This window comes from Mesorhizobium sp. Cs1299R1N3 (assembly GCF_037179625.1).
GTDB classification, from domain to species: domain Bacteria; phylum Pseudomonadota; class Alphaproteobacteria; order Rhizobiales; family Rhizobiaceae; genus Mesorhizobium; species Mesorhizobium salmacidum.
In genome coordinates, this window is record NZ_JAPYKQ010000007.1 from 109,157 (window position 1) to 220,248 (window position 111,092).

Consider the following 111,092-nt stretch of genomic DNA (forward strand, 5'->3'; position numbering starts at 1 on the left):
GATCGCGATACTGGCAGTAGCCGTTGCGCAGGTTGCGAACCAGCAGGCCGGACCCGGCACCGACGGCCGCGCCGATCAGCGCGCCCTTGCCGCCGCCGACCAACCCGCCTACGCCCGCACCGATCAAGCCGCCGCCGACGACGTCCTGCTCGGTCGTGGTGCAGCCGCTGACGGCGACCACCGCAACCATGGCAATAAGTATTTTCCGCATAGAGTCACTCCTCGCTTGTGTCCACACTTTAGTAAGCTCCAACCGCCATTTAGCATGAAACGACGGCCTTTGCTGCTGCAATTTATTGTTGACTAAGGTGGTCTTTTTCTGGGCGGATCGTGTTCGACGCCATGACGAGGTTGGAAATGGTCAACGAAGCGTCAAGGCTACCGTCTGGCCGCATCTTCCAGACAATTTGATCGTGGTCGTCCTCCAACGCGGGATCGACCGCGAGGCATTTGGTGACGACATGCCGCGCCTGCCCCTGTACGTCGCCCATCGCGAAGGGGCGCTCAGCGTTGCATTCGTCAGCAGTCGCAAAAACACTGACAGGGACCTGCAATTCCCGGCATTCGGCCAACGCGGCTATGTGTTGCATGACAGATGTTCCTCTGGCCGCAATAACGACCAACATCGTCAGAAAGTTCCTGTCATTCCAACGGGGCTCCCACGGTCGAAGGTGAGCCCGCGTTGACCGATCGGCGATTTCAACAGCGCGCACGGTGAGGAGAGCAGGACCTAAGTCAGGTCAACTGCCAAAGAACGGCCAGCAACATTATCGCGGCCAGGGCAAGAACCAGCCCCTTCATCAAACCCTTGCCTGCTTCAGGGAGTGTCCTTGCGGAGGATTCGGATTCCTGAAATTCGCCCATCGAAATCCGGGCGGCTTGTTCCAGTCTGTTCATGTCGGCAACCGTCAAGACTTTCCTCCCGTACCGCGCTGCAAGCCTGCCAACAATGTCCGAAAACGGGGTGGGTTCCGGCGATGTCTGGGAAAAACAGTATTCGCTCTTATGGTGAACAGCCGGTTAAGAATCGCTGCTTGCCGGGCTCTCACTGCGTCTCGAAATTGCTGTGCGGAACGACCAGGCGGTATTCAAGGTGGCTGTCGCCGATATCGAGGTTCGCGGTTCCGTTCAGGGACGCTGGCACCACCCGCTCCAACGCGACGCTGCCGAATCGCTTTTGACCGCCCCCATCGTCGTCGGTCCCTATCGTTTCGGCCCATGTCAAAGACAAGGCCACGTCCCCCGTGGCGGCGGCGTCGAGGTCGGCGGTGACCTCGACGAAACCGTCCGGCCGGGACAGGGCGCCGTAGCTGACGGAGTTGACGGCGAGTTCATGCATCGCCAGGCCAATATGCAGCGCGGCGTTGGGATTGAGGTAGGGATTGGCGCCACGGAAGCGAAGGCTGTGCGATGGGTTCGCTCCGTAGCGGCCGACCTGGCTCGCCACCAGTTCATGAAGGGCTGCCCCTCGCCAGTTGGAGGATGTCACCAGATCCTGGGAGGAGGCCAGCGACTGCAGCCGGCCGCGGAAGCGCGTCAGGAAGTCGCCGACGCCGTCGGAATAACGACCGGTCTGGGTCGCGATGCTCTGGATGATCGCCAGCAGATTCTTCGAGCGGTGGCTGACTTCACGCAGCAACGTCGTCAAGGTCTGTTCGCGCCGCTTCTGCTCGGTCGTCTCGACCATGGTGGTGACGACGCCTTGTACATTGCCATCATCGCCTCGGTCGGCATCGACCCAGATCTGAAACCAGCGAACGCCGTTCTCGACCGGGACACTGATTTCAAGGCGCTGAGCATCGCCGGTCGAGACCACCTCGCGCTTGGCGGCGGCGATACGGTCGGTCTGCGCCATCGGCAGGATGCCATTCCCCTCGACCTTATCGGAGGCCCAGGGCGCGCGCATGTTGCGAGCCCATACGGTCTTCATCTCGCGATCCTGATAAAGGACGGAAATGCCGGCATTGTGCAGGGCGTGAAGAAGGGCACGGCCAAGCTGCATGCCGCTTTCAGCGGGGTGCATGGCGATGACTTCATCGCTCCGTGCGCCTTCCGTTTTATCTGAAGTCCTGGAGCGCATAGGTCAATCTGTTCACCCAACTCAAGCTGAACGGCTCACTATCGAATGGGTTCCCTAAAAGCGGTCCGCCGGACGGTATCCATTGAAGGACGCCGCCCGGCGGTGGCTGGAAACCGTTTGAGGGGTGCGGCTTCCAGTGTTCGCCTGATGACTCGCCAGACTCACGCCCGCCTGAACAGGCCGGCCAGAAGCGAAATGATCAGGAAAGCCAGGAAGATGAAGAACAATATCTGCGCGATACCGGCGGAGGTGCCGGCAATGCCGCCGAAACCAAGCGCGCCGGCGATAATCGCCACGACGAGAAATACGAGCGCCCAGTAAAGCATGGCTCATCTCCTTCCAATGATGCGACAAAAACGTGGGTGGATGCGGTTTGTTCCACCATTCGCCGAAAAAGACGGTACTTGCAAATCGTTCCGGGTGGCGCGGGCCGGAAAGTCGCCAGTGGCCGATCCGGCTTGTCAAAAAGGCCGCCGGAAACAATCGCATCCAACGGCCTTGATGTCTCTGTCCTGCGATCTATGCGGCAGCCTTGGCCTGCCGGTCGAAGAACAGCGCCTGGCTGATCAGCGCCTTGACCATGTCGGGATTGAACGGTTTGGTCACGAGGAAGGCGGGTTCGGGGCGCTCTCCGGTCAGGAGCCGTTCGGGAAAGGCGGTGATGAAGATCACCGGCACCGATGTCGACGAGAGGATTTCGTTCACGGCCTCGATGCCTGAACTGCCGTCGGCGAGCTGGATGTCGGCCAGCACCATCTTCGGGCGGGTCTTGCCGAACATCGTCACCGCTTCGGCATGGGTGCGCGCCGTTCCCACGACCCGATGACCGAGGCTTTCGACCATCTCCTCTATGTCCATGGCGATCAGCGGCTCATCCTCGATGATCAGCACGTCGGTCGCCACCTGACGGGAAATCTCGTTGCTTGCCTGGGCGAGCAGCTCGGAGAACTGCTGGTCGCCGACATCGAGGATTTCGGCCGCCTCGTCCTCGCTGAAACCTTCGACGGCAACCAGCAGGAAGGCCTGGCGGGGAAGCGGCGCGATCGCATTGAGGTTGGCGGCCGCGCGCTGCTCCCAGGCCGATTGTGACTGCTCCTGCGGAACGCGGATGGCAACGGATGTGAAGAGCTTGGCAAAAACCTTGTACAAGGCGATCCGGTCACTCGACGCCTCCGGGAAGATGTCGACATCGGCAATGATGGCCTCAAGCATCGCGGCGACCAGCGCGTCGCCGCTCTCCTGCGATCCCGAGACGGCACGCGAGAAGCGCCGCAGGAACGGCAGATGCGGAGCGATGGTGGCGGACAAGCTCATGATGGACGTCTCCCTCAGATGACGCGGGTTGGATGCATTGCGGGTCACGCTGATTGCAAGCCCCATGGAAATAACGCCGCTTTTCCGAAAAAGTTCCGCCGATATGGAACGAATCAGTGGCAATGGCGTTTGGACGTCGGGTTGGGCAAACCAGACGAGGGCAACGCTTGTCTTGTGTTGTGTATGAGCGGCTTGAGTTCTGGGAATAAAAGGGCGAAATGAAGGATATGACGAAAGATATTCTGGCTGGCGCCGCGGGCAGGCGCCGGAACGGCGTCGGCGACCCTCTTGGGCCGAACTCCGAAATCGGGCGCAAACTCAAACAATATTATGACGAGCTGGTCTCCGACAATGTGCCGGATCGCTTCGCCCGGTTGCTCAGCCAACTGGAACAGGCCGAACCCGCGCAGAAGAAGGACTGAGGCATGGCAGCGGTCTCCCAAGGCTTCAAGACCGATTTGCTTGGAGCAATCCCAAGCTTGCGGGCTTTTGCCGTGTCGCTGACGCAGAATGCCGACAAGGCCGACGATCTCGTTCAGGAAACGCTGGTCAAGGCCTGGGACAAGCATGAGAGCTTTCAGCCCGGCACCAACCTCAAGGCGTGGCTTTTCACGATCCTGCGCAATGAATTCTATTCGCAGATGCGCAAGCGCGGCCGCGAGGTGCAGGACAGCGACGGCATCATGACGGCCCGGCTTGCAGTGCACCCCGCCCAGCACGGCCAACTCGACCTCAAGGATTTTCGCGGCGCTCTCGAGCAATTGCCGGAGGACCAGCGCGAAGCCATCATCCTGATCGGCGCTTCGGGCTTCTCCTATGAGGAGGCCGCCGAAATCTGCGGTTGCGCGGTCGGAACGATCAAGAGCCGCGTCAGCAGGGCCCGCACGCGCCTGCAGGAAATCCTGAAAATCTCCGGCGAGGACGAGTATGGTCCCGATGCGATCTCGGCTCAGGTCACGGGGACGGCGGCGCATTGAATGCGGGCCGAATAACGGCGATGCGGACGTGTCGCGTCAGTCTCTGCCAGGGGAGCCGCGACCGTAGGCCAGCGCCACGGCTTCGACGAGGTCTTCGCCTGAATAGGGCTTGGTGACCAGCCTCACCCCAGGGAAGGACGCCTTGATCTCGTCCGCATCCGAATAGCCGGACGCGAAAACGAACGGGACGCCGGTTTCACGCAGGCCCGCGGCGAATTCAAGCGTCGAGGCACCGCCCAGCACTAGATCGACAATGGCCGCGTCGAAATCCGTCGCGACCTTCCGGCCATCGACCTCGGCCAGGTCGCGGGCAACCACCACCTCGCTTGCACCGTGGTCGCGGCAGAGTTGCTCGACATCCATGGCTATAAGGTATTCATCCTCCAGGACAAGAATGCGCAATCCGTCAAGTAATTGAGGCACAGGCAATTGCTCCTTGAAACGTCGGGAGTCATGATCGCAATTCGGTGTGTTGTCATTTAAAAAGGATATGCGCCGCCGATGAAAGGCCAATCTCAGGCAGGCGCGTGGAACGGACCTGCTGGCGGCAGGCATTTGCAAGGGGCGAAATGCCAAGCAAGACCGAGCGCGTTTTTTCAAGCCGGCAATATCCTTGCGAGCAATGGCCGTTACGGCCGCTGATCTGACGCAGCGCTTCTTGCCAGAGGTAGGAGATCGGGTGCGCATGACCTGGTTTTCGGCTAGTTTGCCCCGGCATCGGAACCTTGAGACGCACGTCGCGTTTGAAATCGAGCAATCACAAGGAGTTACGCAATGGCAACCGCCGCAGGGAAAACCGCCAACGAAGCCCGGACGAATTCGGATCTTGAAGCCGACATCAGGCAGTTGAAGGCCGATATCGACAAGCTCACCAAACAGTTGGCTCAGACCGGTGAACACGGCTACGGCACGGCCCGCCGGGCGGCGGCCGAAGGCGTCGAGCAGTTGCGCGTCCAAGGGGAGGCCGCCTTCGACAGCCTGCGCGGCAACGCCAGGGATATCGAGGCGCAGATGGTGGCAAGCGTACGCGAAAAGCCGGTAACGTCGCTGGCAATCGCCGCTGGCGTCGGCTTCCTGTTCGCGCTGCTCGCGCGTCGCTAGTTTCGCCGAGATGGGACTGCTGGCTTCCCTGCTCTCGGGTTTCGCCTCGGGTGAAACAATGGCTGCGGTGCGCCGCGCGCGCACGGCGGCCATCGTCTATGCGCTTGCAGCGCTGGCGGCATTCTGCGGCCTCGGCTTCCTGGTCGGGGCGGCTTACATCTGGACATCGGCACGCTATGGATCGCTGGCTGCCGCGGTTGGTTTCGGTGTCGGCTTCCTGGTGATCGCGGGCCTTGTTGTTCTGATCCATCGGCTGGTGTCGGGCGCCCAGGTCCGCCGCGAAGCAAGGCGGCGCAAGGCCGACATGAAGGCGATCGGCATTGCGGCCGCGCTCGCGGTGCTACCGACTTTGCTCAAGGGAAAAGGTGGGCTCAAGGGAAAAGGTGGGCTCAGGGGAAAAGGTGGACTCGGGATTATTCTTGGTCCGGCCGTGGCACTCGCGGCCTATGCCATCTACCGCGAGAACGCGAAGTCCGACGCCGACCGTCCGGATGCCGGCGAGGGATAGCAGCGCCGGCCGGCCGGCCCCGTGTCACTTCGACAGATCTTCCAGCGCCATCGATATCTCGGCGAAGACGCCGTCGCGCCGGACACTGTTTCCACCCTGCTATCCAACCAAGTCTCCAACGGCTTGCCTTGATGTCCTCGCCGACCCGAGACAACCCTGCAGCCGGAACCATCCTTGCGAGGGACCGTTACCCGAGCGTGAGTTGCCGATCGCGCCAGCCGACGCGGAACCAGACGAGGAACCGCCATGACCAAGAACATTCCCGAAAACAAAGCGCGTCAGGGGCGATGGGGTTGGCATGGGTTCCAAATCCTGATCGCCGGACTACTCTTGGCGCTCATCGCCTGGGGCGTCGCCGAGATCTACGGCGAGTTGATCAAAGCACCGAGCACAGGCGAACAACACGTCCCCGCTCCGCCGGATTCCGGCCCGGCGCCCTCCGGCTAAAATCGCGGCTCCCGTGGCTTCACACCGCATCAGGCGGCCTTCGCCTGGGCCACGCTGGCCGGCACCAGCACATTGAGCGCTCCGGGTTTGATTTCGATCGTCGTCTCACGATCGAGCCTGACCAGTTCGCCATCCATCACGGCGCGAAATTTTCTGCCGCCGGAATGGATTTTCAGCACTGCACGGTCGGCCTGATGGATTTCGACGTGCTCGTTGTCGCGCCATTTGCCGCGCGCCATGTTGAAGAAGAACTTGACCAGTTCAGCGCGCTGTTGCGCCACCGTGACGTAGATGCCAAGCACGCCGCCCGCAGGGTTGTCGGCATAAGGCAAATGGCCTTCGCCGAACAGATTGTTGGTGACGCCGATGCCCGATATGCGCGCCGTCACCTCGGCGTCGCCAATGCCGAGCGTAACGTTCATTGCCGGGGGGTTCTTGATCGTCGCCCAGGCGGCCTTGGCTGAAGCACCGATCTTACCCAGGCGCGACCCGAATTCCATCTTCTGGCGCAGTTGCACCATCTTGGCATGCATGCCGATCGAGAACTGATGAACGAATGGCTGGCCATTGGCCGTGGCCATGTCGACCGCAATGATTTCGCCGTCGGCGAAGGATTCCAGCGCGGCATCGAGCGACTGCGGAATGCCGAGGCCGCGCGCGAACAGGTTCATCGTGCCGGCCGGCAGTATGGCGAGCGCCTTTTTCTTGCCCATCAGCCTGGCAGCCGCGGCTGAGATGGTTCCGTCGCCGCCGCCGGCGAGCACGATGTCGACGGTGCGGCGCGAGACGGCGCTGTCGAGGGTTTCCGCGATATCCCGGCCGGCAACGATGTCGATGCTGAGAGAATGGCCCGCCGATTCCAGCGTCTGACGCATCCGGTCGGAAAAGGCCATGAGATCGGTGGTGCGCAAGGTGCCGCCGTCCCGGTTCAGCACCGCCGCAAAATTCATGCCCGGCTCCGCTGTTCAGTCAAAACTGGCCAGGCGTACCTAGCCGGAGGCTGGAACGCAGCGGACCAGGAAAGGTTCCGGTTGCGCTGGAATCCAGGCCAGTATCCAAGGCCGGAATCCAGGGGTTGCGTCGGCTGGCGGTTACGCATCCGCTTGGTGCCTTTGGTCTCGGATGTCGCGGTTTTTTGTCGGAACAACAGCATGGTCACGACGTTGTGAACCTGTAGAGATGCCGCGCCCGATCTCCCAGCGACGGTTCAACCGGACGCGGCGTGCACGAAATCAGGCACGAGGAGAGATTATCATGATCCGCACCCTTTTAGCGACCACCGCCCTTGCAACAATGGTTGCAACCGGGGCCTTCGCGCAAAACGCAACCCCAGCCCCCGCGAACCCACCGGCCGCTCAGGAGCCGGCAGCGCCAGTGATCCGGGCGGAAGGCAGCATCGTCACCAATATCATCGGCGAAACCGTCTATAACGGCACTGGTGACAATGCCGAGAATATCGGCAAGGTCACGGACGTCGTCTTTGACAAGGACGGCATGGCGAAATCCGTCGTCATCGGCGTGGGCGGCTTCCTCGGCGTCGGAACCAAGAACGTCGCCTTCGACTATGACAAGCTGCAATGGGCCGAGAAGAACGGCGACCGCTGGCTCGTGGCCCAGACAACCAAGGACGAGCTGACGGCGCATCCGGAGTTCGACAGCAAAGCTTATGCGCCGGCCCCGGCCGCATCGACGACTGCCCAGGCGCCGGCCACGTCGACCGACACGGCACAGAAGCCCGCAGAGGCGAACGCGCAACCGGTGAAACAGGCTGATGGCAACCTGGCCACAAACATCATCGGCGAAAATGTCTACAACGGCACAGGCGATGACGCGCAGAAGATCGGCGACGTGAACGACATCGTACTGACCAAGGAAGGCAAGGCGCAGTCGCTGATTATTGGCGTGGGCGGCTTCCTCGGCATGGGCGAAAAGAACGTCGCCTATGATTTCGCCAAGGCGCAGTGGGCACAGAAGAATGGCGACCGCTGGCTGGTGGCGCAGACCACCAAGGAAGAGCTGCAGGCGCAGCCGGACTTCAACCGCAAGGCCTATGATCCGGCGCCGGCCACGACGGCATCGAACGCGCCGGCGGCCACCGCTCCCGCCGCGACAGCTCCCGCTGCCGCTCCGGCGGACAAGACGGCGGCTGCGCCGGCTGACGCCACAGCTCCTGACCAGACGAAGACCGCGGCCATCGACAAGTCGAAGCTGACAGAGATGCCGGTCGGCGAGATCAGGGGTGACGATCTGAAGGGCACGACGGTCTATGGCGCCAACGACGCCAAGGTCGGCGAGATCGGCGATGTCGTGCTGGCGCCTGACAAGAAAACCGATGCCGTCATCGTCGATGTCGGCGGTTTCCTCGGCATCGGCTCGAAGGAGGTCGCGGTCGGCATGGATAATTTGAAGTTCATGACCGACAAGAACGGCAAGAAGTATCTGTATACGACCTTCACCAAGGAGCAGCTTGAGAAGCAAGCGGCTTACGACAAGGGCTCCTACGCCCAGAAACGCGACGAGCAGCGCCTCGTCGTCCGGTAGGCAAGGATGCGGGCGGTAGGGGAAGTCCCTTACCGCCCTGCTTGCGACCTGGCATATCCAGCCACCCCGTTTTCCGTCAGTTCCCAGAGTGCAAGCGACTGGTCGAGATGTTCGGCCCGCCAGGCAAGCAGCCTTTCGGCGAATTCCAGCCGGGTGGAACGGTGTGCCGGACTGCTGGCGAGGTTCTTCAGTTCGCCAGGGTCGTCCTCCATGTCGAAAAGCAGGGGCGGCAAGCCGCCGCCAAAATGCACATATTTGAATTTCTGTGTGCGGATGACAGCGAGGTTGCACTGGCGCGAGGTAATGCCGAAGTGCTGTTCGGCTTCACCGTCCGCGACCGAGCGGAAGTCGAACTCCCAGTGCGCGGCGTCGCGCCAAACGGCTGGAGTTCCACCGCTCAAGAAGGGTTTCAGCGAGCACCCGTCAAGATGCGGCTCGGGAGCCACGCCGAGCAGGTCGATGAGCGTAGGCAAAATGTCCACCGCTTCTGTGAAGCGATCGATCGTGCTGGCGGCGGCCTTACGGTGGCGTGGATCGCGGATGATCAGCGGGATATGGTAGCTGCCGTCGAAATAGCCGCCCTTGCCCAGCATGAAATGGTCGCCCATCATCTCGGCGTGGTCGGAGGTGAGCACGATGATGGTGTTATCCCACGCGCCTTCGGTCTTCAGCGCTTGCCATAGGCGGCCGAGTTGCGCGTCGACCTCCGAGATCATGCCGTAATAGATTGCCCGGATACGGCGGAAATCGTCCTCGCTCCAGTCGTGTACCTTGCCTGTGGCGCCGGGGCGGAACTTCGCGCGTTCTTGCCGGCCAAGATCATAGGCGATGTAGGGGTGGCCCTGAGATTCGGCACGCCAACTTTCCGCGCGGTGAAAAGCGGGGCCGTCCGCCGGATCGTATTGGATGTTGTACGGTTCCGGCACGATGAAGGGCGGATGCGGGCTGATAAAGGAAAGATGCGCAAACCATGGCGTGGCTTCCTCTTGCTCGCCCAGCCAGCGGATGAATTCGCCGGCGAGGAAGGCCGTTGGCGTCTGATCCTTCGAGTAGATGGGTGGCGCCTCAGTCACCGCGCCGTCCGCCTCGCCAACGGGACGATGGACATCAGGACTTCCAGCGCTGGCATCGATGCCCTGCTGCTTCAGCCAGGACAACCACTGCTTCTGATGTTCGGGCAGCAATTGGCGCACAGTGAAGCCGGGCAGCACGCCTTCGTAGCTGTGCAACCGCGGATCGGCCGGTGCAAGCTGGCGCGGATCGAGCGACACATCGGTATAGCCGAACAAGGTTGGATCGTAACCGACGCTGCGCGCGGCAAGCGCAATATTGCCGTGGCGGGCATCGAGCGGTGTGCCGTTGCGACAGACACGGTTGTTCATCTGGTAGAGGCCCGTGTAGAGGCAGGCACGCGCGGGCGAGCACGGAGCCGCACCGCCGTAATGGCGCTTGAACAGCACACCTTCGGCGGCCAGCGCATCGGCATTCGGTGTCTTCACCTGGGCATGGCCGGCAGCCGACAGGCAGTCGCCGCGCCACTGGTCGCAAGTGATGAGGAGGACATTCGGCCGCCTGCCTTTTCCAGTCACTTGCGCTACCCCTTCCCAGTATATTCGAATGCGCACATGGAACCGATTTCCATCAACCGCGCAAGACCAGGCTGTTGGCTGGATGTTGAACAAACGCCTTCTCATTGTTCACTTTTGAAGCACAGTCCATTCTGTGTTTGCCGCCTTTGCCACAATCGATCGCGTCCTCATATTGGCGTGGACAGCGGCGAGGCCGCACAAGCACCAAGGGAAGGAGCAAAGACCATGCTCGACCAGATCAAGGGCCTGCATCACGTCACCTCGATGGCCAGGGATGCACGGCAGAACAATGATTTCTTCACCCACAAGCTTGGCCTGCGCCGGGTGAAGAAGACGGTCAATTTCGATGCGCCCGACGTCTACCATCTCTACTATGCCGACGAGGTCGGAACGCCGGGTTCGGTGATGACCTATTTCCCGTTTCCCAATATCGGCAAAGGCCGCCATGGCGTCGGCGAAGTCGGCACCACGGTCTACTCCGTGCCGGAAGGCACGCTCGCCTATTGGGAAAAACGCTTCACCGACGAAGGCGTAACCAATGTCGCCCGCGAGGACAGCTTTGGCGAGAAGCGGCTCGGATTTGCCGGCCCGGACGGCGATGGCTTTGCCCTTGTCGAGGACAAGGCCGACAGCAGAGCGCCCTGGGTGAAAGGCGGCATTGCCGCGGACGAGGCGATCCGCGGCTTTCACTCGGTTTCGCTGAGGCTGAAGGATGGCGGCGCCACCGAGGAGCTGTTGAAATTCATGGGCTACGAGGAGGTCGACAAGTCAGGCAATGTCAGGCGGCTCGCCATCAGGAACGGCAACGGCGCCGATGTCGTCGACATCGAATCGCTGCCGACTGCCCCTTTCGCCGATCTCGGCGCGGGCTCCGTCCATCATGTCGCCTTCTCCGTCGAGAATCGCGCCAAGCAGCTCGAAGTGCGCAAAGCGCTGATGGATACAGGCTATGGCGTGACGCCGGTGATCAACCGCGACTATTTCTGGGCGATCTATTTCCGCACGCCAGGCGGCGTGCTGTTCGAAGTCGCCACCAACGAGCCGGGCTTTGACCACGACGAGGACACCGCCCATCTCGGCGAGGCGCTGAAGCTGCCCACCCAGCATCGGCACCTGCGGCCCTATCTCGAACAGCATCTGCAGAAGCTGGAGGGCTGAGACGATGAGCAAGGACGCTTTCATCCACAAGGTGCTGCCCGGTTCGCCGGGCGGTTCGCTGCTCTTCGTCTTCCATGGCACGGGCGGCGACGAGAGCCAGCTTGTTTCGCTGGGGCGTGATCTCGCGCCCCAGGCCACCATCATCTCGCCGCGCGGCGATGTTTCCGAACAAGGTGCGGCGCGTTTCTTCCGCCGCACCGGCGAGGGCGTCTACGACATGGACGACCTGGCGCGGGCGACGGGCAAGATGGCTGAATTCGTCAAGGCCCATGTCGAGGCTGCGACGCCGTCGGCCGTGCTGGGCCTCGGCTATTCCAACGGCGCCAACATCCTGGCCTCGCTGGTGTTCGAAGCCCCTGACCTGTTCGACGCTTCGGTGCTGATGCATCCGCTGATCCCGTTCGAACCGGAGGTGAAAGGCAGCCTTGCCGGCCGTCACATCCTGGTGACCGCCGGCAGGCGCGATCCGATCTGCCCGCCGAACCTGACGGCGCGGCTGGAAGCCTATTTGCGTGCCGATGGCGCCGATGTCACAGTGGAGTGGCACGACGGCGGGCACGAGGTGCGGCCAAACGAAATCGAGGCGGCGCGGCGGCTTTTTGCCGGTGTCGTCCAAGGAGTGTAGAGATGCCCGATCAACTGCCAGAGATCGAACTTGAAGATCGCGGATCCAAGGGTCGCTACTTCCTGCGCGGCCCCGGCGACGCCAAGGCCGAGATGACCTTCACCAAGATCGGCGAGCACCAGCTCATCATCGACCACACCGAAGTGCCGGACGCCTTTCGCGGCCAGGGCGCCGGGCTTCGGCTCGTCACCCGCGCCGTCGAGGACGCGCGGGCAGCGGGCAAGAAGATCATCCCGCTCTGCCCGTTCGCCAACGCCCAGTTCCGCCGCCATCCGGAATGGGCCGACGTGCTGAAGCAATAGGTCGGACAGGCTTTGTCATTTGCGCGGGTAGCACATCGTGCCTAAGTGGGTATGATATATCGCTCCCGCGCCGATGAACGAACCGAATGACCCCCTATGACAGACTCCGACCTCGTCCCCGTCTTCGACGGCCATAACGACACGCTGCTGAGGCTCTATCAGTCCAAGGACAGCGACGTCGAAAAGCTGTTCATCGACGGGAAATCGGGCGGCCATATCGACCTGCCGCGTGCGAGGGCCGGCGGATTCGCCGGCGGCATGTTCGCCATCTTCCCTCCGCCGGTCGAGAAAGCGCGGCGCAGCGCCGTGCCTTCGGCGCCGAGCGACAGCGAGCCGCTGCCGCCCGAGGTTCCGCGCGCCGATGCGCTCAACTCGACGATCGCCATGGCGTCCATCCTGTTCCGGCTTGAGCGCGCCGGCGCATTGGCGATCTGCCGCAGTGCCGGCGACGTGCGCAACGCCATGGCACAAGGCACGATTGCCGCAGTGTTCCACATCGAGGGCGTCGAGGCGATCGATCCCGAACTCACCATGCTCGACGTTCTGCATGCCGCGGGCCTGCGTTCGCTCGGCGTCGTCTGGAGCCGGCCGAATGCGTTCGGTAATGGCGTGCCGTTCCGCTTTCCGTCCTCGCCCGACACCGGACCTGGCCTGACCGATGCCGGCAAGGCGCTGGTCAAGGCCTGCAATGAACTGAAGATCATGATCGACCTCTCGCATCTCAACGAGAAGGGCTTTCGCGATGTTGCAGCACTTAGCGATGCGCCGCTGGTCGCCACCCACTCCAACGTGCACGCGATCTGCGGCCATTCGCGTAATCTGACGGACTGGCAGCTCGGAGCGATCCGCGAGTCCGGCGGCATGGTCGGCCTCAACTTCGCCACCGGCTTCCTGCGCGAGGACGGCCGCATGAATGCCGACACCAGCCTCGACATCATGGTGCGCCATATCGATTCCCTGCTGCAGGCTTTGGGCGAGGACGGCGTCGGTCTCGGCTCGGATTTCGACGGCGCCATGATCCCGGCCGTCATCGGCGACGTCGCTGGCCTGCCGAAACTCATCGATGCGCTGGCGGCGCGCGGTTTCGGCCGCGCACTGATCGAAAAGATCGCCTACCGCAACTGGCTCAGCATGCTGGAAAGAACGATAGGTTAGAGTGGCTTATTCGAAGCCCATGCGCTTCAGCCAATCCTTGCCGACGCCACGATCCCTGATGATCGGCAGCGGATTTTCCGCATCGAGCCGCGCGCAGATGCGGTAGACTTCGAGCGTCTCGGCGCTCATCTCGCCCTGCTTGTAGAAGAACATGGCGGCAGCATAGCGCGTGCGGCCCGACCATTTCTCGCCGAGCGGTGTGTTGACCAGCTCCCACTGCTCGGCGGCCTCGCCTTCCTGGTGCTTGTCGGCTTCCCCGGTCATGGTCAGAAATCCGCCGGCGGGTTGGCGGTGCGGCGGTCGAGCTTTATGAAGGGTCGCGCCACGACCTTGGCCCGTTTCATCAGCTTCTGGTACTGCAGCTCGCGCATGGCGTAGATCTCGACCCAGAGGTCCTCCACGACTGTATCACCATAGGGCCGCGCCAGCGAGGCGATGGCGATGTTGCGCTTGGCCATCGGCGACCACATGGCGGCGCTGACCAGGCCGACGTCCTGGCTCTTCTTATAGTAGACGATCGCGTGTTCGGCCGGGATGTTGCCCTCGATCTCCAGCCCGACCAGGACATGGCGCAGCTTGCGTTTCGCCCTCGCTTCGAGGATGGCACGACGGCCGTTGAAATGGCCCTTTTCCAGATCGATCATGAAGCCGAGCCCGATCTCGTCGGGCATGCGCCGGCGGTCGGCGCGAATGGCGTGTTCGGCGGTGGTGAAATCGGCATTGGCGACGATCAGCCCTGCTTCAAGCCTAGCCCGATTGAGCGCGGTGTAGCCGATGGCGCGGATGCCGCGAAGTTCGCCCGCGGCCATCAACCGGTCCCACAGGCTGAGTGCCTTGTCGAGCGGCACGAACAGCTCGTAGCCGAGATCGCCGGTAAAGCCGGTACGCGAGATGGTGACCGTGTCGCCGTCGTGCGGGAACTCGGCAAGGTCGAATATTTTCAGCTTCTCGACACCGGCGAAACCGGCATCGCGCAGCACGGCGAAGGCGGTTGGGCCCTGCAAGGCGAGGCCGGCGACGGCCTCCGTTTCTTCCTCGACAATGACGTCGAAGCCAAGGGCACTGTCCAGCAGCCACGGCAGATGCCGCTCCTGCGAACACAGCCGGAAGCGTGTCGGCGACAAGTGAAAAAGCGTGCCGTCGTCCAGGACAAAACCTTCGTCGTCACACCACGCGGTGTAATGAACGCGGCCCGGCCTGAGCCTGGTGACATCGCGCAAGGTGACGCGGTCGAGGAAGGCTTCGGCATCCGGTCCCTCGATCCGGTATTTGGTCATCGGCGAGATGTCGAAAAGTGCTGCCTGGCTGCGGATGGCGAAGTATTCGAGCTCCTCGTCCCAAAGCGAATGCGGCGCGCGGTAGCCGGCCCAATTGTACCAGTCCTGGGTCTTGGCTAGGGCGTCGATACGCGGTTGGAACGGCGTGCCAATGCGCAGCGTGCGGAAGTGGGATTGCGCCAGGGTGCGGGCCGCGTTGTCGAGCTGACTGGTCATGGCAGCGTTCCTTCGCAGTGGAAGGCGGCGTTGGCCGACTGAGACATCCCGTCACCCTTTCATCGCGATGATGTGCCGTGCCGCGATCAAGCCGGGCGCACCCGAAACACCACCACCGGGATGCGAACCCGCACCGGCCAGGAACAGCCCGTCGAGCGGCGTGTCGTAGCCCGACCGGCCGGATACGGGGCGCGAGATCAGCATCTGATCGGCCTGCAGTTCACCATGGTGCCAGTGGCCGCCCGGCATGCGGAAGCGCTTCTCGATGTCGGCAGGGGTGAGCAGTTCGGCCTGAACCACGGTCTTGCCTATGCCAGGTGCGTAGGCTTCCAACTGAGCCATGATAGCCTCGAGGAATTTCGGCTTGCCGGCATCCCAGCCTACCTTCAGTGCATAAGGCGCATATTGCACCACGGCCGACAAGACGCAGGCACCGCCTGGCGCCAGCGATGGGTCCGCAATGCTGGGCAAGGTGATTTCCATCACCGGCTCGGGCGAGAACTCGCCATATTTGGATGGATTGAAGGCACGCTCGACATGGTCTGGGGAGGGCGCAATGACCAGCCGCCCCTTGCTGCCGGCAGCATCGACCCCGGAAAATTGCGGCGGCCGGTCGAGCGCCAAATGGAGCTTGGCGGCATCGCCCTTCATGCGGATATTTCTGACCTTGCGCATGAAGCCGGTGTCGATCCCGCGCGGCCCGACAAGATCGAGGAAGGTGGTCGCCGGATTGATGGCGGAGACGATCGTCCTGGCGCGAAGCTCCTCGCTATTGTCGAGGACGACGCCGACGGCGCGGCCTTTCTCGACAATGATCCTTGCGACGGGCACCGACGTGCGGATCGTGACGCCAGCCTTTTCGGCAGCAGCGCGGAGGGCGGCGACCACCGCGCCCATGCCGCCCTTTGGCAGTATCTGCGCTCCGGCCGCACCGCCGATCTCTCCGGCCAGACGATAATAGAGGCCGAGCAGCGAGGTCGGCGAGCGCGGGCCAAGGTGGCTGCCGAGCGTGGCATCGAAGGAGAGCAGGCCTTTCAGCCTGTCGTCGGCGAGCTGCTCGTCAAGCAGGTCGGCAACGTTCATCAAAAGCACGCGCAGGAAGTCGCGCATGTCTTCCTTGCCGAGCTTCTTCAGCGCCAGCGCGGTCTGGCCAAGTGCCGCGCCTTCGAACAGCGACATGCCGCCGAGATCGGGCGGGCGTCGAGAGAGGAAGGGCTTCAGGATGCCTGCGTAGCGCAGCAGTTGCGCGCGCAATTCCTTCCAGGCGGACTGTTCCGACAGACTGGCGCCGGTCAGCACCTCGCCATAGGCGCCATGCAGGACAAGCGGCGGTCCATCCTTCGACAAAGCGACCGACGGGGCGAAGTCGGCGCGAGCGATTTGCAGCCCGTGTTTTTCCAGCTCCAGCGTCTTCACCACATCGGGATGCAGCCGGTTCAGCACATGCGCGACCGACGAGATGCGAAAGCCGGGCGCGAATTCCTCGGTGCGCGCGGCGCCGCCGAGATCGGCTCCGGCTTCCAGCACCAGCGCCTTGCGACCTGCCTTCGCCAGCGTGGCGGCGGCGACAAGCCCGTTGTGGCCGCCGCCAATGACAAGCACATCCCATTTTGGCGCATCAAATGACGTCATGGGCCGGGCTCATATGCGAGGTGGATTTTGCGAGATCGCGCAGGATTTCGGCCGCGGCGTTGCGCCCGGGCGCACCCATGACGCCGCCGCCGGGATGGGTGGAGGAACCGCACATATAGAGCCCACCGAGCGGTGAACGATACTGCGCGTAGCCCGGCACCGGGCGGTTGAACAGCAGCTGGTCGAAGGTGAGTTCGCCCTGAAAGATGTTGCCTTCGGTGAGGCCGACCTCGGCTTCGATCTCGCGCGGCGTGCGCACCTCCATATGGACGATGCGCTCACGGAAACCCGGCGAATACTCAGCGATCTGCGCGACCACGCTTTCGGCAAAACCGTCGCGATCGGCGTCCGTCCACTCGCGACCCGCGATCTTGGGCGGCGCGTACTGCACGAAGCAGCTCATGAAATGCTTGCCAGGCGGCGCCATGGTCGGGTCGAGCGTCGTCGGGATGACCATATCGAGGAAGGGATCGGCGGACCAGCGGCCGGCCTTCCAGTCGTCATAGGCGCGCCCCATGCGCTCCATCGAATCGGTGAAATGCATGTCGCCGCGGTAGACCGGCGAGTCCTTTGGCAGCGCGGGAAATTCCGGCAGCGAATCGAGTGCGATGTTGACCTTGCCTGAGGAGCCCCGGATCTTGAAATTCTTGACCCGGCGCAGGAAGATGTCGGGCAGTTCCTTCTCCTCGACCAGCTTCAGGAAGGTGCGCTTCACGTCGGCATTGGAGACGACCAGCTTGCCGTAAATCTCCTCGCCACCGGCCAGAACGACGCCTTTCGCCTTGCCTCTGTTCACCAGCACGTGGTCGACCTCGGCGCCGGTGCGGATGGTTCCACCCGAGGCCTTGAAGGAAGCGGCCAGTGCCTTGGTGACCGCGCCCATGCCGCCGCGCGCATAGCCCCAGGCACCGACCGAACCGTCGACCTCGCCCATATAATGGTGCAGCAGGACGTAAGCCGTGCCGGGCGACATCGGCCCGAGTGCCGTGCCGATGATGCCGGACAGCGCGAAGTTCGCCTTGATGACATCGGTCTCGAAATATTCGTCGAGGAAGTCCGAGATGGACATGGTCCAGAAGCGCAGGGTCAGCGCCATTTCCTCGGCGGAGAGACCGGCGAATTTCTTGCCGAGATAGAGCAGTTCGCCGAGATCGCGCGGACGCAGGCTGGTCGGGTCAGGCGCCGTGCGCATCAGCAGCGGCTGGATGAAGCGGCACTGTCGCGTCACGTCGCGGGAGTAGCGGTCATAGGCCTCGGCATCCCTTTTGGAGAAGCGGGCGAATTCGCGCCGGTGCGCGTCGTGGTCGCGGTAGTTGGCGAGATAATCGCCATCCCGGGTGAAGATCGCGCCGCCTTCATAGGAAATCACTTGCAGGCCGAAGCGCGGCAGCTCGAGATCACGCATGATCTCGGGCCGGAACAGCGAGCAGACATAAGAGCAGTTGGAATAGAGGAAGCCCGGCGTCAGTTCGCGGCTGGTGGCGGCACCGCCGACCCAGTCGTTTTTCTCCACCACCAGTACGTCAAGACCGGCGCGCTGCAGGTAACAGGCGTTGACCAGGCCGTTGTGTCCGCCGCCGATGATGATCGCGTCCCAAGCTTTCATTTTGGCCCAGTTCTCATCCGCGACCCGCTCTTCATTTTCGCGTGATCTGTTCCCGAATACGTGGAATTTGGCATGGTGTCAGCCATTCTGTCCAGCTATTCTGAATGAATGTTCAACAAATGATGTTGCGTTTTTCCAGACATGGATTACGCTTTGCCGGCGTTCGAAACAGGCGTTCGTCCATTGGGGACCGAGGGCTGATGATCGAAACGGCGGAGGCCGAGCCGGAGTATGACTACACCGCCATCCGCTCCTGGAGGCGCTATGGGGTTGAAGGGATCGCTATTCGGTCGTTGCTGCCGTGGTCGGTCGGCCTGTGTCGACAACATTCGAACCTGGGAAGCCATGCAGAAGGTGCTTGACAGTGGCGAGCACCGTCCCACTCATCTTCGCGGGTGGAAGCCGGATGCAAAGGGATAGCCGGCGATGCTGGAGACCATCATACGCATGAAGACGGCAGACGCCAGGGACGCGCTCCTTGAACCCGTACGGAAGGCTGAATCCGAAAAGCGCGGGCGCAAGGCCGCGAAGGAGGTCAGGCAGCTTCAGCTTATCGAGGCGACGATCGATTCGCTGGCCAAGCGCGGCTATTCGGAAACGACGATGGCCGATGTCGCCGATGGCGCCGGTCTGTCGCGCGGCATCGTCAATTTCCATTTCGAGAGCAAGGAAAAGCTGCTCATCGCGACCTTGCAGTACATGTATGACGAATACTCGGCGCATTGGCGCAATGCGCTGCACAAGGCAGGCGACGATCCTGCCGACCAGCTCCAGGCGCTGGTCGCGGCCGATTTCGACCGCTCGATCTGCAACAAGCGCAAGCTTGCCGCCTGGTGCGCCTTCTGGGGCGAGGCCAAATCGCGGCCGACCTACCAGGCGCTGAGCAGCGCGCGGGATGCCGTTTACCAGAATATTTTCATCGACCTCTGCACGGCGCTCAAGCAAAGCGGCGGCTACGCCTACGAGCCGCAGGTCATGGCGCTGGCTCTAAGCGCCATGCTGGAAGGCTTGTGGCTGCGGTTGATGATGGGCACCGAGGACACGACCCGCGAGACGGCCTTGCAGGCGGTGATTGAATTCCTGTCGGCGGCTTTCCCGAAACATTACCCGCGGAAGGCGGCCGCCCCAACGAAATCATAAGAAAACCACAGAGGATGGAGCAGCAATGAAGACACTGACAAGACGCCTGACACTGACGCTCGCACTGGCCGGTGCACTGGCGGCTTCCGCCGCCGCACTGGCGATCGCCGCCGACAAGGATCTGATCGTGTTCGACTGGTCCGGCTACGAGGCCCCCGGCTTCCACCCGAAATACGTCGAGAAGAACGGCGATTCGCCGACCTTCGCCTTCTTCGGCGATGAGGACGAGGCGTTCGAGAAGGTCCGTTCCGGCTTCAAGGCCGACCTTGGCCATCCCTGCTCGCAGAGCGTGGTGAAGTGGCGCGAGGCTGGCCTGCTGCAGCCGCTCGACACCTCTAGGATCACGGGCTGGAAGGACCTCAATCCCGGCATCATGGCGATGAAGAATCTCGCCACGACCGATGTCGGAAAAGCCTGGTTCATGCCCTGGGACTGGGGCAACACGCAGCTTACCTACAATTCCTCCAAGATCGACGAGAAGGACGTGCAGTCGCTGAAAGCGTTCGCCGATCCGAAGTTCAAGGGCCGGGTCTCGATCGGCGACAATGTCGACGATGCCTATGCGCTGGCGAGCCTCGCCATCGGCGTGAAGGACTGGACCAAGATGACCGACGACCAGTTCAAGCAGGCCTCCGATTTCCTGCGCCAGGTACACAAGAATGTGCGCTCCTACTGGACCGATACCACCGACGTCGTCCAGCTTCTGAGCGGCGGCGAGGTCGATCTCGCCTGGGCCTGGAACGATGCGACCGTGCAGTCGGTCGCCGCCGGCGTGCCGATCAAGTCGAAGAAGGACGCGGCGGAAGGCATCTCGACCTGGGTCTGCGGCTATGTGCTGTTCAAGGACTCACCCGGCAATACGGACAAGGCCTATGATTATCTCAACGCAGTCAACGATCCGGAGATCGCCAAGGTGCTGGTCAAGGATTGGGGCTACGGCCAGGCCAATGCCAAGGGCATGGCTGGCGTCGATCAGGCCGTGCTGAAGGAAAAGGGCTATGACGACGTGCTGAAATTCGTCGACAAGACGCTGTTCCAGCAGCCGCTGCCGTCGGATCTCAAGCTCAAGATGATCGCCGAGTTCGAGAAGATCAAAGCGGGCTATTAAGCCTTTGACTGGCGGACCCGTCCGTGCGCCGGCAGGAGCGGCGGATGGGCTCGCCAAAGCGCTTGAATTTGCCTAACCTCGCTCTCGGCATCTTTCGCGATGGGGGAGTTTTTCGCACCATGAATTCCGTGCTTCGCCGGCTTGTCATCGCCGCTGCCTGCACGTTCGGTGCCGGCGCGGTTTACGCGCTCGCCGAGTGCGGCGGCGACCTCGTCGTGTTCGACTGGTCGGGCTATGAGGACCCGCTGCTACACCCGGCGTACACCACCAAATACGGCGCCGAGCCGACCTTTGCTTTCTTCGGCGACGAGGACGAGGCGTTCGAGAAGATGCGGGCGGGTTTCAAGGCCGATATCGCGCATCCCTGCTCGCAAAGCGTGGTGAAGTGGCGCGAAGCCGGCATGCTGCAGCCGCTCGACACGTCCAGGATAGAAGGCTGGAAGGATCTCAATCCCGGTATCATGGCGATGAAGGATCTCGCCGTCACCGCCGACGGCAAGGCCTGGTTCATGCCATTCGACTGGGGCAACACCTCGCTGCTCTACCGCACCGACAAGGTGACGGCCGAACAGGCACAGTCGCTCAAGATCTTCGCCGATCCGCGGTTCAAGGGTCGCGTCACCATCGGCGACAATGTCGATGACGCCTATGCCTTGGCGAGTTTGGTCATCGGTCTCAAGGACTGGACCAAGATGACCGACGACCAGTTCAAGCAGGCGTCCGCTTTCCTACGCGACGTGCACAAGAACATCCGTTTCTACTGGACCGACGACACCGACCTCAACCAGGCCTTTATCGGCAACGAGGTCGATCTCGTCTGGGGCTGGAACGAGACCTTCGTGACGCTGAAGGGACAGGGCCTGCCGATCGCCATGAACCGAGAGACCAAGGAAGGGATTTCGACCTGGGTATGCGGCTACGTGCTGATGAAGGATGCGCCAGGCAAGCTCGACGAGGCCTATGATTTCCTCAGCGCCGTCAACGCGCCCGGCGTGTCGGACTATTTGGTCAAGACCTTCGGCTACGGCCACGGCAATGGCGCCGGGATGGCTGAAATCGACCACAAGGTGCTGGCCGACCGCGGCTTCGACAATCTCGACAAGTTCCTCGACAAGACCCTGTTCCAGCAGCCGGTACCGCCGGAGCTGAAGAAGCGCATGATCGACGAGTTCGAGAAGATCAAGGCTGGCTATTGAACGACAAGATCGAAAGAACCGACGTCGTCATCGTCGGCGCCGGCTTCACCGGCCTATCGGCCGCGATTGAATTGCAGCGCGCCGGCGTCGACTTCGTGCTTGTGGAGGCCCGCGATCGTGTCGGCGGCCGCGTCGAGACCGTGCGAAATGGACTTGGCGAGCGCATCGACAGCGGCGGCCAATTCCTGTGCGAGGACATGCCGCAGCTGATGGACCTGGCCCGGGCTCGCGGCAAGACATTCGTCGAGACTTACGTCGCGGGTGATTTCATCACCCACCCGTCAATGTCGGTCGACCAGGCCGAGCGGACCTATCACGCCTCCATGGCAATCCGCGAGCGCATGAACAGGATCGAGCCCAACGACCCTGCCATTGCGGGATTGACCGTTGCCGGGTGGCTGGAGACGCAGGATGACGCGGGCGAGGCCAAGGCGGCCTTCCGGTCGATGATCGAAGGCCTGTGGTGCCTGGCGTTGGAGAAGGTGCCACTGTGGTATCTCATCGACAATGACCGGCGCATCACCAACGAGGTGCCGGAGCTGCAATATTCCCTGCGCGAGACCATGCAGTCGGTGGCCGACGATCTGGCTAGGGACCTCGGCGGCCGTGTGAGGCTGGGTGAACCGGTGACCCACATCGAATACGATCAGTCAGGGGTTCGGGTTGTGTCGAGCAATGGCGTGATCGAAGCGCGCGAAGTTCTGGTCGCCGTGCCGCCGGCGACAGCCGCGAAGCTCGATTTTACGCCAGCCTTGCCAGCAGCCCTGGAAACGGCGCTCGGCGCCTGGGAAAGCGGCGCGGTGATCAAGATCCTGCTGCGCTATCCCAAGCCATTCTGGCGCGAACGGAATTTGAGCGGGATGGTGATGTGGCGGGATCTGCCAGGGCTGTTTGCCTGCGACGCCAGCAGGGATTCCGAGCATGCGGCGCTAGTCGTCTTCATTGGCGGGCCGCTGGCGCTGCGCTGGCACGAACTCGGCGAGGCGGACCTGCTGGCGCAGGTGACGACGAGGCTTGTGGAGGCTCTCGGTTCCGAGGCTGCCGATAGTCTCGATTTCAACCGCCGCGACTGGACGCATGACGGCTGGAGCGGCGGTGCCTATAGCGACCTGATCGTCGATGTGACGGCGAGGGATGCCGAGCGCACCATTCTTGCCGGTGCGCCGCCGGTGCATTTCGCTTCGTCGGAACTGTCGCCGTCATTCCCGGGCTATGTCGAAGGCGCGATCGTGGCCGGGCGCATCGCGGCGCGCAGGATCATCGCCGATGTTCAGTCGGCCATCGCGACCAGGGCTTCGGGATCGTAGGCGAGGCGGATGGAGGTGCCGACCGGGATATCATCGGCACCGAAATCGTTGGTCTCGGTCACCGATAGCGGCTTTTCCAGCCCGGGGATCTCGACGATCAGATGGGTGATCTCGCCGAAATAGTGGCGCTCGACCACCTTGCCGGCGACCTCGAACTTGGCTGTCGCATTGTCCCATAGCACGCGCAGGCGCTCCGGCCTGATGCCGAGCGTGGCGCCGCTGCCGTTGCGCACGAAAGCCTTGGGCTTGTCGGTCTTGATGCGGCCGAAACCCAGCGTGTCGACGATCAGCGAGGCGCCGTTCTCCTCGACGATCTCGGCCTTGACGAAGTTCATGCCGCCAAGGAAGTCGGCGACCTGGCGGTTGACCGGGCGCTGGTAGATTTCCTTCGGCGAGGCGACCTGGGCGATCTTGCCGCCGAACATCACGGCGATGCGGTCGGACATGGCGAGCGCCTCATACTGGTCGTGGGTGACCAATACGAAGGTGATGCCGACGGCCTGCTGCAGGCGGCGCAGTTCGACCTGCATCTGCTCGCGCAGCTTCTTGTCGAGCGCCGAGAGCGGCTCGTCGAGCAAAAGCACCTTGGGCCGCATCACCAGGGCGCGGGCAAGCGCGACGCGCTGGCGCTGGCCGCCGGAGAGCTCCGTGGCAAGCCGTTTGCCGAGGCCGGTGAGCGAGACCTGCGCCAGCGCTTCCTCGACGCGGCGCTTCTCCTCGCCGCCCCGCAGCTTCAGCCGCTTCAGTCCGTAGGCGACGTTCTGCTCGACATTGAGGTGCGGGAAGATCGCATAGCTCTGGAACACCATGTTGGTCGGCCGGCGGTTGGCCGGGATGCCTTCCATGGACTGGCCGCCAACCGCGATCGAACCGCTGGTCGGATTGTCGAACCCGGCGATCATGCGCAAAAGCGTGGTCTTGCCGCAGCCGGACGGACCAAGCAGCGAGAAGAACTCGCCTTCCCTGATGGTCAGGGAGGCGTCGTCCAGCGCCCTGAAGGCTCCGTAACTGCGGGTGACGTTGCGGATCTCGATCATCGGTCTTTCGGATTGGATCCTGTGCGCGTGAGTGCGCTCGATCCGCGGCTGCTCAGGCATAGAGGCCCCCCTCGTTCTGGGTGCGTCTGGCCGCGCGGCGACGCAGCATTTCGGCGATTGTCATCAGCAGGAAGGAGGCGACCAAGAGCAGCGTGCCCAGCGCCAGCACGCCGGGCAGTTTCGATGCGAAACGCAACTGGCCCCAGATGTAGATCGGCAGTGTCGCCTCGGTGCCGGTGAGGAAGAAGGCGATGATGAATTCATCCAGAGAGATGGTGAAGCAGACCAGCAGGCTGGAAATGATCGCCGGCGCCACCATCGGCAACGTCACGCGCCGGAAAGTGCCGAAGGCGCTCTCGCCGAGATCGGCGGAGGCTTCCTCGAGGCTGCGGTCGAAACCTTCGAAGCCGGAGGTCAGCACTGTCATCGAATAGGGAATGCAGATCAGCACGTGGCCGAGCACGACGGTGAACAGCGACAGGCTCAAGCCAAGCTGCAGCATCACCAGCAGCATGGAGATGGCAACGATCACTTCAGGCAGCACAAGCGGCGCCATGATCAGGCCATTGATGGCGCGGCGGCCGGAATAGCGGTAGCGGGTGATCGAGCGGGCGGCGAGGATGCCGAGTACGGTGGAGAGGATGGCCGCCGAGACGCCGACGATCAGGCTGTTCCAGGCGGCGTCGAGCAGCGCCGGCGTGCGCGGCAGGTCCTCGTACCATTGCAGGGTGAAGCCGGTCAGCGGGAATTTCGGCGTCGCCGCCGTGTTGATCGAGAAGATCGGCAGGAAGATAACGGGCAGATAGAGGAAGACGATATAGAGGAACGCGTAGGCGGACAGCCAGCCGCCCGGCAGGGAGCGCCGCAGCCTCATCGCGCCATCCTTTGCAAAGTGCGGATGATCAGCACCGTGGCGCCGGCCATCAGGGAGACGATCAGCATGGTGGTGACGGAAAGTGCGGCACCGAGCGGCCAGTTGGCTGCCTTGCCGAACTGCGCCTGGATGGCGTTGGCGATCATGACGCCGTCCTTGCCGCCGACGAGCTTTGGCGTGACGTAGTCGCCGACCGTCGGGATCATGACGATCAGCGCCGCGGAAATGATGCCAGGCGCCGACAGGGGCAAGGTCACGCGCAGGAACGAGCGCAAGGGGTCATCGCCAAGATCGGTGGCCGCTTCGACCAGCGTGCGGTCGACCTTCTCCAAGGACACGAAGATCGGCAGAATGGCGAAGGCCGCCCAGGCATGGGTAAGGGTGATGATGACGGCGCTCGAATTGTAGAGCAGGGCTGTCGACGGTTCGTCGATGATGCCCAGACCCATCAGGCCGGAATTCAAGACGCCGTTATAGCCCAGGATGACCTTCCACGACATCACGCGCAACAGATAGCTGGTCCAGAACGGGATGGTGATGAGGAACAGCCACAGGCTCTTGTGACGGCCGCCGTGGAAGGAAATGAAGTAAGCGATCGGGTAGGCGAGGACGACGGTGAACAGGCTGACCGTCAGTGAGATGTAGAGCGAGCGCCATAACAGATCGCGGTAGATCGGCTCGGTCAGCGCGACGCGGTAATTTTCCAGCGTGAAGGTGCGGTCGATGGTCAGGTAGTGCTGCGTCCAGAAGGAGTGGGCGATGACCACCAGTATTGGCAGGACCAGCAGGATGAGCGCGTAGAGCAAGGTCGGGCTGATCAGGGCAAAGCCCTGTACGGGCTCGGATTGCAGAAGGGCATTTCGTCTGGCCCGCGTCATGCGCAACGGAGGCGACCCTTCCGCAGCCACCGTCATTGCAGGGCACCAGAGGGCGGGGCTCCGGCTGTGATCTCGGTTGCTGGCCTGGACTGTCCCGCCATACGGCATCCCATTGGGCTGGTGCCGGCTTTTGTTCCCCTTGCCGGCTTTCTTTCATCATGCGCGCATCCGCGGATTGAAATCAAGCGCCATTTCTGCAATGTTGATTGAACGGACATTCAAAATCGTGTGAGCGGGGCGATGATTTCGGCCATAGCGAGCCGGATTGGCCCCGGGAAAATTCGGTGATGTGGAGGCGATGATGGCGGCGGTGAGAGATCTGAAGGCAGGCGAAACGGCTGGCCCTGGCGACGACGATGCGGTCGAGCTGGCCAAGCGTCATCTCATCCAGCCCTGGCCTTATGCCGGTTCCGTCGGTTCGGAGGCGCGTGCGCTGATCGGCGAGGGCGATGGCATCTACATCACCGACGACACCGGCAAGCGGCTCATCGACGGCCCGGCCGGCATGTGGTGCGTCAATGTCGGCCATCGTCGCGAGGAACTCGCCAGGGTGATGTACGACCAGGCGATGGCGCTGTCCTACAACACGCCCTGGTACACGATGAACGCGCCATCGGCGGAGCTTGCCAAACGTATCGCCGGCCATGCCCCAGGCGACCTCAGCCATGTCTTCTACACCACGGGCGGCTCATCCGCGGTCGAGACGGCGTTGCGCTTCATGCAGTTCTACAACAATGTACGTGGCCGGCCGGAAAAGAAGCTGATCCTGAGCCGTGGCGGCGCCTACCATGGCTCGACCTATCTTTCGGCCTCGCTCAATGGCCGCCCGCGCGACCGCGACTGGATGGACGGCGCCGACGAGCTGGTGGTCAAGCTCTCCTCGCCCGACCCGTTCCGGCGTCCGCAAGGCATCAGCCTTGCCGCCTTCACCGATTTCGTCGTCGACCAGTTCCGCGACACGGTCGCGCGCGTCGGCGCCGACAGAATAGGCGCGTTCGTCGGCGAACCGGTGCAGGCGTCCGGCGGCGTCGTCGTGCCGCCCGACGGCTATCTCAAGCGCATCCGCGAGATCTGCCGTGACAACGACATTCTCTATGTTTCCGACGAGGTGGTGACGGGCTTCGGCCGGCTTGGCCATGTCTTTGCCTCCGGCGACGTCTTCGGCATCGACCCCGACATGATCACCTTTGCCAAGGGCGTCACCTCAGGCTATTTCCCGCTCGGCGGCGTCATCATCTCGGAACGGCTGCTGGAGGAGCTGCGCCGCTCGAACCATCCCGACGCGATGTTCGGCCACGGGCTGACCTACACCAGCCATCCCGTCGGCTGCGCGGTGGCCTTGAAGAACCTCGACCTGCTGGAGGAAAGCGTGCTTGCCCACGCGCAGGCGGTCGCCCCCTATTTCCAAGCGCAGCTGAAGACGCTGGAAGAGCTGCCGCTGGTCGGCGAAGTGCGCGGCGTGGGGCTGATGGGTTGTGTCGAATGCGTCGCCGACCGCGAAAGCAAGGACCCGCTGCAACTCGACAAGAGTGTCGGAAAACGCATCGACGCCCACTGCCATGAGCTTGGCCTGCTGGTGCGGCCACTGATCAACATGTGCGTGATGTCGCCGCCGCTCATCATCACGCGCGAGCAGATCGACGACATGGTCGGTATCCTGCGCGAAGGCATTTCGCGCACCATGGACGATCTCAGGAAAGAGGGTGTCTGGCGGGGGTGATAGCCAATCTCCCTCTTGTGGGGGGAGAGCTTCGCGGCTTGCGCCGCTACCCTCGCGATCTCAGCGCATCGTTTAGGTTCCACATGTCCTTTTCTTCCGGCGCTGTTTCCAGCCCGAGCACCGGAAGCTGCTTGCGCAGATGGTCGTGGTGGGTGCGCACGCCATATTCGAGGTCGGAGAAGTAAAAACCCTCGAAGGACTCGGACAGCATGGATTCGTTCGACCAGACCGAAAGCTGCACATCTTCCGACATGGTGTCGCGATCAATGCGGAAGGAGAGGTAGCGGGCGGCGGCCTGCTCGCGACTTTCATCGCGGTAGCGATAGATGGCGCCACGCAGCAGCGTCTCACCCGTCGACAGCGGGAACTCCTGATAGAACTGCACCGATTCCGGCATCACCGACAGAACGGCGTTCGGGAAGATGCCGTAATAGACCCAGGCCTTCCTGAGGTGGTCCGGCAGATGCGTCGGCTCCGGCGCGATCTTGACGTAGTTCTTGACGCTCCAGCGGCGGCCGGCATGCGGGTTGTAGGTGGCGAAGGAGCGCGAGACGCCGTTGATGAAAGGCTCGTCGAAATAGGTGGCGCCGTAGAGATCCTGCAGGGCCGGATGCGCCATGGCGACGTGATAGCCTTCATTGTCGACGTCGCGCACCGACTTCCAGTTGACAGGTGTTTTCTGGGTCCAGATGCCCCAGGAGGGCACCATGTCGGCGGCATTATAGTGCGCGAATTCGGCTTCGATCGGCTTCAACAACTCGGCGACGGAAGCCTGTGGCCCGCCATTGCGGAAGCGGATGAAGATGAAGCCCATCCAGATTTCGAGATCGAGCGGCATCAAGCCGAACTCGGTCTTGTCGAGGTCGGGGAAGGAGCGCGGGCGGGCGGCGCCGCGCAGCGTACCGTCGAGATTGTAGACCCAGCCATGGAACGGGCAGACCAGCGCGTTCTTGCAATTGCCCTGGCTGTCGGCCACGACGCGGCTGCCGCGGTGGCGGCACATGTTGTTGAAGCCGCGCACGACGCCGTCCTTGCCGCGCACGATCAAAGCGCGCTCGCCGATGACATCCATGGTGAGGTAGTCGCCGGCATTGGGTATGTCGCAGACATGCCCGGCGATCTGCCAATGATTGCGGAAGACATGCTCCTTTTCCAGTTCGAGAAGGGCGGTGGAATGGTAACTCCAGCCCGGCAATCCCCGCCGGTCCCAATCATTCGGGATTGCCACGTCACGGAGGTGCGGGTTCATGAAACGTCTCTTCTTTTTATTGAATATGCATTCAATATAACCATATTTTGCGTTGAAATGCAATGGTTTGTGGAAATGCGCAGGTCTCGGGGCGAAAATGTCAGCCCCGGTTCCAACGAAATTATGCTCCGCTGCGGTCTCTGAAAACCTCGGAAAATCCGGGTGTTAGCCAGAGTTCCATAACCTCCACCCGTTGCCGGTTCATGCTGCAAATCGCGCCTCTGACAAGGTATTCCCGCTGGCAAGAAAAGCCCTGCCGTTCGCGTCGGCCATTAGCGGGGACGCTGGGCAACCCGCTATCCCGGATCAAAATAGTCGATGACCGATTTTGACCGTTTCTGCCCGCATTATTGTTTCAATCCGGTTACATTGCCGGGCTCTCGTCACCTTTCCGTCGTTACAAGGCGCGATTAAATTCGCTTTATCGCAAAAAGAAAATCAACGAAGGGGAAGATGATGCATGCGAAAGTCCAGATCACCAGCAGCAACCGCTTTCAGGCTCCAGAGCGCGCTGACCGCCGCCCGAAGCTGGCGCTTCGCCAGCGTGCCAGCGACCACCCGATGGCAATGTTCATGGCGCTGGCTGCTTGCGCCTTCGCCGGCATGGCGTTCACGCCGACGGTCGGCCCAGCCTTTGCTTCGTTGAATCCGCCCGCCAACATCGTCGAAGGTGCGCCGACCACGACCACGACCGCCCGCCTGCCGATGCCCGCCGTCGATTTCGCCTGCAAGGGGCAGGCCTGGGGCGCCGAGAGCGCGGATTGCCTGCGCGCCATTGCCGAGCAGTCCGGAACGCACAAGGCCCGCGCGATCCGCATGATCGCGAACGCCGCGCCGCTGACCAGCACGCCCAACATCTTCTGATTTCTGTCTCTGGATTTGCTTGGCATGATCCCGAAAACCGGTTCCCGTTTGGGGATCATGCCCTGACCTCCCCGAGCGTCCTCCAGCGCTCCCTTCGGCTCCCGCCGCGATGTCGGCCGGGGGCCTCTTTTTTATGCTTTCGACGCGGCCTGCTCGGCGATGGTCGAAAGCACGCTGCGTACATCCAGCGTGCTGAACGGTTTTTCGAGGATCTGTGGCCGCTGCTGCGCCGGCAAGGCCTCGATTTCCGCCTTTGCGCCGATGAGGTCGCCGGTGACCAGCACGAAGCGCCGCGCCAGGTCGGGCCGCTCGGCGAGCAGTTCGCGGTAGATCGAAATGCCTGACGTGCCGGGCATGCGCAGATCCGAAAAGACGATGTCCGGCGGCATGTGGCCGCTCAAGGTGGCGGCGCCCGATTCCCAGACCGGCGCGATCCGCGACTTGATGCCCATCAATTCGAGAATGTCGGACAAGGAGCCGGCGACGTCAGGCTCATCATCGATGATCAGGGCATGGCGCAGGCCGCTCGATCGTGGCTGGCTTTCGCCAGCGGCGGCGATGCCTGTCGAAATAGCCGGCAACTGGACGACGAAACGCGCGCCTCTCGGCTGCACTTCCTCGAACCAGACATTGCCATTGTGCCGCTCGATGATGGATTTCGAAATCGACAGGCCGATACCGGTGCCGACGCCGACCGGCTTGGTGGTGAAATAGGATTCGAAAATGCGCGAACGGATGGCCTCGGGAATGCCGGGCCCGTTGTCCTCGACCGAGAAGCCTGGATTGCCCCGGTCGCTGCGGAAGCTCCGCACCTTGATCAGCCGGTCGCCGGCTATGCCAGCCAGGGCATGCTGGCTGTTGATGAGGAAATTGGCCGCCACCTGCGTCACGTGGTCGGCGTCGGCCATGGCCAGCAGGGGACCCGGCGCGAAATCGGTGTCGATGATGATGCCGCTCGAGCGCGCGCCGTAGGCGGTCACCTCGAGAGCGGCGCGGATCACCTGGTTGAGATCGGTCTCGGTCTGCGCCGCCGGATGGAGGCGGACCATCGACAGGAAGCTCTTGACGATGCGACCGCAGCGCTCGGCTGCGGCGCGCACTTTTTCGGCACGGACCTTGGTCTGCGGGTCCGAGGCGAATTCATGCAGCAGCGTCGATTGCGCGACCACCACCGCCAGCGGGTTGTTGAGCTCGTGCGAAACGCCCGCGAGCAGCGAGCCCATCGCCGCCATCTTCTCGTTCTGGTGCAGCTTCTCGCGCTGCCGATTGATCTCCTCCTCGGCGCGCAGCCTCTCGCGCAGGTCGCGGATGGAGCCGAAGATAAGCCGGCGGTCGGCGACCCGCATCTCGGTCGCCGTCAGCTCGATCGGGAAGACCTCGCCGGCGGCATTCTGCGTCACCGTCTCGAGCCGCTGGCCGACCATCGGCGCGCCGCGGCCGGACATGTAGTCGGCGCCCGAGGCATAACCCTTGCGGTAGTATTCCGGAACGACGGTATCGAGCAGGTCCTTGCCGAGGATATCGCTGCGCTGGAAGCCGAACATCTTTTCCGCGGCCGGATTGAATTCGATGATCGACCCGGCCTCGTCGATGACGATGATGGCATCGAGCGAGGCCTGCAGCATGGTCCGGCGGATCACTTCGCTGGCATGGGCGTCGGAGGGGGAGTGTTCTATGGCGTCGCCGATGGCGAGCGCGATGATATGCAGCGTCGCCTCTTCCTCGTCGGTCCATTCACGCTCCTCGACGCAATCATTGACGGCGAGCGTGCCCCACAGATGGCCGTGCGCGAAGACGGATACCGACAGGAACGACTTGATGTTCTGCTTTTCGAAATCGGCCCTGAGGAACCCTTCGAGATCGCGCGTGTGCCCGGCGAAGACCTTGCCCTGCCGCTCATCCTCGGCCAGCCGCTCCAGCAGCGGATCCGAATTGACGATCGACTGCATGATGACGGTCGGTGAGGCCAGTTCGCCGCCGAAATCAGGATCTATCCAGTAGGCGGCGACCGACTGGGCGAAACCTTGGCCGGGCAATTCGCGCAGGCGGAACAGGATACCGCGCTGGCACTCCATGGCGTTACACAGCGTTTCCAGTATGCCGTCCATTTCGCGCTGCCAGTCGCCGGCTTCGCGCAGCCGGCGCACGACACGCACGGCCGCCATCGCCGCGCCTTGCCTGAAACCCTGCACATCCGTGCTTGCCGTCTCGCCCGTCATTGTCAGCCGTCATTCCAGAGTCACGTCGATTCAATCGGCTGGCAACGGCTGCGGAGCGGAAACCCTGTGGGTTTGACGCTTAGTCGCCGTCGCCGGTCGGCAGCGAGAAGATATAGCCTTCGCCGCGCACCGTGCGCAGGAATTTCGGGTTGGCCGGATCAGTCTCGATCTTCTTGCGCAGCCGCATGATGCGGATGTCGACGGCGCGCGATGATTCCGGATCCTCGGTGAAGCCGATCGCCTCGGAGATCGCGGCCCTGGTCAGCAGCCGGTTGGCGCGGGTCAGGAAAACCTCCAGCACGTCGAACTCGCTCTTGGCCATGTCGATCACCGTGCCGTTGGCACCGGTGACCAGCCTGCCGTCGAGATCGGCCTGGAAGGGGCCGAAAGCGACGGAACGGCGGTCGGTCCTGGCTTTCCTGTCCTGCGGCTCCGTCGGCTGCGGGACACGGCGCAGCACGCTGCGCACCCTGGCCAGCACTTCGCGCAGTTCATACGGCTTGACGATATAGTCGTCGGCGCCGAGTTCCAGCCCGACGATGCGGTCGAGCGCGGTGCCGGCGGCGGTCGCATAGATGATGCCGATGGGCATTTTCGAGCGCAGCCAGCGGCCGAGCGACAGGCCATCCTCGCCTGGCATGGCGATGTCGAGGATGGCCAGATGGAAGGGCTGCGTCTCGATCAGGGTGCGCGCGGCGGCCGCGGTTTCCGCGGTCGCCACATCATAGCCGGCGGCGCCGAGATATTCGGCGACCGCGTCCCTCAGGTCGGGCTCGTCCTCGACGATGACAATTCTTGCCCGCACGATACTCTCGCTCCCACTTTCAGTGGAAAGTAGATTGGGTATAAACATGATGTCCAGTACTCATATCCGGTTGCCAGGGAACGGTTGGAAAACATGGCCGCACGAGCCGTCATCGCGCTTGTTTCCGTCGCCGAAGTCGTGGCGACCGAGCTTGCCGACCATCTTGAGCGGCGCGGCCATGACGTGCGCCAGGCGCGGCAGCCCTGGGAGGCGGAATCGCTGCTGGCGGGCATCGGCATCGATGTCGTCGTCGTCGGGGACAGCGTTAGCCAGGCGGAAGGGCGGGATCTGCTCAGGCGTTATGGCGGCCAAAGTGGGGGTGGCGAGCATGGACCGGATTTCATCCTGATATGCCGGCCGGCCGATCTCCTCGACAAGGTGCTGGCGCTCGAGCTTGGCGCCGCCGACGTCGTCGAAAGTCCGCTCAATGTCAGGGAACTCGCCGCGCGTGTCGGCGGCCTGCTTTCGCGGCGCGGCAGAGGCACCCAGGAACTGATCGTGCTGGAGAACGCGACCGTCGATCTGAGATCGGCGATCGTCATGCATCGCTCGGGTACGCAGGAGCAGCTCTCGCCCGGTCAGGTGGCGCTGCTCAGGCTGTTCCTGGCGAGCCCGCGCAAGGTGCTGACGCGTGACGACATCATCGCCGCCGCACCGGCCGAGAATGCCGATGCCTTCGATCGCTCGATCGACTCGCGTATCGTGCGGCTGCGCCGCAAGCTCGACACCGAGACCATCACCACCATACGCGGCGCCGGCTACAGGTTCGATCCGCCACGGCAATTCGCCGACTGACGGCTGTCTTTTCCAGCTGGGTCCCCGGATGAGCATCGGACTTGCCATTTCCGCGCCGATGCCCGAGAGGTTCAGCGCACCACCAGCAATGACGGGCCCGAGGCCATGTCGCCGCCGGCGGCGAACTCGCTTGCATGAGCGCGCTCCTTGAGGAGCACGCTGGCGAGTGCGGCAAAGCCGAGCAGGCCCTGCGCATAGAGCAGTGCGGAAAGCACGGAAGCTGCAAACTTAGTTTTCATGATCGGAATTCCCCAAAAGATGACTGTGTCGCGGGTCGCTTCAGGAAACTCCCGAAGTGCCCGCGCCGCCCACGGAGCCCCCCGTCGCGGCGCGGGCCTTCGGTCCTCTCGGCAGCAAGTTGCCGGAGGGGCCGCGCAATACCAGCAGCCGAAGGCCAACCCGCCAGAGGGCCTTCAACCGGGCGATGCGCAGGCTGGAAACGATCCAGACCGTGGCGCAAAACAGGGCGACGTGCAGGGTCGAAATCTCACTCGAACTCATCGCCGCCAGCTTCGCCACGGGGCGGCCGGCAATGGTGCCGACGACGCCGATGGCCGCTGCCGCGATGCTGATCCTGAAGAGCCAGGACCGCGTGTTCGTTTTCGTTCCCATGGTCGTTGCCGTCTGCTTTCGTTGCGTCAACTTTTGCCTCCGGTCCGTATCCGCATCATGCCGCCAAAATCCGCGCTTTGTTGCAGTTCGGTTTCGAAATCGACCTGCATCCTTTCATATGGAGGCGGTTCGAACTTTCGTTTCGGGGTGAATACCTATGTACGTTCATTCTTGATCCCGTGTTTGGATGCGGGCAGTGCCGAGAATGCGGATTGATCTGTTAACCAGAGGAAACAAATTCGAAACACAAACGAGCATTTCGCGAAATCTGTCCGAAACATGCCGCAGGGATAAGCCGCTCATCGAATTGGAGCCGGCCGCCGGCAGAGAGAGGGGACATCATGCACACCACCATTTCCGCAAAGCTCATCAACGTCACCGCCGCGGCGCTCGTGGGCAGCGCGCTTCTGTTCGGCGCCAACGCCGCCCACGCCGCCAACAGCATCGTGGCGCGCGTTTCGCTGTCGCAGCAGGTCATGGAAGTCTCGGTCGACGGCCGGCCGACTTTCGCCTGGAAGGTTTCCACCGGCGACAGGGCGCATGTCACGCCGACCGGCTCGTTCAAGCCGACGCGCATGCATGAGATGTGGTATTCGAAGAAGTACGACAACGCGCCGATGCCGCATTCGGTCTTTTTCAGCGGCGGCTACGCGGTTCACGCCACCTATGCCATCAAGCGCCTCGGCCAGCCGGCCTCGCATGGCTGCGTGCGGCTGCACCCGGACAATGCCGCCGATTTCTACCAGCTCGTCGAGACCTTCGGCCCGGCCAACACCAGCATCGTCATCGTCAAGTAGCAGGCAGGTTGCCGCATTCGGCCATGGGCCGGAGTTGCTGGAGCGACCGCCAAAAAAAGAGGCCGGGATTTCTCCGGCCTCTTTTTGGTTCTTGCGCCTTGTGCCTCAGCTCGGCAGCGCCGGCATCAGCTTTGGATCCGGCTTTTCCGCTAGATGCGGCAGGTCCTTGCTGGCGATGAAGGTGTAGAACATGGGCACGACGAACAGCGTGAACATGGTGCCGACCAGGATGCCGGTGAAGATGACCAGGCCCATCGAATAGCGGGCCGCGGCGCCGGCGCCGCTGGAAACGATCAGCGGCACCACGCCCAGCGCCATCGCGGCCGTCGTCATCAGGATCGGCCGCAGGCGCACCTTGGCCGAGGCGATGATGGCGTCACGCCGCCTCATGCCATGCAGTTCGCGCTGCTGGTTGGCGAATTCGACCAGCAGGATGCCGTGCTTGGTGATCAGGCCGATCAGCGTGATCAGGCCGACCTGCGTATAGATGTTGAGCGTGCCGAGGCCCAGATTGAGCGGCACGATCGCGCCGAAGATCGACAGTGGCACCGCCATCATGATGATCAGCGGATCGCGGAAGCTTTCAAACTGCGCCGCCAGCACAAGGTAGATGACGATGACGGCCGCGCCGAAAGCGATCAGGATCGTGTTGCCCTGTTCCTTCTCCTGCCGGGATTGGCCGGAATAGTCGATGAAGAAGGTGTCGGGCAGGCTCTCCCTGGCAACGTCCTCGAGGACTTTCAAACCGTCGCCGGTGGTGACGCCGGGCAGCGGCAGCGCCGAGATCGTCGATGAATTCAGCTGGTTGAACTGCTCGATTGCCGCTGGCGACGCATTGTTCGAAATCTTCACCACGGCTGATAGCGGCACCATCTCGCCCGTCACACTGCGCACGAAGTACTCGCCGAGCTTTTCGGGGTTGTCGCGGAATTCCTGCGGCACCTGCGGGATGATGTCATAGCTGTTGGAGTCGCGGTCGAACTGCGCCACTTCGGCGCCGCCGACCAGCAGCGTCAGCGTCCGGCCGATATCGGCGATCGGCAGGTTGAGCGCGGCCGCGCGGTCGCGGTCGATGGTCACCGTCACCTGCGGTGCGTCATAGGCCATCGAATTCTGCACGACGATGAAGCGGCCCGACGCCTGCGCCTTGTTCTTGATCTTCTCGGCTTCCTCGTAGACCTGAGCGGAATCCCCTGTCGAGCGCACCACCATGGATATCGGCAAGCCGCCGCCGGAGCCCGGCAGCGTCGGCGGTGCGAAGACAAACGCCTGGACACCCGCCACCTTGGCGATACGAGCCGTGATGTCGGCCTGCAGCTCCTTCGAATTGCGCTTCCGCTCCGCCCAATCCTTGAAGGCAAAACCGACGAAGGCGCTGTTGGTCGTGCCGCCGAACGCGACGGCCGAGAACTGCGCCCGGGTTTCGGGAATATCCCTCACCAGGCCCAGGATCTGGTTGACGTAGGTCTCGGTGTAGTCGGAGGTAGCATAGCGCGGCCCCGTCACCAGCGAGAGCAGGAAGCCCTGGTCTTCTTCCGGCGCCAGTTCCGTCGAGGTCTTGGTGAACATGAAGCCGGTCACGCCGACAAGCGCCAGCACGATGAGCAGAGTCAGCGGACGATAGTTCAAGGACCCGGTGACGGCGCGCTCATAGACGTGCTCGACGCGCGAGAAGGTGCCGTCGACGATACGCTGGAAACGGCCGGCATTGCCTGGCTTCAGGAGACGCGCCGACATCATCGGCGTGATGGTGATAGCAATGACGCCAGACAGCACCACCGATCCGGCGAGCGTCACCGCGAATTCGCGGAACAGGGCGCCGGTCAGGCCGCCGGTGAAAGCCAGCGGCGCGAACACGGCGGCCAGCGTCATGGTCATGGCGACGATGGCCGACGCGATCTCGCGCATGCCGCTGAATGCCGCCTGCATGGGCGGCATGTGGTCTTCTTCCATGTGGCGATGGATGTTTTCCACCACCACGATGGCGTCGTCGACGACAAGGCCGATCGCCAGCACCATGGCCAGCAGCGACAGAAGGTTGATCGAATAGCCCACCGCGAACAAAAGGAAGCAGACGCCGATCAACGACAGCGGAATGGTGATGATCGGCATCATCACCGAGCGGAACGAACCGAGGAACAGGAGGATGACGACGACGACGATGGCGACCGCCTCGCCGATGGTCTTGAACACTTCGTCGATCGAGGCGCTGATCTGCCCGGTCGCGTCGTAGACGACCTCGATCGTCATGCCTTTGGGCAGCGTCTCCTGGATCTGCGGGACGAGCTTGGTGAGCGCTGCCGCGGTGGTCAGCGGATTGGCTGCCGGGGTCGGGAAGATGGCGAGGAAGGTCCCGGGCTTGCCGTTGAAGGAGACCCGGGTATCGGTGTTCTCGGCGCCGAGTTCGACACGGGCCACGTCGCGCAGGCGCACGACATTGCCGTCGGTCGAGCGCAATGGCAGCTCGGCGAAGGCCTGCGGTGTCTGCAGCGTCGAGCGCACGGTGATCGACGAGACGACATATTCGTTCTGGGTGTTGCCGGGCGCCGACAGGAAGTTGGAATTGTTGATCGCCGTCAGCACTTCGGCCGCCGTCACGCCGCGCGCTGCAAGCCTGACCGGGTCGATCCAGACGCGCATCGAATATTCCTGGGCGCCGAAGATCTGCACGTCGGCGACGCCTTCGACCGTCGACATGCGGGGCCTGATGACGCGCTCGATATACTCCGTCAGCTGCTCCTTGGTCATGTTCGGATTCTGCATCGAGATGTACATCATCGCGAACTGCTGACCCGTACCCTTGACGATGACCGGGTCCTTGGAGGCGTCCGGCAAGGTGCCGCGCACGCCCTGGACCTTGGACAGCACTTCGGTCAGCGCCACGTCGGGATTGGAACCGAGCTTCATCTGCACCGTCACGGTGCTGGAGGACGGCCGGCTGGACGAGGTGACGTAGTCGATGTTCTCGGTCGAGGCGACGGCGCGCGCGATCGGGGCTGAAATGAAACCCTGGATCAGGTCGGCGCTGGCGCCCGGATAGGCCGTCGTGATGGTGATCGCGGTTTCGTCGACCTTCGGATACTGCCGGATAGACAGGTTGAAGATGCCCTGGAAACCGAGCAGCAGGATCATGCAGGCAAGGACGGTCGAAAGGACCGGCCGGCGGATGAAGAGATCGGAAAAGCTCATTGCTGGTCGGCCTGCTTGTTTGCCGATTTGGTCGGGTCGATGGTGTTGTCCACGTTGACGGTCATGCCGTTGAAGAGGCGGTTCTGACCTGCGGTGACGACCTCGTCGCCGGCCTTGAGCCCTTCGACGATCTCGACCATGCCTTGATTGCGGCGGCCGGGCTTGACGAAGACCTGCGACAGCACCAGCGTGGGCTTCTCACCTTCGGCCGCCGGCTTGGCCGGATCGGCCGCTGCTGGCTTGGCGGCATCGGAAGCAGCCTTGTCCGCTGGCTTGGCGTCCGCCGGCTTGGTGGCATCGGCCGCCGGCTTCATTGCGTCCGCAGGCTTGGCGTCCGCCTGCTTGTCGGTGGCCGCAGCGGCTGGCTTTTCGCCCGGCTTGGCTGGCTGCGCCGGGGGCGCCCCGGCGGGTTTCGCCGGTTGCACCACGAATATGTAGTCGCCATAGAGGCTGGTGGTCAGCGCCGTCTGCGGCAGGGAGAGCACGTTCTGCTCCGCGGGCAGTTCGACGCGCACCTGCACGAACTGGCCTGGGGTCAACTTCCCTTCGGGATTGGCGACTTCCGCCCGGATGTTCACCAGCCGGCTGGAGGGGTCGATCTTGGGGTCGATGCCGCGAATGGCGCCGGCAAATGGCTTGTCGTCGCCACCAAGGCCGAGCCGAACGGTCTGGCCGATCTTGAGCAGCGGGAGTTGCTGTTCGGGCACTGAAAAGTCGACCCGCATCGTGTCGAGATCCTGGAGCGTCACCACCGAGGTGCCAGGTGACAGGTACTGGCCGAGATCGATCTTCGGAATGCCGACGGTGCCGTTGAAAGGCGCGGTAAGCTGCTTCTGGTCGAGCACGGCCTGCAGCCTGGTGACCTGGGATGCCGAAGCGGACGCCGCCGCACGCGCGGTGTCCAGCGTCGAGTCGGAGCCGACACCACGCTTTGTCAGTTCGATGGCGCGGGTCAGCGTGGTCTGATCGAGCGCCGCCTGCGCCTTCTGAGCATCGAGATCGGCGCGCTCGACGGCGTCGTCGAGTTGCAGCAGCACCGCATTGGCCGCCACCTTCTGGTTGGCATGGAAAGGGATTTGCTTGACGATGCCGGCGGTCTCGACCGTCAGGTCGACACCGCGCACGGCCCGCACCGTACCGATCGCCTCGACACCCGGCGTCCAGCTCGACGGCTTGACGATGGTCGTCGACACGGTCGCCGCCGGCGGCTTCATGGTGGCGAAATACTGCTTGATGCCGTTGTCGCGCAGGAAGTTGAAGCCGACGATGCCGCCGACCACAATGACGAGCACGGCAAGAACCACAATAATGATAAAGACACGGAGTATGCGCTTGAACAAGGAAGTCCCCTCAGTCGAAAATCCGGCGCAAAGCACGGACATCGGGACACATACCGACTGCGGGTCCCGATTTCAAATGGTGGCGGTCTTACTGTACCGTCTGGACGGTCTTGTCAATTGGGCCTAAGCTTGCGATGGGAGGCGCCATGAGAGCCCAAAGACCGAACTCGCGCGAGAAGATTCTCGCCGCGGCGGCTGATGTTGCCCGGGAATCCGGGCCTGGCAGCCTGTCGCTCGATGCCGTCGCCAGCCGCGCCGGCGTGTCGAAGGGTGGGCTGCTCTACAATTTCCCGACCAAGGCCAAATTGATGCAGGGCCTCGTCGAAGACTATCTGCACGATTTCGAGCAAGCGCTGGAAACCGCGAACAGCAACGACAACGGCAAAAATCCCCTCGCCGTCTATATCAGACTGTCAGCCGAGGATTGCGAGGAAAAGCAGCCGTCGGCATCCTGGATTTTTTCGGCGATCGCCGAGGATCCCGATTTCATGACGCCGATAAAGACATTCAAGCGGCAGCTTTTCGAGCGCCTGAAGGGCGAGGCGCCGGACCTCAGATCGCTGCTGGTCTGCTATCTCGCCATCGAAGGACTGCGCAGCATGAACCTGTTCGATTCCGACGTGCTGTCGAAGGACGAGCGCCAACTCTTGGTATCGTCACTTCTCGAGATCGCCAAATAGGCCTGCCCGCGCGGGTGCAGGACGACGCTGTGATTTCAAATCGCCGGCAAGGCCTTGCCTGTCGAGGGGTCGAACAAGCGAAGCGCGGCCTCGTCGAAGGTGAGGTTGTGCTTTTCGCCCTTGGCGAGCTGGGCTCGCGGCGGCAAGCAAGCCGTCAGCCGCTGCGCGCCGATCCGGGCCGTGGTGACCAGTTCAGGGCCAGTCAGTTCGACCACCTCGATCTCCACCGGCAATGACAGGTCCGTGGCGGCTCCGGTCGCCACACGAAGCGCTTCCGGCCTGATGCCGACGACCATTTGTGCGCCCTCACGAGCCGCATTCGCATAGCGTGCGGGCAAAGGGATCCGTACATCGGACCCGGCAATGGCCAGCCTGCCGCCGGCAATGGTGGCCTGAAGCATATTCATCGACGGCGCGCCGACGAAGCCGGCGACATAGAGTGTTGCCGGGTCGTTGTAGATTTCTTCCGGGGTGCCGAGCTGCTCGATCCTGCCGTCGCGCATGACAGCAATGCGGCTGGCCAGCGTCATCGCCTCGATCTGGTCGTGGGTGACATAGACGACGGTGGTCTGCAGCATCTGGTGCAGGCGCTTCAACTCGGTGCGCATTTCCAGACGCAGCTTGGCGTCGAGATTGGACAACGGCTCGTCGAAAAGGAAGACCTGCGGCTTGCGTACCAGCGCCCGGCCGATGGCGACGCGCTGGCGCTGGCCGCCGGACAGCTGGCTCGGCTTGCGGTCGAGCAGAACTTCGATCTGCAGCAGCCTTGCCGCTTCGTTCACCGCCCTGTCACGCTCGTCGGCCGCGACGCCGCGCATCTCCAGTCCGAAGCCGATGTTGCGGCGCACGGTCAGGTTCGGATAGAGCGCATAGGACTGGAAAACCATGGCTATATCGCGGTTCTTGGGGTGTACGCCGAGTATCGAGCGGCCGCCGACCAGCACGTCGCCGCTCGTAGCTTCGGCCAGTCCCGCGATGATGTTGAGAAGCGTCGATTTTCCGCAGCCGGATGAGCCGAGCAGCACCAGGAATTCACCGCTCTGCAGCGCGATGTCGATGCCTTTCAGCGTTTCGACACTGCCATAGCTCTTGCGGATACCGCGGATTTCAAGCGCGCTCATGCATGGGACCCCTCGAACTGCATCGGCCCGCCATAGTTGCGGGGCAAGGTGGAAATGGCGCGCGAGGCGACATGCGTCGCGGCGCGGAGGCAGGCGGACAGCGGCTGTTCCTGTGCCAATGCGGCCAGGAAGGCGGCATTGAAGACGTCGCCGGCCCCGATCGTGTCGACGACACGGACATCGGGCGCGACGGCTTCGACAAGCGTATTGTCCGGGCCGATGGCGATGGCGCCACGCGGCCCGCGCTTGGCCACAAAGGTCGCACCTTGCCTCATGCTGGATCGGATTTCACGCGCCGCCTCCTCAGGACCTGGCAATCCCGCCAGGGTCACCGTCTCGACTTCGTTGAACAACGCCAGCGCGCAGCGCGAGAGCCACGCCCTTGTCGCGGCGCAATTGGCCTCGGTCCAGCCATCGATCGGCCAGCCAGTGTCGAGCGCCACTGATATGCCGTGGCTGTCGGTCCAGTCGAAGAAAGCTTCATAGTCGCGCGTGAGGTCCTCGGTCAGGAAGGAGCCGGAGAGCAGTGCATAGCCGCCGGAAAGCGCGCCGCCGTCGAGAACGGACAAGACATCGCCGAGGCTGAAGCGGGGCAGGTGGCCGCGCGTGGTCAAGAAAGTTCGTTCGCCATCGGGATGGGTCATGCCGACCGACAAGGTCGTACCTTCGGGACGGACCGCCCATTTCTCGGCGCGAAATCCAAACGCTTCGCGAAGCCAGCGGCCGAACTGGTCGTCACCGACATTGGCGGCAATCGCGAAATCGACGCCCAGCGCTTGCCAGGCAAGCCCGGTGTTGCCGGCCTGGCCGCCGACGCGCAGTTCGTCATGGTCGACGACGGTCTCGGTTCCCGCCTTCGGCCATGGCGCGATCGGGCCGACAATCAGGTCCACATTGACGTTACCGATCACCGCCAGCGGACGCATCACTCGCTCCTGGTGATCTTGGTGGTGCGCACGGGCGTGCCGGCATTGTCGACCCGGCTGTCGGCGAAGGCGATCATCAGGCGCTGCGCCACCGGTAGCATGGCGAAGACAGCGGCCATCCCCGAAGCCGGCTTGAACGAGAGCGTGACGGCGCCGGCGACAGGCGGTTGCCCGGACGCGTCGAAGATGACCAGCGGCGCGCCGGCCTCGACCACCGAAAGGGCCATGGCGGTGACAAGGTCCGACGTTGGGTCGTCACCACGAAACAGGACGAGGCCGATCTGGGGGCCGAGCATCTCCATCGGCCCGTGCCGCAACTGGCCGCCTTCCAGCGAAAAGCAGGGCAGCCGCGACAGTTCGGTCAGCCCAAGCGCCAGGGCTTCGGCCACGCCTTGCAGGCGGCGGCCGGAGGTGACGATCGTGTCCACCTTGCCAAGCGCGACAAGTGCGGGGGCGATGACGCAATCCTGCGGAGCCTCGAGCACGGCAAGCGCGGCGGCCGGATTCTCACCCAGAGCAGCCAGGATGGCCAGATGCAGGGCCAGGGTCACGGTCAGGCTGCGGGTCGCGGCGAAAGCCAGCTCAGTGCCACCAGCGCCGACCAGGCAAGGCGCAGTGCGGGCGAGAAATGAACCGCCTTCGAGCGTCAGGCCGAAACTATCCGAGCTGCCGCCGGCCTGCGAAAACCATCTGACGACCTCGGCGCTCTCGCCGGATTGCGAGGTCACGATCACTGTGCGGCCTGCGAGCGGCAATGGCTGGCCGAGCTGTTCGGACAGCGGCAGCGCCAGCGCATCGATGCCCAGCGTGCGATAGAGCGGCTCAACTGCACGCCCCACCGCATGCGAGCCGCCCATGCCAAGCAGGAGCAGGCGTCCGGTCTTCCTGATCGAGGCGGCGACCTTTAGCGCCATGGCGGTGTTTTGTTCGAATGAAGCGCGCGCATCCGCATGCTGGCGCTGCATTTCGCGATCGATGGCGACCAGTCCGGCCGGCCGAATTCCTGTTGCAGTCATGGTCATCCTTTCACACCGCCGCTGGTCAGGCCCGAGATCAGCGCCCGCTGCATGACAAGGCCGATCAGCACCGGCGGTAGGGCGGCCAGCACGCCGGCCGTGGCGATCAATCCGTAGTCGGAAACACGGCCGCCGGCCAAATCGGCGATGGCGACGGTCAAGGTCTTGGCGCGCTGGTCTGAGGTGAACAGCAGCGCATAGAAAAATTCGTCCCAGGCCAGCAGCACGGCGAACAGCGCCGATGTCGCCATCACCGGTGCCGCCAGCGGCAACGTGATGATGCGCAGTGTCTGGAACAGGCCGGCGCCGTCGATCATCGCCGCCGCCTCGATCTCACGCGGGATGGAATCGAAACCGGATTTCATCAGCCAGGTGGTGAAGGGCGCCAGGATGGTGAGATATACCAAAGCCAGGCCGAAGACATTGTTGAGCAGGCCGAGATGCGACAGGCCCATATAGAGCGGCACGGCCAGCGCCACCGGCGGCAGCATGTAGGTGGCGATGACCATCGACAGCGACCAGCCGATCGCGGGCGTGCGCGACACCGCCCAGCCGGCGGGAATGGCCAAGGCGAGTGCCGCCAGCGTCGCCATGCCGGCGATCTCGAGACTGTTGCGCAGCGAAGAGGTGAAGGCGCCGCCGGCGCTGTTTTCAGCCGTCGACAGCAATAGCTGGTAGCGGGAGAAATCGGCTGCCTGCGGCCACCAGCGCAGCGGCTTGGCGGCAAGATCGGCGGCCGGCGAAATGCTCATGATGAACAGCCAGGCGATGGGCGCAAGGATGATCGCGGCGAGCAGCAGCGCGCAGGCATAGATGAAGATGGTGAAAGCGGGGCTCTTGCGTTCCATCAGGCGGCACTCCCTGCGGTCTTCCTCACCAGGGCCGCATAGGCGACGGCGAGCAGCGTGACGAGCAAGGTGACGATCAGCGCCAGCGACGCGCCCGAGCCGGCACGCTGGAAGGAGAACGCTTCCTGGTAAACGAGGATCGACAGTGTTCGCGTGGTGTTTGCCGGCCCGCCGCGGGTCATCACCCAGATGATGTCGAAGACCTTGAAAGCCTCGATGGTGCGCAACACCAGCGCCACCATCAGCGGGCCTGCAAGATAGGGCAGGATGACGAAACGGAAGCGATTGAACGGTCCCGCGCCGTCGACGAGCGAGGCCGCGGTGATGTCGCGTGGTACCGCCTGCAGGGCGGCGAGCGCGATCAGCGCCACCAGCGGAAAGTTCTTCCAGCAATCGGCGACGATGAGAGCAGCCAGCGCCGTGCCCGGCTCGCCGAGCCAGGACCGATAGGCGTCGATGAGATGCAGTTGCGTCAGCGCGGCGTTGAGCGCGCCATATTCGGGATTGTAGATCAGCCGCCACAGCGTGGCGTTGACCACGGTCGGCAGCGCCCACGGCAGGATCATGAGGGCGCGCAGGATGGCGCGGCCGCGAAATTCCTGGTTGAGCAGAAGGGCGGCGAGGACGCCGATCACCATTTCGGCGGCGACCGAAATGACCGCGAACAATGTCGTGGTGATCAGCGTACGCGAGAAATTCGAGCTCGACAGCATGTTGGTGTAATTGTCGACACCGACGAAACTGCCGGCCGTGCCAACCAGCCTGGCATCGGTAAAGGAGAGCCCGACCGTATCGACCAGCGGCCAGCCGATGACGGCGACCATGACCACGAGCAGCGGCAGCATCAGCAGCCAGGCGCGGGTTGTCATCCAGGTGCTCGACATCGGAGCAGCCTCTCTCAATTCAACACGATTTCAGAAATAGCACGGGCGGCACAAGGCCGCCCGCAATGGATGGAAATCAGAGGCCGCTGTTCTGCGCGGCGGTCTTCAGGGCATCTTCCGGCGAGGCCGTGCCGAGCAGCGATTCCTGGATTGCCTGCTGCAGGGCGGTCGACAACTCCTGGTATTTCGGCGTGGTCGGGCGCGGATACATGGCGGCCAAACCAAGCTTGGCGGCGGCGATCAGTTCCTCCTGGCCCTTGGTGACGGCCGGGTCGTCATAGGACGAGGCCCAGATCGGCAGCGAGAGTTTGGCGTACTGGTTCTGCGTTGCCTGCGAGGTCATGAAGGTGATGTACTTCCAGGCCTCGTCCGGATGCTTGGAGACCGCGGTGACGCCGAGGCCCATCGAGCCGTTGACGGCCGACATTTCGCTGGTGCCGGCAACGCCCGGCGCCGGCACGACGCCGACCTTGCCGGCCACTTTCGAGTCCTTCGGGTCGTTGGCCATATTGTACATGTAGGTCCAATTCAGCGCGAAGGCGGCATCGCCATTTTCGAAGACCTTGCGAACGTCCTCTTCCAGGAATTCCTTGGAATTGGGATTGGTGAGACCCGACTTGTAGCTGTCTACCATGTACTTCAGCGCCAGCAGGCCGCCGCCATTCTGGAAGTCCGGCTTGCCGTCCTTGAGGAAGTCGCCGCCATAGGCGCTGACCAGCGTGGTGTAGTCGCAGATCGCGGCTTCGGCCTGCGACCAGCTCCAGGCGATCGGGGTCTTCAGCAAGCCCTTGTCCTGGATGATCTTGGCCTGTGCGCCGAGCTCTTCCCAGGTCTTCGGCGGGGTCTTGATGCCGGCTTTTTCCAGGATGTCCTTGTTGTAGAACAGGTACTTGGTGTCGAGGATCCACGGCATGCCGTAATACTTGCCGTCATACTGGACGGTGGTCCAGGCGCCGGGCAGCACGCCCTTCTTCATGTCGTCGGTGATCTTCGAAGACACATCGACCAGCACCTTGTTGGTGGCGTATTCGGCCGGCCAGATGACATCGAATAGGACGACATCGTAGCCGCCGCCCGACCCTTGAGCGAGCACGGTCTTGTCGTGCAGGCCCTCATAGGGAACGAATTCGAGATTGATCTTAACGTCGGGATTGGCCTTGGTGAAGGCATCCGTCATGGCGCGCACGTCGGCCTCGCTGTAGGCGGCCTGCGCCATGAAGAGCGCGTTGAGCGTCGTCTCGGCGAAGGCGTGGGGGACGAGCAGTCCTCCGGCAAAAACCGCGCCGACCAGTGTCTTGGTGATCGTCCTAAGCATTTTCTTCTCCCATTGCAGCGTTGACGGGCCGGCGCTGCCAGGCATTTGGCATCGTCTTCCCGGATCCGTGTCGCGTGACCTGATGGTTACCCGGCTGACCAGTGGCGACAGGCGGAGGCCTTGGCCATCTTGTTTTTGGGCGCTCGGTTTGCATTAAGTCAATTCGCTTGACTTAATTAGTCGATCAATATCCTAATAGAGTCAAGAGGGGAAACGCCGATGGACGACATCAGCCCGATCCGCGCCAAGAGCGGCACCAACCAGGAAGGCACAAGCGCGCACAATCGCCGCGTCATGATCGAGGCGCTGCGTCTCAATGGCGCGCTGTCGCGGGCCGACCTTGCGCGGGCGACGCAGCTCACCAAGCAGGCGGTCTCCAACATCATCGAGGACCTGGAAAGCGATGGCCTGGTCGTCGCGCTCGATGCGGTGCGCAGGGGCCGGGGCCAGCCGTCGACCCCCTACAGGCTGGTTCCTGAAGGCGCTTTCGCCATCGGCCTGCAGATCGACCGTCACCTGACGCGGGCGGTCGCGGTCGATCTGATGGGCAGCGTGCTGACGCGCGCCGAGGCGAACCTGCCTTTCGATGAGCCGTCAAGGGGCGTCGAGGTGATCCTCGGCCTGATCGATGGCGTCCGGCGCGAGCTGTCCGGCATCTCCTCGCAGTCGGAAAAACGCCTCGTCGGTCTTGGCGTCGCCATGCCCGGCCCGTTCGGCCTGAAGAATTCGGACGACAAATGGATGATGCCGGCCTGGCAGAAGTTTCCGCTGCTGGACACGCTGGCCAAAGGCACTGGACTGAATGTCGGCCTGCAGAACGATGCCGCGGCCTGCGCGACGGCCGAGCGCATCGTGGGTGCCGCGCATGGCGTCGATCACGCGGTGTGTCTCTATGTCGGCTATGGCATTGGCGCCGGACTGATCCTGAACGGCGAGCTGTACAGCGGTGGTCATGGCAATGCAGGCGAAATCGGCATGGCCTTGCTGTCGCCGGCTGGTCCCGGCTCGACACCGCTCGAACATCGCGCGTCGCTGGCCTCGCTTTACCAGCATCTTGGTCTCGATCCAGCCGACGAGGACCTCTACGAAAAGATCGGCGCGCTGGCCGCGGCGGGTGACGTGAAGATCATGGCCTGGATCGACGGGGCGGCCCATGACCTGCGCTGGAGCGTGCATCTGATCGAAACCATCTTCGATCCGCAGACAGTGATCCTGACCAGCGGCGCGCCGGAAGCGCTGGCGCGCCGGCTCGTCGAGGCGATGCATCCGCTGCTGCCGTCGATCGCCGACAGGCCAGGCCGGACCTTGCCGCGCCTGCAACTCGGCACCACCGATCCCTGGTCGATCGCGCTTGGCGCGGCCGCCGCGCCGATCAGCCGTGCCTTCGATCCGCTGTTCTCGGCGATCCTGAAGACACGCTCCGGTCCCGCATGAAAGGGATCGTGCGTCGAGGCAGAGCCTCTCTCGGCGTCACACAGGGTTCATCGTCCGAACATAGCGTCTTTTCCAGTTCTTTGCTGCAATGCAAAAGGAGTGGGACATGGTGGACATAGTTTCTAGTGAGGCGGGCATTCCGAGGCCGGATCATCCGCTGGATAGTTCAGGCGGCGCGAAGTGGTTCCTGCCGGTCTTCGGTGTGCTGGTGCTGGTTGGCGTGGTCTATGTCGGCTACGCGCTGAGCCAGGATCTGGCGGTGGCCAAGACGGTGCCGTGGATCCTGCTCGGCATCGCCTTGCTGATCGCGCTCGGCTTCGAATTCGTCAACGGTTTCCATGACACCGCCAATGCGGTGGCGACCGTCATCTACACGCGCTCGCTGCCGGCGGAATTCGCCGTCATGTGGTCGGGCGCCTTCAATTTCCTCGGCGTTCTCACCTCCAGCGGCGCGGTCGCCTTCGGCATCCTGTCGCTGCTGCCGGTCGAGCTGATCCTGCAGGTCGGCTCCTCCTCCGGCTTTGCCATGGTGTTCGCACTGCTGGTGGCCGCGATCCTGTGGAACCTCGGCACCTGGTTCCTCGGCCTGCCGGCGTCGAGCTCGCACACCATGGTCGGCTCGATCATCGGCGTCGGCCTTGCCAACCAGTTCATGGCACCTGCCGGCAGCGCCACCAGCGGCGTCGACTGGTCGCAGGCCACCAATGTCGGCGTGACCTTGCTGGTGTCGCCGATCATCGGCTTCTTCGCCGCCGCCATCCTGCTCTACGCGATGAAGCTTCTCGTCCGCAATCCGGCGCTCTACGAGGCGCCGAAAGGCAATGCCCCGCCACCCTGGTGGATCCGCGCGCTGCTGATCTTCACCTGCACCGGCGTCAGCTTCGCGCATGGCTCCAATGACGGACAAAAAGGCATGGGCCTGATCATGCTGATCCTGATCGGCGTGGTGCCGACGGCTTATGCGCTGAACCGCACGCCTGACATCAACTATCTCGAAGCCTACAAATCGGCTTCGGTCAGCGTGGAGACCGCGCTGGGCAAATATGTGAAGCCCGGTGTCACCGTCGCCGATGCGAAGGATGCCAAGGCAGCCGTGCAGGATGCCGTGCGCACCCGGACCTGGAGCGACAAGACGACCGTCGCGCTGCAGAGCTATATCCACAACACGACGGCCGAGCTGCAGCCCTATGCTTCGGTCGATACCGTGCCGACAGATCTGGTGAGCAACGCCCGCAACGACATCTATCTGATCGGCGAGGCGCTGAAACTGATCGACAAGAAGAAGTTGCTGCCGATGGAGGCCGCCGATCTCAAGGCGGTCACCGATTATCACAAGGCCGTCGATAACGCGACGAAGTTCATCCCGATCTGGGTGAAGGTCGCGGTGGCACTGGCGCTTGGCCTCGGCACCATGGTCGGCTGGAAACGCATCGTCGTCACGGTCGGCGAGAAGATCGGCAAGAGCCACCTGACCTATGGCCAGGGTGCTGCCGCCGAACTCGTCGCGATGGTCACCATCGGCATGGCCGACCGCCTGGGTCTGCCGGTATCGACGACCCATGTGCTGTCATCCGGCGTCGCCGGCACGATGGCGGCGAACGGCTCGGGCCTGCAATGGTCGACGGTGCGCAATCTGCTGCTCGCCTGGGTGCTGACCTTGCCTTGCTCGATCACGCTCGCCTTTGTGCTGTTCATCGTCTTCCGCCAGGTGTTCTGAGCGGGCGACGTAAGCGACGACAGCACCGACGGCGCCAAATTGGCGCCGTCTCGTTTTCCAACGTTATGTTGGCTGTAATCTCGGACGGCAGTTATGAACGACGCATCGCATCTGGCCTTGCTTGCCGTCGACGACCAGCATCCGGCGCCCGGGCTGGTCTGGGCCTATCGCGGCTTGCCAGGCAAACCCGCGGTGGCACTTGCTCCGCGCGATATCGATGCCGCACTGGCGATGCCGGAAGGCTGGGTCTGGCTGCATGTCGATCTCGTCGACCAGCGCGCCCATTCCTGGGTCAGCCACGCCTGCGCCTTGCCGGCCTCGGCGCATGCGATCCTCGAAGGCCAGGAAGACAGCCCCGCGCTGGCGCATGAGGATGGTGTCGTCCACGGCATTTCCGCCGACCTGCACAGCGAAATCGCGCGTCAGTCGACCACCATCGGCAGGTTGCGCTTCGCGGTTTCGGAGCGGCTGCTGGTAACCGGCCGCCGCCATTCGCTGGCAGCGGTCGAGGAGGTGCACGAGGCGCTGGCCGCGGGGCTGCGGCCCGCCACCGCCTTCGAACTTTTCGAGGCGATCGTGCTGGCCTTCTGCGGCAGCACCAGCCTGCGGCTCGCGACCGCCACCAAGCGGCTCGATGAGGTGGAGGATCATCTGGTGACCGAGCGGCTTGCCGACGAAAGGCAGAGGCTAAAGGATGTGCGTCGCCTCGCGGTCTCCCTGCACCGGCCGATCTCGGCGCTGGCGGCACTTTTCCAGGACGAGGACCGCTCGGACTGGAAACTGTCGGAAGGCGCACACGAGACGTTGCGCCGGCTCACCACTCGTCTTGAACGGCTCGACCGGGAGGTCGTCATGGTCAACGACCGGGCGCGGCTGTTGCAGGAGGAAGTCGCCGCCGAGCTCGCGGACGAATCCAACCGCAGCCTGAAGGCGCTGGCGGTGATGAGCGCGCTACTTTTGCCGGGCTCGCTGATCGTCGGCATGTTCGGCATGAACACCGCCGGGCTGCCGCTCACGCAAACACCGGCGGCTTCGAGCTGGCGCTGTTGATCGCGGCGGGGGCGACCGGCCTGTTCTATTGGCTCTTGCTGAGAGCCGGCGCCAATCTCAGATTCTGAGCCCGGCTCAGTGTTCCGAGCCAGGCGTTTCCGGCCTGAAACTCAGGTCGGATCTTCGCGATGCAGGTCGTGGATGGTGACGCCGTCGGCATTGGTCGGCAGCATCAGCCACTTCTTGTGACGCAGCGTGCGCTCGGTGTCCTCGAGGCCCATCTCCCAATGCTCGCGCATCGAGGTGCCCGAAAACTCGTAGTCCTTGGCGTGGCCCTCGTAGCCCTTGTGCTGGTAGATCAGGTGGACGATGTTGACGACGCCGGCGTTGGAATAATCGGCGATCAGCTCCTTCTCGCCATCCTTGAGCTGCTCCTGCGGCACGCGTTTCAGCGCATCGAGCAGCTTCATTTTCAGCGCATGGATGCGCTCGAAATTGTCGGTGTTCTGCCGCGTGCGGCTCGAATACATGATGTCCTTGTGGCGCGACAGCACGTCGGCCATGCCGCGCGGCAGCACGCCGCGGGCGCTGAACAGATCGACCTGGAAGACCAGCGAGGAACGGTCCTCTTCCTGGTCGAGCAGATATTGCAGCGGCGTGTTGGAGACGATGCCGCCATCCCAGTAATACTCGCCCTCGATGCGGATCGAGGGGAAGGCCGGCGGCAGCGCGCCGCTCGCCATGATGTGCTCCGGCTCGATACGCACGTTCTCGGTGTCGAAATAGACGAAGTTACCGGTCCTGACATTGACCGCGCCGACGCTCAGCCGCTTCTTGCCGTCGTTCAGCACGTCGAAATCGATCAGGCTCTCCAGCGTGTCCTTCAACTCGGCGGTGTCGTAGAAGCTGGTGGCGCCTTCCGCTCCCGACAGCTGGAACCAGGGATTGGGATTGCGCGGCTTGAAGAAGCCGGGCTGGCCCATCGTCATCGTCATCGTCATCAACGACGAGGTCTGGTTGCGGATGTCGCGGTAGATGTCGCCTTCGGGCGTGTAGGACCAGATCTTGCGGCCGGAAATCGTCTGCCAGAACTGTTCCAGCCGTTGCAGCCGGCGGCTCGGTTCATTGCCGGCGATGATCGCGGCGTTGATGGCGCCGATCGAGACGCCTGATAGCCAGCTCGGCTCGCAGCCGGCGTCGGCCAGCGCCTGGTAGACCCCAGCCTGATAGGCGCCGAGCGCGCCGCCGCCCTGAAAGACCAGCGCAATACGATCATACTGCGCCGTGATTTCCTCGATGGTGGCGGCGGCTGCCTTGTTGCGGTTACGCTCAAGCACTGACTTTCTCCAGCTCGGTTGCGCTGGCAGCGGATCGGCTGTGGTCAGCGAGGTAATCATGCACGACTTCGCCCAGGCCGAGCGTCAGATCGGCCTTGAAGTGAACCGCCGACACGATGTCGAGCACAGGCAGCTTCGCCACGTCGGCCATGACATGAGGCCGCAGATCGAGCGCGGCCGGCGCCGTCCAGGCTTCCTTCAGCGTGATATCGGTGAGGTAGTAGCGGACCAGCTCGCAAACGCGCGGCGTGCCGTCGACATGCGGGATGATCTTGATCAGGAAATTGGGGGCGGCGAGCGAAGCGAGCACCTGGTCATGATCAGCCTCACGGTGCTTGTAACCCATCGTGCCGGTGGCGCAGAGAACGCTGCCATAGTGCAGCGTGCCGACGATCACCTCGCCTTCATGAACGATCTTGGGATTGGCAAGCTTTTTCGGGAAACCCCACAGTTCACGCCCGCCGGCGATCGGCGCGTCGTCGTCGAGATACATCGAATGGACATAGCCGCCATGTTGGCCCCTGTAGCGTACCGGGATGACCTGGCCAGTCTCGGTGTAGTCGCCGAAGCCGGTCGAATCCGGCATGCGGATGAATTCGTACTTGACCAGCGGCTCGTCGATCTCCAGCGGCGCCGGCACGACGGCCTCGAGCGCCTCGCGTGTCGTGCGGTAGGTGATGATGATGTATTCGCGGTCGAAGAAACGATAAGGGCCCGGCGGGAAGGAGGGATTGGTGAGCGGCATCGCATATGCGCGCTTCACGACATCGGCGATTTCCATCCAGGTGCCCCCAACGGTTCGAAAATGACCCCGCGCGAATGCGCTGGCAAATATGTTGCACGGCACCATGACAATGCCGTGTCACCTCGAAGACGCCTTCTCACGGAGCTGGCAAAGGCCGTCGCGGAGCTGTAATCGAGCCGACATATGGCCGTGGCATTGTCGTGTTGCGTCGCACAAACTATTCTCATTCAGTTCCTCCCACCTCTTGCGAGATCTCCCATGGGTTCCCTGTCTTCGAAGAATGCGCTTGTCACCGGCTCGACCAGCGGCATCGGCTTGGCAATCGCCCGCGCGTTTGCCGCCGAGGGTGCCAACGTCACCATCAATGGCCTGGGCGACGCCGCCGCCATCGAGCAGGAGCGCGCCGGCATCGAGAAGGACTTCGGCGTCAAGTGCCGCTACTCCGATGCCAATATGATGGATGGCGCCGCCGTCACCGTCATGGTCCATGACGCCGAAGAGGCATTCGGCAGCCTGGACATCCTGGTCAACAATGCCGGCATCCAGCATGTGGCGCCGATCGAGGCGTTTCCCGACGACAAGTGGGAAGCCATCATCCGCATCAACCTTTTGGCCGCCTTCTACGCCATCAAGGCGGTGGTGCCAGGCATGAAAAGCCGCAAATGGGGCCGCATCATCAACACGGCCTCGGCGCATGCGCTGGTCGCCTCGCCGTTCAAGTCGGCCTATGTCTCGGCCAAGCATGGCATATCGGGCCTGACCAAGACGGTGGCGCTGGAAGTCGCGCAGGACGGCGTCACCGTCAACGCGATCGCGCCCGGCTATGTCTGGACGCCGCTGGTCGAGAAGCAGATTCCCGACACGATGAAGGCGCGCGGCATGACCGAGGAACAGGTCAAGCACGACGTGCTCTTGGCCGCGCAGCCGACCAAGGAATTCGTCACCGTGGAAGAGCTTGCGGCGCTGACGCTGTTCCTGTGCTCGGATGCGGCCAAGCAGATCACCGGCACGACCTTGCCGATGGACGGCGGCTGGACGGCACAGTAGAGCTGGTCGAGAGATAACGCCTTCAGGCCGACGCCAGGGGCGCCGGCAGCAAGCAGTGCGCGGGCCCATGAAAATCATCCAGCTCTCCGATCCGCATCTGATGGCGCCGGGTGGTCGTCTCTACGGCTCCGATCCGCTCGACCGGCTGGAGGCCTGCCTGGCGGACATCGGTAGGAACCATGCCGATGCCGATCTGGTGGTGATATCAGGCGACCTGACAAATGATGGCGAGCGCGCCGCCTATGCGGCATTGAGGGAGGCGCTGTCGGGGTTCGCGCCGCCTTGCCGGCTGATGCTCGGCAACCACGACGACCGTGCGCTTTTTGTCGAGATGTTCCCGCAAACGCCAGCCGAGCGCGGGTTCGTCCAGAGCGTTTTCGATGGCAGCGATGGCCGCCTGATCCTGCTCGATACGCTGGACAGCGGACATGTCGAGGGCAGGCTGTGCCCGGCACGGCTGGGCTGGCTGGACGAGAAGTTGCAGGAAGCCCGCGACCGGCCGGTCTTCCTCTTCATGCACCATCCGCCGTTCCGGATCCACATGCCGGTGCTTGACGAGGTCATGCTCGCCGACGCCGATACCTTCCATGACGTTCTCCTGCGCCACGGCAATGTCGGCCACATCTTTGCCGGCCACGTCCACAGGCTGATCGCCGGCAGCTGGCGCGGCATACCGGTCAGCACGCTGCGCAGCACCAACCATCAGAGCGCCCTCGATTTTTCGGACAGCTGGCAACTGGGCCACGAGCCACCCGCTTATGCCGTCATCTTCATCGATGCCGATGGAGTGGTCGTCCATTTTCACGATTTTCCTGTCGCCGGATAACGCCGCCAACAGGATCAGGACGCTGACCGCTCGACTGTGAGCCCGCGTGCGCCGATGAATTCCGCGATTTGCCGGCTTTCCCGACCTCTTTTCCACCCTGCGGTGTGCGCCGGGAAAGTGCTGCAAAAGCACGCGGGTTTGGACATTAGTCTTGACAGAAATACAGATGTTCAATACCCGTCAGACAATTGAACAAGCCTGCATTATGGGAGGAATGAGCGGTATGGCTTCCAATGTTTCGTTGACGGGCCTTGCCCGCGACCTCGAGGAACGCGGCAAATCGGGCAAGCCGATCCGCATCGGTCTGATCGGGTCGGGCGAGATGGGAACCGACATCGTCACCCGTGTCGCCCATATGTCGGGTATCGAGATTGGTGCCATCTCCGAACTGAACCTGCCCGCCGCCAGCAAGGCGGTGGACATCGCCTTCCAGGAAACCGGCCATGCACGCGAGGTTGCGAACGCTTCGGCGATGACGGCTGCCATGGAGGCCGGCAAGGTGGCGGTGACCAACGACGCCAGCCTGGTCATCAACAACGATCTTATCGACGTCGTCATCGATGCGACCGGTGTTCCCGCCGTCGGCGCAGAGATCGGCTTGCGCGCCATGGAGCATGGCAAGCATCTGGTGATGATGAATGTCGAGGCCGACGTCACCATCGGCGCTTATCTCAAGAGCGAGGCCGACCGGCTCGGCGTCACCTATTCGCTGGGCGCCGGCGACGAGCCGTCCTCCTGCATGGAGCTGATCGAATTCGTTTCGGCCATGGGCCACCCGATCGTCGCCGCCGGCAAGGGCAAGAACAACCCGCTCAACATCGACGCCACGCCGCCCGCCTATGAGGAAGAGGCCAGACGCCGGCACATGAATGTGCGCATGCTGGTCGAGTTCGTCGACGGCTCCAAGACCATGGTCGAGATGGCGGCGATCGCCAACGCCACCGGCCTGGTGCCCGACAAGGCCGGCATGCATGGCCCGGCCGCGACCCTCGGCGAATTGAACAAGGTGCTGGTGCCGCAGAAGGATGGCGGCGTGTTGTCCAGGGTCGGCGTCGTCGACTATTCGATCGGCAAGGGTGTCGCGCCCGGCGTCTTCGTCGTCGCAGACATGTCGCATCCGCGCATCTCGGAGCGTATGGAAGATTTGAAGATGGGCAAGGGTCCGTACTTCACCTTCCACCGCCCCTATCACCTGACGTCGCTCGAAGTGCCGCTGACCTGCGCCCGCGTCGTGCTCTACGGCAAGGCCGACATGGTGCCGCTGGCAAAGCCGGTGGCGGAAGTCTGTGCGGTGGCCAAGAAAGACATGCAGCCGGGCGAAAAGCTCGATGCGATCGGCGAATATTGCTATCGCGCCTGGATCATGACGGCGCCGGAAGCGCATGCCGCCAGGGCCATCCCCTGCGGCCTGCTACAGGGCGGTTCGGTGACGGCGCCGATCAAGAAGGGCGAGTTGATCACCTACGCCAATGCCGCTCCGGCAGCGGGCTCCAAGATCGCCGAACTGCGCGCCCGCCAGGACAAGCTCGTCTACGGAACCGTGGAGGCCTGATCATGGCCGGAGCCAGCAAAGCCGTCGCGGACAGTCGCGCCAACCTGCCCTTCGTCTATCGCCAATACAGCGCCGAGCAACTGAAGCAGGTGCTCTACAAGATGTACCTCATCCGCCGCTTCGAAGAGGGCGCGGAGGAAAGCTACACGCGCGGCCTCATCCACGGCACCATGCATCTGTCGATCGGCCAGGAGGCCAGCGCCATGGGCATATGCATGCCGCTTGGCGAGGATGACCAGATCACCTCGACCCATCGCGGCCACGGCCATTGCATCGCCAAGGGCGCCGAGGTCAAGCGGATGTTCGCCGAGTTCTTTGGCAAGACCACCGGCTACTGCAAGGGCCGTGGCGGTTCGATGCACATCGCCGATGTCGCCAAGGGCAATCTCGGCGCCAACGGCATTGTTGGCGGCGGCATTCCGATCGCCGTCGGTGCCGCGCTCTCCTCCAAGATGATGAAGACCGGCAAGGTCGTGGTCTCCTTCTTCGGCGACGGCGCCAACAATGAAGGCGCCTTCCATGAGGCGCTCAACATGGCGGCAGTCTGGAAGTTGCCGGTGATTTTCGTCTGCGAGAACAATGGCTACGGCATGTCGACGTCGACGGCCCGCTCCACCGCGGTCAAGAACATCGCCGACCGCGCCGCCGCGTATTCGATGCCGGGCGTCATCGTCAACGGCAACATCTTCTCCGAGGTCGCCGAGGCTTCGTACAAGGCGGTCGAGCGGGCACGTGCGGGCGAGGGGCCGACGCTGATCGAATCCAAGACGTATCGCCATCGCGGCCATTCCAAGAGCGACCGCAACCGCTACCGGACCAAGGAAGAGATCGAGGACTGGATGTCGAACCGCGATCCGATCACCCTCTTCGAGAACGAACTGCGGGAATTCGGTTTCATCGACGACAAGGGCATCGAGGCCATCCGCGAGGCGGTGGTACGGGAGATCGCCGATGGCATCGAGTTCGCCAAGGCGAGCCCTTCGCCCGACGTCACCGAGACCGGAAATTACGTGTATACGGAGCGGGCGTGATGGACGCGATGGTGCGTGAACTGAGCTACGCCCAGGCGATCCAGGAGGCCATGGCGGTCGCCATGGACATGGACGAACGCGTCTTCCTGATGGGCGAGGATATCGGCGTCTATGGCGGCGCCTTCCAGGTGACCGGCGATCTGGTCGAGCGCTATGGCGCTGAGCGGGTGCTGGACACACCGATCTCTGAACTGGGCGGCGCGGGCGTCGCTGTCGGCGCCGCGCTAACCGGCATGCGGCCGATCTTCGAATTCCAGTTTTCCGACTTCGCCACGCTCGCCATGGAGCAAATCGTCAACCAGGCCGCCAAGATGCGCTTCATGCTGGGCGGCGAGGTTTCGGTGCCGGTGGTGATGCGGTTTCCCGCCGGCTCCGGCACGGGTGCGGCGGCGCAGCATAGCCAGAGCCTGGAAGCCTGGCTCGGCCATGTGCCGGGTCTGAAAGTCATCCAGCCGGCAACACCCTATGATGCCAAGGGCATGCTTCTGGCTGCCGTCGCCGATCCCGATCCGGTGATGATCTTCGAGCACAAGCTGCTCTACAAGATGAAGGGGCCGGTGCCGGAAGGCTATTACACCGTACCGATCGGCAGGGCCGATATCCGCCGCGAGGGCCGCGACCTCACGATCGTCGCCACCTCGATCATGGTGCAGAAGGCGCTCGACGCCGCCGCCACGCTGGAGGCCGAAGGCATCGACGTCGAAGTCGTCGATCTCCGGACCATCCGGCCGATGGACAAGCAGACGGTCATCGATAGCGTCAAGAAGACGTCGCGGCTGATGTGCGTCTATGAAGCGGTCAAAACGCTGGGCATCGGCGCCGAGGTCAGCGCCATGATCGCCGAGAGCGAGGCGTTCGACTACCTCGATGCGCCGATCGTGCGACTGGGCGGCGCGGAAACGCCGATCCCGTACAATCCGGAGCTGGAAAAGGCCACGGTGCCGCAGGTTCCCGACATCATCACCGCCGCGCGCGACCTCGTGAAAGGGGTTCGCTGAGACATGCCGACCGAAGTCATTCTTCCCAAGGTCGACATGGACATGGCGACCGGACAGATCTCGCGCTGGTTCGCCGAGGAAGGCGCGCACGTCAAGAAGGGCGACGTGCTGTTCGAGATCGAGACCGACAAGGCGGCGATGGAAATCGATGCACCGGCCAGTGGCGTGTTGCGCGACGTGACGGGCAAGGAAGGTGTCGACATTCCGGTCGGCGCGCCGGTTGCGTGGATCTATGCCGACAGCGAGGCTTATGGGGCCAAGCAGGAAGCGGCGCCAATCTCCCCCGTCGTGGGGGAGATGTCGGCGGAGCCGACAGAGAGGGGCGCTGTCCCGCCAACGCCTCATTCCGTCACGCCCCCCTCTGCCCTGCCGGGCATTTCCCCCACAGGGGGGGAGATTGGCCAATCGCCATCGGGCGGACGCGCGACACCGCTGGCTCGCCGTCTGGCGCGCGAGGCGGGCCTCACCCTTTCAGCCATATCCGGCACCGGCCCGCATGGCCGGGTGGTGAAAGCAGACGTGGATGCCGCGATCGCCGGCGGTGGTGCCAAGGCAGCGCCCGCCGCCAAGGCTCCGGCTGTCGCACCGGCCGCCGCGCCGGCTGTGAAGCCAATGTCGGACGACCAGGTGCTGAAGCTGTTCGAGGAAGGCTCCTATGAACTCATTGCGCATGACAACATGCGCAAGACCATCGCGCGGCGCCTGGTCGAAGCCAAAATCACCATCCCGCATTTCTACCTGACGCTCGACTGCGAACTCGATGCGCTGCTGGCCCTGCGCACGCAACTCAATGCCGACGCGCCGGTGAAGAAGACCGACAAGGGTGAGGCGCCTGCCTACAAGCTGTCGGTCAACGACATGGTGATCAAGGCGATGGCCATGGCGCTGAAGGCGGTGCCGGATGCCAATGCCTCGTGGACCGAGAGCGCCATGGTCAAGCACAAGCATGCCGATGTCGGCGTTGCCGTGGCGATCCCCGGTGGCCTGATCACGCCGATCATCCGGCATGCGGACGAAAAGACGCTGTCCGTCATCTCCAACGAGATGAAGGATCTGGCCAGCCGCGCCCGCAGCCGCAAGCTGAAGCCCGAGGAGTATCAGGGTGGCACGACGGCGGTCTCCAATCTCGGCATGTTCGGCATCAAGGACTTCGCCGCGGTGATCAACCCGCCGCATGCGACGATCCTGGCGGTCGGCGCCGGCGAGCAGCGGGCGGTGGTCAAGAATGGCGAGATCAAAATAGCCACCGTGATGTCGGTGACGCTGTCGACCGACCATCGCGCCGTCGACGGAGCGCTTGGGGCGGAACTGATGGTCGCCTTCAAGAAGCTGATCGAAAATCCGATGGGCATGCTGGTGTAGCACCGATCTCCGGCTTTATCTGATGACCTCCCGCCCAGGCTCCTCCCGGCGGAGCCTTACACAAAGCGCCTGTTGGGCATCGACGCGCCTCTCGCGCGAGAAGGCGGCCCTGATCTCATCTTGATCCAAGCCTTGATGCGCTGTGTCATCCACCAGTCATATGCGCCGTGCAGGGAGGAAGAGACGGGGTGCTGGTCAGGGGCCAGACCGGTCATGCACAGACAGGACAGGAGGTCTCATGAAGACGCTATTCATCAAGCTGTTGGCCAGCCAGCTGGCGCTCGCGGCAACGTTGTTCGCCGGCGTGGCAAATGCCGAAACACTGACGCTCTACACATCCCAGCCGGAAGCGGACGCGGCCAAGACCGTGGATGCCTTCAAGAAGGCGCAGCCCGGCATCGACGTCACCATCTATCGCTCCGGAACCAGCGACATACTGACCAAGATGGCGGCCGAGTTCGCCGCAGGCAGCCCGCAGCCCGACGTGCTGCTCATCGCCGACGCGGTCTCGATGGAACTGCTGAAGAAGGACGACAGGTTGATGGCCTATCCCGAGGCCAAGCTCGACGGGGTCGACGCGGATGCCTATGATGCCGACAAGACCTATTTCGGCAGCAAGCTGATCACCACCGGCATCGTCTACAACACCGCCGCCGCCGAAAGGCCGCGGCATTGGGCCGATCTCGCCAAGCCGGCCTATGCCGATGGCCTGGTCATGCCAAGCCCGCTCTATTCGGGTGCGGCCGCCTACCTGCTTTCGGGCTTCGCCGGCGATACCAACTATGGCTGGGATTTCTTCCAGAAGCTGAAGACCAACAACACCGTCAGCGTGCGCGGCAATGGCGCGGTGCTGAAGTCGGTGGCTTCGGGCGAGAAGCCCTATGGCATCCTCGTCGATTTCATGGCGATGAACGCCAAGAAGAAGGGCTCGCCGGTCGAGTTCGTGTTCCCCAGCGAAGGCGTACCTGCCGTGACCGAGCCGGTCGCCATCATGAAGACCACCAAGAACGTCGATGGCGCCAAGAAGTTCGTCGACTTTATTCTGTCCGATGAGGGCCAGAAGCTGGCGCTGTCTATGGGCTACCTGCCGGCACGCGCCTCGGTCGGCCGTCCCGACTGGCTGCCGGAAGGCGTCAAGGTCAAGGTGATGACGTTCGACACCAAGGCGATCGTTGCCAAGACCGACGCCGACAAGGCGAAATTCCAGGAACTGTTCGGCGGCTGAACCGTCGATCGCGGCGGGGTGCCGGCAGCGGCATCCCGCTCGCTTCGCCAGAGCAATTCCAGGAAAAGTGCGAAGCGTTTTCCGTCCGGAATTGCGCCGAAATGAACCGCACCCGGTCGCATTGACCCCAGGAAACGCAATCATGCCGACACGCATCAGGGAAAGCCGTGGCCAGGAAATGGTCCTGACGGCGGCGGTGGCCGTCGTCATCATCCTGCTTTCGATGTTGCCCATGCTGCGCCTCGTCGAGGAGATCGTGGCGCCCGGCGGCATCTTGTCGACCGCGGCCGTGGAGGCCGGGCTGAGAAGTCCGGCAACCTGGATCGCGATCTGGCACACGCTGGTCGTCGGCATCGGCGGCACGCTTCTGGCAGTGCTTTCGGGAACACTGGTGGCCGTGCTCGTCTCGCTGACCGACATACGCTGCCGAAGCGCCCTGGTGCTCTGCTACGTCATGCCGCTGATGATCGCGCCGCAGGTGACGGCGCTGGCCTGGCTGCAACTGTTCGGCCCGGCGAGCCCGTTCCTCAAGCTTTTCGGGGCGGCTCCCCCGCTCGGCACGAAGAACCCGCTCTATTCGACCCCGGGCATCATCCTGCTGCTTGGCGTACAGTACGGGCCGCTGGTCTTCCTGCTGGTGCGGGCCGGCCTGCGCAAGCTGCCGCGCGAACTGGTCGAGGCCGCACGTGCCGGCGGTGCGAACTGGTTCACCGTACTGGCCACCATCGTGCTGCCCTTGATGACGCCCTCCATCATGGCGGCGGCAGCACTTGCCTTCGTTTCCTGCGTCGGCAATTTCGGCATTCCGGCCTTTCTCGGCATTCCCGCCAACTACCTGGTGCTGCCGACGCTCATCTATCAGAAGCTGGCCGGCGGCGGTCCGGCGGTGCTCGGCGAGACCGCGTTCCTGTCCGTACTGATCGGCATCATCGCCATGGCCGGCATCCTCGCCCAGGAGGTGATGAGCCGCCGCCGCGATTACCGCATCTCTTCGACATCGCTGCCGGCCGAACCTTACGAACTGGGCCGCTGGCGGCCTGTCGTCCAGGCCGGCATGTGGCTGCTCATCGTATTGGTGCTGGTCCTGCCGCTGTTCGGGCTGGTGCTGACCTCGCTGGTGCCGGGCTACGGCATTGCGCTCACCACCAAGACGGCGACGCTCGACAATTACCGTTTCGTGCTGTTCGAGCATGATGCCGCCAATCGCGCCTTCTTCAACAGTTTCTGGCTGTCGATCGCCGCAGCGTTCTTCGCCGTCATCGTTGCCGTGCCGGTTGGCTATCTCATCGCCTGGGGCAAGCAGCGCTGGGTGCGGCTGCTCAATCTCTCGGTCGAACTGCCCTACGCCTTGCCCGGCGTGGTGCTGGCGATCGCTTCGCTCCTATTGTTCCTGCGGCCGATCCCGCTAACCGGCATCCAGCTCTACAACACTGTCTGGATCATCCTCTATGCCTATCTCGCCCGCTTCCTGGTGCTGGCGCTGCGGCCGACCATCAGCGGCTATCACCAGATCGACCGGGCACTGGAGGAGGCAGCGCAGGTGGCGGGCGCCGGCCTGTTCACGCGCATGCGCACCATCATCTTTCCGCTGGTCGCGCCGGCTGCGGTCGCCGGTGGCCTTTTGATCTTCATGACGGCGCTCAGCGAACTCACGGTCTCGGCATTGTTGTGGTCCTCGGGTTCGGAGACCATCGGCGTGGTCATGTTTTCCTTCGAGCAGGGCGGCGATTCCAACTACGCGGCGGCGATGTCCGTCGTCACGGTCGCCGTCACCTTCGCGCTGATGCTGGTGACCAACCTGCTTGCCCCTCATCTTCCGAGCGGAGTTCTGCCATGGCGCGACTGACCCTGGACCATGTGACCAAGAGCTTCGCCGATTTCGATGCCGTGAAGGATGTCTCGATCGATGTCGCTGACGGCGAGTTTCTGGCGGTGCTCGGACCTTCCGGCTGCGGCAAGACGACGTTGCTGCGGCTGATCGCCGGTTTCGAGAAAGTGACCTCGGGCGAAATCCGCATCGGCGGCGATGTCGTTTCGAACAGCGGCGGCAGCATCGCGCCGGAAAAGCGGCGCGTCGGCATCGTCTTCCAGAATTACGCCCTGTGGCCGCACATGAGTGTCGCCGAGAATATCGGCTATTCGCTGAAGGTGGCCAAACTCGACAAGGCGGTTGCGCGCAAAAAAGTGGAAGACGCGCTTGCCTTGGTCAATCTGCAGGGCCTGGGTGAGCGCAGGCCCGCCAATCTTTCCGGCGGCCAACGCCAGCGCGTGGCATTGGCGCGTTGCCTGGTGGCGACACCCTCGCTGGTGCTGTTCGACGAGCCGCTCGCCAATCTCGACGTGCATCTCAGGGCCTCGATGGAGGACGAGTTCGCCGCCTTCCACAAGCGCACGGGCACGACCATCGTCTACATTACCCATGACCAGACGGAGGCGATGGCGCTGGCCGACCGCATCGCGGTGATGGATCGTGGACGCCTGGCGCAGCTTGCGAGGCCGCGCGACCTCTATCATGAGCCGGCAAATGAAATGGTCGCTTCCTTCATTTCGCAAGGCATCCTGCTGCCGGCGGACGTGCTGACGGGCGAGGAAAGTGGCCATTGCAAGGTCCGGGTACTCGGAAGCGAGCTGGTGGTCCGCTGCCGGCGTGGCGAGCGGCCGCGGGCCGGCGCCAGGATCTGCTGCCGCTCCGCCGACATCGAGATTTCGGCCGATGCCTCGGGCTTCGACGGTCTCGTCAAGCGGGCGGTCTACCAAGGCGGCGCGGCGCGCATCGAATTCACGCCCAAGGCCGATCCCGACCTCACCTTGCATTTCGAGCAGCCCGATCCGGTTGTGCTGGAGAACGGGGCGCAGGCGCGCCTGCGCATAAAATCCGGCTGGCTGATCCCGGCGGCGGGAGCAGCCTCTTGATGATGCTGGACCTGCTTGGCGGTTTCGGCGAAAAGGGCCGCACCAGCCTCGCCGTGAGCAGCGGCAATGATCGCATCTTGCCCGATGTCGCGCCGGCGCCTCGGTAACACGGCCCTGCCCGTGGTGATCCAGATCACCAACCTGTCAGAGGCCAAATTGCGCCAATCCAATGCTTATGCTTGAAGCCGCCGCTATTTCATTCCACATCGGTCAGATGAAGGGCGAGACAGGAGAGCGGCGTCGGAATCTGCTGTGGGGTATCCCCGCATCGCTGATCCTGCATGCGCTTGTCGCGGGGCTCTTGATCTATGGCCTGCCCACGCCGCCCCAACAGCCGCAGGAGGAGGAACCGGTCAATGTCGCGCTCGTGCCCCCGCCCGAGCAGCCAAAACCGAAACTTGCCCCTGTACCGTCTCCTAAGCCACCGGAACCGAAGGTTGAAAAACCGCCTGAGCAGAAAGTTGAAAAGCCGGCTCCGCAACCTCGGAAGCCTCCGCCAATCGAGGTGCTGAAGCCTGTTTTTCAGTTCGGCGACAAGGATGCAGGCCCCCGGAAATCCCTGGATGGGGCCAGCGCTCAAGACAGTTCGCCGTCGCCGACCAAGGATGAGGATGCGAAGCCGCCGGTCGTGCAGAAGCCTGCCGAGACCCAATCCGACGTGCCGGCAGGCACCGAGAAGCCGGCGGATTCAGCTGAGGCCGGCGAAAAGCCGGTAACCGATGCGAAGGACACCGAGCCCGCGCAGGAGAAGCAGGCAACTCTGACCCAGGACGCAGATAAGCAGCAGGCCGCCAAACGACAGGCGGGAGTGCAGGACTCCGCCAAGCAGACAGGCGCGGCACCAACGCCGCTGGCCACCGACGGGGACGGTGAGGTCGAGCTTCCAATGTCGGCTGCGAAGCCGGAGCCTAAACCAACAAATACACCGAAGCCCAGCTCTTCAAAGGTTGCGAAGTCCCGAAACGGGGGCGCCGGAAGCCCAGGTTCCACTGACGTAGCCAGCGCGGCATCGCGCAGGTATTCAGGCCTTCCGGGCGTTCGCAAGCTTTACTCGCAGGGCGCTACGGGTGACGCGCTGGCCACGACCTCAATGGGTGGCGTGCCTCGCGGTCAGCGTGGTGCCAAACTTTGCGCCAGCGCGTTGCAGCAGCAATTGCTGGACGCCTCCTATTTTCCCATTTTGATCCCAAGTGTTCCGCTGAAGGCCGGCAATGTTCTTGACGCCCCTGACGTTGCTTTCCGTACCTCAACCACGTGGTTCCATCTGGGCTTCCGCTGCGAGGTCGACAGCGACGCGACCAGGGTCTTGTCCTTCGACTTCCGTGTCGGAGCTGTGATTCCACCTGGCGAATGGGCGCGCCTTGGACTACCCGCTCGCTAGGCCGGCACACCAAGCCTAGCCAATTGCCGGCTAACTTCATGCCAGTCGGCGCAGACGAAATCGGCACCGGCGGCCGTCAGCCGTGCGGCATGTTCGGCGTAGGTATGTCCGCCACCGGTATAGCCGATCGCGGTCATGCCGGCGGCGACCGCGCCCTGGATGCCGAAAGGTGAATCCTCGATGACGATGCAGTCCGCCGGGTTGGCGCCCATCTTCGCAGCGGCGAACAGGAAAATGTCCGGCGCCGGCTTGCCGTTCTTGACCATCGAGGAGCTGTAGATGGCTTCGCCGAAGAACCCCGCCAGTCCGGTAATGGCCAGGCTGTGGTTGATGCGCTCGACGGAGGACGACGAGGCAACGCAACTGCCGCCCTCGAGCGTTTCCAGGAACGCGGTGATTCCCGGTGTCGGCTTTAATTCCTGCGAAAACAGGGCTTTAGTCTCGGCCCAGATATCGCCATCGGCCGTCGCGGGAAACTGATGGCCGGTCAATTCCTTGATCCTGACGATGATGTCGGCCTGCTTCATGCCGACGCACTGGGCGATGATACCGCCGTGAACGCCCGGCATGCCATGCTTATCGTAGACACGTTCATAGGCTTTGGCGGCCAGTGGCTCGCTGTCGACCAGAACGCCGTCGCAATCGAAAATGATCAGTCTTGACGGCGCCACGCGTTTCTCCCGGCCTCTGTCAGAATTGGCACATCGCTATCGAGAAAAAGTCAAATGTTCAATAGCGGGCACTCGCGGCCTCGTGAATAGGGGGCAATAGAGGCCAATTCAAAGCTGGCGCAAGGCATCGCTGGCGCGAGAGGACCCCAACGCTCGTTGCATGGCCTGCCGCGACTGCGCGCGGTCGGGCGTGATCCAGTTCGGTTCCGCGCCCAGGAAGCGGTCGAGGAAAGCCACGGCATAAGCCGGCATTTCGGTGACGTTTTCGCGATAGGACCACCAGGTGCGCAGGTCGTCGGCGCATTTGTCGATGCTAGGCGCTGAACCGAACTCCTGCTCGTAGATGGCCGAAATCACCGAGACGCAGTAGTTGGTGTAGAGAAAGCCTTCCGGCCAGAAGCGGATGATGTCCAGCGTGCCGGCATTCTGATCCGTTTCGATGAGCTGGGTAAGGCCGGAGATCTCCCTGGCCGGCGCCTGCTTGATCAGTTCGCGCAGCACGAGGCCGGCGGCAAAGACGATGAAATCGGCGCGGTCGATCGCGGCGAAGCGCTTCTGCGCCTCCATCACCTCGACCCAGTCGAGAAAAGCCCGGGTCAGCTTCGCCTCGTCGATTTCGAAGCGTACGCCGAATGTGTCCGAAACCACCTTGGCGCTGCCGCGGAAGGTGGCGCGGAACCAGCGCAACTGCCGAAGCCGGTGGCGCAGATCGGGCATGAGGGCCAGTTCATCCCTGAAGGGCAGTTCCATTTCCTGTATCCCGTTTCCCCACAGGCTAGCACAGTCGTGCCCCCGCCGAAATCGCGCGGCGGCCCTGTGGATGACCGTGGTTGAGGCCAATATCATACATATTGACATTCGCGGAAACAAATGTTCTCACTTTGCTGTTGTCGCGTGCCGGTCCAAGGTGCGCCTCGACTGAAGCTTCGGGAGGAGAACCGAATGGCGATTTGGCAGTGGGGACTGCTCCTGCTGGTTATTGTGTGGGCGTTGCAGTCGCTCGGCGTCTGGCTGCAGATGCGGCACTATTCGGATGTCTTTCGGGGCGTCACCGATCAGTACAAGGATGGCTTCGTCGGCGCCGGCAATTTTCGGGGCCGATTTGCCAAGGGAACAATCGCGCTGGTCGTGGTTACGCCCGACCTGATCGTGCGCCGCATGATGGTGATGAGCGGCCGTTCCGTGTTCACCAAATTCAAGCGACATGAAGAATTCGAGGGTGTCCCCCTCGATCGACTCCGGTCCAACCCTGCGATCATGGGGGAGGGGGAACCCGGTGTGGCCGAGGCCGTGAAGCGGGCGATCGAACAGATCGACAAAGCACGGTCGGAGCCGGGGAAGAAGCCGGGCCTGGCCGGCTTGAATGTAGCAAGGGCCTAGAGTCGGATGATTTCCAGGTCAAATCGACCTGAAATCTGAATCCGCCTCTGGATCAAAGGGATAGAGGAGGCCGTGCGCCGACTGGGATCAACCGGCGGGCCGGCATAAGGAGGAGAAATGTCTGTATTTTCGTTGTTGGCGCAGCATGCCGACATGGCCGTGCATAACCTGCATATCGCGGGTGCCATGGTTTCGGACGCTGCATTGCATGGCAGGCTCGCCGCCGAGCATGCTTCCGATCATCTCGTGATCCTTGCGCAGGCGCAGACCGACGGTGCGCCGGTTACCGCCGAGCAGCTGAAGGAACAGCTGAAAAATGTGCAGCAGGAAGAGCAGCTTGGCTGGCTCACTGCCATCGGCAAGTACTTCATCGGCATCTTCCAGAAGGGCGGCGAGGTTTTCGCCGGCTTTGTCACCGGCATCATCCCGACACTTGTCGTGCTGATGACAGCCTTCTACGCCGTCACCGAACTGGTCGGCGAAGAGCGTGTCCACGGCCTGGCGCGTGGTGCTGGCCGTATCGCGCTGACCCGCTATACCGTGCTACCGCTGCTGGCGGTGTTTTTCCTCACCAACCCGATGGCCTATACCTTCGGGTCGTTCCTGGAAGAGAAGCACAAGCCCGCTTTCTACGACGCGGCCGTGTCCTACGTGCATCCGCCGCTCGGCCTCTTCCCGCACATCAACCCTGGCGAATATTTCGTCTGGGGAGGCATGCTCGTTGCCTTGCTCGATCTCGAGAAGCGGGGCGTTGTCGTCGCCGGTTACCACGTCAAGGTGGCGATCTGGTACGCGATCGTTGGTCTCGTCGTGATCCTGCTCAAGGGCATGCTGACCGAGCGCATCACAGCCATCATGGCACGCCGCCAGGGCGTTGAGCTGTAAGGGCGGGGAGGACATCATGGCCAAGACATACAAAGCCGTAAAAGTCTCCCGGGGTTCCACCGGCTGGGGCGGCCCGCTCGTCATCGAGCCGACCGCGCAGCGCGACAAGGTCGTCTCCGTCACCGGTGGCGGGATCCATCCCGTGGCCCAGCTCATCGCCGACATGACCGGCGCCACAGCCGTAGACGGTTTCAAGGCGCCGCCGGTGGAAGGCGAGATGGCGGTTGTCGTCGTCGATTGCGGTGGCACCGCGCGATGCGGCGTCTATCCGCGCAAGCGTATCCCGACCGTCAACCTGACGCCGGTCGGCCAGGCTGGGCCGCTCGCCCAGTTCATCACCGAGGATATCTACGTTTCGGGCGTGAAACCGGCCAATGTCACAATGGCGGACGGTTCCGAGGCGGTCACAACTGCGGGGGGAGCAGCATCGATGAGTTCTACCAACAACACTGCGACGCCGACGGCGCTGCCCAGCGAAGGTGGCTTGATCGGGTTCATCAGCACGATCGGCCGCGTCATGGGTCGTGTCGTCGGCATTTTCTTCAATGCCGGCCGCCGCACCATCGACCAGGTTGTCCGCAACGTGCTGCCGTTCATGGCCTTCGTGACCATGCTCATCGGCCTGATCCTGTACACCGGCATTGGCGACGTGCTGGCGCAGCCGATGGGACCGCTGGCCAACAACATCGTCGGCCTGCTGGTCATCTCGGCCATTTGCGGCCTGCCGTTCCTGTCGCCCATCCTCGGGCCAGGCGCCGTCATCGCGCAGGTCATCGGCGTCGCCATCATCGGCCCGCAGATCGCCAACGGCACGATTTCGCCGGCAATGGCGCTGCCGGCGCTGTTTGCCTACAACACCCAAGTCGGCTGCGACTTCGTCCCGGTCGGCCTGGCGCTCGGCGAAGCCAAGCCGAAAACCATCGAAATCGGCGTGCCGGCGGTGCTCATCAGCCGCCAGATCATGGGTCCGGTCTCGGTGCTGATCGCCTGGGTCGTCTCCCTGATCGTGTTCTAAACACCAGAAATAACGAGGTTCGCCATATGTCGGTTCTTCTCAAGACACGGGTCACGGCAATAGGGCCCGAAGTGGCGGACCTCGCCGAAGGCGGCGTGGTCATCCTGTTCGCGGATGGCTCGCCACCGGAGCTTGCCGAGGTTTCCGTGCTCCACAAGACGGAGATTGGACCCAGCGACGGCGCGCCTGAAAAGGGCGCGTCGATCACGCTTGGCCCGGTTTCGGCCGTTATAACCGCCGTCGGCTCCAGCGCCTGGAGCAAGGTCCTCGAGATGGGCCACGTCGTCATCTCGTTCAACGGCGCCACCGAGGCCGAAAGGCCGGGCGAGATCTGCGCATCGCAGGTCGATACGCAAGCCCTCGTGGCCGCCCTGAAGACAGACGCGATCATCACCATCGCCGCCTGAAAGCATTCGCGCCTCGGCCAGTCTGGCCTTGGCGCCCAAAAAAGCAGAGTATTTGCCATGGAACGCTCGACCATCGTCAGAGTGCATGAAGGTTTGCACGCCCGTCCCGCCACGCGCTTCGTCAAGCTCGCCAAGGCTTTCGAATCCGACGTCGAGCTGGTCAAGGACGGCAAGGCGGTCAGCGCCAAGAGCTCGGTCAAGCTGATGCTGTTGGCGGTCAAGGAAAACCAGGAAGTCACCGTGCGGGCGAACGGCGCCGATGCCATCGAGGCGATCGAGGCGCTGATCGGCTATCTTGAGAACCCCAAGGCGGGTCTCGACGACGACGAAGCCCACGCCCCGGCGAATGACGCAGGCAAGGAAGCGGCGCCCGCACCCCAATCCGCGCCGGCGGTATCAGGCGAAGCGAGTGGTTTGCGTGGTGTCGCCGCAAGCGAGGGCGTTGCCATCGGGCCGGCATTCGCGCATTTCCCGCCTGACATCGCCGGACAGGGCCGCATGTTGCAAGCCGATGAAATCGCCGGCGAAATCGACAGGTTCCGCGCCGCCGTCGCCGCTGTCCAGGCGCGCATGGATCGGGCGCTGGCGCAGGATAGTCTGTCGGCCGGTGACCGGGGCATCATCGCGGCGCTCAGGGATATCGCGGCCGACGACAGCCTGACCGGCGAGGCCGAGAAGGCGATCAAGGGCGGCAATGACGCGGTCTCGGCCATGATCACCGCCGCTTCCACCATCGCCGCCGATTTCAGCGCCGTCGACGATCACTACCTCAATGCGCGGGCGGACGATGTCCATGCGGTCGGACGGCAGATCTGCCTGGCGTTGCTGGGCCAAGACGACGTCAGCCTCGAAAATATTTCGCAAGGTGCGATCCTGATCGCCGACGACATCGGCGCCTGGGACCTGGCGCGTGCGCCGCTGAAACGCATCGGCGGCGTGGTGTGCGGCCATGGCGGCGCCACTTCGCACATCGCCATCATCGCTCGCTCGCATGGCATTCCGGCGGTACTGGGCCTTGGCGACCGGATCAATGCCTTGCGCACGGCGCAAGAAGTAGCGCTCGACGGCAATACCGGCCAGGTGATCATCGATCCCGATGCGGCGACATGCGCCGATTTCGCCGGCCGGGTCGAAGCGGCGGCGAAGGAACGTGCCGGCCTGGCCGCCTTCAAGACGGTGACGCCGAAGCTGGCGGACGGCAAGGTGATCGAAGTCGCGGCCAATATTGGCTCGCTCGAGGAGATCGAGGCGGCGCAGGAAGCCGGCGCCATGGGTGTCGGCCTGTTCCGCACCGAGCTCCTGTTCATGCGCCACATGCACCTGCCGTCGGAAGACATGCAGGCCGAGACCTATGCGGCGCTGGCCAAGGCCTTCGCGCCTTATCCGGTCATCGTGCGCACGCTCGACATCGGCGGCGACAAGCCGATTGCCGGCATCGAGTTTCCCGACGAGGAAAATCCGTTCCTCGGCTGGCGCGGCATCCGCATGTGCCTCGACCGGCCCGATATCTTCAAGCGCCAACTCAGGGCGCTGCTAAGGGCCGCCGTACACGGCAACATCAAGGTGATGCTGCCGATGGTTTCCGATCTTGGCGAGGTGCGGCAGACGCGCGTTCTTGTCGATAGATGCGCCGCCGAACTCAAGGCCGAAGGCGTGCCGCACGCTACGTTCGATCTCGGCGTGATGATCGAGACCCCGGCCGCGGTGCTGATCGCGCCGGCACTGGCCAAGGAGGTGGCTTTCTTCTCGATAGGCACCAACGACCTGACCCAGTACATCATGGCCGCCGACCGGCTCAACCCGACCGTTGCGAAGCTCAACGACGTCACCAATCCAGCCGTCATGTCTGCGATCGAACTGACGGCCAGGGCCGGCGTCGCCGCCGGTATCATGGTGGGCATGTGCGGCGAGGCGGCGGGCCGGCCGGATCTCATCCCCGCCTTCCTGGAGATGGGTCTCACCGAACTGTCGATGAGCCCGGCCTCGGTCCAGCGCGCCAAGAAGACGATCATGGCGATGGCGGCCGGGGAGTAGCCCTGCGGCCGCTCTGTTTTCTGAACTGCGCCAGGAGGCCTTATGGCAAATGCGCAAGCAAGGTGGCGAAGACAGGTGTCAATTCATCGGCCGGGCTCGTTTTGGCGCAGGCCTGGATGATGCGGTCGCGGCGGATATCGGCGGCCAGGATCGCGATTTCCAGCATGTCGGGCTCCGGCGCGTCGTTGCGGCCGTTTGTCGCCAGCCCGCAGGCCAGGACGACCGGCGCCAGGCAGCTTATGTCGAGCGCCCTATCACCCATTGCCGTCGCTTCCGGGGCGGTGTCATCAAAACGGATCGGGCGCTGGCCGAGGCACTCGATCAGCAACGCCGAACACGTCGCCGCGATCGCCTGCAGTCCAGCACCAGGCGCGGCCAGGGCGGCCAGCAGATCGCCATGGCGCTTGCGCATGGCCGCGTGGACGGCGGCGAACCCGGCTTCATGGATACGGGCATGGTCGATCTTCAGCCCGGCAAGCACCGCCTTGGTCAGATAATACATGTCGCGCCGGAACAGGCGCTCGGCGCTCAATTGCTGGACTTCGTCCCCTGCCGGGAAATAGGTGCCGAGGCCTTTTACGGTCGTTCCGTCGACCCTTATCGGACGTTCATGCGGGACAAAGGATTCGGCGATCGACAGCGCTTCGTCGACGGCACTCGCGGCATGGCTGAGCAGGCCTTCGATGCCTTTGCCCGGAAACGGCGGCAGATGGCTGGTCGCTTCGTGCAGCAGGCTGGCCTCGCTGGCGCCGTCATGGCGGCTCTGGCGGATGATGTCACGGACTTCCCGCAGCCGGTCCTTGAGGTTGACGCGGACATCTTCGGAGATTTGTCGGAGCATCGCGGTTCGCCTCGAATGTGCCGTGCGGGGCCACCTGCAATGGCCCGCCCACCGACTCTACATTGTTCCTATCGATTGGTAGATCAATAGGCGATACTAGACCAGCACGCAGAATCGGCGACGGCGCGCGCGTCCGCCGCCGCGGGGGAGGGATCATTTGGCCAGGGGACGACAAACCGACGAAAGGCGGGCCGACGAAAGGCGGGCCGATGAAAGGCGGGCCGATGAAAGGCGGGTAGGAGCCGAAGCGACCGAGCAGATCGTCAGCGAGAGCCGGACGGACCGCCTCAGGATCCGCGCCGCCTGGATGTATTTCGTCGAGCAGATGACGCAGAACGAGATCGCCGACGTGCTTGGGGTCGGCCGTGTCACCATCGTGCGCATGCTGGCGGAGGCGCGGTCGCGCAACGAGGTCAAGATCACCATCGAGAGCGAGCTTCTGGAGATCGTGCGGCTGGAACGCGCGCTCGAAAAGACCTTCGGCCTGCAGCAGGCGCTGGTGGCGCCGCTGACAGCGGCCAATGCCGACCCGATCCCGGCAATCGCCGCCAAGACCGGCATGTTCCTGTCCGATGCGATGAAGTCCGGCATGCAGGTCGGCGTCGGCTGGGGCAATACGCTGTTCCATACCTTGCCGTTCATCAGCGCCAAATCGCTGACCGATTTCAAGGTGATTTCGCTGCTTGGCGGCGTCGGCATCGCACGCCGGACCAACCCGGCCGAGTTCGCCTGGCGCTTCGCCCAAATCTTCCAGGGCGACGGCTATCTGATGCCGACACCGGCCGTCGTCGACAGCGTCGAGACCAAGATCGCGCTGGTCGAACGTTGCGGCCTGCAGGAGGTTTTTGAAATGGCCGACGCGCTCGATGCCGTTCTGCTGAGTGTTGGCGGCATCGCTTCAGCCACCACCTTCTCGCGCGGCGGCTTCCTCAGGGAAGCGGACCGGGAGGCGCTGCTGGCGCGCGGCGCCGTCGGCGACCTCCTGTTCCATTTCTACGACCGCAATGGCGACCTGGTCGACCATCCCGTCAACAATCATGTGATGTCCGTGAACGTCGACCGGCTGCGCAAGGCGCCGATCCGCATTCTGACCTCCGGCGGCGCGGAAAAGACCGATGCGCTGCTCGGCGCCATGAACCTGATTGCGCCGACAATCCTGATCACCGACGAGGAAAGCGCAAGGCGGATGCTGGAAGCGGTCAGCGAAAGCTGAACGAACTCGTGGTGTAATCCGGCCAGGCCTTGTGTTCGTCGAAAACAGCGGCAAGGTCAGGCGTGCCGGCCAGTATTCCACCCAGCACCAGCGCCGTTGCGATTCCGACACCATTGCCGCCTGCAATATCGTGTTCGACACTGTCGCCGACGCAGATCACGCTGCCGTGCTCTGGTTCGCCGGCCAGTGCGAGTGCCGCCTCGAAGATCGCCGGATAGGGCTTGCCGATGCGGGTGACACCGCCGCCCAGGGTTTCGTAGAGATCGGCGATCTCGCCGGCGCCGAAGCGAGGTCCGACCGCCGTCAGCATGATTTTGTCGGGATTGGTGCAGAAGCACGGTACTTGCCGCGCCGCCGCCGGGGCGAGCAGCCGGCGATAGTGGTCGAGGTCGTGGCGGTCCCCCTCGCTGGCCGAGATCAGCACCAGTTCGGCGTCTTCGCCAGCCTCCGCCAGCCCGAACGGCAGGCCTTCGATCGCGCTGCGGTCGCCGTCGCGGCTGATCAGCAGGCACTTCGTGCCGGACCGCAAGGCTCCGGTCGCCGCCAGCTCGTTGAAACGTCGCCACGCCACCTCGCCGGAGGACACGAAATGGTCCCAACTGCCGGCCTCGAAGCCAAGCTTCAGCAGGCGTGCCTCGTTGGGCCGGGCGCGCTTGCCGGAATTGGAGATCAGCACCACGGTCTTGCCGGCGCGCTTCAGCGTGGACAGTGCCGCCACCGCGCCGGGATAGGGAGCCTGCCCGTCATGCAGCACGCCGAACTGGTCGAGCAGGAAGACCTGGTAGCGTTCCGCCAGCGGCCCGATGCCGTCGAGACGTTCGAGCTTTTTCGTATTCATAGAAGCCCTGCCTCGCTTGCGCCTTTCAGCGCCAGCCGTGCCGTACCTGCGGCGGCCTCGTCCGACAATGCCGGCAGGAACGCGACGCCGAGCTTGCGTTGCCGGATCGCGCTCCACACCGGGTTAGCGGCGCCGCCACCGACGCTGCGAATGGAGGTCAGGGCCGGCGCGCCAAGTTCGGCCAGCCTGCTGTAACCAAGCGCCTCAATCGCCGCCATGCCCTCGAACATCGCCTTGAGGTAATCGGCATCGTCAGCGGGCCGTGGGGTGAGACGCGGCGGCAAGGCCGGATCGGCCAAGGGAAACCGTTCGCCAGCCGTACCAAGCGGATAGTAGTCGAGGCCGGTCTCGGTCGTGGGGTCGATGATCGCGCTGAGTTCGATGATCCGCGCGAGCGGAAAATGCTGCGCCAGCACCTTGCCGCCGGAATTCGAGGCGCCGCCCGCCAGCCACACATCGCCGAGTCGATGACTGTAGATGCCGAAGCGCGGCGCCGAGATCGGCCGGTCAGACAGGATCTTGATGGTTAGCGAGGAGCCCAAAGCGGTGACGCCGTCGCCGGCCGCGGTGGCGCCCGTCGCCAGGAACGAGGCACAGCCGTCCGTGGTGCCGGCAACCACGACCACATCGCGCGGCAGGCCGAAAAGCTCCGCGGCGGCCGCGGTGAGCGTGCCGGTGACATCGCCCGGTTCGGCGACATCGGGCAGCAGGTCCATGCGCATGCCGGTGGTCGCGATCCAGTCCGGCCAGCGGCGGGCCTCGACATCATAGCCGGTCTTGAGCGCATTGTTCTCGTCGCTGACGCCGAAGCGTCCGGACAGGTTGCCGGCGATCCAGTCGGCCTGATGCAGCACGGCCGCTATGCCGGGCTGATGCTGGAACCGCAAGGCTTTGGCGAGGCCGGACGTCGCCCCGTGGGCGGCGCTCGCTGCCGGCGCCTCACGGGCGACCATGGCCAGGATGTCGGCGTCATCGACCTTGTCGTTGTACATCAGTGGCTCGGCCAGCGGCCGCCCATCGATGTCGACCGGCAGCAGCGTGCCCGACGTGCCGTCGACGGCGATGGCCCGGATCGCGGCGCGGTCGATGCCCGAAAGCAGATCCGCCAGCGCCGCCTGGACCGCTTGCCACCAGGTCCGGGGATCACGTGGGTTCTGGCCAAATCTGTCGAGTGGCACGGCGGATTGGCCGGCGATGGAAAAATCCTGACGCATGGCGACGGCGCGGGCGCCGGATGTGCCGATGTCGATGCCGACGACAAATGGCGTCATGTCGTCCGTCCCCTGTTAGGCCGTGCTGGCGGCGTTTAGCTTCTGGCGATACTGCTCGGCGTCCCAGTTGACCAGCTCGTCGTTCTCGGCGGCGGTGAGATAGTTCAGCCGCGCCTCGCCATCGACGCGCGCGGTCACGTCGGAGAGGCAACGCTGCATGGCGTCGGCACCGGCGCTTGCGTCGCCGCGCATCAGCACGCCGGCGCGGGGAAACAGGATTGCCACGGGTGCCGCGCCGAGCCGCGCGATGACGCCGGCCACGTCCTCGCCCGGCTTCGCAACGACCGAGCCCTGGCCGAGGAAGATGACATGGTCCGGATAGAGGCTGCCGGCTTCGGCCATATCCAGGCTTTCCGCATCGAGCGCGACCGCGTGCGCTTCGACATCCGCCGGCAATCGGTAGTCGCCGGCCAGCGCCGTCAAGGCCGCGATATCAGGTGCTGCGGTCGTGCGCGGCTGCCGCGCCAGCAGCGACCGGACGCGGTGCAGCAAAGCCTCCGCCGCGGCGACGGTTTCGGCGGCGACCACCAGCCCGTGATTGCCAAGGATGAGCACGTCGACCCCCGGCCGCAACTTCTCGGCAATGCCGCGGGCGAGCGGTAGGCCTGGCCGGAAATAGGGCACCCAGGCCCATTCGATGTCGCCCAGCCGCCTGGCGACCTCGGCCTCGCCATCGGCTTGGACGGCAAGCGAAATCGTGTCGACGCAGTGGACATGCAGAACCACGCGTTGTGGCATCAAGGCATGCACCGTGGTCTCGATCGACGGGCGCAGGCCACGCGGATTGAGGTCTTCGATGGCGAAGGCCTGTGGTTTGTCGGCGGCTGGATCACGCTGCTCGACGGCCTTGAGCAGCGGTGCCATCGCCACCGGCACCATGATGTCGTCGCTTAGCGCATCCTTCAGCCAGGTTCCCGAGGCCTTGATCCACAGCGTGTCGCCGGCCTTGAGCGAGGTGTTGCCGCCCGCCGCCTGCGTCATATGCGGGTTCAGCCCGATGCTGGCCGAAAGCGCCCGCAACGCGGCAAGTTCCTGTGCATCAGCTTGGGTTGCCATGGCCCTTTTCTCCAGCGCTCGCACAAAATCCCGTCGTCGGGACCGGTGTTGGCGATGGTATCGCAGATGTGAGTGATCTGCGTCAATGCTGATCTACTATCGTCAAATCAGCTTGCAATCCGACTAATGTTGAGTAAGTTGCACCAATCGCCACGGAAAATGGCGTCAGGGAGGAAAGGGTTGAGCGACCTCGGCCGCCAGCGTCAGATCGTCGAATTGCTGCGGGACCGCCCGTTCGCTTCCGTGCGCGAGTTGCAGGAGCGGCTCGGTGTCTCGGCGGCGACGGTCCGGCGCGATATCGACCGGATCGATGAGGCCGGTGAAGCCCGCAAGGTCTATGGCGGTATCTCGGCACTTGACGGCGCTTCGCATGCGGGCGTCGCCTATGCGCGGCCCTATGACGAGAACCGTGACCTTGCCGTCGAGGCCAAGCGGCAGATCGCGGCGGTCGCCGCGACCATGGTGCGCGATGGCGATGCCGTCATCGTCCATGGCGGCTCGACCTGCTTTCATCTCGGCGTCAAGCTCGCCGACCGCAGCATCAGGCTCTACACCAATTCGATGCCGCTCGCGGCCTATCTCAGCGATCATGGCCATTGCAGCCTGACGGTTGCCGGCGGCGACCTGCACCGCGAACCAGGCATCATCCATTCGCTGACCCAGGCAACGCCTTTCTATGCCTCGAAATTCTTTCTCGGCACGCAAGGCCTCAACCAGGAAGGGCTGCTGGAATCGCATCCGCTGCTGGTGCGCTCCATCGTCGACCTCAGCCTCTGTGCCGATCAGATCGTGGTGCTGGCCGACAGCCGCAAACTGTCGATCCACGCGCGCAATGTCGCGCTGCCGCTGTCGCGCATCGGCACGCTGGTCACCGATGACGGGCTCTCCGATGCCGATGCGCGCATGCTGGAGGATGCCGGCGTCATGGTGCGGATTGCTTCAACCTCGGGAGCCCTCGCGTGAACGTGGCGGTGCTCGACTTCGGCAAGACCAATTCGAAGCTGTTCGTCTTCGGCCAGGACGGACGTATCCTCGACGAGCGCCGGACGCAGCCGAAATGGACACGACAGGGCGGTTTCAGCGTCCTCGACGAGGTCGCCCTCCATGACTGGGCGCACGGTGCCGTCACCGACGCGGTCGAAAGCCACGGTGTGGAAGGAGTGATGGTGTCGGGCCATGGCTGCACCTTCGCCCTTGTCGACGACAAGGCGCTGACCCATCCGATCCTCGACTACGAACAGGAGCCGCCGGCTGAAATCGCGGCGCGGATCGACCGCCGTATTCCGGATTTCGCCGAGACGTTCTCTCCCCGCCTGCCGCTCGGCTTCAACTATGGCCGTCACATGCTGTGGCTGCAGGAAGTCGATCCCGACACGTTCGCGGCGGCGAAATGGTTCCTCGGCTATCCCCAGTACTGGAGCTGGCGTCTCGGCGGCCTGCCGGTCTGCGAAGTGTCCTATCTCGGTTGCCATTCGCATTTGTGGGCGCCGCGCGAACGTGATTTCTCCTCGCTGGTCGACGCCGAGGGTTGGCGCGGCCAGATGCCGGCTTTCGAACGCGCCGGCGCCGTCATCGGCGAGCAGCGCTTCGGCAGTGCCGGGCGCCCGATCGCTATCCACAACGGCGTCCACGACTCCAATGCGGCGCTGTACGCCTATCGACGGCAAGGGCTTGGACCGCTGACCGTCGTGTCGACCGGCACCTGGGTCGTCGTACTCAATCCCGACTGTCCGCTCGAAGCGCTCGACCGCGACCGCGACATGCTGGTCAATGTCGATGTCGACGGCGGTCCGGTGCCGACCATTCGTTTCATGGGCGGGCGCGAATTCGCCGTCATCAGCGGCGGCTGGCAAGGCGCCATCCCGCCTGGCCCGATACAGCAGGCGATCGATGCCAGCCTCATGGCGCTGCCGAGCTTCGCGCCGGGCGGGCCGATGCCGGATCGTCCTGGCCGGCTGGTCGGGCGCATGCCCGATGCCGGGGAACGCGCGGCGGTGGCGCTGCTTTACGTGGCGCTGATGATCGATCTCTGCCTCGACCTCATCCATTCCGATAATACCGTCATCGTCGATGGCGGACTGAACACTGGCGGCCTGCTTGCCGGGCTGCTGGCGCAGTTGCGTCTCGGTCAGGCCTTCCTGCAAGGTGCCTCGCTGGAAGGCAGCGCCACGGGTGCCGCGGCGCTCGCCTTCGAGAGTGTGGGCCGCGACTTCGCCGCCGAGCCGCCGGAGCCGGTGCAGGCGACACAATTCGGCGGCCTCGCCGGCTATCGCGATGCCTGGCGCGATCTCGTTGCCGGGCATGATAGCGCCGCCAGGGCGGCAGGTGGTGCGCGATGAGTGCGGCAGTCCAGACGCTAGCGACGCGCCAGCCGGTGCTGGAGATGCGCCACATCTCCAAGACCTTTGGCGCGATACGCGCCCTGCAGGACGTCTCGCTCAGCGTCCACGCAGGCGAACTGCACGCGCTGATGGGCGAGAACGGCGCCGGCAAGTCGACGCTGATGAAGGTGCTGTCCGGCGCCTATCGGCCGGATCCCGGCGGCGAGATCCTGATCGATGGCGCGCCCGCCGCGACCGGCGATCCGATCAAGGCGCGCGCCGCCGGCATCGCGGTGATCTACCAGGAACTGTCGCTGGCGCCGAACCTGACGGTGGCGCAGAACATTTTCCTCGGCAACGAGCCGCGCCGCTTCGGCGTCGTCGACCGCGACCAGTGCAACCGGCGCGCCGCCGAGATCGTCGGCCGGCTCGGTGTCTCCTTCTCGGCGCGTGCCCTGGTTTCCAGCCTGTCGCTCGGCGAGCGCCAGCTGGTCGAGATCGCCCGGGCGCTGTCGACCAATGCGCGCATCATCGTCATGGACGAGCCGACCACATCGCTGACCTCGCGCGAGACCGACCGCCTGTTCGAGGTGATCGCGACGCTGAAAGCGCAAGGCATCGCCATCATCTACATCAGCCACCGCATGGAAGAGGTCTACCAACTCGCCGACCGCGTCAGTGTGCTGCGCGACAGCGGCTATGTTGGCACGCTCGATCGCGCCGACCTCAACGCCTCGCGCCTGGTGTCGATGATGGTCGGCCGCGACCTCTCCGCCTTCTACAAGAAGGATCATCGCCCTCCGGACGAGAAACGCGCCGTCGCGCTCTCGGTGCGCGGCATGTCCGACGGGCATCTGCTGAAGAACTGTTCGTTCGACCTCCATCACGGTGAGGTGCTGGCACTGGCAGGCCTCGTCGGCTCGGGCCGCACCGAGCTTGCCAGGCTGATCTTCGGCGCCGACAAGCGCAGCGCCGGCACGATGGAACTCGACGGCAAGCCCGTGACCGTCGGTTCGCCGCGCGAGGCGCTCGACGCCGGCATCGCCTACCTCACCGAGGACCGCAAGGAACTCGGCCTGTTCCTCGACATGTCGATTTCGGACAACATCAGCATGGGCGTGCTGGCCAGGGACGCGCGGGCCGGCGGCTTTCGCGATTTCACCGCCGCCGACAGCAGAGCGGCAAAGGCCATTGCCGACCTGTCCATCCGCACCGGCTCGGCACAGGCCAATGCCGGCTCGCTGTCGGGCGGCAACCAGCAGAAGGTGCTGCTCGCGCGCCTGCTGGAGACCGAGCCGAAGGTCGTCATCCTCGACGAGCCGACCCGTGGCGTCGATGTCGGCGCCAAGTCGGAAATCTACCGGCTGATCGACAATCTCGCCAACAAGGGCATTGCCATCCTGATGATCTCCAGCGAATTGCCCGAGGTGATCGGCGTCGCCGACCGCGTGCTGGTGATGCGCGATGGCGCGATCGCTGGAGAGGTGACGGCATCCGAAGGCGAGCCGCTTCGTCAGGAAGCGATCATGGAATTTGCGACGGGAGCGTCTCAGCGATGACAGACAGGACGACCGGGACGAAGAGCGTGGATCAGGCGGCGGTCAGAAGCCGGCGGCTGCGCACCGCGCTTGCGGCGCTTGGCATGCTGCCGGTTCTGGTGCTGCTGGCCGCCGGCTTCCAGTTCATCAATCCGCGCTTTCTGACCGGCACCAACCTGCTCATCGTCACGCAGCAATCGTCGATCAACATCGTCCTTGCCGCCGGCATGACCTTCGTCATCCTGACCGGCGGCATCGACCTGTCGGTCGGCTCCATCCTCGCCGCCTCGGCGATGGTGGCGGTGCTGGTGTCGCTGGTGCCGGACTGGGGCCTGCTCGGCGTGCCGGCGGCCATCCTGGTCGGTCTCGGTTTCGGGCTCATCAACGGGTTGCTGGTCGCCTATATCAGGCTGCCGCCGTTCATCGTCACGTTGGGTTCGCTGACCGCCGTGCGCGGCGTTGCCCGCCTGCTCGGGCAGGACACGACGGTGTTCAACTCCGACCTGCCGTTCGACTTCATCGGCAACGGTTCGGTGCTCGGCATCCCCTGGCTGGTCATCATCGCGCTGTCGGTGGTGGTGCTGTCCTGGCTGGTGCTGAAACGCACCGTGCTCGGCACCTGGATCTACGCCGTCGGCGGCAATGACGAGGCAGCCAGACTGACCGGCATCAAGGTGCCGCTGGTGCTGCTCTTCGTCTACGGCGTTTCCGGCCTGCTCGCCGGTCTCGGCGGCGCGATGTCGGCGGCCCGACTCTACGCCGCCAACGGCTTGCAACTCGGGCAGAGCTATGAACTCGACGCCATCGCCGCCGTCATCCTCGGCGGCACCAGCTTCGTCGGCGGCGTCGGCTCGATCTGGGGCACGCTGATCGGCGGCCTGATCATCGCGGTGCTGTCCAACGGGCTCATCTTGGCCGGTGTCTCTGATATCTGGCAGTACATCATCAAAGGATTGGTCATCATCGTGGCGGTCGCCCTCGACCGCTACCGGCTCCAGGCAGGGGCGAGAACGTGAGTGACCTGGTCGCCGGCATTAAAGACCGGCTTGTGTAACGCACCGTGAGAGGCGCGGGGCATCAGGAGGAAGTAAGCGTAATGAAGACCATCGCCAAACTGCTCTGCGGCGCCGCCCTCGCGGCCGTCGCCATCGTGCCGGCATCGGCCAAGGACCTCAACAAGGTCGGCATCTCGGTCGGCCTGCTCGGCAACCCCTTCTTCGTCGCCACCATCAAGGGCATCGAGGATGCGGCCAGGAAGATCAATCCGAAGGTCGAGGTGACTTCGGTATCGGCCGACTATGACCTCAACAAGCAGGTCTCGCAGGTCGATTCCTTCATCGCCGCCGGCGTCGACGTGATCATGCTCAACGCGGTCGACGCCAAGGCAATCGCGCCGGCGGTGAAGAAGGCGCAGGCAGCCGGCATCGTCGTCGCCGCTTTCGACGTTTCGGCGCCGGGCGCCGACGTCACGGTGATGACCAACAACGTCAAGGCCGGCGAGGAAGCCTGCCAATACCTGGTCGACCACACCGGCGGCAAGGGCGACTACGTCATCCTCAACGGACCGGCGTCTTCGTCGATCCTGGAGCGGGTGAAGGGCTGCAAGAACGTGCTTGCCCAGCATCCCGACATCAAGATCCTGTCCGACGACCAGAATGCCGAAGGCTCGCGTGACGGTGGCCTGAAAGTGTTCCAGTCGCTGCTCACTCGTTTTGACAAGATCGACGCGGTATTCGCCATCAACGATCCGACGGCGATCGGCGCCGAACTCGCCGCCAAGCAGCTCAACCGTTCCGAGTTCGTCTTCACGGCAGTCGATGGCGCACCCGATATCGAGAAGGAACTGGCGTCCGGCAAATCGATGATCAAGGCTTCGGCCTCGCAGGATCCCTATGTGATGGCCGGCCAATCGCTGACCTTGGCGGCCGATCTGCTGGCCGGCAAGAAGCCGGCGGAGGCCACCGTGCTGCTCGACCCGAAGCTGATCACGGCCGAGAACCTGAAGGATTACAAGGGCTGGACCGCAGCCCGCTAAGCCTCCCAAGGCTGGTGCGGCCGGGGCGATCCCGGCCGCACCTCTCTCCCATCTCAATGCCCGGAGACGATCATGTCGCGCATCGGAATCCATTCCTTCGTCTGGTCGGCAAGCTCGGCGCAGGGCGAGCTCGAACGCACGCTGGCCAATACCAAGGAGGCCGGGTTCGACCTGATCGAATTCTCCTATCTCGACCCCGCCAATGTCGATATCGGCGGGCTTGCCAAACGCATCGCCGACCTTGATCTCGGCGTCGCGATCAGCATCGGATTGCCTGGTGATGGCGATGTGTCGAGCGCCGACAAGGCGATCGCCGCGCGCGGCGTCGAGATCCTCAACGAAACCATCGCGCTGACGCGCGACCTTGGCGGCCGCAAGGTCGCCGGCATTCTTTCGACCAGCCATGGCCTGCAGGTCGAGGCGCCGACACGCGATCAATGGAACCGCAGCGCGGCAACGCTGGCCAAGGTCGCCGAGACGGCGAAGGCCGCCGGGGTCACGCTCAACCTCGAAATCGTCAATCGCTTCGAGAGCAACCTGCTCAACACCGCCGCGCAGGGCCTCGCCTTCATCGAGGACACCGGGTCGGACAACATCTTCCTGCATCTCGACACCTTCCACATGAACATCGAGGAGGCCGATGTCGGTCTCGCCATCCGCCACGCGGCAGCCAAGATCGGCTATGTCCATATCGGCGAGAGCCATCGCGGCTTCCTCGGCACCGGCAACATCGACTTCGCCGGGATATTCGATGCGCTGACCGCCATCGGCTATGCCGACGACCTCAGCTTCGAATCCTTCTCCTCGGCGATCGTCGACGAAAACCTGTCGAAGAAGACCGCCATCTGGCGCAATCTGTGGACCGACAATATGGCGCTCGCCAAGCACGCGCGCGCCTTCATCGGCCTCGGGCTGGAGACGGCGCAACGCAAGGCGGAGTTGGTCTCGGCACGGCACAAGCCATAGCACTCCAAGTGGGCGCGGGCAGCGGCCGGGTCATGCCCGGATGCGCGGCCGCGCCTGTTTCGCATTGCACGGCATTGCTCCCGTCATGTGCATCGGCTATCCGACCGCGAACACATGAAGCAAACGGAGCCCGGCATGACGAACAAGACCATCTTCAAATTCGGCCCCGTCGAGCACGCGGAAGCCGGCGACCTGCCTGGCTGGATCGTGGTCGAGGGCCAGCCGACCATGCAGACCGCCGTCCAGCACACGACTGCGGATGGCAAGGTAATATCGGGAACCTGGCGGGCCTCGCCCGGCACCTATCATGCGACCTACACCGACTATGAGTTCGTGCACATGATCGCCGGCCGCATCATCATCACGCCCGACGGCGGCACGCCGGTCGAAGTTGGCCCCGGCGACGCCTTCGTGGTGGAAGCCGATTTCAAGGGCACCTGGAAGATCATCGAGCCGGTGACCAAGCATTTTGTCGTCCGGGTCGGCTGAGCCGGCCTGATCGCATTCGAAGCATGAAAAATCCCGCCATGGTTCGCCATGGCGGGTGACTACGGCCAGCTTCGCGCACATTGCGGCATAGCTACCCGCACCACTACTGCGATCAACCTGCTTCGCTGGGTGTCTCCGATGGCTCAGACCAGGTGCGCTGACGGTGCGCGGACATTTTCTTCGGCGTTGCCCTTGAGCACGACGGCGGCCTATGCGGTATGCCAGTCGATGGAGCTGTGCCACAGGGCGGCCGTCGGCAACGGGTCGCCATTGCCGGAACATTCCCTGAGCCTATATCCCTAGCGAATTCGCGATCGGCCCGACCTCGGTCGTGCCTCCGTAGCCAGAGGATGTTCCGCATGACAAGGTTCAATTCCACGACCAGGCTATTGGCGATGACGGCCTTGACGCTGCTCTATCAAGGCGTGGCAATGGCGCAGATGCCGGCGCAGCAGCCGGATGCAAAATCATTCAAGCTTGGCAAGCTCGACATCGTTGCACTGCACGACGCCCAGTTCGTCAAACCCAACGATGGCAAGACCTTCGGCCTCGATCACAGCCCCGCGGAAGTCGGCGAACTGCTCAAGGCGGCGGGGGCGCCGACCGATACCATCACACTGAGCGTTGACGCCCTGCTGGTCAAATCGAAGACCAGTGTCGTGCTGATCGACACTGGTGTCGGCGGCGCGCTGCAGGACAGCCTGGCCAAGGCCGGTGTCAAACCCGGTGACGTCAACGAGATATTGATCACCCATTCTCATCCCGATCACATCGGCGGACTGGTCAAGGACGGCAAACTGGCTTTTCCCAATGCCACGATAAGGATGTCGGACGTGGAGTGGGATTTTGCCAAGTCCAACAAGGATGCGGCCGATATCGTCAAGGTCATCGCCGACCATGTGAAACCATTCAAGGCCGGCGTCCAAATTGCGCCTGGCATCACCTCGGTAGCGCTCAAGGGCCACACACCTGGCCATGTCGGCTACCAGATCAAATCCGGAGAAGAACGGCTGTTCGATATTGGTGACACGGTGCACAGCTCAATCATCTCGCTCGCCAAGCCGGACTGGGCCTTGGCCTTCGACGGCGACAAGCCGGAAGCGGAGCAGAACAGGGCCAAGACCCTGACGACGCTGGCCGAGGACCACGAGATGATCTTCGCACCACACTTCCCGTTCCCGGGTGTCGGGCAGATCGAGACGGACGGCGACCACTTCAAATGGGTGCCGAGCGACAAGCCTCGGTAGGGATTGCTTCAGGCAATGGAACTGCCAGCCGCTTGAACCCGAGTGGTGATCCCGACAGGAATCGAACCTGTGACCTACAGATTAGGAATCTGCCGCTCTATCCTACTGAGCTACGGGACCACGCGGCCCGACACATAGCCGCTTCGGATCGTTTCGCCAAGAGGGCCGGCCGAACGCAATTCGGCCGGCTTTTTTACTGACCGGCCTCAAGCGGCTAGCGCCGTCTCCGCCAGCTTCACCCAATAGCTCATGCCGTGCGGGATGGCTTCGTCGTTGAAGTCATAGGCCGGGTTGTGAAGACCGGCGGTCTCGCCATTGCCGATGAAGATGAAGGCGCCGGGCCGGGCTTCCAGCATGTAGGAGAAATCCTCGCCGCCCATCACCGGCTGGATCGCGCGGTGCACCTGGGCATCGCCCGCCACGTCGGCGGCCACATCGCTGGCGAAGACCGTCTCATCCGCATGGTTGAACGTTACCGGATAGTTCGCGTCGTAGTCGACTTCGATCGTCGCGCCATAGGCGGTAGCCAGCCCCGCGCAGATCGCCCGGATACGCTCTTCCGATTTCTTGGCCACTTCCTTCTTCAGCGTGCGTACGGTGCCGGCGATCTCGGCCGATTCCGGAATGATGTTGTAAGCGTCGCCCGCGTGGAACTTGGTCACCGACACAACCACGGCCTCGACCGGATCGGTGCTGCGCGAGGCGATCGTCTGCAGGGCGCCGACCAGCTGGCTGGCGATGACGATCGGGTCGATCGTGCCGTGCGGCATCGCCGCATGGCCGCCTTTGCCTTTCACGGTGATGGTGAATTCGGCCGTCGCCGCCATGATCGGGCCTGGACGGATGGCGAACTGGCCGACCGGCAGGCCGGGCATGTTGTGCATGCCGAACACTTTCGCGATAGCGAAGCGCTCCATCATGCCGTCCTTGACCATCTCGTTGCCGCCGCCGCCGCCTTCCTCCGCCGGCTGGAAGATCACCGCAACGGAGCCGGTGAAATTGCGCGTCTCGGCGAGATATTTCGCCGCGCCTAGCAGCATCGCGGTGTGGCCGTCATGGCCGCAGGCATGCATTTTGCCCGGAACGGTCGACGCGTAGGGTTTGCCGGTGATCTCCTTGAGCGGCAGTGCATCCATGTCGGCGCGCAAACCGATCGTGGGGCCTTCCCCCTGACGGCCGCGAATGATGCCGACGACGCCTGTCTTGCCGAGGCCGGTCACCACATCGTCGCAGCCAAACTCTTTCAACTTTTCGGTGACGAAGGCCGCGGTCTTGAAGACATCGAAGTTCAGTTCTGGCGTCTGGTGCAGATGCTGTCGCCAGCCGGCGACTTCGTCCTGCATTTCGGCGGCGCGGTTCAGGATTGGCATGGTGGTTCCATTTCGTTGTTGGTGCAGCCGGCTTCAGCCTGAGGTTTTGCAAATGGGCCGGTGCTTTGCAATTGTGCCGTAGGCTTTGCAATTGTGCCCCGGGCTTTGCAATTGTGATTATCAGGCGCTTTGCCATGTTGGCGTCACATAGGGTAAATAGCACCGCAATAATGCGGTCCGGTTTTTGAGGGTCGGATCCTTATGCTGGCGGTCACGTAACGAAATCTTACGGAGCCAGGGGCAATCAGGGCAAGAGGCGATTTCGGATTCGATCATGCGGCACAGGCATTTCCTCAAACTATTCCCGGCTGGCGCAATCATGCTGTCGGTTCTGGCCGGACCGGCGCTGGCCAATCCGGTGGTGGTCTTCGACCTGAAGAGCGGCCAGATCCTGCAGCATCAGGATGCGTTCAAGCGTTGGTATCCGGCGTCGCTCAGCAAGCTGATGACCGCCTATGTGACCTTCAGGGCGATCGCGGCGGGGGAAGTCCAGCTCGATTCGCCGATCAAGGTGACCAAACACTCCGCCGGCGAACCGCCGAGCAAGATGGGTTTCAAGCCCGGCTCTGTGATGCGGCTCGACAATGCGCTGAAGATGATGCTAGTCAAATCGGCCAACGACATCGCCATGGCGGTCGGCGAGAATGTCGGCGGCTCGCAGGCCGCTTTCGCCGAAAGGATGAACGCCGAGGCGGCCCGGCTCGGCATGAACGGCACCCATTTCGTCAACCCGAACGGCCTTTACTCGCCCGACCAGTACACGACGGCGCGCGACCTTTCGATCCTGGTGATGGCGATCCGCCGCGAGTTCCCGCAATATGCGCCGTGGTTCTCAATCGAGGGGCTCGCGGTCGGCAAGAAGGCGATTCCGAACTACAATCTCCTGATCGGCCGTTATCCCGGCGCCGACGGCATGAAGACCGGCTTCGTCTGCCCGTCCGGCTTCAACATGATCGGTTCGGCGACCCGCAATGGGCGCACGCTGGTGGCTGTCGTGCTCGGCGAGAAGTCGGCGGTCAGCCGTGCCGAAACCGCGGCTAAATTGCTCGATCTGGGCTTTGACGCGCCTGCCGCCGGGTCGACCACCGTCACCACGCTCGCCCCCTACGGCGATCTGATCTCGCCCAACGACATGCATGACGAGGTCTGCAAAAAGAAGACGAAGGCGGAGCAGTCCGAAGCGCCGCCCGCCACCGCCGCCAAGGACGCGCCGAAATCAGCCTATCAGGAGAAGCTCGACCATGTGCCGACACTGGTTGCCGTCGGCCTCGGCGGCGCCACCGGTCCGGCGCCGAAAGCGATCCTCGACGAGGGCGCGCAGGAATATGCCGATGTGCCGATCCCGACCTGGCGGCCTGACAAGCCCATACCCACCGGCACCGGCCCGAAAGTCGCGGGTGCCGCCGCGCAAGGCGACCAGTCGGCCAAGGTCGCGAATTAGAGCATAATCCAAGAAATCCGGTTTTCGCTGGAGATCATGCTCAAATCAAAAGGCAGAATCAGATGAACGGTTTCCCGATCCCCGTCTCGGTGCTGACCGGCTTCCTCGGCGCCGGCAAGACCACGCTGCTCAACCGGCTCCTGAAGGATCCGGCGTTGGCCGACACCGCGGTCATCATCAACGAGTATGGCGAGGTGGCGATCGATCATCTGCTGGTCGAGCAGGCCTCCGACGGCATCATCCAGCTTTCCGACGGCTGCCTGTGTTGCACGGTGCGCGGCGAACTTGTCGACACGCTGGCCGACCTGGTCGATCGGCTGCAGACCGGCCGCATCGCCCGCCTTTCCCGCGTCATCGTCGAGACCACGGGGCTGGCCGACCCGGCACCGGTGCTGCAGTCGATCATGGGCCATCCGGCCCTGGTCCAGGCTTTTCGGCTCGATGGCGTCATCACCCTGGTCGATGCGGTCAACGGCGATGCGACACTTGATGCGCATGTCGAGGCGGTCAAGCAGGTCGCGGTCGCCGACCGCATCGTGCTCTCCAAGGCTGATCTGGTCGCCGATCCCGGCGATCTCGAAGCACTGCGGGCGCGCCTGCGGCAGATCAATCCCGGGGCTCGACTGCTCGATGTCGGGGAGACGAAAGCCGGTGTGGCGGCGCTGTTCGACTGCGGCCTCTACAACCCGGCCACCAAGTCCGCCGACGTGCGGCGCTGGCTCGGCGAAGAGGTCGCGCATGATCACGACCATGATGGCCACCATGATCATCATGATCATCATGATCATGCCCATCGCCACGACCAGCGCGTAAAAACCCATTCGCTGGTGCATGACGGACCGGTGCCGTTTTCAGCGATCGAGATGTTCCTCGATCTCCTGCGTTCCACACATGGCGAGCACCTGCTGCGGATGAAGGGCGTCATCGAACTGCAGGAGGACCCGTCGCGGCCGCTGGTCGTGCATGGCGTGCAGAAGATCCTGCATCCGCCGGTGCGGCTGCCATCCTGGCCGGACAGCCAGCGCGGCACGCGTCTGGTGCTGATTACGCTCGACATGCCGGAAGACTATGTGCGCCGGCTGTTCGCTGCCTTCACCAACCGGCCGTCGGTCGACACGCCCGACCGCGCGGCGCTGGAACACAATCCGCTGGCGATCGCCGGACGTTGAGTCTTACGGGCGCTGTTCGCCGCGTTCGACCAGAAAGCGATGGCCATCGGGCATCGCCGCTGTCTCGATCAATTGGTGACCGCTGTCGGCGCAGAATGCCGGAATATCGATGACGGCCAGCGGGTCGGTGGTCTCCAGCCAGAGCCTGCTGCCGGGCTGCATACCGGCCAGGCGTTTTTTCGCCTTCAGTGCGGGCAAGGGGCAGTTCAGCCCCTTCAGGTCATAGACCGCGGCTTGTTTTAAGTCATGCATATCGTTGACCCAAAACCGCTACGCACTTTTGGGCGACATGCATTGGCCAACTCAGCCGCCGAACATGCCGAGCAGCTTGTTCTTCAGCTTCGTCACGCGGCTCTCATCGGCACTTGCAGCCTGCGTCTCGGCCGCAGGTGCGGCCTCGGTCGGGGCAGCGATGGTCGCGGTGGCGACGGGAGCTTCCTTGGCGGCCTTGGCCGCTTCCTTTGCAGCCACAGCTTGCGCCTTGGCTGCTTCCTTTTCAGCCAACGCCTGTGCCTTGGCTTGCTTGGCGGCCTCGATGGCCGCCAGCCTCTGCTCCTCCGCCTTCTGCTTGGCTGCCTTCTCGGCGTCGAGCGCGGCCATCTTGCGGCCGGCGGGCGAATCGATGCGGCCCATGCGCGCCGTCTCGGTCACCGAACCGTCGGTGTTGAGCGACGGCGGATCGATCGGCACGCGCTCGCCACGAGCCCGGCGCTTCGACCAGTCGGAGACGATGCTGGCTTCCTTGATGCCGGCAATCGTCGGCTTGGGTGGCGGCACGCTGGCCTTGAGCGCGCTGTTGAAGGCCGCGTCATAGGTGCTTTGATAGGTGTTGTAGGCGCTCTTCAGCGAATCCGGCTGCGTGGTCGCCGGGCAGGGACCGGTCGGATTGAAGGTCTGCCCATCGGCGGCCACCTGGTTGAAGACGTAGCGCTTTTCGCAGACGTCGACCTTCGGCGGCACCTTGGTGACCTCGAAATTGTCGTAGCCGACCTTGAGCATCTTCCAGAATTCGTAATTCGGGTCGCTGCGGTAGCGCGCCATATTGGCTGCGGTCATGCGGAACGGAAAAGCCTGGATCTGGAACTCGGTCTGCCCGCCTTGGAAGGCGTCACGACCGAAGGCGTAGATCTGCTCGATCTGTGCGTCGGTCATCGAATAGCAGCCCGATGACGAGCAGGCGCCATGGACCATCAGATTCTGCCCGGTGCGGCCATTGGCACGATCATAGGCGTTGGGAAAGCCGATGTTGAACGACAAATGGTAATTCGAGCGCGGATTCATCTGCGACGGTCGAACCGTGTAAAAACCTTCCGGCGCCTGGCGGTCGCCTTCCGTGTATTTCGGCCCGAGCTTGCCCGACCATTTGCAGATGTCATAGCTCGCTACCATGTCGTAGCGGCCGTTGGTCTTGGCCTTCCAGATTTCGAGCTTGCCTTCTTCCTTGAAGATGCGCGCCATCACCGAGGAGGTGCGGACCATACCCTTGGCTCTCATGTCGGCAAGGATCTTGTCGGGCAGCGGCTTGTTGGCTTCCGGGGCAAAGTCCTTCATCGACGAATCATTGCAGCCCGCGACGGCTATCGAGGCGGCAAGGACTCCAGTACGTGCAAGCTTGGCAAACATGGGCAAGGCTATGTCTTTTTTCTCGGGCCAATGGCTTCGAAACGGCCAAACCCGCATGCTGAACACCGACGGACCGTAAGCCCGTTAACCTTGAAAATTCCTTACCGCAAGGCTCGGCCAATCTCTCACGGTGATTTCATTGAACCGAATGGGGCGGCATTTTTGTGGCGAAATTGCTCATCGCCGCCACATTGCCAAGGATAGGGAGCTTCCGCCAGCCGTGTTCCGCCGCCCAAGGGGCGTCAGAGGCTGCGGCCCATCGCCAGGTATTTCTCGCGGCGCTGTTCGCGGAAATCGGTGTTGGCGCCGGCAAATTCCTTCATCGTCTTGGCGATGAGATCGCCGGTCGCGGCAATCACCGTTTCGGGCGCGCGCTGGGCACCTCCCATCGGCTCGGGGATGATGGCGTCGATGATCTTCAGTTCCAGCAGGTCCTGGGCGGTGATCTTCATGTTGGTCGCCGCGTCCTTGGAGCGGGTCGTGTCGCGCCACAGGATAGAGGCGGCGCCTTCAGGCGAAATCACCGAATAGATGGCGTGTTCCAGCATGTAGACGCGGTTGGCGGTGGCGATCGCGATGGCGCCGCCCGAACCGCCTTCGCCGATGACCACCGAGATCGACGGCACTTTCAGGCCAAGGCAGGCCGAGGTCGAGCGGGCTATGGCTTCGGCCTGGCCGCGCTCCTCGGCGCCGACGCCGGGATAGGCGCCGGCCGTGTCGACCAGCGTCAGCAGCGGGATCTTGAAGCGATCGGCAAGCTCCATCAGCCGCACCGCCTTGCGATAGCCTTCGGGGCGCACCGAGCCGAAATTGTGCTTCAGGCGGCTCGCCGTGTCCGAACCCTTTTCCTGGCCGAGGATTGCAATGGGTTCGCCGCGAAAACGGGCAAAACCGCCGACGATCGCCTGGTCTTCGCCGAAATTGCGGTCGCCGGCGAGCGGCGTGAAGTCGCTGAACAGGCTCTTGATGTAGTCGACGCAGTGCGGCCGGTCGGAGTGGCGCGCCACCTGCACCTTCTGCCATGGCGTCAGCGCCTTGTAGAGTTCGCGCAGCGCATCGCGCGAGCGCTTCTCGAGCCTGGTGATCTCATCGGCGACATCGACCGCCTCGCCGTTCTCGGCAAGCTTCTTGAGCTCGAGGATCTTGAGCTCAAGATCCTGCACCGGCTTTTCGAAATCGAGGTAATTGTACATGCTTGGGCGGACCGATGCGTCGGAAGGCAAGACTGCGGAACCATTGAAACCAAGGCTCCGGGCGGTGAAATGTCGTCCTCACATAGCGATATGAGGTCTAGTCGGCAAGCGGATGATGATCGTTGACCAACCGCACCAGCCGCTCCTCCAGCACGTGGGTGTAAATCTGTGTCGTCGATATGTCGGCATGGCCGAGCAGTTGCTGCACGGCCCTGAGATCGGCGCCGTTCTGCAGGAGGTGGCTGGCGAAAGCATGGCGCAGCACGTGCGGTGAGATCTTGGCCGAGGCAATGCCGGCGCGCGCCGCCAATCCTTTCAGGTCACGGGCAAAGACCTGGCGCGAGAGATAGCCGCTGTCGGATGCCGCCGGAAACAGGAACGGGCTGTTGGCGAAGGCGGGCAGCTTGGCCCGAGCGCCAAGCCAGCTCCGCATCGCCGCGCGCGCCTTGGCCGACAGCGGCACCATGCGTTCCTTGTCGCCCTTGCCGCGCACCATGAAGAAACGGTCGTCGCGTTGCGCCACCGTCACCGGCAGGCCGACCAGCTCGGAAACGCGCAGACCCGTGGCGTAGAGCACTTCGACCAGCGCATGCAGGCGCAGCGCCGCCAGCCTGTCGGCGTGGCCGAGCCCGGCATCGCCGGCTTCGTGCGCGGCGCGGTCGATCAGCCGGCCGGTTTCGGCCTCGCTCATCGTCTTGGGCAGCGGGCGGCCCTTTTTCGGGCTGTCAAGCGTGCCGGTCGGGTCGTCGCCGCGCAAACCTTCGGCATAGAGGAACTTGAAGAATTGGCGGATCGCCGACAGTTTGCGCGCCTGCGAGGTCGGCGCGAAGCCGTGCGCGGCAATGTCGTCGAGATAGGCCCTGATATCGGCGGCACCTGCGCGGGCAAGTCCGCCATCGATCCCGTCGGAAGCATCCTCCAGATCGCGGCGATAGGAGGAAAGCGTATTCTCGGCCGCCCCCCGCTCGGCACTCATCATTTCCAGGAAGGCCTCGATACGGGCGGCGCTGTTCATTTCCTTGAGGCGGTTCCGAGTCAGTTTTTTGGGGTTCAGTTTTTCTTAGGATTGAGCTTTTCCGGCGGAATACGCACGCTCATTTCCGCTTTTTTCGGCTCGACGAACATCACCAGCGCGAACATCGTACCATAGGCAATGCCAGCCAGAATCGCGAGAGTCACGACAAAGCGAAACAGTGTCGGCATCAATTCTCGCCCGTCTTTTTGTTCTGCGTTTCCAAACCCTGTGCCCTTATGGGACGCCAACCCGGCCAATTCAAGGAAGAAGCGGGGCCCTGTTAGCAACTTCTGATGCGAGCGTCGCCCTGTCCATATCAGCCCAAGGCACTCGGCACGCTTGACGCAAACCGGCTTTTCATGTCGATACGCCGGCAAAGAGGGCCCAAGAAACAGCTGATGAACGCGTTACAGGCAAATCCTCCAGGCGAGACCCATGCCGCGCTGCTTGGCCGGCTGGGCGGCCGGTCCATTGTCTTTGTCGGGCTGATGGGCGCCGGCAAGACGGCGATCGGCCGCAAGGTGTCGACGATGCTTTCGCTGCCCTTCATCGACAGCGACCAGGAGATCGAGAGCGTGTCGCGGATGACCGTTCCGGAACTGTTCGAGCGCTATGGCGAGACCGAGTTCCGGGCTTTGGAACAGCGTGTCATCCTGCGCGTGCTTGAAAACGGCCCGCAGGTCCTGTCGACCGGCGGCGGTGCCTTCATGAACGCGCAGACGCGCGAAGCCATCGCCACGCACGGCGTGTCGGTGTGGCTGAAGGCCGAGCTCGATCTTCTGATGGACCGCGTTTCCAAGAAGCAGAACCGGCCGCTTTTGAAAAGCGCGGATCCCCGCGCCGTGCTGGAGCGGCTGATGGGGGAGCGCTATCCGGTCTATGCCACCGCTGACATCACCGTGCCGACCCGCGACGATCGCAAGGAGGTCATCGCGGCCGAGGTGCTTGAGGCGCTGTGCCGGCATTTCGGCATCGATGCGATAGCCGCGACGGGCGAGGTCGATACATGAGCGCGGATCAGCCTGTCACCGTCGAAGTCGGTCTGGGCGACCGGGCCTACGACATCTTGATCGGCTCGGGCCTGCTGTCGCGCGCCGGCGCCGAGATTTCACGCCGGCTGCCCGGCACACGCGCCGCCGTCGTGACCGACGAGAACGTCGCCGCCGCGCATCTCGATGCGCTGAAGGCCGGGCTCGAGAAGGGTGGCATCCAGCCGGCCGTCATCACGATGCCGCCCGGCGAGAAGACCAAGAGCTTTGCCCATCTCGAGGCGGTGGTCGATGGCGTCCTGGCGGCCAGGCTGGAGCGCGGCGATGTCGTCATCGCCCTTGGCGGCGGCGTCATCGGCGATCTCACCGGTTTTGCAGCCGGCATCGTTCGGCGTGGCATGAATTTCGTGCAGGTTCCGACCTCGCTTCTGGCTCAGGTCGATTCGTCGGTCGGCGGCAAGACCGGCATCAACAGCCCGCGCGGCAAGAACCTCGTCGGGGTCTTCCTCCAGCCCAGGCTGGTGCTGGCCGACACCGAAGTGCTCGACACGCTGCCGATCCGCGAATTCCGCGCCGGCTATGCCGAGCTTGCCAAATACGGGCTGATCGACCGCCCGGAATTCTTCGCCTGGCTGGAAGCCAACTGGGAAAAGGTGTTCGCCGGCGGACCGGAACGGGTCGAGGCCATTGCCGAGGCCTGCCGCGCCAAGGCCGATGTCGTTGCCCGTGACGAGTTCGAGACCGGTGACCGCGCCCTGCTCAATCTCGGGCACACTTTCGGCCATGCGCTGGAAGCCGCCACGCAGTATGACGGCGCTCGCCTTGTCCATGGCGAAGGGGTGGCCATCGGCATGGCGCTGGCGCACCGGTTCTCGTCGCGGCTCAATCTCGCCAGCCCCGACGACGCGGCCCGCGTCGAGGCGCATCTGCGTGCCGTCGGGTTGCCGTGGCAGATGGCCGATATTCCGGGCGAACTGCCAGATGCCGAGGCCCTGCTTTCATTCATCACGCAGGACAAGAAGGTGTCGCGCGGCGCACTGACCTTCATTCTGACGCGCGGCATCGGCCAGGCCTTCATCGCCAAGGACGTGCCGGCCTCGGAAGTGCTGTCGTTCCTCAGGGAAAGCCACCCAGCCAGCCGGAAAGCCGGCTGAGATGGACACTGGCTGGATCGTCGTCGCCGTCCTTGCCATCGTCGTCCTGCTGGTCGTTGCCGTGCGCATACGCCTGCTTGCGATGTTCGGCTATGAACTGTCGCGCATCGAGCCGCCGCGCTCGAGCCAGGACGAATTGCGCGGCGCGGTCGACGATTTCCGCCGCGACGGGCAGATGGTGCGCGAGGACCGCGACCGCATCGGCGGTCTGTTCGATCTCGAAGAGCTCGAAGTGTCCGACGTCATGGTCCACCGCACCAACATGCGCTCGGTCAATGCCGACAACGCGCCGGAAGCGGTGGTGCGCGAGATCCTGCAGAGCCCGCATACCCGCATGCCGCTCTGGAAAGGCTCGCTCGACAACATCGTCGGCGTGCTGCACGCCAAGGATCTGCTGCGGGCGCTGAACGAGGTCGGCAACGATTTTTCGCAGATCGACGTGATGAAGATCGCGTCAAAACCCTGGTTCGTGCCCGACACCACGACCTTGCAGGAACAGCTCAATGCGTTCCTGCGCCGCAAGGCGCATTTTGCCGTCGTCGTCGATGAATATGGCGAGGTCGAGGGGCTGGTGACGCTGGAGGACATCATTGAGGAGATCGTCGGCGAGATCGCCGACGAGCATGATGTCGACATCCAGGGCGTCAAGCAGGAGGCCGACGGTTCCGTCGTGGTCGAAGGCACGGTGCCGATCCGCGACCTCAACCGGGCGCTCGACTGGAACTTGCCCGACGAAGAGGCGACCACCATCGCCGGCCTCGTCATCCACGAGGCGCAATCGATCCCCGAGGAGAAGCAGGCTTTTACGTTCCACGGCAAGCGCTTCGTCGTCATGAAACGCGACAAGAACCGGATTGCCAGGGTCAGGATCCGGCCGGCCGGCGACAGTTAGAGCGGTTCAGTGTTTGATAGAATCGTCTAACTCTTTGTTCTTACGCAAGACCACTAGAGACGCCCGATCTGTGCTGAGCGAGAACGGGACTAGCAGGAGCGCTTCACGCCAACTGCGCTGCCAAAGAGGCCAACGGCTATGCCGGCATTGACGCAACCGACCTCTCAACCTCTTCCTTACCAAGGGAGTGCTCTACCACTGAGCCACAGAAGATGGGGTGGAAACCAGACTGGGAAACGCCATTAACGTGCGCCGCCGGATAATGTTCCGGACACCAAAAGGGCCCGCCAGGTGGGACCCGACGGGCAAAAGTTCAGGATGCTGGGATCAACCAGCATAGGTCAACGAATGGCGGCGGCATTGGTTGCGGAGGGATTGACCCAGCAGATGCGCCACTTGGGTTTCTTTGACGGCCAGCTACCCGGATCACCCCAAAAACAGTCACATTGTGCAGTCGTCTTGTACCGATTTCTATTTGCGGATGCCGACGTGATCGGGCTATCGGAAGGCCTAGGCTGGGTGGGATCGGTGGATAACGGAATGGATATCGGAATAGCAACGCGCCCGAGCGGCGACATCGGCGACATCGTTGAAGACAGCGTCGAATTTGTGCTGCTTGTCGAGGCGGGCATTCTCGAAGCGCAAGCCCTTTTGCTATGCGAAAGCCTACGGTGTTTCGCCGGCGCCTATTCGCGGTGCCCGATAACGGTCGTGTCGCCAAGAAGCAGCCGTCGCCCATCCTTGTCTACACTCCACCAACTCAAGCGACTGAATGTCGAATATCTACCGATCGAGATAGAAAGCTGCTGTCCGCACTACGGCCCGTCCTATCGTGTTCATGCGCTCGCCCACGTCGAACGTCGGCCTGGGCCGCCAATCATTATCCAGGTCGATAGCGATACAATATTCATCGCTGAGCCGGACTTTTCGTTGGACACAAATTCGGCCGCCGCACGCCCGGTGGACGTTAAAGGGATGTGCACGACGGGTTCTGGTGACCCATTCGACGATTACTGGAGGAAGGCATGCGCACTTGTCAGCGTCGACTATGAGCATCTCCCGGTCGTGCAAACAACTGTCCATGGTCAGGCAGTGCGAGCGAGCTACAATGGTGGGCTTTTTGTAGCAAAACGATCACACGGGCTATTTCAGCGTGCCGAAGACATTTTGGAACGATTGGTGGCTGCCGATATGAAGTCGTGGCCCGACGGCCCAATCATCAACACCGGGACCGGGGCTCTGGACGGAGAGGCCACCGCTTTTTGGGGCACGAGCCAAGCCGCCCTTTCGCTGGCTGCAGTCGCCGGAAACCACCCCGTGCGAATGTTGCCAGCCACGCATAATTTCCCTCTCAACCACTTGGCTGCGCTTGCGGCCCCTGACACGGCGCGGTTGGTCCACGTCCACTATCACGGACTGTTCAGCGCCGGGTCGGCGGGTGCAAATCCGGTGTTGGACGGAACGCTGGAGCTTCCGGCAGGAATTTCGGAATGGCTTGCGGCCCGGCTGCCGCTGTCGGAACACCCGCAACAGGCTGCCCCGACGCGTGACCTCCCAAAACTGCCCCGGAGAAAGGCAATCCTCATCCTGGGCATGCACCGCAGCGGCACCTCGGCGCTTGGTGGCGTGATCAACGCACTGGGAGCGACCGGTCCGAAGAATCTGCTGCCCGCCAATTCCCACAATCCCACGGGATACTGGGAGAGCGCCCGCCTCAATCTGGCCAATGACGACTTACTCGCATCGGCAAACTCCTCTTGGCATGACTGGCGAGCGCTCGACCCGCAATGGATGCAATCGCGGGCCGCAGAGCGGCATCGACACAAGATCAGAGCAGTCCTCGGCAACGAATTCGGCGACGAGCCCTTGTTTTTTGTCAAGGATCCGCGGATTTGCCGATTTGCCTCGTTCATATCGTCGATCTTGGCCGAGATGGAGGTCGATACGGTCGCATTTCTGCCGATCCGCAACCCTCTTGAGGTCGCGCTGTCGTTGAAGCGGCGAGATGGCTTGCCGATGGCGAAATCACTTCTGCTTTGGCTGAGGCACGTGCTCGAAGCGGAGCACCAGTCACGAGACATGCCACGTCATTTTTTGCGTCACGAAGATTTCCGCACTGACTGCCGGCGGCAATTGAACCATGCGGCTGACGAAACCGGGGTCATCTGGCCGGCTCCTGCTAACCAGTCCGATATCGAGATTGAAAAGTTCCTGAACGAGGACCTGCATCACGAGAGAGCCTCGATCGAAGAGCTGCGAAACCATCCGGACATCACACCTCTGATCCGGACCGCGTATGAGATTTTGCGTTCCATGGCGGTCGACGGCGAAAGCCGTGAACTGCGCGCTCAACTGGATCTGGTACGTACGATATTCAACGAGAGCTGTGATGTTCTGGCGATAGCGACGGCGGAGGCTGAACATCTCCGTGGAGAGCTTCGAGGGCGGATTTTAGATCATGAGGCGGTCGTTCGTGCTCACCACGAGCTCAGCCTCGAATGTGACGTGATTGTCCGCGATCGGGACGCTTTCCTCGCAGAACGCAACGCGCTTCTCGCGTCCCGCAGCTGGCGCTGGACCGCACCCTTGCGATGGGTACGCGGTCCCTTCTTGCGCCGAACTTGATGACGGCAAGCCCGCGCGATGCGGTGCTCGACACGAACTGTGGTTGGTTTGTCGAGGAACAGTCATACGCCTCCCCAAATTCACCCTCCCTGCAGCAGGCGCCAGATATCCGACCAATACGCCCAACATGGCGGTGACCCCAACCGCATCGTCGGCATGGGCCATTCGGCGGGCTGCCATCTGATTGCGTTGACCGGCATGAGCGGCGAATTGCCCGGCGTTGCCGGGCTGCTTCTCGACGATACCAGAGCCTATGATCTTGCCGCCCTCGCCAAACATGGCGGCATGGTGCGGGCCTATTCGCGGGTCTTTTCCGATCCTTCGCAATGGGCGGCGCTGTCGCCGGCGAGCTATGTGGATGGTCGCAAGCATCCGCCGACGTTCATCGCCTATTCTCGCGCCGATGGTCGCGGCGAGCAGTCCACGGCCTTTGCCGAGCGCCTGCGCGCCAGCGGCACTGATGTGACGCTGTTCGACGGTAGCGCCTATACGCACATGTTGATCAACCGCGACTTCGGCGAGGGTGATGATGCGCTGACCATAGCGGCGCTGGCGTTCCTGAAATCGACGGTCGGCTGAGCGCACCCAGCGTGCCCGCAGGGCATGTTCCACTCGTTCCGCTCGACAGCCTACGATGCGGCCCGAAGCCGGAACTCAGCAGTCATTACTGGAGCGTTCGTTGAGTGTCGCACCGGTTTCGGCGTCGACCGAAGCCAGGCTGACTTCGTAACCCCAGAGGCTCCGGATGTGGCGCAGGGTGGCGTCGCGGCTGCCATTGTCGAGCAGGACGCCCTCCTTCACCTCGTGTTGCAGCCGTAAATGCCGGTTACCGAGCAGGTCGACGTCCACTACCTGGATATCCGGCCGGCTCGCCCCGATGTCGTAGCTCTGGGCCAGCGCGGCACGTATCTTTTGGTAGCCGCGCTCATTGTGGATCGAGGCGACCTCGTAATGCGAGTCGTCGGCTTGGTCGGCCAGGACAAACATCCGCCATTTCCGTATCAGGGCTGGGCTGAGGTGCTGGCGGACGAAGGATTCATCGCGGTGATTGGCCCATGCGTCCAGCAGCACCTCGCGCCAGTCACCGCGGCCCGCAATGTCGGGAAACCAGTCGCGGTCCTCCGCCGTCGGCTCGATCGAAATGCGCTGGATGTCCTGCATCATGTCGAGGCCGAGCGCGTATGGGTTGATACCGGAGAACCGGGGGTCGTCGAAAGCCGGCTGGAAGATCACATTGGAATGGTTGCGTAGGACCTCGAGCATGGCGCCCTCGCTGATCTGACCGCGGTCGAACAATGCGTTCATGAGGGTGTAGTGCACGAAGGTGGCGCAGCCTTCATTCATCACCTGCGTTTGCCGCTGCGGATAGAAATACTGCGCAACGACACGCACGATGCGGATGATCTCGCGCTGCCACGGCTCCAGGACAAGGCTGTTCTTCTCGAGGAAATAGAGCAGATTTTCCTCGGGCAGGTTGAGCGATTTCTTCCGCTCCGTCAGGCCCTCATCCTTCTTCTCGGTCTTGCTGGTGTCCTGTGAAGGAGGCAGCGTGCGCCATAAATCGTTGTAGGAGCGCTCTTCGTATTCCAGGCGCTCGCGCAGCCCTTCACGCTGCCGCTCTGACGACAGCTTTGGCGGCCTGTGGTATCGGAACACGCCTTGCTCCATGAGCGCGTGGGCGCTATCGAGAATGCTTTCCACGGCTGACAATCCGTGCCGCTCCTCGCATCGGGCAATGTAGCCCTTGGCGAACTCCAGGTAGCTCAGGATTCCCCCGGCATCGGTCCACTGCTGGAAAAGGTGATTGTTCTTGAAGAAATGATTGTGTCCGAGCGCCGCATGCGCCGTCACCAGGGCCTGCAGGGCCATGGTGTTTTCCTCCATCAGGTAGACGATGCAGGGATTGGAATTGATGACCAGTTCATAGGCCAGCCCCCGGCCGCCCTTGCGGTAGAGAAAGTCCTGGTACAGGAAATGCTTGCCGAACGACCAATGACGATACATCAGCGGCATGCCGACCGATGAATAAGCGTCGAGCATCTGTTGCGAAGAAATGATCTCCATCTGCACCGGATAGGTGTCCAGCTTGAGCTCCTCGACGGCGATTGCCGCGATCGCCTCATAAGCCTGCGACAATTTCTGGAAATCCCAGTCGGATCCGGAAAAGAGCAAACCCGGTTTGCTGGCTGTCCTGGCCATGGTTCCCCTCAGGCACTCTTGCGGAGCGCGGGCTGTTTGGCGAAGAGCTGACGAAAGACAGGATAGATATCGGCGGCGGTGGCTATTCGGCTCATCTGGAAGTTCGGCCAGTTTGACTCAATGGCGCTGTAGGCCCGCCAGAGCGACGTCCCGTTTTCGGTCGCGCCGAAGATGTGGCTCTCGCGTTCGTCGATGATCTCGACATAGGCGAAATACTGGCACAGGCGCATGAGCTTGCCGTTCAGCAGGGCGATGCAGCGCTCGGAATCGGTGGCGAAATTGTCGCCGTCCGAGGCCTGGGCGGCGTAGATGTTCCACTCGCTCGCGGGATAACGCTGCTCGATGACGCGATGCATTTCCTCGAGCGCGGTGGAAACGACGGTGCCGCCGCTTTGCGTGCAGTAGAAGAAGGTTTCCTCATCCACCTCCTGCGCTTCATGCGTGTGGCGGATGAAGACGATTTCGGTACGCTCATAACGTCTTTTCAGGAACAGGTGCAGCAGCACGAAAAAGCGCTTGGCAAGGTCCTTCTCGCGCTCGCCCATCGAGCCCGACACATCCATCAAGCAGAACATGACCGCTTTCGCATTCGGCACCGGGCGCGGATCGAAGCGGTTGAACCGGATGTCTACCGGGTCGACGAAGGCAATCCGCCGGCGCCGGCGTTCCAGCCGCTCGATCTCCTCTTTGAGGGCCGCGACGCGCTCGCGCGTCTGAGCATTGGGCCGTGCGGCCTCCAGCGAGGCGAGGTCCTGCATGATCGCGTCTACCGCCGCTTGCTTGGGGCGCCTGAGCGCAATGCGGCGGCCGTGGCTGTTGCGCATCGTGCGGCCGACATTGATGTTGGTCGGCGAACCGGTGGCCGCGAAACCCGCCCGGCGCGGCTTGAAGGCAAGGATCTCCTTGAGATTGAGCTTCACCAGGTCGGGCAGTTCGAGATCCTCGAAGAAAAGATCGAGCACCTCCTCGCGCGACAGGACGAAACGAAAGTCGTCCTCGGATGCGGTGTTTCCCGGTGACGAACCGCCCTTGCCTCCGCCCTGGCCAGGTTTGGGGATCAGATCCCCCTGGGCGAATTGCCTGTTGCCCGGCAGGATGTGCCGGCGCCGGCCGGTGTCCCTGGCGTCGTTGAAGGTCGGCTCGCCGGTGCCTCTCTCGGGCATCGGCACGACATGCTCCGCGTCCACGTCGGCGATCCGCCCAGCGCGGATCTGGTCGCGAATGCTGCGCTTGAGTTCCTCGCGGGCACGCCTGAGGAAGCGCTGGCGATTGCCAAGGCTTTTGTCCTTCGGATTCAGGCGGCGGTCGATAAAGATCGGCATGCAACCATTCGGACTGCTCTCAGCCCGCCTTGTTCACCCGCATGTACCAATCGACCAGCCGGCGGACCTGCCGTTCCGTATAACCGCGCTCCACCATCCGCTGGACGAATTCACTGTGCCGTTTTTCGGTGACGCTGTCCTGCTTGGAGCCGAAGCTGATCACCGGCAGGAGGTCCTCGACCTGGCCGAACATGCGCTTTTCGATCACCTCGCGCAGCTTCTCGTAGCTCGTCCATGAAGGGTTCCGGCCATGGTTGCGCGCCCGGGCACGCAGCGTGAACTTCACCACCTCGTTGCGGAAATCCTTCGGATTGGCGATGCCTGCCGGCTTTTCGACTTGCGACAATTCGCTGTCCAGCACCTCGCGGTTGAGGATTTGGCCGGTATCGGGGTCCTTGTAGTCCTGATCCTCGATCCAGGCATCGGCATAGGCGATGTAGCGGTCGAACAGGTTCTGGCCATATTCGCTATAGGACTCCAGATAGGCCTTCTGGATTTCGTGGCCGATGAACTCGGCGTAACGGGCAGCCAGTTCCGACTTGATGAATTCGAGATAGGCCGCTTCCATCTCCTTCGGAAACTGCTCCCGCTTGATCGCCTCTTCCAGTATGTACATCAAATGCACCGGATCGGCGGCCACTTCCGCGGTGTCATAGTTGAACGTCTGCGACAGGATCTTGAAGGCAAAGCGCGTGCTGACGCCGGTCATGCCTTCGTCGACGCCGGCGGCGTCGCGATATTCCTGGACTGACTTCGCCTTCGGGTCGACTTCCTTCAGGTTCTCACCGTCATAGGCGCGCATTTTGGTGTGCAGCGGTGAATTGTCATGCTCGGCAAGGCGCGTCGAGACGCTGAACCGGCTGAGGATGTCCAACACCTCGGGCGCGCAGGGGCTGGCGGCCAATTCACTCTCGCGCAGCAGTTTTTCGTAGATTTGCCTTTCTTCGGTGATGCGCAGGCAATACGGCACCTTGACCACGAGAATGCGATCGAGAAATGCCTCGTTGTTCTTGTTGTTCTTGAACTGTTGCCACTCGGATTCATTGGAATGGGCAACGATGATGCCCTGGTAGGGAAAGGCACCGAAATTCTCGGTGCCGTTGTAACTGCCTTCCTGGGTCGCCGTCAGCAATGGATGCAGCACCTTGATCGGCGCCTTGAACATCTCGACGAATTCGAGCAGACCCTGCGTCGTCCGGTTCAGCCCGCCGCTGTAGGAATAGGCGTCGGGGTCGGACTGGCTGAAATTTTCCAATTGCCTGATGTCGACCTTGCCAACCAGGGCTGAGACATCCTGATTGTTCTCGTCGCCAGGCTCTGTCTTGGCAATGCCGATCTGGCGCAGCCGCGACGGCATCAGTTTGACGACGCTGAATTTGGAAATGTCGCCGGACAATTCGTCGAGGCGCTTGGCCGCCCATGGCGAGATAAGCCCGTTCAGGCGGCGCCGGGCTATTCCGTATTTGTCCTCCAGGAGATCGCCCATGCGATCCGGATGGAACAGGCCAAGCGGCGATTCGAAAACCGGACTGATCTGGTTGCCGACCTTCAGCGTGTAGATCGGGCGCTCCTCCATCAATTTCTTCAACCGTTCGGCCAAGGAGGATTTACCGCCGCCGACCGGGCCCAGGAGGTAAAGGATCTGCTTGCGCTCCTCGAGGCCCTGAGAGGCATAGCGGAAATATCCGGCGATGCGCTCGATCGTATCCTCCATCCCGTAAAAGTCGGAGAAGGAGGGATATATCTTGACGGTCCGGTTCGAGAAAATGCGGCCGAGCCGCTCGTCCTTGCTGGTGTCGACCAGGTCAGGCTCGCCGATCGCCTCGACCATTCGTTCCGGCGCCGAGGCATACATCGACTTGTCTTCGCTGCAGGCAAGCAGATATTGCTGGAGACTTATCTCCTCCTGGGCGGCGTTTGCATAAATTTCCGAAAAGAGATGGAAGACGTCGGATGGGTTCTCACGCATGATCATTGCCTTCAGAGCCATTCTGGCGGGGCACACACATTCAACTGCGGGATGGCATTGTTTGTTCCGTCGACGCGCGTGCATCTGGCATCAAAATCCTGGCATCGCTCCAGCCCGAATGGCTGCCTGTCCTGATTGAGCGCTCGCAGCGTCCGCGAAGACCTGCGATCTGGAGATCGACCGCGACTTCGGCAGGGATGGCGACGCGCTGACCGCCGCGGCGCCCTGTGGCTGGATCATGCCAAAAGCGGCGGCGGCAGGCGCGGGAACATCTCGACGTGGTGACGCTCGTCTTTTCCAACCGCACCTATGCGATCCTGCATGGCGAGATGCGTAATGTCGGCGTGAACGCGATCGGCGAGAATGCGCGCCGCATGCTCGATCTCGACCATCCGGCGCTGGACTGGGTTTCGCTGGCCAAAGGCATGGGCGTGGAGGCGGCGCGTGCGGATAGCTGCGAACGTTTCGACGCGCTGCTCGACGCTGCCTTGTCTCGCCCGGGGCCGTTTCTGATCGAAGCGGTCATCTGAGCGCAGCGTGAGAGGCGCAGCTGGCTCGCAGCTTGGCCTACCAGCGCGTCTGTTCACCGGGCGCCGCGGGCTCGATCGCCAGCGCGTGCACGCCCGCGTTCAACTCGTCGGCCAGAAGCTGGTTGACGGCGCGATGACGGTCGATGCGGCTCATGCCCGTAAAACTCCGAGAGACGATACGGACACGGAAATGCGTCTCGCCGGTGCCGTCGAATTCTGTGTGGTGACCGGATTCCACGTGATGATGGCCGGCGTGGAGATGGCTTTCGTTGAGGATGACGAGCCGCTCGGGCGAAAATGCCTTGTTGAGCTTGTCTTCCATGGTCGCCTGTATGGACATCGTCTTTTCCCTTCACCACATATGGCTGGCTCGCCGCCATGAAAGCCGAAAATCGGGCTCACCAGGCCGCTGGCGTACAACAAAATCGGTCATTCGCCCGCTTTAAGCCGCGATTCAGCGGTTAGGGCGATGATCGCGAAAATGTCAATTCTTGTTTCGCATCTGCGAACGCCCCATAAATGGGTGAGATGAAGCCGTATCCCAAATATTTCGAGAAGATTCGCGTCCGTCCAGACAAGGACGCGGAGGTGAAGGCGCACGCGCCGATTTGCCAGTGGGATGGCTGCAAGGAGGCGGGCACGCATCGCGCGCCTGTCGGGCGCATGAAGGAGGGCGAGTATTTCCGCTTCTGCTTCGACCATGTGCGCGAGTACAACAAGGGCTTCAACTACTTCTCCGGCGTGCCGGACACCGAGGTCGCCCGCTTCCAGAAGGAAGCGATGACCGGCCATCGGCCGACCTGGAAGATGGGCGTCAACGGCGCCTCGACACGCTCCTCGCCCGATATGGCGCAGATGCGCTCCGGCCGCGCCGGCTACTACAATCGCATGCGCGACCCGTTCGACCTGTTCAAGGGGCCGAAGGATCCGCGCGAGGCGCGCGAGCGCAAGGCCAAGCCCCTTGAGGCCAAGGCGCTGGAAACGCTTGGCCTTGATACAAAGGCGACTGGCAAGGACATCAAGGCGCGCTATAAGGAACTGGTGAAGCGTCACCATCCGGATGCGAATGGCGGCGACAGAGGTTCGGAAGACCGGTTCCGCGATGTGCTTCAGGCCTATCGCGTGCTCAAACAGGCAGGCCTGTGCTGAGCGACCCTATGGTTCGTGTCGTTTTCCAACTTTCATAAGGTTGGAAAACGCTCTAAGACCGCCCCCGAACAAAATGGATTGCCGGCGAAACGCGACGTTTCGCCCGTGGAGACGTTGAGAGATATGAACAAGGTCGATCGCGACATCGCCAATCTGCCCGACACGACGGTGCCGGTGAAGGAGAAATTCGGCTTCGAGTCCAAGATGGTGGTGCCGGCCTATTCGGTGACATCAGAGCATGTGCCCGACATCGATCCCGACTATCTGTTCGACAAGGCGACGACCTTGGCGATCCTCGCCGGCTTCGCCTACAACCGCCGCGTCATGGTCTCGGGCTATCACGGCACCGGAAAATCGACCCATATCGAACAGGTCGCCGCCCGCCTCAACTGGCCGTGCGTGCGCGTCAACCTCGACAGCCATGTCAGTCGTATCGATCTTGTCGGCAAGGACGCGATCGTCGTCAAGGACGGCCTGCAGATCACCGAATTCCGCGACGGCATCCTGCCGTGGGCTTACCAGCACAATGTCGCGCTGTGCTTCGACGAATATGACGCCGGCCGTCCGGACGTGATGTTCGTCATCCAGCGCGTGCTGGAATCGTCCGGCCGCCTGACGCTGCTCGACCAGAGCCGGGTCATCCGCCCGCATCCAGCGTTCCGCCTGTTTTCGACCGCCAACACGGTCGGGCTGGGCGACACGACCGGTCTTTATCACGGCACCCAGCAGATCAACCAGGCACAGATGGACCGGTGGTCGATCGTCACCACGCTGAACTATCTGCCGCACGACAATGAAGTGAACATCGTGCTCGCCAAGGCCAAGCATTATCGCGACACCAAGGGCAAGGACATCGTCAACAAGATGGTGCGCGTCGCCGACATGACGCGCTCGGCCTTCATCAATGGCGATTTGTCGACGGTGATGAGCCCGCGTACCGTCATCACCTGGGCCGAGAATGCCGAAATATTCGGCGATGTCGGCATGGCGTTCCGGCTGACCTTCCTCAACAAGTGCGACGAGCTGGAACGTTCGGTGGTCGCCGAGTTCTACCAGCGCGCCTTCGGCCAGGATCTGCCAGAGAGCGCGGCCAACGTGGTGCTGGGCTAAGCAGAGCCTCGATGGCGGGTCCAGGCGACAACACACGCAACAAGTCGAAGACGGGGTCTGAAGCCGACAGCTTCAAGCGCGCCGTCACCGTCTGCATGCGCGCCATCGCCGGCGACAAGGAGATGGAAGTCGGCTTCGCCAAGGACAGGCCGGCGCTGGCGGGCAGCCGCGCGCGGTTGCCCGAGCTGCCCAAGAAGGCATCGAAGGCCGACATCGCGATCACCCGCGGGCTCGGCGATTCCATGGCGCTGAAGCGCGCCTGCCATGATGTTCGCATCCACAGCAAGCTGGCGCCCGAAGGCAAGGCCGCCCGCGCCATCTACGATGCGGTCGAGCAGGCTCGCGTCGAGGCGATCGGCAGCCGCGCCATGCAGGGCGTCGCCGACAATATCGGCTCGATGCTTGAGGACAAATACACCAAGGCCAACCTCGTCGACGTCAAGGACAAGGCCGACGCGCCGATCGAGGAGGCGCTCGCGCTGATGGTGCGCGAAAAGCTGACCGGCCGGCCGGTGCCGAAGAGCGGCGAGCGGCTGGTCGAACTCTGGCGGCCCTGGGTCGAGGAGAAAGCCAAGGCCGACCTCGATGGCCTGTCGGAAAAGCTCGAGGATCAGCAGGCCTTCGCCCGCGTCGTGCGCGAGATGCTCGCCTCCATGGAAATGGCCGAGGAACTCGGCGACGACCAGGAGACCGAAGACTCCGAGGACAATGACGACAACCAGCCGCAAGGCGAGGAACAGAGCGACGAGGGCGGCGAAGACGATTCCGGCTCCGAGCAGTCGCAGTCCGAGGACGCCGAGGCGTCGGCAGACGACGAGCAATCGGCGGAGACCGAAGCCTCCGACGCAACGGCCGACGATCTGTCCGACGATGACGATGCCGACGCCGAGACACCCGGCGAGGCGCGCCGCAACGACAATCCCTTCACCAATCTGCCGAAGGAAATCGACTACAAGATCTACACGTCAGCTTTCGACGAGACGGTTGGCGCCGAGGAGCTTTGCGAAGAGGAAGAGCTCGACCGGCTGCGCGCCTTCCTCGACAAGCAGCTCGCCAATCTGTCGGGCGTCGTCGGTCGGCTCGCCAACCGGCTGCAGCGCCGCCTGATGGCGCAGCAGAACCGGTCCTGGGATTTCGACCTGGAAGAGGGCTATCTCGACCCGGCGCGGCTGGTGCGCGTGGTCATCGATCCGATGCAGCCGCTGTCGTTCAAGCAGGAGCGCGACACCAAATTCCGCGACACGGTGGTGACGCTGGTGCTCGACAATTCCGGTTCGATGCGCGGCCGGCCGATCACGGTCGCCGCCACCTGCGCCGACATCCTGGCGCGCACGCTGGAGCGCTGCGGCGTCTCGGTCGAGATCCTCGGCTTCACCACGCGGGCGTGGAAGGGCGGGCAGGCGCGCGAGAAATGGCTGAAGGACGGCAAGCCGCCGAACCCCGGCCGGCTCAACGATCTGCGCCACATCATCTACAAGTCGGCCGACCATCCGTGGCGGCGGGCGCGGCGCAACCTCGGCCTGATGATGCGCGAAGGCCTGCTCAAGGAAAACATCGACGGCGAGGCGCTGCTGTGGGCGCACAACCGGCTGATCGCCCGGCCCGAACAGCGCAAGATCCTGATGATGATCTCGGACGGCGCGCCGGTCGACGATTCGACGCTGTCGGTCAATCCGGGCAATTATCTCGAACGTCATCTGCGCGCCGTCATCGAACTGATCGAGACGCGCTCACCGGTCGAACTGCTGGCCATCGGCATCGGCCATGACGTGACCCGCTATTACAGGCGCGCCGTCACCATCGTCGATGCCGAGGAACTGGCCGGCGCCATGACCGAGCAACTGGCTTCGCTGTTTGCCGAGGAAAGCGCGAAGGATACGCGGCGCGGCGGCACGCGACGGGCCGGATGATCCTTTCGCGGCGCGGGTTTCGGGACACATTTTTCGCCGCCGCCTTGCTTGCCGGCATGACTTCGGCGCCAGCCGGTTCGGCCGGCTCGGCCGCAGTTGAGCCTGTCGCAGTCTCGGCCGGCCCGATCACCGACTTCCATATTGGCGGTACCGACAAGCAGTTTGGCCAATTCGAATTCGTCGGCGGGCTGGAAATGACCTCGCCATCACGCGATTTCGGCGCGCTGTCGGCGTTCCGGTTTCTGAAAGCCGGCGGCGATTTCATCGGTGTGGCCGATACCGGTTACTGGTTCTTCGGCTCGGTGGCCCGAGACGCAGACGGGCGACCCGTCGGCATCCAGAATTTTCGCATGCAGCAAATGGTCGATCAGAGCGGCCAGCCGATCGACGAAAAACGGGAAGTCGACGCCGAAGGCCTCGCGGTCAAGGACGGCATCGCGACCGTCGGTTTCGAGCGCAACCACCGCGTCGTCCAGTTCAGGATCGACCCGGACAACATGAAGGCGCCGTTCAGGCAGCTGGATTTCCTGGTGCCGGCGCGGGAACTGCGGCAGAACCGCGGCTTCGAGACAGTCACCTATTCAAATGCCAACGGCCAGCATCAGGGCGGTCTTGTCGTGGTCTCGGAGAAGAGCCTCGATCGGGCCGGGAACATCTACGCCGCCATCATCGAAGGGCCGCGCAAGGGCGTCTTCACCGTCAAGCGCAACGGCGATTTCGACATCACCGATGGCGCCTTTCTGCCCGATGGCGACCTTTTGCTGCTGGAGCGCAGTTTCACCATGACGGGCGGCCTCAAGATGCGGCTGCGGCGCATTTATGGGGAGAGCGTCGAGAAGGGCGCCGTTGCCGACGGGCCGGTGCTGCTGCAAGCCGACATGGGCTACCAGATCGACAATATGGAAGGGCTAGACGTCTGGACCCGCGATGACGGCGCGCTGATGGTTTCGCTGATCTCCGACGACAATCAGTCGATCCTGCAGCGCAATCTCTACCTGGAATTCATTCTGCACCAGGATTGAGTGGCAGCTCCGTCGCGACGCCTATTGGCAATTTTGTCCATGCGTCGGCCATTCCCAGCGTTCTCCCTGACAGACCACTAGTCTAAATTTGAATGAGTTTGTCGACCATGACCGTGTTTGCGAAAACACTTTAGTCTGGACTTGACAATTGAGATGGTGCGAACGATACTCAAGTCCATGCTTAATCATTCAGAGATCGACGGCATCCTTCGCGCTCTTGTCGAGCCCACCCGCCGGCAGATCCTGGAACGGTTGAGCAGCGGACCGGCCACCGTCAGCCAACTGGCGGAGCCGTTCGGCATGACCTTCGCCGCCGTGCTGCAGCATCTCCAGGCGCTGGAGGCCTGCGGGCTGATCCGCAGCGAAAAGATCGGGCGGGTGCGCACCTGCCGGATCGAACCGGGCGGGCTCGCTCCGCTCGCCGACTGGATTGCCGAACGCCGCCTACCGGTGGAACGCCATCTCGACCGTCTTGGCCAGATCCTGGCCGAGACGGAAAATCAGGACCAGAAAAAGGACGAACCGCAATGAACCAGATTGCCCCCGTCAAGGACGAACATTCCGTCATCCACTCCACCTTCACCATCGAGCGGACCTATCCGCAATCGCCGTCACGTGTCTTCCATGCCTTCGCCGACAAGGCGACGGTGCGGCGCTGGCGCATCGAAGGCGATGGTTTTGCCGTTGCCGACTTCAGCTTCGACTTTCGCGTCGGCGGCGGCGAGGTGTCTCGCTTCAGCTATGGCGGCGGTCCGGAGATCAGGCTCGACGCGCAATTCCAGGACATCGTCGCCGACCAGCGCATCGTGTTTTCCTACAGGATGGCGGTCGGGCCGCAGCCTATGTCGGCATCGCTGACCACCGTGGAGCTGACGCCTTCAGGCGATGGCACAAGGCTGACCTACACCGAGCAGGGCGCTTTCTTCGACGGCATCGATTCCGCCAAGGGACGGGAGGAGGGGACTCGCGGGCTGCTGGAGGCCCTTGCCGCCGAACTTCAGCGGTCAAAATAGCCCCGGCCGCCGACGATCTTGGTCAAGATCATGAGGCTTTGGTGGCTATCCAGATGACATGGCGCGCGCCGCGCTTGCCGTTGGCGCGCGTGTTGACTTCGTCGACCGCGAAACCTGCCTGTTTCAGCCGCCGCGTGAAGCCGGCATCCGGCCCCTGCGACCACACCGCCAGCACGCCGCCCGG

107 protein-coding genes, 1 tRNA gene and 2 pseudogenes (2 of these 110 running past the window's edge) are annotated in these 111,092 nt (G+C 63.3%); 60 read left to right on the top strand and 50 right to left on the bottom strand.

Annotated features, from left to right (window positions below):
• From O7B34_RS17405 to O7B34_RS17430, 6 genes are all read right to left on the bottom strand, one after another.
• Positions 1–211, bottom strand: partial view of a YMGG-like glycine zipper-containing protein gene (locus O7B34_RS17405; RefSeq protein WP_027141909.1) — the 5' portion only. It extends 35 nt beyond the left edge of the window; the window shows 211 of its 246 coding nt (coding positions 1–211); the start codon lies at positions 209–211; its stop codon lies beyond the left edge, outside the window.
• An 82-nt stretch (positions 212–293) separates the two neighbouring features.
• The gene (locus O7B34_RS17410) at positions 294–590 is read right to left on the bottom strand and encodes a hypothetical protein (protein ID WP_337147197.1); all 297 of its coding nucleotides are present in this window, start codon (positions 588–590) and stop codon (positions 294–296) included.
• A gap of 145 nt (positions 591–735) precedes the next feature.
• Positions 736–912 carry a hypothetical protein gene (locus tag O7B34_RS17415; protein WP_337147198.1) on the bottom strand — a complete coding sequence of 59 codons (177 nt, stop codon included), beginning with the start codon at positions 910–912 and terminating at the stop codon, positions 736–738.
• A gap of 133 nt (positions 913–1,045) precedes the next feature.
• Complete coding sequence (locus O7B34_RS17420; RefSeq protein ID WP_337147199.1) at positions 1,046–2,080, bottom strand: sensor histidine kinase; 1,035 nt, start codon at positions 2,078–2,080, stop codon at positions 1,046–1,048.
• Between the two features lie 161 nt (positions 2,081–2,241).
• Positions 2,242–2,406: a DUF1328 domain-containing protein gene (locus O7B34_RS17425; RefSeq protein WP_006203859.1), complete on the bottom strand. Its 165-nt coding sequence runs from the start codon at positions 2,404–2,406 to the stop codon at positions 2,242–2,244.
• Positions 2,407–2,599: 193 nt separating this feature from the next.
• Entirely contained in the window at positions 2,600–3,394 is a 795-nt protein-coding gene (locus O7B34_RS17430) for a response regulator (protein WP_337132144.1), read from the bottom strand.
• A gap of 218 nt (positions 3,395–3,612) precedes the next feature.
• Here O7B34_RS17430 and O7B34_RS17435 point away from each other — a divergent pair, with 218 nt between their 5' ends.
• Entirely contained in the window at positions 3,613–3,816 is a 204-nt protein-coding gene (locus tag O7B34_RS17435) for a NepR family anti-sigma factor (RefSeq protein WP_032934943.1), read from the top strand.
• Positions 3,817–3,819: 3 nt separating this feature from the next.
• Entirely contained in the window at positions 3,820–4,371 is a 552-nt protein-coding gene (locus O7B34_RS17440; protein WP_010911883.1) for an RNA polymerase sigma factor, read from the top strand.
• 36 nt (positions 4,372–4,407) lie between these two features.
• Here O7B34_RS17440 and O7B34_RS17445 read toward each other — a convergent pair whose 3' ends face one another.
• Both O7B34_RS17445 and O7B34_RS17450 read right to left on the bottom strand, forming a co-directional pair.
• The gene (locus O7B34_RS17445) at positions 4,408–4,863 is read right to left on the bottom strand and encodes a response regulator (RefSeq protein WP_442920973.1); all 456 of its coding nucleotides are present in this window, start codon (positions 4,861–4,863) and stop codon (positions 4,408–4,410) included.
• Positions 4,847–5,128, bottom strand: a complete 282-nt coding sequence (locus O7B34_RS17450; RefSeq protein WP_337147201.1) for a hypothetical protein — start codon at positions 5,126–5,128, stop codon at positions 4,847–4,849. Before O7B34_RS17450 ends, O7B34_RS17445 begins: the two co-directional genes overlap by 17 nt.
• A gap of 17 nt (positions 5,129–5,145) precedes the next feature.
• Here O7B34_RS17450 and O7B34_RS17455 point away from each other — a divergent pair, with 17 nt between their 5' ends.
• From O7B34_RS17455 to O7B34_RS17465, 3 genes are all read left to right on the top strand, one after another.
• Positions 5,146–5,472 (top strand): DUF883 family protein, encoded by a 327-nt coding sequence (locus tag O7B34_RS17455; RefSeq protein ID WP_337147202.1) that lies wholly within the window; start codon positions 5,146–5,148, stop codon positions 5,470–5,472.
• A gap of 10 nt (positions 5,473–5,482) precedes the next feature.
• Complete coding sequence (locus O7B34_RS17460; RefSeq protein ID WP_337147203.1) at positions 5,483–5,980, top strand: hypothetical protein; 498 nt, start codon at positions 5,483–5,485, stop codon at positions 5,978–5,980.
• A 246-nt stretch (positions 5,981–6,226) separates the two neighbouring features.
• Entirely contained in the window at positions 6,227–6,427 is a 201-nt protein-coding gene (locus tag O7B34_RS17465; protein WP_337147204.1) for a hypothetical protein, read from the top strand.
• Between the two features lie 29 nt (positions 6,428–6,456).
• Here O7B34_RS17465 and O7B34_RS17470 read toward each other — a convergent pair whose 3' ends face one another.
• A complete protein-coding gene (locus O7B34_RS17470; RefSeq protein WP_337147205.1) occupies positions 6,457–7,377 on the bottom strand; it encodes a diacylglycerol/lipid kinase family protein in 921 nt (306 codons plus the stop codon).
• A gap of 304 nt (positions 7,378–7,681) precedes the next feature.
• Here O7B34_RS17470 and O7B34_RS17475 point away from each other — a divergent pair, with 304 nt between their 5' ends.
• The gene (locus tag O7B34_RS17475; protein WP_337147206.1) at positions 7,682–8,968 is read left to right on the top strand and encodes a PRC-barrel domain-containing protein; all 1,287 of its coding nucleotides are present in this window, start codon (positions 7,682–7,684) and stop codon (positions 8,966–8,968) included.
• A gap of 29 nt (positions 8,969–8,997) precedes the next feature.
• On the opposite strand, the gene O7B34_RS17480 is transcribed toward O7B34_RS17475, so the two are convergent.
• A complete protein-coding gene (locus tag O7B34_RS17480) occupies positions 8,998–10,557 on the bottom strand; it encodes an alkaline phosphatase family protein (RefSeq protein ID WP_337147208.1) in 1,560 nt (519 codons plus the stop codon).
• Positions 10,558–10,782: 225 nt separating this feature from the next.
• On the opposite strand from O7B34_RS17480, the gene O7B34_RS17485 reads away from it, so the two are divergent.
• The 4 genes from O7B34_RS17485 to O7B34_RS17500 all read left to right on the top strand — a co-directional run bounded on the left by O7B34_RS17485 (position 10,783) and on the right by O7B34_RS17500 (position 13,797).
• On the top strand, positions 10,783–11,715 hold the full coding sequence (locus tag O7B34_RS17485) for a VOC family protein (RefSeq protein WP_337147209.1): 933 nt from the start codon (positions 10,783–10,785) through the stop codon (positions 11,713–11,715).
• Positions 11,716–11,719: 4 nt separating this feature from the next.
• A complete protein-coding gene (locus O7B34_RS17490) occupies positions 11,720–12,340 on the top strand; it encodes an alpha/beta hydrolase (RefSeq protein WP_140769780.1) in 621 nt (206 codons plus the stop codon).
• Positions 12,341–12,342: 2 nt separating this feature from the next.
• Positions 12,343–12,642: a GNAT family N-acetyltransferase gene (locus O7B34_RS17495; protein WP_337147210.1), complete on the top strand. Its 300-nt coding sequence runs from the start codon at positions 12,343–12,345 to the stop codon at positions 12,640–12,642.
• Positions 12,643–12,738: 96 nt separating this feature from the next.
• Entirely contained in the window at positions 12,739–13,797 is a 1,059-nt protein-coding gene (locus O7B34_RS17500) for a dipeptidase (RefSeq protein ID WP_337147211.1), read from the top strand.
• 6 nt (positions 13,798–13,803) lie between these two features.
• Here O7B34_RS17500 and O7B34_RS17505 read toward each other — a convergent pair whose 3' ends face one another.
• Genes O7B34_RS17505 through O7B34_RS17520 form a run of 4 tightly spaced genes read right to left on the bottom strand, consistent with a single transcriptional unit; the run spans position 13,804 to position 18,528 of the window.
• Complete coding sequence (locus O7B34_RS17505; RefSeq protein WP_337147212.1) at positions 13,804–14,061, bottom strand: hypothetical protein; 258 nt, start codon at positions 14,059–14,061, stop codon at positions 13,804–13,806.
• 2 nt (positions 14,062–14,063) lie between these two features.
• Positions 14,064–15,290, bottom strand: a complete 1,227-nt coding sequence (locus O7B34_RS17510; protein ID WP_337147213.1) for an aminomethyltransferase family protein — start codon at positions 15,288–15,290, stop codon at positions 14,064–14,066.
• A 51-nt stretch (positions 15,291–15,341) separates the two neighbouring features.
• Entirely contained in the window at positions 15,342–16,922 is a 1,581-nt protein-coding gene (locus O7B34_RS17515; protein WP_337147214.1) for a phytoene desaturase family protein, read from the bottom strand.
• A complete protein-coding gene (locus O7B34_RS17520; protein ID WP_337147215.1) occupies positions 16,909–18,528 on the bottom strand; it encodes a phytoene desaturase family protein in 1,620 nt (539 codons plus the stop codon). The genes O7B34_RS17515 and O7B34_RS17520 overlap by 14 nt, the downstream gene beginning before the upstream one ends.
• A 426-nt stretch (positions 18,529–18,954) precedes the next feature.
• On the opposite strand from O7B34_RS17520, the gene betI reads away from it, so the two are divergent.
• The 4 genes from betI to O7B34_RS17540 all read left to right on the top strand — a co-directional run bounded on the left by betI (position 18,955) and on the right by O7B34_RS17540 (position 23,279).
• Positions 18,955–19,668, top strand: coding sequence for a transcriptional regulator BetI (gene betI, locus O7B34_RS17525; RefSeq protein WP_337147216.1), 714 nt, complete (start codon positions 18,955–18,957; stop codon positions 19,666–19,668).
• Between the two features lie 25 nt (positions 19,669–19,693).
• Positions 19,694–20,776 carry an ABC transporter substrate-binding protein gene (locus O7B34_RS17530; RefSeq protein ID WP_337147217.1) on the top strand — a complete coding sequence of 361 codons (1,083 nt, stop codon included), beginning with the start codon at positions 19,694–19,696 and terminating at the stop codon, positions 20,774–20,776.
• A gap of 119 nt (positions 20,777–20,895) precedes the next feature.
• Positions 20,896–21,972, top strand: coding sequence for an extracellular solute-binding protein (locus O7B34_RS17535; RefSeq protein ID WP_337147218.1), 1,077 nt, complete (start codon positions 20,896–20,898; stop codon positions 21,970–21,972).
• A complete protein-coding gene (locus tag O7B34_RS17540; protein ID WP_337147220.1) occupies positions 21,969–23,279 on the top strand; it encodes a flavin monoamine oxidase family protein in 1,311 nt (436 codons plus the stop codon). Before O7B34_RS17535 ends, O7B34_RS17540 begins: the two co-directional genes overlap by 4 nt.
• Here O7B34_RS17540 and O7B34_RS17545 read toward each other — a convergent pair.
• The 3 genes from O7B34_RS17545 to O7B34_RS17555 are packed head-to-tail and all read right to left on the bottom strand — an operon-like array spanning position 23,243 to position 26,104.
• Positions 23,243–24,316 carry an ABC transporter ATP-binding protein gene (locus O7B34_RS17545; protein WP_337147221.1) on the bottom strand — a complete coding sequence of 358 codons (1,074 nt, stop codon included), beginning with the start codon at positions 24,314–24,316 and terminating at the stop codon, positions 23,243–23,245. The genes O7B34_RS17540 and O7B34_RS17545 overlap by 37 nt on opposite strands.
• Before the next feature lie 52 nt (positions 24,317–24,368).
• The gene (locus tag O7B34_RS17550; RefSeq protein WP_337147222.1) at positions 24,369–25,190 is read right to left on the bottom strand and encodes an ABC transporter permease; all 822 of its coding nucleotides are present in this window, start codon (positions 25,188–25,190) and stop codon (positions 24,369–24,371) included.
• Positions 25,187–26,104: an ABC transporter permease gene (locus O7B34_RS17555; protein ID WP_337147223.1), complete on the bottom strand. Its 918-nt coding sequence runs from the start codon at positions 26,102–26,104 to the stop codon at positions 25,187–25,189. The genes O7B34_RS17550 and O7B34_RS17555 overlap by 4 nt, the downstream gene beginning before the upstream one ends.
• Before the next feature lie 265 nt (positions 26,105–26,369).
• Here O7B34_RS17555 and O7B34_RS17560 point away from each other — a divergent pair, with 265 nt between their 5' ends.
• Positions 26,370–27,788: an aminotransferase gene (locus O7B34_RS17560; RefSeq protein ID WP_337147224.1), complete on the top strand. Its 1,419-nt coding sequence runs from the start codon at positions 26,370–26,372 to the stop codon at positions 27,786–27,788.
• A 46-nt stretch (positions 27,789–27,834) separates the two neighbouring features.
• On the opposite strand, the gene O7B34_RS17565 is transcribed toward O7B34_RS17560, so the two are convergent.
• Positions 27,835–29,037: an aromatic ring-hydroxylating oxygenase subunit alpha gene (locus tag O7B34_RS17565; protein WP_337147225.1), complete on the bottom strand. Its 1,203-nt coding sequence runs from the start codon at positions 29,035–29,037 to the stop codon at positions 27,835–27,837.
• A 456-nt stretch (positions 29,038–29,493) separates the two neighbouring features.
• Between O7B34_RS17565 and O7B34_RS17570 the strand changes: the two genes are divergently transcribed.
• Entirely contained in the window at positions 29,494–29,901 is a 408-nt protein-coding gene (locus tag O7B34_RS17570; RefSeq protein ID WP_337147226.1) for a hypothetical protein, read from the top strand.
• 131 nt (positions 29,902–30,032) lie between these two features.
• Here O7B34_RS17570 and O7B34_RS17575 read toward each other — a convergent pair whose 3' ends face one another.
• Together O7B34_RS17575 and O7B34_RS17580 are read right to left on the bottom strand one after the other, a co-directional pair.
• A complete protein-coding gene (locus O7B34_RS17575; RefSeq protein WP_337147227.1) occupies positions 30,033–32,120 on the bottom strand; it encodes a PAS domain S-box protein in 2,088 nt (695 codons plus the stop codon).
• Between the two features lie 79 nt (positions 32,121–32,199).
• Positions 32,200–32,973: a response regulator transcription factor gene (locus tag O7B34_RS17580; RefSeq protein ID WP_337147228.1), complete on the bottom strand. Its 774-nt coding sequence runs from the start codon at positions 32,971–32,973 to the stop codon at positions 32,200–32,202.
• 45 nt (positions 32,974–33,018) lie between these two features.
• Between O7B34_RS17580 and O7B34_RS17585 the strand changes: the two genes are divergently transcribed.
• The gene (locus O7B34_RS17585) at positions 33,019–33,720 is read left to right on the top strand and encodes a response regulator transcription factor (protein WP_337147229.1); all 702 of its coding nucleotides are present in this window, start codon (positions 33,019–33,021) and stop codon (positions 33,718–33,720) included.
• Positions 33,721–33,791: 71 nt separating this feature from the next.
• Here O7B34_RS17585 and O7B34_RS17590 read toward each other — a convergent pair whose 3' ends face one another.
• Both O7B34_RS17590 and O7B34_RS17595 read right to left on the bottom strand, forming a co-directional pair.
• Positions 33,792–33,959, bottom strand: coding sequence for a hypothetical protein (locus tag O7B34_RS17590; RefSeq protein WP_224615536.1), 168 nt, complete (start codon positions 33,957–33,959; stop codon positions 33,792–33,794).
• A 40-nt stretch (positions 33,960–33,999) separates the two neighbouring features.
• The gene (locus O7B34_RS17595) at positions 34,000–34,332 is read right to left on the bottom strand and encodes a hypothetical protein (RefSeq protein ID WP_337147230.1); all 333 of its coding nucleotides are present in this window, start codon (positions 34,330–34,332) and stop codon (positions 34,000–34,002) included.
• Positions 34,333–34,673: 341 nt separating this feature from the next.
• On the opposite strand from O7B34_RS17595, the gene O7B34_RS17600 reads away from it, so the two are divergent.
• Positions 34,674–35,129, top strand: coding sequence for a L,D-transpeptidase (locus tag O7B34_RS17600; protein WP_337147231.1), 456 nt, complete (start codon positions 34,674–34,676; stop codon positions 35,127–35,129).
• A 105-nt stretch (positions 35,130–35,234) separates the two neighbouring features.
• On the opposite strand, the gene O7B34_RS17605 is transcribed toward O7B34_RS17600, so the two are convergent.
• Together O7B34_RS17605 and O7B34_RS17610 are read right to left on the bottom strand one after the other, a co-directional pair.
• On the bottom strand, positions 35,235–38,318 hold the full coding sequence (locus O7B34_RS17605; RefSeq protein WP_337147232.1) for an efflux RND transporter permease subunit: 3,084 nt from the start codon (positions 38,316–38,318) through the stop codon (positions 35,235–35,237).
• A complete protein-coding gene (locus tag O7B34_RS17610) occupies positions 38,315–39,658 on the bottom strand; it encodes an efflux RND transporter periplasmic adaptor subunit (RefSeq protein WP_027141943.1) in 1,344 nt (447 codons plus the stop codon). The genes O7B34_RS17605 and O7B34_RS17610 overlap by 4 nt, the downstream gene beginning before the upstream one ends.
• A 146-nt stretch (positions 39,659–39,804) precedes the next feature.
• On the opposite strand from O7B34_RS17610, the gene O7B34_RS17615 reads away from it, so the two are divergent.
• Entirely contained in the window at positions 39,805–40,338 is a 534-nt protein-coding gene (locus tag O7B34_RS17615) for a TetR/AcrR family transcriptional regulator (protein ID WP_337143122.1), read from the top strand.
• Between the two features lie 35 nt (positions 40,339–40,373).
• Here O7B34_RS17615 and O7B34_RS17620 read toward each other — a convergent pair whose 3' ends face one another.
• The 6 genes from O7B34_RS17620 to O7B34_RS17645 form a co-directional block, all read right to left on the bottom strand.
• Positions 40,374–41,459 (bottom strand): ABC transporter ATP-binding protein, encoded by a 1,086-nt coding sequence (locus tag O7B34_RS17620; RefSeq protein ID WP_337147233.1) that lies wholly within the window; start codon positions 41,457–41,459, stop codon positions 40,374–40,376.
• Complete coding sequence (locus O7B34_RS17625) at positions 41,456–42,385, bottom strand: PfkB family carbohydrate kinase (RefSeq protein WP_337147234.1); 930 nt, start codon at positions 42,383–42,385, stop codon at positions 41,456–41,458. Before O7B34_RS17625 ends, O7B34_RS17620 begins: the two co-directional genes overlap by 4 nt.
• Positions 42,385–43,407 carry an SIS domain-containing protein gene (locus O7B34_RS17630; protein WP_337147235.1) on the bottom strand — a complete coding sequence of 341 codons (1,023 nt, stop codon included), beginning with the start codon at positions 43,405–43,407 and terminating at the stop codon, positions 42,385–42,387. The genes O7B34_RS17625 and O7B34_RS17630 overlap by 1 nt, the downstream gene beginning before the upstream one ends.
• A complete protein-coding gene (locus O7B34_RS17635) occupies positions 43,404–44,249 on the bottom strand; it encodes a carbohydrate ABC transporter permease (protein WP_337147236.1) in 846 nt (281 codons plus the stop codon). Before O7B34_RS17635 ends, O7B34_RS17630 begins: the two co-directional genes overlap by 4 nt.
• Positions 44,249–45,133 carry a carbohydrate ABC transporter permease gene (locus O7B34_RS17640; protein WP_337147237.1) on the bottom strand — a complete coding sequence of 295 codons (885 nt, stop codon included), beginning with the start codon at positions 45,131–45,133 and terminating at the stop codon, positions 44,249–44,251. The genes O7B34_RS17635 and O7B34_RS17640 overlap by 1 nt, the downstream gene beginning before the upstream one ends.
• Before the next feature lie 76 nt (positions 45,134–45,209).
• Positions 45,210–46,448, bottom strand: a complete 1,239-nt coding sequence (locus O7B34_RS17645; protein ID WP_337147238.1) for an extracellular solute-binding protein — start codon at positions 46,446–46,448, stop codon at positions 45,210–45,212.
• A gap of 219 nt (positions 46,449–46,667) precedes the next feature.
• Between O7B34_RS17645 and O7B34_RS17650 the strand changes: the two genes are divergently transcribed.
• The 3 genes from O7B34_RS17650 to O7B34_RS17660 all read left to right on the top strand — a co-directional run bounded on the left by O7B34_RS17650 (position 46,668) and on the right by O7B34_RS17660 (position 50,649).
• Positions 46,668–47,882, top strand: coding sequence for an ROK family transcriptional regulator (locus O7B34_RS17650; protein WP_337147240.1), 1,215 nt, complete (start codon positions 46,668–46,670; stop codon positions 47,880–47,882).
• A 106-nt stretch (positions 47,883–47,988) separates the two neighbouring features.
• Positions 47,989–49,599, top strand: coding sequence for an inorganic phosphate transporter (locus O7B34_RS17655; RefSeq protein ID WP_337143129.1), 1,611 nt, complete (start codon positions 47,989–47,991; stop codon positions 49,597–49,599).
• A 93-nt stretch (positions 49,600–49,692) separates the two neighbouring features.
• Complete coding sequence (locus O7B34_RS17660; protein WP_337147241.1) at positions 49,693–50,649, top strand: CorA family divalent cation transporter; 957 nt, start codon at positions 49,693–49,695, stop codon at positions 50,647–50,649.
• 110 nt (positions 50,650–50,759) lie between these two features.
• On the opposite strand, the gene O7B34_RS17665 is transcribed toward O7B34_RS17660, so the two are convergent.
• Both O7B34_RS17665 and O7B34_RS17670 read right to left on the bottom strand, forming a co-directional pair.
• On the bottom strand, positions 50,760–51,926 hold the full coding sequence (locus tag O7B34_RS17665; protein ID WP_337147242.1) for a patatin-like phospholipase family protein: 1,167 nt from the start codon (positions 51,924–51,926) through the stop codon (positions 50,760–50,762).
• Positions 51,919–52,707: an acetoacetate decarboxylase gene (locus tag O7B34_RS17670; protein WP_337147243.1), complete on the bottom strand. Its 789-nt coding sequence runs from the start codon at positions 52,705–52,707 to the stop codon at positions 51,919–51,921. The genes O7B34_RS17665 and O7B34_RS17670 overlap by 8 nt, the downstream gene beginning before the upstream one ends.
• Positions 52,708–52,929: 222 nt before the next feature.
• Between O7B34_RS17670 and O7B34_RS17675 the strand changes: the two genes are divergently transcribed.
• From O7B34_RS17675 to O7B34_RS17720, 10 genes are all read left to right on the top strand, one after another.
• A complete protein-coding gene (locus tag O7B34_RS17675; RefSeq protein ID WP_337147244.1) occupies positions 52,930–53,718 on the top strand; it encodes a 3-hydroxybutyrate dehydrogenase in 789 nt (262 codons plus the stop codon).
• A 67-nt stretch (positions 53,719–53,785) separates the two neighbouring features.
• A complete protein-coding gene (locus tag O7B34_RS17680; RefSeq protein WP_337147245.1) occupies positions 53,786–54,544 on the top strand; it encodes a phosphodiesterase in 759 nt (252 codons plus the stop codon).
• 223 nt (positions 54,545–54,767) lie between these two features.
• Entirely contained in the window at positions 54,768–56,096 is a 1,329-nt protein-coding gene (locus O7B34_RS17685) for an NAD(P)H-dependent oxidoreductase (RefSeq protein WP_337147247.1), read from the top strand.
• A gap of 2 nt (positions 56,097–56,098) precedes the next feature.
• Positions 56,099–57,127 (top strand): thiamine pyrophosphate-dependent dehydrogenase E1 component subunit alpha, encoded by a 1,029-nt coding sequence (locus tag O7B34_RS17690; protein WP_337147249.1) that lies wholly within the window; start codon positions 56,099–56,101, stop codon positions 57,125–57,127.
• Positions 57,127–58,125 (top strand): alpha-ketoacid dehydrogenase subunit beta, encoded by a 999-nt coding sequence (locus O7B34_RS17695; protein WP_337147250.1) that lies wholly within the window; start codon positions 57,127–57,129, stop codon positions 58,123–58,125. Before O7B34_RS17690 ends, O7B34_RS17695 begins: the two co-directional genes overlap by 1 nt.
• Positions 58,126–58,128: 3 nt before the next feature.
• Entirely contained in the window at positions 58,129–59,487 is a 1,359-nt protein-coding gene (locus O7B34_RS17700; RefSeq protein ID WP_337147251.1) for a pyruvate dehydrogenase complex dihydrolipoamide acetyltransferase, read from the top strand.
• 238 nt (positions 59,488–59,725) lie between these two features.
• Positions 59,726–60,712, top strand: coding sequence for an ABC transporter substrate-binding protein (locus tag O7B34_RS17705; protein ID WP_337147252.1), 987 nt, complete (start codon positions 59,726–59,728; stop codon positions 60,710–60,712).
• A gap of 142 nt (positions 60,713–60,854) precedes the next feature.
• The gene (locus tag O7B34_RS17710) at positions 60,855–62,558 is read left to right on the top strand and encodes an ABC transporter permease (protein WP_337147253.1); all 1,704 of its coding nucleotides are present in this window, start codon (positions 60,855–60,857) and stop codon (positions 62,556–62,558) included.
• The gene (locus tag O7B34_RS17715) at positions 62,546–63,625 is read left to right on the top strand and encodes an ABC transporter ATP-binding protein (RefSeq protein ID WP_337147254.1); all 1,080 of its coding nucleotides are present in this window, start codon (positions 62,546–62,548) and stop codon (positions 63,623–63,625) included. The genes O7B34_RS17710 and O7B34_RS17715 overlap by 13 nt, the downstream gene beginning before the upstream one ends.
• A 175-nt stretch (positions 63,626–63,800) precedes the next feature.
• Positions 63,801–65,006 carry a DUF930 domain-containing protein gene (locus tag O7B34_RS17720; RefSeq protein WP_337147325.1) on the top strand — a complete coding sequence of 402 codons (1,206 nt, stop codon included), beginning with the start codon at positions 63,801–63,803 and terminating at the stop codon, positions 65,004–65,006.
• On the opposite strand, the gene O7B34_RS17725 is transcribed toward O7B34_RS17720, so the two are convergent.
• Together O7B34_RS17725 and O7B34_RS17730 are read right to left on the bottom strand one after the other, a co-directional pair.
• Positions 65,003–65,677 (bottom strand): HAD family hydrolase, encoded by a 675-nt coding sequence (locus O7B34_RS17725; RefSeq protein WP_337147256.1) that lies wholly within the window; start codon positions 65,675–65,677, stop codon positions 65,003–65,005. The two genes, O7B34_RS17720 and O7B34_RS17725, sit on opposite strands and share 4 nt — an antisense overlap.
• A gap of 108 nt (positions 65,678–65,785) precedes the next feature.
• On the bottom strand, positions 65,786–66,427 hold the full coding sequence (locus tag O7B34_RS17730) for a hypothetical protein (RefSeq protein ID WP_149907509.1): 642 nt from the start codon (positions 66,425–66,427) through the stop codon (positions 65,786–65,788).
• 192 nt (positions 66,428–66,619) lie between these two features.
• On the opposite strand from O7B34_RS17730, the gene O7B34_RS17735 reads away from it, so the two are divergent.
• From O7B34_RS17735 to ptsP, 5 genes are all read left to right on the top strand, one after another.
• Positions 66,620–67,057, top strand: a complete 438-nt coding sequence (locus O7B34_RS17735; RefSeq protein ID WP_015315467.1) for a transcriptional regulator GutM — start codon at positions 66,620–66,622, stop codon at positions 67,055–67,057.
• Between the two features lie 117 nt (positions 67,058–67,174).
• Positions 67,175–67,942: a PTS glucitol/sorbitol transporter subunit IIC gene (srlA, locus tag O7B34_RS17740; RefSeq protein WP_337147257.1), complete on the top strand. Its 768-nt coding sequence runs from the start codon at positions 67,175–67,177 to the stop codon at positions 67,940–67,942.
• A 16-nt stretch (positions 67,943–67,958) separates the two neighbouring features.
• Positions 67,959–68,957, top strand: coding sequence for a PTS glucitol/sorbitol transporter subunit IIB (gene srlE / locus O7B34_RS17745; protein WP_337147258.1), 999 nt, complete (start codon positions 67,959–67,961; stop codon positions 68,955–68,957).
• Positions 68,958–68,983: 26 nt separating this feature from the next.
• Positions 68,984–69,364 (top strand): PTS glucitol/sorbitol transporter subunit IIA, encoded by a 381-nt coding sequence (locus O7B34_RS17750; protein ID WP_140616782.1) that lies wholly within the window; start codon positions 68,984–68,986, stop codon positions 69,362–69,364.
• A gap of 57 nt (positions 69,365–69,421) precedes the next feature.
• Positions 69,422–71,398: a phosphoenolpyruvate--protein phosphotransferase gene (gene ptsP / locus O7B34_RS17755; RefSeq protein WP_337147259.1), complete on the top strand. Its 1,977-nt coding sequence runs from the start codon at positions 69,422–69,424 to the stop codon at positions 71,396–71,398.
• A 40-nt stretch (positions 71,399–71,438) separates the two neighbouring features.
• Here ptsP and O7B34_RS17760 read toward each other — a convergent pair whose 3' ends face one another.
• Positions 71,439–72,239, bottom strand: coding sequence for a hypothetical protein (locus O7B34_RS17760; protein WP_337147260.1), 801 nt, complete (start codon positions 72,237–72,239; stop codon positions 71,439–71,441).
• A 157-nt stretch (positions 72,240–72,396) separates the two neighbouring features.
• Between O7B34_RS17760 and O7B34_RS17765 the strand changes: the two genes are divergently transcribed.
• Positions 72,397–73,452, top strand: coding sequence for a sugar-binding domain-containing protein (locus O7B34_RS17765; RefSeq protein ID WP_337147262.1), 1,056 nt, complete (start codon positions 72,397–72,399; stop codon positions 73,450–73,452).
• Here O7B34_RS17765 and O7B34_RS17770 read toward each other — a convergent pair.
• From O7B34_RS17770 to O7B34_RS17780, 3 genes are read right to left on the bottom strand one after another with little or no spacing between them, the layout of a single operon-like run.
• On the bottom strand, positions 73,439–74,290 hold the full coding sequence (locus O7B34_RS17770) for a TIGR01459 family HAD-type hydrolase (protein WP_337147263.1): 852 nt from the start codon (positions 74,288–74,290) through the stop codon (positions 73,439–73,441). The two genes, O7B34_RS17765 and O7B34_RS17770, sit on opposite strands and share 14 nt — an antisense overlap.
• Entirely contained in the window at positions 74,287–75,561 is a 1,275-nt protein-coding gene (locus O7B34_RS17775) for an FGGY-family carbohydrate kinase (protein WP_337147264.1), read from the bottom strand. Before O7B34_RS17775 ends, O7B34_RS17770 begins: the two co-directional genes overlap by 4 nt.
• Positions 75,562–75,576: 15 nt before the next feature.
• The gene (locus O7B34_RS17780; protein ID WP_337147265.1) at positions 75,577–76,617 is read right to left on the bottom strand and encodes a class II aldolase/adducin family protein; all 1,041 of its coding nucleotides are present in this window, start codon (positions 76,615–76,617) and stop codon (positions 75,577–75,579) included.
• Between the two features lie 180 nt (positions 76,618–76,797).
• Here O7B34_RS17780 and O7B34_RS17785 point away from each other — a divergent pair, with 180 nt between their 5' ends.
• The 8 genes from O7B34_RS17785 (at position 76,798) to O7B34_RS17820 (ending at position 85,213) form a co-directional block, all read left to right on the top strand.
• Positions 76,798–77,580 (top strand): DeoR/GlpR family DNA-binding transcription regulator, encoded by a 783-nt coding sequence (locus O7B34_RS17785; RefSeq protein WP_337131930.1) that lies wholly within the window; start codon positions 76,798–76,800, stop codon positions 77,578–77,580.
• Positions 77,577–78,956, top strand: coding sequence for a carbohydrate kinase (locus O7B34_RS17790; protein WP_337147266.1), 1,380 nt, complete (start codon positions 77,577–77,579; stop codon positions 78,954–78,956). Before O7B34_RS17785 ends, O7B34_RS17790 begins: the two co-directional genes overlap by 4 nt.
• Positions 78,953–80,497 (top strand): sugar ABC transporter ATP-binding protein, encoded by a 1,545-nt coding sequence (locus O7B34_RS17795; RefSeq protein WP_337147267.1) that lies wholly within the window; start codon positions 78,953–78,955, stop codon positions 80,495–80,497. Before O7B34_RS17790 ends, O7B34_RS17795 begins: the two co-directional genes overlap by 4 nt.
• Positions 80,494–81,492, top strand: coding sequence for an ABC transporter permease subunit (locus O7B34_RS17800; protein ID WP_337147268.1), 999 nt, complete (start codon positions 80,494–80,496; stop codon positions 81,490–81,492). Before O7B34_RS17795 ends, O7B34_RS17800 begins: the two co-directional genes overlap by 4 nt.
• 80 nt (positions 81,493–81,572) lie before the next feature.
• Entirely contained in the window at positions 81,573–82,511 is a 939-nt protein-coding gene (locus O7B34_RS17805; protein WP_337147270.1) for an ABC transporter substrate-binding protein, read from the top strand.
• Between the two features lie 72 nt (positions 82,512–82,583).
• Positions 82,584–83,477 (top strand): sugar phosphate isomerase/epimerase family protein, encoded by an 894-nt coding sequence (locus O7B34_RS17810; RefSeq protein ID WP_337147271.1) that lies wholly within the window; start codon positions 82,584–82,586, stop codon positions 83,475–83,477.
• Between the two features lie 135 nt (positions 83,478–83,612).
• Complete coding sequence (locus O7B34_RS17815; protein WP_337147273.1) at positions 83,613–83,966, top strand: cupin domain-containing protein; 354 nt, start codon at positions 83,613–83,615, stop codon at positions 83,964–83,966.
• 359 nt (positions 83,967–84,325) lie between these two features.
• Positions 84,326–85,213, top strand: a complete 888-nt coding sequence (locus O7B34_RS17820) for an MBL fold metallo-hydrolase (protein ID WP_337147274.1) — start codon at positions 84,326–84,328, stop codon at positions 85,211–85,213.
• Positions 85,214–85,256: 43 nt separating this feature from the next.
• Here O7B34_RS17820 and O7B34_RS17825 read toward each other — a convergent pair.
• A tRNA-Arg gene (locus tag O7B34_RS17825) sits at positions 85,257–85,333 on the bottom strand.
• An 86-nt stretch (positions 85,334–85,419) separates the two neighbouring features.
• Positions 85,420–86,583 (bottom strand): M20 aminoacylase family protein, encoded by a 1,164-nt coding sequence (locus tag O7B34_RS17830; RefSeq protein WP_140503370.1) that lies wholly within the window; start codon positions 86,581–86,583, stop codon positions 85,420–85,422.
• A 274-nt stretch (positions 86,584–86,857) separates the two neighbouring features.
• Between O7B34_RS17830 and O7B34_RS17835 the strand changes: the two genes are divergently transcribed.
• Positions 86,858–88,024 (top strand): D-alanyl-D-alanine carboxypeptidase family protein, encoded by a 1,167-nt coding sequence (locus O7B34_RS17835; RefSeq protein WP_337147275.1) that lies wholly within the window; start codon positions 86,858–86,860, stop codon positions 88,022–88,024.
• Between the two features lie 62 nt (positions 88,025–88,086).
• Positions 88,087–89,193, top strand: coding sequence for a CobW family GTP-binding protein (locus tag O7B34_RS17840; RefSeq protein ID WP_337147276.1), 1,107 nt, complete (start codon positions 88,087–88,089; stop codon positions 89,191–89,193).
• A 3-nt stretch (positions 89,194–89,196) separates the two neighbouring features.
• Here O7B34_RS17840 and O7B34_RS17845 read toward each other — a convergent pair whose 3' ends face one another.
• The 5 genes from O7B34_RS17845 to O7B34_RS17865 all read right to left on the bottom strand — a co-directional run bounded on the left by O7B34_RS17845 (position 89,197) and on the right by O7B34_RS17865 (position 93,212).
• Positions 89,197–89,445: a sulfurtransferase TusA family protein gene (locus tag O7B34_RS17845; protein WP_337139035.1), complete on the bottom strand. Its 249-nt coding sequence runs from the start codon at positions 89,443–89,445 to the stop codon at positions 89,197–89,199.
• Between the two features lie 51 nt (positions 89,446–89,496).
• The gene (locus O7B34_RS17850) at positions 89,497–90,816 is read right to left on the bottom strand and encodes a murein L,D-transpeptidase family protein (RefSeq protein ID WP_337138990.1); all 1,320 of its coding nucleotides are present in this window, start codon (positions 90,814–90,816) and stop codon (positions 89,497–89,499) included.
• 242 nt (positions 90,817–91,058) lie between these two features.
• A complete protein-coding gene (locus O7B34_RS17855) occupies positions 91,059–92,009 on the bottom strand; it encodes an acetyl-CoA carboxylase carboxyltransferase subunit alpha (protein WP_027143535.1) in 951 nt (316 codons plus the stop codon).
• A 97-nt stretch (positions 92,010–92,106) separates the two neighbouring features.
• Positions 92,107–93,024 (bottom strand): site-specific tyrosine recombinase XerD, encoded by a 918-nt coding sequence (locus O7B34_RS17860; RefSeq protein WP_337147277.1) that lies wholly within the window; start codon positions 93,022–93,024, stop codon positions 92,107–92,109.
• A gap of 35 nt (positions 93,025–93,059) precedes the next feature.
• Positions 93,060–93,212, bottom strand: coding sequence for a hypothetical protein (locus O7B34_RS17865; protein WP_015315495.1), 153 nt, complete (start codon positions 93,210–93,212; stop codon positions 93,060–93,062).
• Between the two features lie 210 nt (positions 93,213–93,422).
• Between O7B34_RS17865 and O7B34_RS17870 the strand changes: the two genes are divergently transcribed.
• The 5 genes and pseudogenes from O7B34_RS17870 to O7B34_RS17890 all read left to right on the top strand — a co-directional run.
• Complete coding sequence (locus tag O7B34_RS17870) at positions 93,423–94,034, top strand: shikimate kinase (protein ID WP_337147278.1); 612 nt, start codon at positions 93,423–93,425, stop codon at positions 94,032–94,034.
• Positions 94,031–95,167 (top strand): 3-dehydroquinate synthase, encoded by a 1,137-nt coding sequence (gene aroB / locus O7B34_RS17875; protein ID WP_337147279.1) that lies wholly within the window; start codon positions 94,031–94,033, stop codon positions 95,165–95,167. Before O7B34_RS17870 ends, aroB begins: the two co-directional genes overlap by 4 nt.
• Before the next feature lies 1 nt (position 95,168).
• Positions 95,169–96,059: an HlyC/CorC family transporter gene (locus O7B34_RS17880; RefSeq protein ID WP_337147280.1), complete on the top strand. Its 891-nt coding sequence runs from the start codon at positions 95,169–95,171 to the stop codon at positions 96,057–96,059.
• Positions 96,060–96,407: 348 nt separating this feature from the next.
• A complete protein-coding gene (locus tag O7B34_RS17885; protein ID WP_337147282.1) occupies positions 96,408–98,684 on the top strand; it encodes a sulfotransferase family protein in 2,277 nt (758 codons plus the stop codon).
• A gap of 120 nt (positions 98,685–98,804) precedes the next feature.
• Positions 98,805–99,263: pseudogene (locus tag O7B34_RS17890) on the top strand (alpha/beta hydrolase); the annotation flags it as partial.
• Between the two features lie 75 nt (positions 99,264–99,338).
• Here the strand turns inward: O7B34_RS17890 and O7B34_RS17895 are convergent.
• From O7B34_RS17895 to O7B34_RS17905, 3 genes are read right to left on the bottom strand one after another with little or no spacing between them, the layout of a single operon-like run.
• Positions 99,339–100,883, bottom strand: coding sequence for a SpoVR family protein (locus tag O7B34_RS17895; protein ID WP_337147283.1), 1,545 nt, complete (start codon positions 100,881–100,883; stop codon positions 99,339–99,341).
• Between the two features lie 8 nt (positions 100,884–100,891).
• On the bottom strand, positions 100,892–102,205 hold the full coding sequence (locus O7B34_RS17900) for a YeaH/YhbH family protein (RefSeq protein WP_337138984.1): 1,314 nt from the start codon (positions 102,203–102,205) through the stop codon (positions 100,892–100,894).
• 19 nt (positions 102,206–102,224) lie between these two features.
• Complete coding sequence (locus O7B34_RS17905) at positions 102,225–104,174, bottom strand: PrkA family serine protein kinase (RefSeq protein WP_337138983.1); 1,950 nt, start codon at positions 104,172–104,174, stop codon at positions 102,225–102,227.
• A 257-nt stretch (positions 104,175–104,431) separates the two neighbouring features.
• Here O7B34_RS17905 and O7B34_RS17910 point away from each other — a divergent pair.
• Positions 104,432–104,704: pseudogene (locus O7B34_RS17910) on the top strand (thiamine pyrophosphate-dependent enzyme); the annotation flags it as partial.
• Positions 104,705–104,741: 37 nt separating this feature from the next.
• Here the strand turns inward: O7B34_RS17910 and O7B34_RS17915 are convergent.
• Positions 104,742–105,044, bottom strand: coding sequence for a BolA family protein (locus tag O7B34_RS17915; protein WP_027143523.1), 303 nt, complete (start codon positions 105,042–105,044; stop codon positions 104,742–104,744).
• Between the two features lie 179 nt (positions 105,045–105,223).
• On the opposite strand from O7B34_RS17915, the gene O7B34_RS17920 reads away from it, so the two are divergent.
• The 6 genes from O7B34_RS17920 (at position 105,224) to O7B34_RS17945 (ending at position 110,908) form a co-directional block, all read left to right on the top strand.
• A complete protein-coding gene (locus tag O7B34_RS17920; protein WP_032922426.1) occupies positions 105,224–105,853 on the top strand; it encodes a J domain-containing protein in 630 nt (209 codons plus the stop codon).
• Between the two features lie 123 nt (positions 105,854–105,976).
• Positions 105,977–106,963, top strand: a complete 987-nt coding sequence (gene cobS / locus O7B34_RS17925; protein WP_337147284.1) for a cobaltochelatase subunit CobS — start codon at positions 105,977–105,979, stop codon at positions 106,961–106,963.
• An 11-nt stretch (positions 106,964–106,974) separates the two neighbouring features.
• A complete protein-coding gene (cobT, locus tag O7B34_RS17930) occupies positions 106,975–108,873 on the top strand; it encodes a cobaltochelatase subunit CobT (protein WP_337147285.1) in 1,899 nt (632 codons plus the stop codon).
• A complete protein-coding gene (locus O7B34_RS17935) occupies positions 108,870–109,895 on the top strand; it encodes an esterase-like activity of phytase family protein (RefSeq protein WP_337147287.1) in 1,026 nt (341 codons plus the stop codon). Before cobT ends, O7B34_RS17935 begins: the two co-directional genes overlap by 4 nt.
• A 177-nt stretch (positions 109,896–110,072) precedes the next feature.
• Entirely contained in the window at positions 110,073–110,426 is a 354-nt protein-coding gene (locus tag O7B34_RS17940) for an ArsR/SmtB family transcription factor (RefSeq protein WP_337147288.1), read from the top strand.
• Positions 110,423–110,908: an SRPBCC family protein gene (locus O7B34_RS17945; protein WP_337147289.1), complete on the top strand. Its 486-nt coding sequence runs from the start codon at positions 110,423–110,425 to the stop codon at positions 110,906–110,908. Before O7B34_RS17940 ends, O7B34_RS17945 begins: the two co-directional genes overlap by 4 nt.
• Before the next feature lie 28 nt (positions 110,909–110,936).
• On the opposite strand, the gene O7B34_RS17950 is transcribed toward O7B34_RS17945, so the two are convergent.
• Positions 110,937–111,092: the final stretch of a spermidine synthase gene (locus tag O7B34_RS17950; RefSeq protein ID WP_337147290.1), read on the bottom strand. The gene runs 519 nt beyond the window's last position; the window shows 156 of its 675 coding nt (coding positions 520–675); the start codon falls outside the window, past its right edge; the stop codon is at positions 110,937–110,939.

What these genes read in the sequence shown, in the direction of transcription:
- O7B34_RS17935 (WP_337147287.1), top strand. Translation starts at nt 108,870, where the DNA reads ATGATCCTTTCGCGGCGCGGGTTTCGGGACACATTTTTCGCCGCCGCC.
- O7B34_RS17625 (WP_337147234.1), bottom strand. Translation starts at nt 42,385, where the DNA reads ATGCGTCCGCTGGCGGTGATCGGTAACGTCAATGTGGACCTGATTGTC.
- O7B34_RS17455 (WP_337147202.1), top strand. Translation starts at nt 5,146, where the DNA reads ATGGCAACCGCCGCAGGGAAAACCGCCAACGAAGCCCGGACGAATTCG.
- O7B34_RS17410 (WP_337147197.1), bottom strand. Translation starts at nt 590, where the DNA reads ATGCAACACATAGCCGCGTTGGCCGAATGCCGGGAATTGCAGGTCCCT.
- O7B34_RS17780 (WP_337147265.1), bottom strand. Translation starts at nt 76,617, where the DNA reads ATGGCAACCCAAGCTGATGCACAGGAACTTGCCGCGTTGCGGGCGCTT.
- O7B34_RS17700 (WP_337147251.1), top strand. Translation starts at nt 58,129, where the DNA reads ATGCCGACCGAAGTCATTCTTCCCAAGGTCGACATGGACATGGCGACC.
- cobS (WP_337147284.1), top strand. Translation starts at nt 105,977, where the DNA reads ATGAACAAGGTCGATCGCGACATCGCCAATCTGCCCGACACGACGGTG.
- O7B34_RS17515 (WP_337147214.1), bottom strand. Translation starts at nt 16,922, where the DNA reads ATGACGTCATTTGATGCGCCAAAATGGGATGTGCTTGTCATTGGCGGC.
- O7B34_RS17635 (WP_337147236.1), bottom strand. Translation starts at nt 44,249, where the DNA reads ATGGAACGCAAGAGCCCCGCTTTCACCATCTTCATCTATGCCTGCGCG.
- O7B34_RS17570 (WP_337147226.1), top strand. Translation starts at nt 29,494, where the DNA reads ATGCATGCGAAAGTCCAGATCACCAGCAGCAACCGCTTTCAGGCTCCA.
- O7B34_RS17590 (WP_224615536.1), bottom strand. Translation starts at nt 33,959, where the DNA reads ATGAAAACTAAGTTTGCAGCTTCCGTGCTTTCCGCACTGCTCTATGCG.
- O7B34_RS17675 (WP_337147244.1), top strand. Translation starts at nt 52,930, where the DNA reads ATGGGTTCCCTGTCTTCGAAGAATGCGCTTGTCACCGGCTCGACCAGC.
- O7B34_RS17520 (WP_337147215.1), bottom strand. Translation starts at nt 18,528, where the DNA reads ATGAAAGCTTGGGACGCGATCATCATCGGCGGCGGACACAACGGCCTG.
- O7B34_RS17565 (WP_337147225.1), bottom strand. Translation starts at nt 29,037, where the DNA reads ATGAACCCGCACCTCCGTGACGTGGCAATCCCGAATGATTGGGACCGG.
- O7B34_RS17735 (WP_015315467.1), top strand. Translation starts at nt 66,620, where the DNA reads ATGGCGATTTGGCAGTGGGGACTGCTCCTGCTGGTTATTGTGTGGGCG.
- O7B34_RS17940 (WP_337147288.1), top strand. Translation starts at nt 110,073, where the DNA reads ATGCTTAATCATTCAGAGATCGACGGCATCCTTCGCGCTCTTGTCGAG.
- O7B34_RS17770 (WP_337147263.1), bottom strand. Translation starts at nt 74,290, where the DNA reads ATGAATACGAAAAAGCTCGAACGTCTCGACGGCATCGGGCCGCTGGCG.
- O7B34_RS17945 (WP_337147289.1), top strand. Translation starts at nt 110,423, where the DNA reads ATGAACCAGATTGCCCCCGTCAAGGACGAACATTCCGTCATCCACTCC.
- O7B34_RS17650 (WP_337147240.1), top strand. Translation starts at nt 46,668, where the DNA reads ATGGACGACATCAGCCCGATCCGCGCCAAGAGCGGCACCAACCAGGAA.
- O7B34_RS17655 (WP_337143129.1), top strand. Translation starts at nt 47,989, where the DNA reads ATGGTGGACATAGTTTCTAGTGAGGCGGGCATTCCGAGGCCGGATCAT.
- O7B34_RS17615 (WP_337143122.1), top strand. Translation starts at nt 39,805, where the DNA reads ATGAGAGCCCAAAGACCGAACTCGCGCGAGAAGATTCTCGCCGCGGCG.
- O7B34_RS17710 (WP_337147253.1), top strand. Translation starts at nt 60,855, where the DNA reads ATGCCGACACGCATCAGGGAAAGCCGTGGCCAGGAAATGGTCCTGACG.
- O7B34_RS17660 (WP_337147241.1), top strand. Translation starts at nt 49,693, where the DNA reads ATGAACGACGCATCGCATCTGGCCTTGCTTGCCGTCGACGACCAGCAT.
- O7B34_RS17475 (WP_337147206.1), top strand. Translation starts at nt 7,682, where the DNA reads ATGATCCGCACCCTTTTAGCGACCACCGCCCTTGCAACAATGGTTGCA.
- O7B34_RS17505 (WP_337147212.1), bottom strand. Translation starts at nt 14,061, where the DNA reads ATGACCGGGGAAGCCGACAAGCACCAGGAAGGCGAGGCCGCCGAGCAG.
- O7B34_RS17680 (WP_337147245.1), top strand. Translation starts at nt 53,786, where the DNA reads ATGAAAATCATCCAGCTCTCCGATCCGCATCTGATGGCGCCGGGTGGT.
- O7B34_RS17430 (WP_337132144.1), bottom strand. Translation starts at nt 3,394, where the DNA reads ATGAGCTTGTCCGCCACCATCGCTCCGCATCTGCCGTTCCTGCGGCGC.
- O7B34_RS17805 (WP_337147270.1), top strand. Translation starts at nt 81,573, where the DNA reads ATGAAGACCATCGCCAAACTGCTCTGCGGCGCCGCCCTCGCGGCCGTC.
- O7B34_RS17815 (WP_337147273.1), top strand. Translation starts at nt 83,613, where the DNA reads ATGACGAACAAGACCATCTTCAAATTCGGCCCCGTCGAGCACGCGGAA.
- O7B34_RS17895 (WP_337147283.1), bottom strand. Translation starts at nt 100,883, where the DNA reads ATGGCCAGGACAGCCAGCAAACCGGGTTTGCTCTTTTCCGGATCCGAC.
- O7B34_RS17670 (WP_337147243.1), bottom strand. Translation starts at nt 52,707, where the DNA reads ATGGAAATCGCCGATGTCGTGAAGCGCGCATATGCGATGCCGCTCACC.
- O7B34_RS17470 (WP_337147205.1), bottom strand. Translation starts at nt 7,377, where the DNA reads ATGAATTTTGCGGCGGTGCTGAACCGGGACGGCGGCACCTTGCGCACC.
- O7B34_RS17600 (WP_337147231.1), top strand. Translation starts at nt 34,674, where the DNA reads ATGCACACCACCATTTCCGCAAAGCTCATCAACGTCACCGCCGCGGCG.
- O7B34_RS17580 (WP_337147228.1), bottom strand. Translation starts at nt 32,973, where the DNA reads ATGTTTATACCCAATCTACTTTCCACTGAAAGTGGGAGCGAGAGTATC.
- O7B34_RS17830 (WP_140503370.1), bottom strand. Translation starts at nt 86,583, where the DNA reads ATGCCAATCCTGAACCGCGCCGCCGAAATGCAGGACGAAGTCGCCGGC.
- O7B34_RS17835 (WP_337147275.1), top strand. Translation starts at nt 86,858, where the DNA reads ATGCGGCACAGGCATTTCCTCAAACTATTCCCGGCTGGCGCAATCATG.
- O7B34_RS17775 (WP_337147264.1), bottom strand. Translation starts at nt 75,561, where the DNA reads ATGACGCCATTTGTCGTCGGCATCGACATCGGCACATCCGGCGCCCGC.
- O7B34_RS17870 (WP_337147278.1), top strand. Translation starts at nt 93,423, where the DNA reads ATGAACGCGTTACAGGCAAATCCTCCAGGCGAGACCCATGCCGCGCTG.
- O7B34_RS17535 (WP_337147218.1), top strand. Translation starts at nt 20,896, where the DNA reads ATGAATTCCGTGCTTCGCCGGCTTGTCATCGCCGCTGCCTGCACGTTC.
- O7B34_RS17705 (WP_337147252.1), top strand. Translation starts at nt 59,726, where the DNA reads ATGAAGACGCTATTCATCAAGCTGTTGGCCAGCCAGCTGGCGCTCGCG.
- O7B34_RS17840 (WP_337147276.1), top strand. Translation starts at nt 88,087, where the DNA reads ATGAACGGTTTCCCGATCCCCGTCTCGGTGCTGACCGGCTTCCTCGGC.
- O7B34_RS17800 (WP_337147268.1), top strand. Translation starts at nt 80,494, where the DNA reads ATGACAGACAGGACGACCGGGACGAAGAGCGTGGATCAGGCGGCGGTC.
- O7B34_RS17575 (WP_337147227.1), bottom strand. Translation starts at nt 32,120, where the DNA reads ATGACGGGCGAGACGGCAAGCACGGATGTGCAGGGTTTCAGGCAAGGC.
- O7B34_RS17730 (WP_149907509.1), bottom strand. Translation starts at nt 66,427, where the DNA reads ATGGAACTGCCCTTCAGGGATGAACTGGCCCTCATGCCCGATCTGCGC.
- betI (WP_337147216.1), top strand. Translation starts at nt 18,955, where the DNA reads ATGCTGGAGACCATCATACGCATGAAGACGGCAGACGCCAGGGACGCG.
- O7B34_RS17915 (WP_027143523.1), bottom strand. Translation starts at nt 105,044, where the DNA reads ATGTCCATACAGGCGACCATGGAAGACAAGCTCAACAAGGCATTTTCG.
- O7B34_RS17490 (WP_140769780.1), top strand. Translation starts at nt 11,720, where the DNA reads ATGAGCAAGGACGCTTTCATCCACAAGGTGCTGCCCGGTTCGCCGGGC.
- O7B34_RS17530 (WP_337147217.1), top strand. Translation starts at nt 19,694, where the DNA reads ATGAAGACACTGACAAGACGCCTGACACTGACGCTCGCACTGGCCGGT.
- O7B34_RS17560 (WP_337147224.1), top strand. Translation starts at nt 26,370, where the DNA reads ATGGCGGCGGTGAGAGATCTGAAGGCAGGCGAAACGGCTGGCCCTGGC.
- O7B34_RS17460 (WP_337147203.1), top strand. Translation starts at nt 5,483, where the DNA reads ATGGGACTGCTGGCTTCCCTGCTCTCGGGTTTCGCCTCGGGTGAAACA.
- O7B34_RS17905 (WP_337138983.1), bottom strand. Translation starts at nt 104,174, where the DNA reads ATGCGTGAGAACCCATCCGACGTCTTCCATCTCTTTTCGGAAATTTAT.
- O7B34_RS17900 (WP_337138984.1), bottom strand. Translation starts at nt 102,205, where the DNA reads ATGCCGATCTTTATCGACCGCCGCCTGAATCCGAAGGACAAAAGCCTT.
- O7B34_RS17500 (WP_337147211.1), top strand. Translation starts at nt 12,739, where the DNA reads ATGACAGACTCCGACCTCGTCCCCGTCTTCGACGGCCATAACGACACG.
- O7B34_RS17855 (WP_027143535.1), bottom strand. Translation starts at nt 92,009, where the DNA reads ATGTACAATTACCTCGATTTCGAAAAGCCGGTGCAGGATCTTGAGCTC.
- O7B34_RS17620 (WP_337147233.1), bottom strand. Translation starts at nt 41,459, where the DNA reads ATGAGCGCGCTTGAAATCCGCGGTATCCGCAAGAGCTATGGCAGTGTC.
- O7B34_RS17550 (WP_337147222.1), bottom strand. Translation starts at nt 25,190, where the DNA reads ATGAGGCTGCGGCGCTCCCTGCCGGGCGGCTGGCTGTCCGCCTACGCG.
- O7B34_RS17885 (WP_337147282.1), top strand. Translation starts at nt 96,408, where the DNA reads ATGGCGGCGGCATTGGTTGCGGAGGGATTGACCCAGCAGATGCGCCAC.
- O7B34_RS17440 (WP_010911883.1), top strand. Translation starts at nt 3,820, where the DNA reads ATGGCAGCGGTCTCCCAAGGCTTCAAGACCGATTTGCTTGGAGCAATC.
- O7B34_RS17585 (WP_337147229.1), top strand. Translation starts at nt 33,019, where the DNA reads ATGGCCGCACGAGCCGTCATCGCGCTTGTTTCCGTCGCCGAAGTCGTG.
- O7B34_RS17605 (WP_337147232.1), bottom strand. Translation starts at nt 38,318, where the DNA reads ATGAGCTTTTCCGATCTCTTCATCCGCCGGCCGGTCCTTTCGACCGTC.
- aroB (WP_337147279.1), top strand. Translation starts at nt 94,031, where the DNA reads ATGAGCGCGGATCAGCCTGTCACCGTCGAAGTCGGTCTGGGCGACCGG.
- O7B34_RS17810 (WP_337147271.1), top strand. Translation starts at nt 82,584, where the DNA reads ATGTCGCGCATCGGAATCCATTCCTTCGTCTGGTCGGCAAGCTCGGCG.
- O7B34_RS17630 (WP_337147235.1), bottom strand. Translation starts at nt 43,407, where the DNA reads ATGACCATGACTGCAACAGGAATTCGGCCGGCCGGACTGGTCGCCATC.
- O7B34_RS17845 (WP_337139035.1), bottom strand. Translation starts at nt 89,445, where the DNA reads ATGCATGACTTAAAACAAGCCGCGGTCTATGACCTGAAGGGGCTGAAC.
- O7B34_RS17435 (WP_032934943.1), top strand. Translation starts at nt 3,613, where the DNA reads ATGAAGGATATGACGAAAGATATTCTGGCTGGCGCCGCGGGCAGGCGC.
- O7B34_RS17715 (WP_337147254.1), top strand. Translation starts at nt 62,546, where the DNA reads ATGGCGCGACTGACCCTGGACCATGTGACCAAGAGCTTCGCCGATTTC.
- O7B34_RS17920 (WP_032922426.1), top strand. Translation starts at nt 105,224, where the DNA reads ATGGGTGAGATGAAGCCGTATCCCAAATATTTCGAGAAGATTCGCGTC.
- O7B34_RS17640 (WP_337147237.1), bottom strand. Translation starts at nt 45,133, where the DNA reads ATGTCGAGCACCTGGATGACAACCCGCGCCTGGCTGCTGATGCTGCCG.
- O7B34_RS17555 (WP_337147223.1), bottom strand. Translation starts at nt 26,104, where the DNA reads ATGACGGTGGCTGCGGAAGGGTCGCCTCCGTTGCGCATGACGCGGGCC.
- O7B34_RS17860 (WP_337147277.1), bottom strand. Translation starts at nt 93,024, where the DNA reads ATGAACAGCGCCGCCCGTATCGAGGCCTTCCTGGAAATGATGAGTGCC.
- O7B34_RS17850 (WP_337138990.1), bottom strand. Translation starts at nt 90,816, where the DNA reads ATGTTTGCCAAGCTTGCACGTACTGGAGTCCTTGCCGCCTCGATAGCC.
- O7B34_RS17685 (WP_337147247.1), top strand. Translation starts at nt 54,768, where the DNA reads ATGGCTTCCAATGTTTCGTTGACGGGCCTTGCCCGCGACCTCGAGGAA.
- cobT (WP_337147285.1), top strand. Translation starts at nt 106,975, where the DNA reads ATGGCGGGTCCAGGCGACAACACACGCAACAAGTCGAAGACGGGGTCT.
- O7B34_RS17510 (WP_337147213.1), bottom strand. Translation starts at nt 15,290, where the DNA reads ATGACCAGTCAGCTCGACAACGCGGCCCGCACCCTGGCGCAATCCCAC.
- O7B34_RS17820 (WP_337147274.1), top strand. Translation starts at nt 84,326, where the DNA reads ATGACAAGGTTCAATTCCACGACCAGGCTATTGGCGATGACGGCCTTG.
- O7B34_RS17865 (WP_015315495.1), bottom strand. Translation starts at nt 93,212, where the DNA reads ATGCCGACACTGTTTCGCTTTGTCGTGACTCTCGCGATTCTGGCTGGC.
- O7B34_RS17880 (WP_337147280.1), top strand. Translation starts at nt 95,169, where the DNA reads ATGGACACTGGCTGGATCGTCGTCGCCGTCCTTGCCATCGTCGTCCTG.
- O7B34_RS17695 (WP_337147250.1), top strand. Translation starts at nt 57,127, where the DNA reads ATGGACGCGATGGTGCGTGAACTGAGCTACGCCCAGGCGATCCAGGAG.
- O7B34_RS17495 (WP_337147210.1), top strand. Translation starts at nt 12,343, where the DNA reads ATGCCCGATCAACTGCCAGAGATCGAACTTGAAGATCGCGGATCCAAG.
- O7B34_RS17760 (WP_337147260.1), bottom strand. Translation starts at nt 72,239, where the DNA reads ATGCTCCGACAAATCTCCGAAGATGTCCGCGTCAACCTCAAGGACCGG.
- O7B34_RS17720 (WP_337147325.1), top strand. Translation starts at nt 63,801, where the DNA reads ATGCTTGAAGCCGCCGCTATTTCATTCCACATCGGTCAGATGAAGGGC.
- O7B34_RS17795 (WP_337147267.1), top strand. Translation starts at nt 78,953, where the DNA reads ATGAGTGCGGCAGTCCAGACGCTAGCGACGCGCCAGCCGGTGCTGGAG.
- srlA (WP_337147257.1), top strand. Translation starts at nt 67,175, where the DNA reads ATGTCTGTATTTTCGTTGTTGGCGCAGCATGCCGACATGGCCGTGCAT.
- O7B34_RS17485 (WP_337147209.1), top strand. Translation starts at nt 10,783, where the DNA reads ATGCTCGACCAGATCAAGGGCCTGCATCACGTCACCTCGATGGCCAGG.
- O7B34_RS17595 (WP_337147230.1), bottom strand. Translation starts at nt 34,332, where the DNA reads ATGGGAACGAAAACGAACACGCGGTCCTGGCTCTTCAGGATCAGCATC.
- ptsP (WP_337147259.1), top strand. Translation starts at nt 69,422, where the DNA reads ATGGAACGCTCGACCATCGTCAGAGTGCATGAAGGTTTGCACGCCCGT.
- O7B34_RS17545 (WP_337147221.1), bottom strand. Translation starts at nt 24,316, where the DNA reads ATGATCGAGATCCGCAACGTCACCCGCAGTTACGGAGCCTTCAGGGCG.
- O7B34_RS17425 (WP_006203859.1), bottom strand. Translation starts at nt 2,406, where the DNA reads ATGCTTTACTGGGCGCTCGTATTTCTCGTCGTGGCGATTATCGCCGGC.
- O7B34_RS17750 (WP_140616782.1), top strand. Translation starts at nt 68,984, where the DNA reads ATGTCGGTTCTTCTCAAGACACGGGTCACGGCAATAGGGCCCGAAGTG.
- O7B34_RS17690 (WP_337147249.1), top strand. Translation starts at nt 56,099, where the DNA reads ATGGCCGGAGCCAGCAAAGCCGTCGCGGACAGTCGCGCCAACCTGCCC.
- O7B34_RS17420 (WP_337147199.1), bottom strand. Translation starts at nt 2,080, where the DNA reads ATGCGCTCCAGGACTTCAGATAAAACGGAAGGCGCACGGAGCGATGAA.
- O7B34_RS17645 (WP_337147238.1), bottom strand. Translation starts at nt 46,448, where the DNA reads ATGCTTAGGACGATCACCAAGACACTGGTCGGCGCGGTTTTTGCCGGA.
- O7B34_RS17465 (WP_337147204.1), top strand. Translation starts at nt 6,227, where the DNA reads ATGACCAAGAACATTCCCGAAAACAAAGCGCGTCAGGGGCGATGGGGT.
- srlE (WP_337147258.1), top strand. Translation starts at nt 67,959, where the DNA reads ATGGCCAAGACATACAAAGCCGTAAAAGTCTCCCGGGGTTCCACCGGC.